Here is a 111,758-nt window from a genome sequence, read left to right as displayed (position 1 = left end):
GGTCGATCCGATGCACCTCTGCAAACTTGTAGCTGTGATCCGACATCGCCACACGCACCATCAGCGCTCCAAGCGCCAGCTTTTCGTCGGGCGCGGGCAGGGGCGGGGGTTCGGGCGCGTCGAACGCATGCAGCAAACGATGAAGCAGCGAGGTTTTTTCCATGGGGCGGCTCCGTGTATCTAGGATCGTTTGGTCACGTTTACAGCGTCAGCTGTGAGCAGGAAAACAAAATCGCAGGCGCACATCCGCGCATTGGTGGCGGAGGCCGGAAACGTGACACATTTGCTCCCAACAAACGGCATTTTTACGCGTCACGGTGCCCTCAACCACATGATATCCTCGAGTGTGAAGCCTGCCATGTCGCGCAACGTTGCAAAGCCTGTCGTCAACATTTCGACCGCCGCGCCGGAGGACCAGCTGGCCTATCTGCGCGGCTGCACGCATGACGAGGTGCGCAGCTTTCTCAGGGCCTACGACTGGTCGGGCGACCCTAGGCGCGTTCTTGGCTGGGTCATGGCGCAGAAGTTCATGGATCTGGGGACGGCACTGACCGTGTTCCTCAACGGCCAGCCTCATCGCTTCAACTACCTGACAAAGCGCGACATTCCCGAGGAACTGGCAGGCGCGGCGCTAATGCTGGACTCGATTTGTCTTCGGCTCAATTCCGGGTTCTACCTCGTATGGCCGGATCAGGATGTCGAGGATCGTTCGCGGATCCAGAGTTGGCTTGAGGCCCAGGCCGAGAATCGGCAGACAGGCAGGCAGGGCCGGTATATCTTGGACGAGCGGATCATCGCGACGCTTTTGGAGAACAAGTTGCGCCTCGACCGCGAGGCCGAGACGGCTGTCTACCACGAACGCCGTTCGCTTCTGAGAGATCTGTTCAGCCCGGTGCTCGAACTTGGCGTCTCGCGCCGGATGCTGCGGTTTCATCCCCCGCAGGAAGACCCGGCCGACGACCTGACGAATCTGCGGTACTGACGCAGACGGCAACCACATCAGGGCGCCCTGTGAAAGGCGCCCTGACAGAGTTGGTCCGCAAGGATCAGAACTTGTAGGCAACACCGACCGAGAAGGCGTCGACTTCGCCATTGCGTCCCCCGAGGCCGGGACCCGAGAAGTCGTAATTAGTGCGGGTATACTCGAATCGGGTGGTGATATTCTCGCTCAGCATCGTCTCAAGACCGATGCCGTAGGAGATGCCCTGACCCGATCCTGAGACGCCGGCTGCGGCCACGTCCCAGTCCGTCCAGCCATAGCCCAGGGAGCCGTAGAGCATCGAGTTGCCGAAGGCATAGCCGCCGCGGCCACGCAGGTTGATGTTGTTTTCCAGGTCCAGCCCGGTGCCCATCACCGTATAGTCCAGTTTGCTGTCATAACCCAGTTCGGCGCCCAACACGAAGTTGGGGGCAACAGCGTAATTGTAGCCGCCGAACACACCGGCGTTGATTTCGGGGTCGATCCCGACAGGAACGCCCGAGATACCGAGATTCTGCATATTGACCCGGCCGCCGGCGTAGAAGCCTTCCCATTTCTCGGCGTCCTGGGCGATAGCGGTGGTAGTGATGGCCGCGGACAGGGTTGCGGCGGCGGTCAGGGATTTAAAGATCGTTTTCATTTTATACCTCATGTCTAAGCGCGACCCAGGACAATCCCGGGGCTCGGACATAGGTCGCGGCGACAGGAGGAACGGTTCAAAGCGGTCGTCAAAAAAATTTACGACCTGACTTTGTTCCTGATTTTTAAGGGCTTAAACGAGGCGCGAGGTTTCCACGGCCGCCCGCACGAAATCCGCGAACAGCGGGTGCGGCTTGAACGGTTTCGATTTCAGCTCGGGGTGAAACTGCACACCTATGAACCACGGATGATCGTTCCACTCGACGATTTCCGGCAAACGGCCGTCGGGCGACATTCCGGAAAAGACAAGCCCGCATTCCTCGAGCTGTTTGCGGTACTCGATGTCCACTTCATAGCGGTGGCGGTGACGCTCGTCGATGGCGGTGCCGCCATAGACCTCGGCCACTTTGGACCCTTCCTTGAGTACAGCGTCATAGGCGCCGAGACGCATCGTGCCGCCCTTGTCGTCGGTGACCTTGCGCTTGACCTTCTCGTTGCCCTGCACCCATTCCTTGAGGTGATAGACAACCGGGGTGAAGCGTTTCTTGCCGGCCTCATGGTCGAACTCTTCAGAGCCTGCGTCTTTCAAACCCGCCTTGTTGCGCGCGGCCTCGATCACCGCCATTTGCATGCCAAGGCAAATGCCCAGATACGGAATCTTGCGTTCGCGGGCGAATTGCGCGGCCTTGATCTTGCCCTCGGTGCCGCGCTCGCCAAAGCCGCCGGGCACGAGGATCGCGTGGTAGCCCTCGAGGTGCGGCGCGGCGTCTTCGCGGTCGAACACCTCGGCATCGACCCATTCGACGTTGACCTTGACCCGGTTCGCCATGCCGCCATGGGTCAGCGCCTCCTTGATGGACTTGTAGGCGTCTTCCAGCTGCGTGTACTTGCCGACGATGGCGATGTTGACCGTCCCGTCGGTGTTGTGGATGCGGTCGCCCACGTCCTGCCAGGTCGTCAGGTCCGGGCGCGGCGCGGGAGAGATGTTGAACGCATCCAGAACGGCCTGATCCAGCCCTTCATGATGATAGGCGAGCGGAGCCTCGTAGATCGAATTGAGGTCATAAGCCGCGACCACGGCCTCCTTGCGGACGTTGCAGAAAAGCGCGATCTTCTCGCGCTCTTTTTCCGGGATCGGCTGTTCCGAGCGGCAGACGAGGATATCGGGCGCGATCCCGATGGATTGAAGTTCCTTCACGCTATGCTGCGTCGGCTTCGTCTTCAATTCGCCGCTGGCGGCGAGGTACGGCAGAAGCGTCAGATGCATGAAGATGCATTGCCCACGCGGGCGATCATGGCTGAACTGGCGGATCGCCTCGAAGAAGGGCAGGCCTTCGATGTCGCCCACGGTGCCGCCGATCTCGCACAGCATGAAATCCACCTCGTCATCGCCGATGCCGATGAAGTCCTTGATCTCGTTGGTGACGTGAGGGACGACCTGAATGGTCTTGCCGAGGTAGTCGCCGCGGCGCTCGCGCTCCAGCACGTTGGAATAGATGCGGCCCGAGCTGACCGAATCCGTCATGCGGGCGGGGACGCCGGTGAAGCGTTCGTAGTGACCAAGGTCGAGGTCGGTTTCGGCACCGTCATCGGTGACGAAGACCTCGCCATGTTCGAACGGCGACATCGTACCGGGATCGACGTTCAGGTACGGGTCCAGCTTGCGCAGACGTACGGAAAAGCCGCGCGCCTGCAAAAGTGCGCCGAGTGCCGCAGAGGCAAGGCCCTTGCCGAGAGAGGAAACAACGCCGCCGGTAATGAAAATATAACGTGCCATGCGCTGGCAATCCCCCGTGATTGCGGCGTTTTACGCCTGTTAGATGCGGTCGAATCGACGCCTCGCGCACCGCATTACCACGGGACTCGAGCCTTAAAGGATTCGGATGAAAGGCGCAATATGCTGTGACACGCGTATGCGCGTCCGCAAGCCTTAGTGGTGTTTCTGGTTCAGTCGGCGGTAGGTGTTAAAGGAGCGTCATCGCCCGCCGACGGCGGCAGAAGGCCATCACCGCTGTCGTCCAGCGCAGGATCGCTTTCCTCGGCCGCGGGCCTGTCGTCGGTGATCCGGTCCAGAACCGAGGATCCGCCAGCGTTCTGTGCCGCGATGACCGTCAGGGTCAGCGTGGTGGCGAAGATCGACAGGCCGAGCACCCATGTCAGCTTGCCGAGCGCCGTGGTGCCGGACCGACCTGTGGACACGTTGCCGCCCCCGCCGCCCATGCCAAGGCCGCCGCCTTCGGACCGCTGCAACAGCACGACACCGATCAGCGCGAGCGCCAGCAGCAGGTGAACAAGCAGGATGACATTTTCCATAAGACGTGGTCCCTCGGGTTCGGATGGGCGGTATCTAAGCAATTCGGGCGTCCCCCGCAACCCGCCGTTTTCAACCCTGATTGCATGGCCGAAGGTTCGGTTGGAAAGGCCGCGTCGGCAAGGGCCTACTCGTCCACGTCATCCATGTCGGATTGTCCCGACAGGCGGCGGCGCACGTGGCTCCAGCTGAGGCCGATGCCCAGGACCAGCGAAAGCGCCACAAGTCCCAGCCAGAGGTTCCGCGTCGGATCGTCGAGGTCGAGGAATCCGTAGTCAACGAGCACCCACGCCAAGGCTGCTGCGATGGCGAGGATCAAGCCCATGCCGAACGCCCCGATCGAGCGCAGCGTGGCGCGCAGGTAAATGATGTAGCCCACCAGAAGCAGCAGCGCGAAGAGTACGGTCAGCGGCATTTGCGCGTCCCAGTTTTCCTTCGCCCAAGCGATGAAATTGTACGGTGTCGGGTTGTACGTCGCAGCCAGCAGGATGAAGGCCAATGCCCACCTCAGGATAAATCCGGTCATCTGTGCTCTCTTGGCTTGTGTCGCACAAGATGTGCCCGGCGCAGACGACAGTGTCCAGCCCGCGCGCGAAATTCCGGTTTCGCACGGCTGGCGGTGTGGGTATACGGGCGCGGGGTTCAACCACCGCCTGAGAGGTTTTCATGGCAAATGTCGTCGTTGTAGGTGCCCAGTGGGGTGACGAGGGTAAAGGCAAAATCGTTGATTGGCTTAGCGAGCGCGCGGACGTGATCGCGCGGTTCCAGGGCGGGCACAACGCGGGCCATACGCTGGTGATAGACGGCAAGGTCTACAAGCTGAACGCATTGCCGTCCGGCGTGGTGCGTGGTGGCAAGCTGAGCGTGATTGGCAATGGCGTGGTGCTCGACCCGTGGCATCTGGTCAACGAAATCGCCTCGATCCGCGAGCAGGGGGTCGAGATCAGCCCCGAAACACTGATGATCGCCGAGAACACGCCACTGATCCTGCCGATTCACGGCGAGCTTGACCGTGCCCGCGAAGAAGCGGCGAGCAAGGGCACCAAGATCGGCACCACCGGACGCGGAATCGGCCCGGCCTACGAAGACAAGGTCGGCCGCCGTTCGGTCCGCGTGGCGGACCTGGCCGACGACGCCACGCTGGAGGCGCGTGTGGACCGCGCTTTGCAGCACCACGATCCTTTGCGCAAAGGGTTGGGCATTGAGCCGGTGGATCGCGACAAGCTGGTGGCGCAGCTGAAATCCATCGCGCAGGAGCTTCTGCCCTATGCCGCGCCGGTCTGGAAAGTGCTGAACGATCAGCGCAAGGCGGGCAAGCGCATCTTGTTCGAGGGCGCGCAAGGGGCGCTGCTGGATATCGATTTCGGCACCTATCCGTTCGTGACGTCCTCGAATGTCATCGCCGGGCAGGCTGCTACGGGCGTCGGCATGGGGCCGGGCGCGATCGATTACGTGCTGGGGATCGTCAAGGCCTACACGACCCGCGTGGGCGAAGGTCCGTTTCCGAGCGAGTTGCAGGATGACGATGGCCAGCGATTGGGGGAACGGGGTCGCGAGTTCGGCACCGTGACGGGCCGCCAGCGGCGCTGCGGCTGGTTCGATGCGGCGCTGGTGCGCCAGACCTGTGCAACCTCTGGCGTGACCGGGATCTCGCTGACCAAGCTGGATGTGCTTGACGGGTTCGACACGCTGAAGATCTGCGTGGGTTACGAACTGGACGGAAAGCAACTGGATTATCTGCCCACGGCGACTGATCAGCAATGGCGCTGCAAGCCGATCTACGAGGAAATGCAGGGCTGGTCCGAAACCACCGAAGGCGCGCGCAGCTGGGCCGATCTGCCCGCCAATGCCATCAAGTACGTGCGCCGGGTCGAGGAGTTGATCCAGTGTCCCGTCGCTCTACTGTCAACATCGCCGGAGCGGGAGGACACGATCCTCGTGACCGACCCCTTCGCCGACTGAGACCTACAGACCGTTAGAGAACCGCATGGCCCTGAGTTACAAAGCCCGCCGCCGCTGGTCGCTGGTGATCCTGCTGATCGCCCTGCCGCTTTACATCGTGGTGGCGGTCAACCTGACGGATTGGCTGCGGGTCCGGTATGATGTGGGCTTCCTGACCGAGCTGGTCGTGTTCATCGTGCTGGGTGTCGCCTGGATCCTGCCGCTGAAGCCCGTGTTTCGCGGGGTTGGGCAGCCGGACCCGGACGCACGGGACTAGGCTAAAGCAGGTGCCCTGACTTCGCGGCCTTGGTGGCAAGATAGGCGCGGTTGTGCGCCCCTTCGCCGACCTTGAGCGGCACGCGTTCCACCACGTCGATGCCGCAGCTTTTCATCATGTCGATCTTGGCGGGGTTGTTGGTCAGCAGACGCACCGCGCCGAAGCCCATGTTGCGCAGGATGTCGGCGCCGATGCGGAAATCACGCTCGTCATCCTCGAAGCCGAGCCGGTGATTGGCCTCGACCGTGTCAAAGCCCTGATCCTGCAAAGCGTAGGCACGCATCTTGTTGGCAAGGCCGATGCCGCGGCCTTCCTGGTTAAGATAGAGCAGCACGCCCGCGCCCTCGGTCCCCATTTGCGCCAGAGCCGCCCGAAGCTGGGGACCGCAATCGCATTTCAGGCTGCCCAGAAGGTCACCGGTGAAACAGGCGGAATGCAGACGCGACAAGACCGGTTCGTGCCGTGCGGGGCTGCCGATTTCTATGGCGTAATGTTCTTCGCCGCCGTCCTCTGGTCGCCAGATGTGCAGGCGTCCGGCCTCGGACACTTCGAGGGGCAGTCGGGCGCTGACCACCTTGTGCATGGGGCTGGCTTCATTCAGATGCGCGGTGATGTCGGCCACGTTGAGCAATGTCAATGCAGTGTCCAGCGTATCGGGCGGGATCGCCATGACAATCGCGGCAGGCAAAAGGCGCGCGGACTTGACCAGCAACAGAGCCGCGCGATGGGTGTCGGCCTTGCCCTCGCGCGCCGAGGTGAGCGGGCCCTTCATCGGGCTCCGAAGGTCGTCTGCGGGGTCTGCCACGGCCTGCACCCATGACAGGGGGGCCTCTTTTGGAACGACGACACGCGCGAGATCGCCGTCATAAGCGCGGGCCTTCAGCGTTGCGGCGCGGCGCGCCGAGATGGTGAGATGCAGTTCCAGACCTGCCGACTGCAACGCGTCGAGACGGGCCGGATCGCAGGTTTCCGCCGCCGCGACAATGGCAAGCGCGTTGCCATCGCGCAAGACCACCGGCACACCCATTCGAAGATCTGCGCGAGCCCGCGCGAGGAGTTCCGTCTTGTCGGGGCCAAGCTGCATCACGCGCCCTTCCTGATCAGTGAAGTTACTTCGAGCGACTCGATTACAGGCTTTTGTAACCGAATGAAACATTTCACGCTCTGCCATAACTAGCCCGTGATTGACCTGTCACAGATCTTGTCCGGCGCGGCGTGGTGGCACAAGTAGTCTGCAAGCAACGAGGAACAACACGATGGCTCAGCTGAAGAAAATTCTGCTTGTGGACGATGACGAGGACCTGCGCGAGGCCTTGAGTGAGCAACTGGTGATGACCGAGGATTTTGACGTCCTCGAGGCCGGAAACGGGTCGGAGGCCATGGCGCATGCAAAGGACGGGATCTATGACATGGTGATCCTTGACGTGGGCCTGCCCGATACGGACGGGCGTGAGCTTTGCCGGTTGATGCGCAAGCAGGGCGTGAAAGCGCCGATCGTGATGTTGACGGGCCATGACGGGGATGCCGACACGATCCTGGGGCTTGATGCCGGGGCGAACGACTATATCACCAAGCCGTTCAAGTTTCCGGTTCTGTTGGCGCGTATCCGCGCCCAGCTTCGCCAGCACGAACAGTCCGAAGACGCGATTTTCCAGCTTGGACCCTACACGTTCAAACCAGCCATGAAGATGCTGATCACCGATGAGGACCGGAAGATCCGTCTGACGGAGAAGGAGACCAATATCCTGAAATTCCTGTATCGTTCGCCCGAGGGCGTGGTCGCTCGCGACGTGCTTCTGCACGAGGTTTGGGGCTACAACGCCGGGGTAACGACGCATACTTTGGAAACCCATATCTACCGCCTGCGTCAAAAAATTGAACCAGATCCTGCCAACGCGCGTTTGCTGGTGACAGAGTCGGGAGGCTATCGCCTCCTCGCCTGATCCGGGGCAAGGCGTGCGTCCCGCGCCGCCCGGTATTATGACGACCAACCCGCCGCATACGGGCCTAAATCTATGCACCTCCCTGTTGGACTGACCCCGGCTTGGCCGGGGTCTTTTTTTGTCTGCGTCCATGAGGGTCAGGTTTTGCTGACCTTGTGAACCGGCCGCGACTGCATAGCCTTGGAAGCGGGAGGACCAGGGATGCGGTTCATAATCAAGACCCTCGTGAGCCTATTGGTTCTGGTTTCCGCCGTGCTGATCGCGGCGCGGCTGGCGGCGCATATGCGCGAGACCGAACCGCTGGAGGCCGTGGTTCCACAAGAGGGGCGGCTGATCGAAACAGCGTTGGGTGGCGTCTTCGTGCTTGAAGAGGGGGACGGGGATGCGCCTGTTGTGCTTTTCGCCCATGGCACGGCGGCCTGGTCTGGCCTGTGGCAGCCGGTGCTGAAAGAGATCGGTGCGGATGGGTGGCGAGCGGTGGCGTTCGACATGCCGCCTTTCGGCTTTTCCGAGCGGGCCAGGGATGGCGACTACAGCCGGATGCGGCAGGCGGAGCGGATCCTGGCGCTGGTCGAGGCGCTGGGAACCCGGCCGATACTGGTGGCGCATTCCATCGGTGCGGGGCCGGGAGTGGAGGCTGTCATGCAACGGCCCGATGCCTTTGCCGGGCTTGTTGTGGTGGATGGGGCGCTTGGCCTGAACAGCCATGAGAGCAGGAAGGACCTGCCGTTTCCACTGCGGTTCGGGCCGCTGCGCGAGGCGGTGACGGCGCTGACCATGAACAATCCGTTGTTGACGGGCACTTTCCTGTGCCAGTTGATACACGTGGATGAGGCGGCGACGGACGAGGTTCTGAGCGTTCTGAAAGCGCCTTTCGTCCGGCAGGGCACAACGGCAAGCTATGCCGACTGGGTGCCCAGCCTGCTAGTTTCGCCGCAGGATGCGCTGAGCACGCGGCCCTTGAACTACGCCGCGTTGTCCCTGCCCTTGGTCTATATATGGGGCGAAGAGGACACCGTGACGCCGCTGGCTCAGGGCGAGGCGTTGGCCCGGTCGACGCCCGGCGCACGTCTGCTGACGATCCCGGACAGCGGTCATATCCCACAGATCGAGACGCCCGACACCTTCCTGCTTGTGCTACGCGATGCGCTGGGTTTTATATCCTCGGGACCCGATACGCCGAACTGACAGGAGCCTCATGTCCTTCACGCTTGCCACCTGGAACATCAACTCGGTCCGCCTGCGCGAGCCGATCGTGCTGAAGCTTTTGCAGGAGGAGGCTCCGGATATCCTGTGCCTGCAGGAGTGCAAGTCGCCGGTCGAGAAGATCCCGTTGGAGGGGTTCGCGGCGCTGGGCTACACCCACGTGATCGCGCGGGGGCAGAAGGGATATAACGGCGTGGCGATCCTGTCGAAGCTGCCGATCAGGGACGTGGGCGACATGGATTTCGCGGCGCTTGGCCATGCGCGGCACGTGGCGGGCGAGCTGGAGAACGGTGTGGTGATCCATAACTTCTATGTTCCCGCGGGCGGTGATGTGCCGGACCGCGAGGTGAACGTGAAATTCGGGCAGAAACTGGATTACCTGACAGAGATGCGCGATTGGTTCCACAAGGATAAGCCCGGGAAATCCATTCTTGTCGGTGACCTGAACATTGCCCCGCGCGAAGACGACGTCTGGAGCCACAAGCAGCTTCTGAAAGTGGTCAGCCATACGCCTGTCGAAGTGGAACATCTGGGCGATGCACAGGAGGCCGGTAACTGGACCGATGTCACCCGTGCCGACATTCCGGAGGGGCAGCTATACAGTTGGTGGTCCTACCGGGCCAAGGACTGGGACGCGGCGGACAAGGGGCGGCGGCTGGATCACATCTGGGCCAGTGACGACATCAAGTCGTCGGCGCATTCCAGCCGGATCCTGAGGGCTGCGAGAGGCTGGGAGAAGCCGTCGGACCATGCGCCGGTCTTCGCGACCTTCGACCTTTAGTCACGCAAGAAATCGCGGATTCTTTGGGCCAGAGTTTTTCGAAAGTCCTCGTGCCCGCGTGATGGTAAAGGATGCGAGCCTGCTGGAAGCTTGTGCGTTTCCAAGGCGTTGCATGTCCGGGTATGGAAAACCGGACCTATGATTTCCCCTCGTTCCACCAAACATGAGATATTGGGGGAGCGGAATAGGGAAATCTCATGCGCAAATTGTCCAGACGCGCGGTGTTGTTCGGGGGCGGGGCCCTTGTGGGCGGCGTCCTGACGTCCCGCCTGAGCGCGGACCTGCCGGGCTATGAAGGTGTGTCGTGGACGAGGCCCGAAGGTGCGGCGGGCACGCTGAACGACGCGAGCGGGCTGAGCGAGACGCCAGTGCACAAGCACCTCGTGATCGAGAAGGGGCGGGGCGATGCACTGGTCAGGGCGATCCGCGCCGAGATCAAGGAGGCGCGAGCCGCGGGCCGGCCGGTCAACGTGGGGGCTGCGCGGCATTCCATGGGCGGGCAGTCCATACCGCGCGACGGGCATGCGGTGACCTATCAAGGCGGCTTTGTGGAGCCTGACACCGAGGCTGGCACCTACCGTGTGCAGGCCGGCACACGCTGGTCGGAGGTGATCGCGGCGCTGGACCCGATCGGGTATGGTCCCAAGGTGACGCAATCGAACAATGATTTCGGCGTCGCCGCCACCTTCTGCGTCAACGCGCATGGCTGGCCGGTCAAGCTGGGGCCGATGGGGGCCACTGTGCGCAGCTTTGACATGGTGCTGTCCGATGGGGAGTTGCTGACCTGTTCGCGGGAGAAGAACGTCGACCTTTTCGGGCAGACGATGGGCGGCTATGGCCTGACCGGGGCGATCACCGAGATGGTGGTGGAGATGGCGCCGAACCGGCGGCTGGTGCCGCAGTTCGAGGAGATGCGGGCCGAGGAGTTCGGGACGCGGTTCACCGAGGCGTTGACCGATCAGACCGTCAACATGGCCTATGGACGGCTGAACGTGGAGCGGGCGTCGTTCTTCGGCAAGGCGCTGATGATCACCTATCGGCCCGCCGAAGATCAGGAGGGACTGGAGCCTGCGGGTGGGTCGAACATGGCGGCGCATGTCGCGGCGCGGGTCTATCGCTGGCAGTTGGGGAACGAGCCGTTCAAGTCGCTGCGTTGGTGGTTCGAAACCGAACTGGGCCCGGCGCTGGGCGGCGGGGCGGTGACGCGCAATGCGTTGATGAACGAGCCGGTGATCACGCTGGATGACCGCGACCCGAACCGGACGGATATCCTGCATGAGTACTTCGTGGCGCCCGAGCGGTTTGCCGAGTTCGTGGCGCTCTGCCGCGAGGTGATCCCGGCGTCCTACCAGGAGTTTCTGAATGTCACGCTGCGCTTTGTCGACCGGGACCCGGTGAGCGTGCTGGCCTATGCGAGCGTGCCGCGTATCGCCGCCGTCATGTCCTTCAGCCAAGAGATGACGGAGCGGGCCGAGGCGGACATGGCGCGGATGACCCGTGCTCTGATCGACGGGGTGACGGGGATCGGCGGGAGTTATTACCTGCCTTACCGGCCCCATGCCACGCCCGCGCAGATGGTGCGGGCCTATCCGCGGGCGGCGGCGTTCGCGGCCGCGAAGCGTGCGCTGGACCCGGACCTGACATTCCGCAACAACCTTTGGGACACGTATCTGGATAAGCTATGACATTGCTTGGTAAAATCTGTTTCTTCTACACGGCGGCGCTGCTGGCAGCGGCCTCGATCAATTACATTCCCGGGCTGACCGATGAGACCGGGTTGGCCTTCGGGATCTTCGCGCTCGATCCGTTCGACGATGCGCTGCATTTGGTTTCGGCGCTCTGGGCGCTGGCGGCGGGGATGATCAGCCACCGGTCGGCGAAAATTTTCCTGATTATTTTCGGCGCGCTGTACCTGGCCGACGGGATCTTCGGGATTTTCACAGCCTATGGCTTCCTCGATTTCGGAATCCTTACCAACCCGTCCGAGGGCTTTTCACTGTCGGTGCCGCGCATCCTTGCGAACCTGCCGCATATCGGGCTGGGGGGCTTTGCGCTCTTTGCCGGAACTGTTCTGGACCGAGGGGACCGCGCCTGATGCGGCGCTTTTTGAAATGGCTGCTGCGGCTGGGGCTGGTCGCGGTCGTGCTGACCGCGGGGCTGCTGTCGCCTGTGGCCTACAACGAACTGGTCTGTATCCCGCAGGCCAAGCCCGAAACCTATGAGCCGATCCTGCCGCCCGAGCATCGGCGCGACGAGTCGCGGACGCTGATGACCTATCCGGAATGGCATATCGTGCATGCCTACGACGATTATGCGCAGGTGATCAGCGCAGGTGATCCGCATGAATTCGGGTACATGCAAGCGATCGGTGGCTTCTGGTCGAGCCTGTGTGCGCTAAGCCATGAGAGTGCGGAGCATGGCGGGTTCACCAGTGAGAGCAAGCAGACGATCTATGTGATCGGGGTAAGTTTCACCGCCGAGCTGCTGGCCAAGGCGTCGTATGAGGAAACATTGGGGCGGCTGGCCGCGTGGTGGCGTGGGCCGGAACGCACGCCGCTGGATGATCTGTCAGCGGATCAAGCGCGATCCTATGCACAGTTCCTGCAACAGGTGCCGTGGTACAAATGGGATTTCGACGGCGACCGAGAGGACCTTGCCACCAACGCCACCGACAGCCTGCGCGACCGCGAGCGGCGGTTTGCGCTTGGGGTCGAGTACGGCGCGAAGGCGGCGTATGCGCGGGTGATCGAGGACGCGGTGGCGCAGGTGGGGGCGGACGAATTGACCCTGCGGATGATCGTGGACGGGATATCCGAGGACGCGTTGCGGACCATGGGCACGGTCGAGGTGATCGGGCCGGTGAAAGGCGGGCTCGAGATCGAGACGCCGCGCTATCGCGAACTGACGCATATCCTGCAGCAGATGGCCGAAGCCGGCGCGGAATTCGTGGAGATCGCGGGCAACGACGAGATCATGTTCACCGCGCTGTCGCAGGCCGAGGAGGTGGGCGGGGCGATCCATTCCTTTGCGCGGCAGGGCTATGGGGATTCGCGCCACCTGATAATGGTTAACGTGACCGACCTGGCCGAAAAGTTGCGGCAGATGCAGGCCGCGACGGGCGTGGATCGTTTGCGGCTGGAACATATCCATGACTATTAAGCGCTGGGCGTTGGCGTTGGTCTGCGTGGTGGCGGGTTGGGTCGGGACGTTGATGCTGGTGATGGTGGCGACGGATGCGGCGCCGGGCGCTATCGTGCTGTTTCCAAATGATGATTTCGTAGCCAGCCTGCCCGATGGCGCGGCGGTGGTCGGCGGCGGCGGGGCCTGGGTGGCGGTGCGGGGCGACATGCCGGGGCTTGGATTGGCGCTGTACCGGGCCGGGGGGCGAGTGGTTTTGCCCGCCGGATTGCCGGGGTGTCTGCCGCTGCCCGAGGGGCCGCGTTAACCGATTCGACGGCCTGGAATGCGACGTCGGTATTGCGTCGGTATTTGGGTGGTATTGCATCGGTGGCATTTCTCGTCCCGGGCAAAGCCCCGGTTCATGAACCCGTCGCGCGCACAGGTAACGTCGGCAACGGTGCCGCCCCTTGCAACATGGGACCGCGTGCGCCATTTAGACGGCAACTTACATGCCCACGCGATGCGGAGGAACCGATGCTTGAACTTGGCGGCCAGACCCAACCCCAAACCGACCTGATCAAGGACGTCACCGAGGCGGACTTCATGACCGAGGTCGTCGAGGCCTCGCAGAGTGTGCCGGTGATCGTCGATTTCTGGGCGCCGTGGTGCGGGCCGTGCAAGACGCTTGGCCCGCAACTGGAGGCGGCCGTCACCAAGGCGAACGGTGCCGTGAAGATGGCCAAGGTCAACGTGGACGAGAACCAGATGATCGCGCAGCAGTTGCGGGTGCAGTCGATCCCGATGGTCTATGCCTTCTGGCAGGGCCAGCCGATCGACGGATTCCAGGGCGCGGTGCCAGGATCGGAGATCGACGCCTTCGTGAGCCGCGTGGTGCAGGCCGCCGGTGGCGAGGCGGGCGACTCGGGCCTGGAAGAGGCGATTGCGGCGGCGCAGGAGATGCTGGAGCAGGGCGCGGCGACGGATGCGGCGCAGACCTTTGCCGCGATCCTGCAGGAGGACGACAAGAACGCCACCGCCTATGCCGGGCTGGTGTCGAGCCATATCGCGATGGATGATCTGGACCAGGCCGAGGCGATCCTGAACGGCGCGCCGGCGGAGATTTCCAAGGCGCCGGAACTGGAAGCGGCAGCGGCGCAGCTGGCGCTGGCGCGGCAGGCCGCCGATGCGGGGCCGGTGAGCGAATTGCGCGCAAAGGTCGAGGCCGACCCGGACGACCACCAGGCGCGGTTCGACCTAGCGCAGGCGCTGCACGCGTCGGGCCAGACGCAGGAGGCGGTGGACGAGTTGCTGGAGCTTTTCCGGCGCGACCGGGAGTGGAATGACGCGGCCGCGAAGACGCAGCTGTTCACCATCTTCGACGCGCTGAAACCGGGTGATCCGGTGGCCCAGGCCGGGCGGCGCAAATTGAGCTCGATGATATTTGCCTGACGCGTCGCGCGGGCTACGTCCCTGCACATGATATTACAGGGTGATCTGCCGGAGGTAATCCCGGTCTTTCCGTTGCCGGGTGCGCTGCTTTTGCCGCGCTCGCGACTGCCGTTGCACCTCTTCGAGCCGCGCTATCTTGCGATGCTCGACGATGCGCTGAAAGCGCCGCATCGCCTGATCGGTATGGTGCAGCCGGACCCCGGCGCGCGCGCGGGCGAGCACGGGCTGCACCGAATCGGCTGTGCGGGCAAGGTGACGCAATTCTCGGAAACCGAGGACGGGCGCTACATGATCACGCTGTCGGGTGTTTCGCGCTTTCGCGTGTCGTCGGAGGTGGAGGGGTTCACCCCTTATCGCCGGGCGCAGGTCACTTGGGACGGGTTCGAGCAGGACCTGGAGCCCGGCGACAGCGACCCGGGCTTCAACCGGGAGTCCTTCATGGACCTTCTGTCGCGCTATTTCGATGCGCGGGAGCTGTCGACCGACTGGGAGTCGCTGAAGGAAGCCGAGGACGAGTTGCTGATCAACTCGCTGTCGATGCTGTTGGGGTTCGAGCCCGAGGACAAGCAGGCGCTGCTGGAGGCGCCGAGCCTGTCGACGCGGCGCGAGACCTTGGTGACGCTGATCGAATACGATCTGCGCGGCGGCGACGAAAAGGAGATGATGCAATGAGTGACGCGGACATCACGGCACCTGAGTTCGACCGGCACATGCTGGAGGCGCTGATCTGCCCGCAGACGCATTCGGTGCTGGAATACGATGCAGAGGCGCATGAACTGGTCAGCCGCAACGCGGGGCTGGCCTTTCCGATCCGCTCGGGCATCCCGATCCTGCTGATCGACGAGGCGCGCAGGTTGGACTAAGGCGTTTCGCCTTTAACCTGAGGTATCAGCTGAAGGCGAAACGCGCGCAACGATCGAGTGTGGCGCGGCGTTTCACGGGTAATCTGCACATCAAGGTTGTCGCGAAACGCTTTGGCGGAGTGCGCGCGAGGCGCGCACGCTTGATGTCTCGGCGTCGGCCGGGGGCCGCCGCCTCGGGGCGAGCGACGACGTGACGCTTTGCCCATGTCGCTGCGTGGGTGGCGCCGTCGGAGCCTCCGGCGGGGATGTTTTGGGCCAGGGGAAGACGGGGTTGGCGCGGTTCGGCGTCACTTTCTCTTGTGCGCGCGGGTGGCCATCACGTCGCGGCCAAGGGTTAGGGTGTAGGCCTCGAGCCGGTGCAGGGCGGTGTCGGCGGCGGTGGCATCCTCGCGCTCGAGCGCGTCTGCGAGTGCGGTGTGCAGGCTGACGATTTCCTCGCGCGAGCGGGCAGTGAAGGTGATCATGTTCATCAGGGGCTGCATCGCCTCGACCGCGCCGGCCAATTGGTAGCTGAGCACGGGATTTCCCGCCGCGTCGACGAGGGCGCGGTGCAGGGCCACGTCGGAGGCGCAGAAGGCTTCATCCGAGAGGTCGGGTTGCGACTGGCGCGCGATCTCGGCGCGCATTGTGGCAAGGCTGTCGTCGGTGCGGCGCCGGGCGGCGAGGGGGGCGCAGGCGCGTTCGAGGGTGTAGCGCGCCTCGCAGGCGGTCTCGAAACTGACGGCGTTCATCGACAAGAGCAGCGTGGAGGTCGTGATCTGCTGGCTGTAGGCGTCGGTGTAGCTGAGCCGGTTGACGAAGGCGCCGCCGAAGGCCCCGCGCTGGGTGCGGATGAGGGATTGGGCGGCCAGCCGTTTGAGCGCCTCGCGCACGGTGGAGCGGGAGACGCCGAATTGCTCGGACAGCTCGGCCTCGGAGGGCAGGCGTTCATCGACGATCATCCGGCCCTCGACGATGGCCGTGCGGATCGCCTCTGCGATCTGGGCAGAGAGGTCCTGGCGGGGTTCGGCAGAGCTGGCGGTTTTCATTTGTCAGACCTTTAATTGTCTGACATTCATAAGGGCAATCGTGACTCGAACCAAGGGTGTTCTTCGGCATGTCGGCTCTTTCATTGCGATCCTTTGCCTGGCTGGCGTTTTTCGCGGCGATCCTGGCGGCGTGGGTGGTGATGTACCTGATGGCGACGGGGATGGACCTGGACCTCATCGGCCGGCCCGGGCCGATGGGGGAGAAGATGCGGGCCATGCAACCCGGCATGGAGATGGGCATGGGCGGCGGTATGGCGATGGACCGGTTTGGGCCGCTGTTCGCCATGTGGGCGATCATGATGGCGGCGATGATGCTGCCGACCATGGTGCCGACGTTGCGCTGTTACGATGACCTCATTCGCAGCGCCGATGGCACGACCGCCGGGTGGCTGGGCGTGCTGGCGGGGTATTCCATCGCCTGGCTCGGGTTCGCGGCGGTGATCGCGGGGGTGCAGGTGGCGCTGCTTTATGGCGGTGTGATCGATATGCTGGGGATCGCGAAGTCATCCGTGATTGCCGGGGGGCTGTTGATCGTCGTGGGGGCGTTCCAGTTCACCCGCGCCAAGGAAGTCTGTCACGGGGTGTGCCACAGTCCGATGACCTATTTCCTGGGGCATTGGCGCACCGGCTTTGGCGGCGGCGTGCGCATGGGGCTTGGGTTGGGCGCGTTCTGCGTGGGCTGTTGCTGGGGCTTCATGGCGCTGGGGTTCGTGGGCGGCGTGATGAGCCTGCTTTGGATGGGCCTTGCCACGCTATTCATGGTATTGGAGAAACTGCCGCAGATCGGGCACCGGGTGATCCGGCCGATGGGTGTGGCGCTGATCGCGGGCGGGGTGGCGGTTCTGGCCGCGCCGCTGGTAACAGGAGGATAGAGCATGGCTTTGACACGCCGGAAAGAGGCCGACAAGCTGCCGGTGTCGCAGCGCATCGACAACCGGATGGCCAACCCCAAGCGACGCAAGATGACGCCGACCGACTGGGCCATCAAGGGCGAGCTGTTCCTGAACTGCTCTTGCACCGTGTTCTGTCCCTGCGTCGTGAGCCTTGGGGCGCACCCGCCCACCGAAGGGCATTGTCATGCGTGGATGGCGATTGCGATCGACGAGGGCCATTACGAGAGCGAGGACCTGTCGGGTCTGAATGTCGGCCTTCTGGTGGATATCCCCGGGCGCATGGGCGAGGGCAACTGGAAGGTGGCGGCCTATGTGGACGAGCGCGCGAGTGGCAAGGCCTATAACGGGATCCTGCAGATTTTCAGCGGCGCGGCGGGGGGCACGACGGGCCTCTTCACAATGCTGGTGAGCGAGATCATCGGGGCGGAGCGCGAGAAGGTCGAGATCGTGCGCGATGGCAAGAAGCGCGGGCTTTACATCGGGCGAAAGATCCAGGGCGAGATCGAGATGATCGACGGGGCGAGCCCGGATCATCCTGTGATGGTGACGAACTCGAAATACTGGATGGGGCCGGACATCATCGCCGCGAAGGGCACGAAAAGCCGGGTGCGGGATTATGGCCGGGTCTGGGATTTCGGCGGCATGTCGGCGGAGGTGTGTCCGATCGACTGGAAAGGTCCGAAGTAGGGGCGCCTGCGATGATCACACCCGAATATTGCCGCATGATGGCGCGGTACAACGCATGGCAGAACCGGCAGCTGACAGAGGCGCTGGACGCACAGCCGCTGGAGGTGCTGACCGAGGATCGCGGGGCGTTCTTCGGCTCGATCCTGGGCACGCTGAACCATTTGCTGTGGGGTGACCGAATGTGGATGGCGCGGTTCGATCCCTCGGTGGAGGCGCCGAAGGTCGGCGTGAAGAAGAGCGTGGAGATGCATCCGACGCTGGGGGCGTGGAGTGCGGAGCGGTATCAGGTGGACGGCAAGATCGGGCATTGGGCCAATGCGTTGCGGGCGATGGACCTGACCGGCGACCTGCGGTGGTATTCCGGCACGCTGGGGCGGGACATGGTGACGCCGCGCGCCTTGTGCGTCACGCACATGTTCAACCACCAGACCCATCACCGGGGGCAGGTGCATGCGATGATGACCGCCGCCGGGCTGGAGGCGCCGGTGAGTGACCTGTTCCTGATGCCCGGGGAGGGCTGAGCCGATGCTGGCCTTTGTCCTGGCGCTGGTGGTTATCGTGGCCGTCGCCTTTAGCCTGGGGCGGGGGCGCATGGGTGGACGCCTCGGCGGACCCGGGAATAAGCCCGCCAAACGCGCGTGCAAGTGGAGCGAGACCGGCAACAGCAATGGCCGGTTCGTCGAGTATCGCTGTGCGGCCTGCGGGGTCGCGGCCTATTCCGCCACCGGCGAAGCGCCGGTGATCTGCAAAAGCAACCTGAAGGGATCTGTCTGATGCCGATGATTTCCCTGTCGCGCCGGTTGCGGCGCACGCCTTTTTCCGAGGGGGTCGAGGCCGCCGGGGTGAAAGGTTACACGGTTTACAACCACATGCTGTTGCCGACGGTCTTTCGGTCGGTCGAGGAGGATTACCGTCACCTGAAGGACGCGGTGCAGGTCTGGGACGTGGCCTGCGAGCGGCAGGTGGAGTTGCGCGGCCCGGATGCGGGGCGACTGATGCAGATGCTGACGCCGCGCGACCTGCGGGGGATGACGGCGGGGCAGTGTTATTACGTCCCCATCGTGGACGAGACGGGGGGGATGCTGAATGACCCGGTGTCGGTGAAGTTGGCCGAGGATCGCTGGTGGATCTCGATTGCCGACAGTGACCTGCTTTACTGGGTGAAGGCCACGGCGCATGGCTGGCGGCTGGACGTGCTGGTGGACGAGCCGGACGTGTCGCCTTTGGCCGTGCAGGGGCCGAAGGCGGAGGAACTGATGGCGCGGGTCTTTGGCGAGGGCATTCGCGACGTTCGGTTCTTCCGCTTTGGCGTGTTCGACTTCCAGGGACGGGACATGGTGATCGCGCGGTCGGGCTATTCCAAGCAGGGCGGCTTCGAGATCTATGTCGAGGGCGAAGATATCGGAATGCCGCTTTGGAATGCGCTGATGGAGGCGGGCCGCGATCTGGATGTGCATGCGGGCTGTCCCAATCTGATCGAGCGGGTCGAAAGCGGGCTGCTGAGCTATGGCAACGACATGACCGACGACAACACGCCGCATGAATGCGGGCTGGGGCGGTTCTGCAACACGCAGAGCGCCATTGGGTGTATCGGGCGTGACGCGCTGCTCAGGGTGTCGAAGGAAGGGCCGGTGCAGCAGATCTGTGCGATTGCCATCGACGGCCCGAAGGTGCCGCCCTGTGACAGGTGGTGGCCGGTCACGGCGAATGGCAAGCGGGTGGGGCGGGTGAGTTCCGCCGCGTGGAGCCCGGATTTCAACACCAACGTGGCCATCGGCATGGTGCGGATGACCCATTGGGATGCAGGCACCGAGGTGCAGGTGGAGGCGCCGGATCAGGTCCGGCGCGGGGTGGTGCAGGAAGGTTTCTGGAACTGAGCGAGATCTGACGGCGGAGCGAGGGGCCAGCCCCTCGCGCTCCCCGGAGTATTTCGCGAACAGTGAAAGCGGCGCGCGCCGGCCGGACCCAACATGCCTTGCGGGCGTTGTGCCTATGAGGCGGGAGATGCGCTCAAGCCCTGGGAGGCTTGGGTGTTTTTGGAACGATGAAAGCGGGGGAGCCTCGCTAAGCAAGACAGGAGATTGGACATGTTCAACGCATTGGTTGTCGAGAAGGACGAAGAGAGCGGCAAGACCTCGGCGGAGGTCAAGCAGATCGGGATCGACGACCTGCCAGAGGGCGAGGTGACGGTCGCGGTCGAGTATTCGACGGTGAATTACAAGGACGGGCTGTGTATCGGGCCGGGCGGCGGGCTGGTGCGCAAGTATCCGCACGTGCCGGGGATCGATTTTGCCGGGACGGTCGAGGAGAGCTCTGACGGCCGGTACAGCCCCGGTGACAAGGTGGTGCTGACCGGATGGCGCGTGGGCGAGGCGCATTGGGGCGGTTATGCCCAGAAGGCGCGGGTCAAGGCCGACTGGCTGGTGCCGCTGCCCGACGGCCTCGATACGCGGCAGGCGATGGCCGTGGGCACCGCCGGGTTCACCGCGATGCTGGCCGTCATGGCGCTGGAGGACCAGGGGCTGAAGAAAGGCCCCGTGTTGGTGACCGGGGCCGCCGGCGGCGTGGGCAGCGTTGCCACGGCGATCCTGGCTAAGCTGGGGCACGAGGTGGCGGCTGTCACCGGGCGACCGGAGCAGGAGGAGTACCTCAAGAGCCTTGGGGCCAGCCAGATCGTGCCGCGCGAGGAGCTGACCGAGGTCACCAAGAAACCGCTGGAGGCGGAAGCCTGGGGCGGCTGCATCGACGCGGTGGCCGGTGCCATGCTGGGCCGGGTGCTGAAGCAGATGGAATATGGCAGCTCGGTCGCGGCCATCGGCCTTGCCGGGGGCGCGGCCATCGAAGGCGCGCTGATCACGCCGTTCATCCTGCGCGGTGTTAACCTCTTGGGGATCGACTCGGTCATGCAGCCTTATGACAACCGCCTGCGGGCTTGGGAGCGGATCGCCAGGGACCTGCCGATGGACAAGCTGGACGAGATGGTGCAGCCCGCGACCCTGTCGGACCTGCCGGGGCTGGGCCGCGACATCCTGAAAGGCCAGGTCAAGGGCCGCGTCGTCGTCGATGTCAACGCGTGATGATCTGACCATCAGGCTGGTGCGCGACGGCGATGCCGACGCGCTCTGGCCGATCCTGCGCGACGTCGTGCGCGCAGGCGACACCTATGCCATCGAGCCGGACCTGTCGCAGGGCCGGCTGATGGATTACTGGTGCGAGGCCCCGCGCGCGACCTACGTGGCGGAGGCCGGGGGGCGGATCCTGGGCACGTACTACATCAAGACCAACCAGCCCGGCGGCGGCAGCCACGTGTGCAACTGCGGCTACATCACGGCCCCGGCGGCGCGGGGGCGGGGCGTGGCGCGGGCGATGTGCGAGCATTCGCAGGGTGTGGCGGGGGAGCTGGGCTACGAGGCGATGCAGTTCAACTTCGTCGTGACCAGCAACGAGGGGGCCATTGCGCTTTGGACGAAGCTGGGCTTCGAGACGGTGGGGCGGCTGCCTAAGGCGTTCCGGCATCCGAAGCAGGGGCTGGTGGATGCGCTGGTGATGTTCAAGTGGCTGGGGAGCTGAAGTGGCTTGCTCTCTGCGCGCTCGGTCGAGAGGCGGCGGTGGACGATGAAGTGCTACTTGATTGAAGCAAATTACGGCATGCCGGATTTCCTGGATTACGTGTTCGCGCGTGCACCGGACTATGGTGAGCGGATCCACAATGACGATTATGAAGGCGAATGGGTTCCAGGCCGTGACATGAAATACGAGCATGGCGGGCCAAGCTCGTACGGCGCCACTGTAAAGGGCGGGCGGTTCACGGACCAGACCCGTGCCGAGTTCCAGAAGCTCTGGTGCGTGAGCCGTCCCAAGGCAGATCGAAGGTTTGACGTCATAAAGCCATTCGATGCAATCCTCGATTCCATCCCCTTGTTTTCAGAGCGTCTCAAGGACGCGATCGAAGTGGTCGATCCTGCTTTGTTCGAATTCGTGCGCATGGATCAAACCTGGGATGATGTCCACAAGGCGCCAATATCGGGTGGGCCGTTTTATCTGGCCAATCTTCTGGCGCGCCGGGATTGCTGGGATCAGGACCGCACGCGGATCGTGCCTCAGAAGCGTGGCGACGGCAGCTATTTCAATACGATTTCGGGGTCCGGGCGCGCTGTGCTGCGGTCTCGTGTGAAAGATGCGCTGATCTGGCGTGATACCCTGACCAAAACCGTCGTCTGCACCGATGCGTTCAAGGGGATGGTTGAAGCCGTTGGCTGCAAGGGCTGGTGGTTTCGGGAAATCGCCGTGACGGACGACAGGTAGGGCTGTTCCAAGGAGTCCAAGCCCGGTAGTTGGTGCGCGACGGGGGGGACGCAGGCGGGTTGCACCTGGAAGCGCGTGGGTTTTCACCCACCCTACGGCACGGATGGCGTTTCATTTCGGGAAATCATGGGACCGCCGGACCGGGATCCGGGAAATCATGGACCTATAGGCGGATTCGTGCGAATCGCGCCATGGAACCGCGCCGGATTCGGAGGTGGATTCGGTGAATCCGTACCCTGTGCCCCCGTATTTGGATCGCATTGGAAGAAAATTTTGGGAAAACGTGGGAAAAATGCGCTCGGGTAATTTCATACCATATATTGTGTTGAGTTTTGTCAGTTCCGCTAGGTTGTGCGTCAAAATGGCTTTTATCGGCACATGATGTTGTTTGAGCGGGGGTCCAAAATCAATATCCTGTAGCTAAACGCGTCACTTTTTCATTGAGTTCCATAAAGTACCATGTCATACCTTTAACCACGATGAGGACGGACACAGGGGCACACAACGACCCCGAATAAAACAAAGACCAGAGCAGGTTTCATACAGGCGCCCGCTTCATCAGAACGAAGAGATCCGGCGCGCGGGCGAGCAGACATCCCCCCAGGTGGCGCGCGCAGCTGGACACCCCGCGAGAGTGGGACGAGGGCGGCGGATTGGGCAGTGGCAGCAGCTCAATCCGCCGTTTCGTGTTTCGGACGGTATTTTTTGAAACGCGGGGGGGCGAGGGACGGGCCGGACAGTGGTTCTGAGCTTCAGAGGCGAGTTCAACCAGAAGGTTGACGGCAAGGGTCGGATGTCGATCCCTGCCGATTTTCGCGCTGTGCTGGCCGATGGCGATCCGCGCTGCCCCGAAGCCCCGTTGCCGCGTGTTGTCGTGCTGCACGGGCCTCACCTGAAAAATTGTCTTCACGCCTACACGATCGATGCCATGGCCGAGATCGAGGAAGGCATCCGCAAGCTGCCGCGCGGGTCGGATGCGCGCAAGCGCGCCAGCCGCATGATTCTTGGGAAATCCTGGGACACGGAAGTGGACAAGGATGGGCGTATCGTGCTGCCCCAGCGCCTGCGCCAGCAGATCGGCCTGGAAGGCGAGGCGGTGATGGTCGCGATGGGCGACTATTTCGAGATCTGGAACGCGGCCACCTATGACGAGGTCGAGGCGGCGGAAACCGCGGCCTTCCTGGAAGAGCAGGACGGCGATTTCGATCCGCTGACCCTGATCGATCCGCCCGGGGAGGACTGAACGATGGGGAGTGCTGCCGCAAACAATCCCCATGTTCCCGTTCTGATAGAGCCGATCCTGCGCGCCGTGGCGCCCGTGGCCGGCACGTGGCTGGATGGAACGCTGGGCGCGGGTGGCTATACCCGCCGCTTGCTGGAAGCCGGGGCCGACAGGGTGATCGGCGTGGACCGCGACCCGCTGGCGATTCAAATGGCGGCGGACTGGGCGGACGACCGGGTGGAACTGGTGCAGGGGACGTTCTCGAAGCTGGATGAGTATGGGCAGGACCTGGATGGCGTGGTGCTGGACCTTGGCGTGTCGTCGATGCAGCTGGACCGGGCCGAGCGGGGGTTTTCCTTCATGAAGGACGGGCCGCTGGACATGCGGATGAGCCAGGACGGGCTGAGTGCCGCGGATATGGTCAATTCCATGGAAGAGGCGGAGCTGGCGGACATCCTGTTTCTTTACGGCGAGGAGCGGGCCAGCCGGCGGATAGCAAAGGCCATCGTGAAGAAGCGCGAGGACGTGCCGATTGTCACGACGCTGCAACTGGCGGAAATCATCGAGGGATGCCTGCCGCGGCCCAAGCCGGGGCAGGTGCATCCGGCGACGCGCAGCTTCCAGGCGATCCGCATCGCGGTGAACGACGAGTATGGCGAGCTGGTCGAGGGGCTGGAGGCCGCCGAGCGCGCGCTGAGGCCGGGCGGGCATCTGGCCGTGGTGACGTTTCATTCCATCGAGGACCGTATGGTCAAACGCTTTTTGGCCGAGAAGACCGGGAACACCGGCGGCGGCAGCCGGCACGCGCCGGTGGTGGAGCGCGACCCGCCGACATTTCGGCAGGACACGCGCAAGGCCATCGGGCCGGATGACGCGGAGCTGGCCGATAATCCGCGGGCGCGCAGTGCCAAGCTGCGCGTGGCGCAGCGCACGGAGGCCGCGGCGCGGCCGGTGGACAGGGGCAGCATCGGGATGCCGATGCTGAAGACGCATAATCGACGAGGGGACAGGTAATGCGCAGTTTCTTCTACGTTTTGACCGCCGTTATGGTCATCGGTCTGGCCTTCTGGGCCTACCGCGAGAACTATGAAACGCAGGCCGCGCAGTCGCGGTCGGAAGCCGTGCAGCAAAAGATTGCCGACCAGCGGCAACGCTTGCGGGTGCTGAACGCGGAATGGGCCTACCTGAACCGGCCGGACCGCCTGCGCGACCTGGTGGAGATCAATTTCGACCAGCTGGGGCTTTTGCCGTTCCAGCCCTACCAGTTCGGCAAGATCGACCAGGTGTCTTATCCGACTGAGGGCGAATTGCCGATTTCCAATGTCATCGACGTGATGGAACGGGAGCAGCAGCCATGATCCGCACACCCCTGCGCCCGCTGGCGCGTATCCTCAAGGCCCGGGAAGCGGGCGAGAACCCCGATGCTATCGAGCGCGAGAACATCCGGCTGCGCCATGAAGAGATGCGTGACCGGGCCCGGATGCGGGCCGAAGGGCGGCTGTTGGTCATGGGGGCGTTCTTTGTTTGCGCCTTTGCCGTGATCGGCGGACGGATGGGCGTGCTGGCCAATTCCGAGCCGGCCGAGCCGCGCACCGGGATCGCCGGTGCCGATATCCTGGCGCAGCGGGCCGATATCGTGGACCGCGAGGGGCGCATCCTGGCGACGAATTTCGAGACCTACAGTCTGTATGCGCAACCCCAGCAGATGGTCGAGCCCGAGCGCGCCGCCGAGGAACTGACCGCGATTTTCCCCGACCTGAAGGTGGAGCGGCTGAAGAAGGATTTCACCGGCAAACGCAAGTTCCTGTGGGTGAAGAAGAAACTGAGCCCCGAGCAGCGCCAGGCGGTGCATGACATCGGCGAGCCGGGGCTGCTGTTCGGCCCGCGCGAGATGCGGCTTTATCCCAATGGCAAACTGGCGGCACATCTGCTGGGCGGCGCGAGCTTCGGGCGTGAAGGCGTGCACGCCGCCGAGGTGATCGGCGTTGCGGGTGTCGAGAAATATTATGACAAGCGACTGCGCGACCCGAGTATGGGCCACAAGCCGTTGCAACTGTCTATCGACCTGTCAGTGCAGTCCGCGGTCGAGCGGGTATTGCAGGGCGGCATGATGCTGATGAATGCCAAGGGCGCGGCGGCTGTGCTGATGGAAGTGCAGACCGGCGAGGTCGTGGCGCTGGCCAGCTTGCCGGACTTCGACCCCAATGACCGTCCGCGCCCGCCGATCAAGGGCGAAAAGCCGGGCGACAGCCCGCTGTTCAATCGGGCGGTGCAGGGGGTGTACGAGCTGGGCTCGGTCTTCAAGGCGTTCACCATCGCGCAGGCGTTGGACCTTGGGCTGGTGAACCCCGCGACGATGATCGACACCAAGGGGCCGCTGCGGTTCGGCAAGTACCGAATCCGGGATTTCCGCAATTACGGCAGCGAGTTGGACGTGAAGACGGTATTGGTCAAGTCGTCGAACATCGGCACCGCGCGGATCGCGCAGATGATCGGGATCGACCGGCAGCAGGATTTCCTCAAGTCGCTTGGCTTTTTCGAGCCGACGTCGTTCGAGATCGTCGAGGCAGAGAGCGGCAAACCGCTGTTGCCCAGCAAATGGACCGACCTGTCGCTGATGACGATTTCCTATGGGCACGGTCTTTCGTCTAGCCCGCTGCACCTGGCGGCGGGTTATGCCACGATTGCCAATGGCGGCCGGTTGGTGAAGCCGACACTGATCAAGCAGCCCAAGGGCCAGATGGCGCCGCGGGTGATGTCGGAGCGGGCGGCGGGACAGACGATGCAGATGCTGCGCAGCGTGGTGACCGAGGGCACGGCGTCTTTCGCCGAGGTCGATGGCTACGCGGTGGGCGGCAAGACCGGCACGGCTGACAAGCCCAAGCCCAGCGGCGGGTATTACGAGGACAAGGTGATCGCCACCTTTGCCAGCGTGTTTCCCGCGCACGATCCGCGCTACGTGCTGGTCGTGACGCTGGACGAGCCGGTGGAGACGACGGGGTCCGAGCCGCGCCGCACGGCGGGCTGGACCGCGGTGCCGGTGGCGGCAGAAATCACACGTCGCGTTGCACCGCTTCTGGGGCTGCGACCCGAGATTGAACCCGCGCCATTAACAGGTATAACGCTGACATCGAATTGACGGGTTGAGACAAAGGCCGACGGCGTGGGGCAGAGCAAATCCTTGGCAGAGCTGGGCTTGACCGCCCAGGGGGGCCGGCGGGCCGAGATCAGCGGGCTGGCGGTGGACAGTCGCGAGGTAAGGGACGGGTTCCTGTTCGCCGCGCTGCCCGGCAGCCGCGTGCATGGCGGCGAGTTCATTTCCTACGCGCTACGGATGGGGGCGGGGGCGATCCTGACCGATCCGGAGGGCGTTGCGTTGGCGGCCGAGGAGCTGGCGGCAAGCGAGGCGGCGCTTGTGGTGGCCGAGGACCCGCGCCAGACGCTGTCTTTTGCGGCGGCCCTGTGGTTCGGCGCGCAGCCCGAGACGATGGTGGCTGTCACGGGGACCAACGGCAAGACATCGGTGGCGAGTTTCACGCGGCAGATCTGGATGGCGCTGGGGCTGGAGGCAGTCAACCTTGGCACCACGGGGGTCGAAGGCGCGTGGGAGGCACCGCTGGCGCATACCACGCCCGAGCCGATCACGCTGCACCGGGTGCTGGCCGAGGCCGAGGCGCAGGGCATCACCCATGCCGCTATGGAAGCGTCGAGCCACGGGCTGGCGCAGCGGCGGCTTGACGGCGTGCGGTTGGTGGCGGCGGGGTTCACGAACCTCAGCCAGGACCACCTGGATTACCACGCCGACTTTGACGACTACTTCAACGCCAAGGCCGGGCTGTTCGAGCGGGTGCTGCCCGAGGACGGCGTGGCCGTAATCAACGTGGATGATCCGCGCGGGCCGGGCATGGCTGACGTGGCTTACGGCCGGGGGCAGGATGTGCTGGCCGTGGGCCGGGCCGAAGGGGCGGACCTGCGGATTCTGAACCGGGTGTTTTCGCCCACGGGGCAGACCTTGCGGTTTTCGTGGCGGGGGCAGGTGCACCAGGTGGAATTGAACCTGATCGGCGGCTTTCAGACCGACAACGTGATGCTGGCCGCGGGGCTGGCCATCGGCGCAGGGGCGGACCCGGACCGGGTGTTCGCGACGCTGCCGGTGATGCGCACGGTGCGGGGCCGGATGCAGCTGGCGGCGACGCGCTCCAGCGGGGCGGCGGTGTTCGTGGATTACGCGCATACGCCCGAGGCGGTGTCGACCGCGCTTTACGCGCTGCGCCCGCATGTGCTGGGCCGAATGGTGGCTATCGTGGGCGCGGGCGGCGACCGGGACCGGGGCAAGCGCCCCCTGATGGGCCGGGCGGCGGCGGAAAATGCCGACGCGGTGATCGTGACCGACGACAACCCGCGCAGCGAGGCGCCGGGCGACATTCGCGCCGCCGTGATGGAAGGCGTGCGCCAGGCGGGGGGCGAGGACCGGGCCATCGAAGTGGGCGACCGGGCCGAGGCGATTCTGCGCGGCGTCGACATGCTGGGGCCGGGCGATGCGCTGCTTATTTGCGGCAAGGGGCACGAGACCGGGCAGGTCGTGGGCGACGATATCTTTCCCTTCGACGATTGCGAACAGGCCAGCGTGGCGGTCTCGGCCCTGGACGGGGGCGTGGCGTGAGCGACTTGTGGACAGCGCAGGAGGCCGCGGCGGCCACGGGCGGGCGCAGCACCTGCGACTGGACCGCGACGGGCGTGTCGATCGACACCCGGACGCTGGCGCCGGGCGATCTGTTCGTGGCGCTTAAGGATGTGCGCGACGGGCATGACTTCGTGGCGCAGGCGCTGGAAAAGGGCGCGGCGGCGGCGCTGGTCGACCGTGTGCCTGAGGGCGTGGCCGAAGACGCGCCGCTCTTGATCGTGGACGAGGTTCTGCCGGCGTTGGAGGATCTGGGCCGAGCGGGTCGGGCGCGCACCGACGCGAAGGTCGTGGCGATCACCGGGTCCGTGGGCAAGACCTCGACCAAGGAGATGATGCGCGCGGCCCTCAAGGGGCAGGGGCGGACCCATGCCGCGGAGGCCAGTTACAATAATCACTGGGGCGTGCCGCTGACGCTGGCGCGGATGCCGCGCGACACCGAGTTCGCGGTGATCGAGATCGGGATGAACCACCCCGGCGAAATCTCTCCATTGGCCGTGATGGCGCGCCCGCATGTTGCGCTGATCACCACCATTGCGGCGGCGCATCTGGAGGCGTTCGAGAATATCGAGGGGATCGCCCGGGAAAAAGCCGCGATCTTCGACGGGTTGGAGCCGGGCGGTACAGCGGTGATCAATGCCGATGTGGGCACGGCGGATATCCTGTTTCAGGCCGCGAAGGCCAAGGCGGGCACGATCGTGCGGTTCGGCACCGCGGAGGCGGCCGAGTTGCGGTTGACCGACGTGACGGTTCATGACGCCGCCACGGTGGGCAAGGCAGAGGCCGGGGGCGAAGACATCCTGTTCAAGGTCGGCACGCCGGGACGGCATTTCGCGCTGAACGCGCTGGCGGTGATCGCGGCGGCCGAGGCGATGGGGGCGGACCGCGACGTGGCGGTCTGCGACCTTGGGCTGTGGCGGCCCTTCGAGGGGCGCGGCACGCGCGAGACGCTGGTTCTGGACGCGGTCGAGGAGGCGATGTCGATCGAGCTGATCGACGACGCGTTCAACGCAAACCCCACCTCGATGGCCGCGGCGCTGGAAGTTTTGGCGGCTGCCCGTGTGAAAGATGACATCGGCCGGGTGGCTGCGGGGCGCAGGATCGCCATCCTGGGCGACATGCTGGAACTGGGCCCGGACGAGGCGCGGATGCACCGCGAGATTGCCGACCTGCCGTTCGTCAGGGATGTGCAGGTCATCCATTGTGTCGGCCCGCGCATGAAAACGCTTTACGAGGCGTTGCCGGAGGCGCAAAGGGGCCGCTGGACGGAAACCGCCGCGGAGCTTGCGGCAGAGGTGCACCGGCTGGTGGATGCGGGCGACGTGATCCTGGTGAAAGGCTCGAAGGGCAGCCGCGTCAGCGAAGTTGTCACCGCGCTGCGCCGTCTGGCGCAGGCCGTCGCGGAAAAAGAGGACGTTTGAATGCTCTACTGGTTAACCGAATTGTCGGATGGCGGCGATGTCTTCAACCTCTTTCGCTACATCACTTTCCGGTCGGGCGGGGCGTTCCTGACGGCGCTGGTATTCGGTTTCATCTTCGGGCGACCGCTGATCAACGTGCTGCGCAAGACCCAGGGCAAGGGCCAGCCCATTCGCAATGACGGGCCAGAGGGGCACCTGGCGAAGTCGGGCACGCCCACCATGGGGGGCTTGCTGATCGTGGGGGCGCTGCTGACCTCGACCCTGTTCTGGGCACGGTTGGACAACCCGTTCGTGTGGCTGGTGCTGTTCGTGACCATGTCCTTCGGCCTGATCGGGTTCTGGGACGATTACGCCAAGGTCAGCAAGCAGAACCACAAGGGCGTGCCGGGCAAGGTGCGGCTGGGGCTGGGTTTTCTGATCGCAGGCATCGCAGCCTATTGGGCCAGCATGTATCACCCAAGCGAGTTGCAGTATCAACTGGCGCTGCCGGTGTTCAAGGACACGCTGATCAACATGGGGCTGTTCTTCATCCCCTTCGCGATGTTCGTGATCGTCGGCGCGGCCAACGCGGTGAACCTGACCGATGGCCTCGATGGGCTGGCGATCATGCCGGTGATGATCGCGGCCGTGACGCTGGGGATCATCGCCTATGCGGTGGGGCGCGTGGACTTTACCGAGTACCTGGACGTGCATTACGTGCCGGGGACGGGCGAGATCCTGGTTTTCGTGGCGGGGCTGGCCGGGGGGGGCCTCGGGTTCCTGTGGTATAACGCGCCGCCGGCCGCCGTCTTCATGGGCGACACCGGGTCGCTGGCCCTAGGCGGGGCGCTGGGGGCCATCGCGGTGGCGGCCAAGCACGAGATCGTGCTGGGCATCGTCGGCGGCATCTTCGTGGTCGAGGCGCTGTCGGTCATCATCCAGGTGTTCTATTTCAAGCGGACCGGCAAGCGGGTGTTCCTGATGGCGCCGATCCACCATCACTACGAGAAGAAGGGCTGGGCCGAGCCGCAGATCGTGATCCGGTTCTGGATCATCGCGATCATCCTCGCGATGATCGGTCTGGCGACGCTGAAGGTGCGGTGATGGCGACGGTCCGTGACACTACTGCGATGATCGCCGGGATGGCGCCGGTGCGCGACCCCGAGACATGGCATTTCTGCACGACGGACGACCGGGAGTTGGCGGCACGGGCGCGGCCCCATGCGCTGGCGGTGTTTGGCGAGGAGGAGGGTACCTCGCTGATCCTGCCGGACGAGGCGGCGCGGGATCTGGGCTTTGCGGTGGAAATGCCGATGAGCCGGATCACGTTGTCGGTGCATTCGGCATTGGATGGAGTGGGGCTGACGGCGGCGGTGGCGACTGCGCTGGCCGGCGCGCATATCCCCTGCAACGTGGTGGCGGCCTATCACCACGATCATGTCTTTGTGCCCGAGGAATTGGCCGAGGACGCGGTGGCGATCCTGCGGGATGTGGCGCGGGGCGCCGAGTGATCGCGGAATTCTGGCCAAGGGGCGCGGGATCGGGTAGCGAAAGGCAGACACCAATCAGGAGGCGTGCGGCGTGATTCCGGTTCGGGGAGTGGAAGGGCAATGCGTGGCGGTGCTGGGCCTCGGGCGGTCGGGCCTGTCGGCGGCACGGGCGCTGAAGGCGGGCGGCGCGGACGTGTTGTGCTGGGACGACAATCCGGCGGCGCGGGAAGGCGCCGCCGAGGAAGGGTTCGACATCCGGCAGTTCCGGTCGGCCGCGGATTTTGCCGATGTGGGCAGCCTGATCGTCAGCCCGGGCATTCCGCATCTTTACCCTGAGCCGAACAAGGTGGTGGCCGCAGCCCAGGAGGCGGGCGTGCCGGTGGACAACGATATCGGCATGTTCTTCCAGTCGCTCGCGACCAAGGAGTGGGACAGCTTCGACACGCCGCCGCGGGTGATCGCGGTGACCGGGTCGAACGGGAAATCGACGACCTCGGCCTTGATCCACCACATTTTGCAGGAGGCGGGGCGCGAGGTGCAGTTGGCCGGGAATATCGGGCGCGGCGTGCTGGATATCGACCCGCCGGGGGATGGTGGCGTGGTGGTGCTGGAACTGTCGAGCTACCAGACCGAGCTTGCCCGGGCGCTGACGCCGGACGTGGCGGTGTTTACCAACCTCAGCCCCGATCACCTGGACCGGCATGGCGGGCTGGGCGGCTATTTCGCGGCCAAGCGGCGGCTGTTTGCCGAAGGCGGGCCGGACCGCGCCGTGATTGGCGTGGACGAACCGGAGGGGCTGTTCCTGGCCGGGCAACTGGCGGAAGGGCCGGGCGATGACCGGGTGATCCGGGTGTCGGTGGACCGCAAACTGACCGGGCCGGGATGGCAGGTCTTTGCCCGCAAGGGGTTTCTGTCGGAATACCGCAAGGCGCGGCAGGTGGCGTCGATCGACCTGCGCCGGATCAAGGGCCTGCCGGGGGCGCATAACCACCAGAATGCCTGTTGCGCCTTTGCCGCGTGCCGGACGCTGGGGCTGAGCCCCAAGGTGATCGAGGCCGCGATGCAGAGCTTTGCGGGCCTGCCGCATCGCAGCCAGCTGGTGGCCGAGAAGAACGGTGTGAGTTTCGTCAACGACAGCAAGGCGACCAACGTGGATGCGGCGCTGATGGCGCTTTTGGCGTTTGACCGGATCCGCTGGATCTGCGGCGGGCTAGAGAAAGAGGGCGGGTTGGCCGGATTGAAGGACGGTCTGCCCAATGTCGCGAAGGCTTATGTCATCGGGCGCGAGGCGGCGGGGTTCGCGCTGCAACTCGGTGATGTCGATGCGGAGGTCTGCACGACGATGAGCCATGCGGTGATGCGGGCGATGGAGGATGCGCAGCCCGGTGAGATCGTGTTGCTGGCCCCGGCGGCGGCGAGTTTCGATCAATATGACAGCTTCGAGCGGCGGGGCGAGGATTTCATCGCCGAGGTCAAGGCGCGGCTTTGACAGGACGCCCCGAGAGGGAGGTCTCCCGGGTCAAGCCCGGGGCAGGCAGGGCCGCCCGGGACGGGGTGGTTCTGGTGTGAGCGTCGCGCCGGCGAGGGGCCAGCCCCTCGCGCTCCCCGGAATATTTTTGGCCAGAAGAAGAGCGCGTCAGGTGGCGGCGGCGATGGCGGTGCCGGCGGCCCAGCCCGAGGACCAGGCCCATTGAAAGTTGTAGCCGCCGAGCCAGCCGGTGACGTCGACGGCCTCGCCGATCATGTAGAGGCCCGGGACGTCGCGGCTTTGCATGGTTTTCGATGAAATGCGGTCGGTGGCGATGCCACCAAGGGTGACTTCGGCGGTGCGGTAGCCTTCGGAGCCGGTGGGCTTGAGCTGCCATTGGCGCAGGGCGTCGGTGATTTCAGTAAGACGCGCGTCGGACTGGTCCGCGAGATTGCCGTTGAGGGCGAGCGCGGGGGCGAGGTGGTCGATCAGGCGGGTGGGCAGGTGACGGGCAAGCTCGGTGGTGAGAGCGCGGCGGCCCTCGGTCTTGCGCTGGGTGCGCAGGGTGTCATAGAGCGTCGCGTCGGGGTCGAGGTCGACGATGATGGCATCGCCTTCGTGCCAGTAGGAGGAGGCTTGCAGGACCGCGGGCCCTGAGAGGCCGCGATGGGTGAAGAGGACGGCCTCGGTGAAGGCGGTGTCGCTTGCCGTGACGCGGGCAGGCGCCGCGACGCCGGAGATGGGGGCGAAGCGCTGGTCGGAGAAGGTTAGCGGGACGAGGGCGGGGCGCGTGTCGGTCACGGTGTGGCCGAACTGGCGTGCGATATCGTAGGCGAGGCCGGTGGCGCCCATGGCGGGGATCGACTTGCCGCCTGTGGCCAGCACGAGGTTGCGCGCGGTGACGCTGTGGCGCGTGCCCTCGCGGTCGAGGGTGACGGTGAAGCGGGCGCCGTCATGGGAGATTTCGCCCACGGCGGTTTGCAGCCAGAGGTCGGCGCCCGCCGCGGTCATCTCGTCCCGCAGCATCTGGATGATCTGGGGGGATTTGCCGTCGCAGAAAAGCTGGCCCAGCGTCTTTTCGTGCCAGGTGATGCCGTGGCGGGCGACGAGGTCGATGAAATCCCACTGGGTGTAGCGGCTGAGTGCGGATTTGTGGAAATGCGGGTTTGCCCCGAGGAAATTGCCGGGCGCGGTGTGCAGGTTGGTGAAATTGCAGCGCCCGCCGCCGGAGATGCGGATCTTTTCGCCCGGCGCCTTGGCGTGGTCGACGACCAGCGTGTCGGGGCCGGCATGGGCCGCGCACATCATGCCGGCGGCGCCGGCGCCGAGGATGAGGGTTTTGACGTTCATTTTGTTCCCGTGCCCCAGCGGGGGGCGGGCGTCAAGGTGGCGGTGCTGGGTACGGTTCCTGTCATTGGAACGCCGCGCGCTCGGGGGGTGTTGACGTCTCGCAACCCAAGACAAACGGAGGAGTCACATGAACATCCAGACACGACACGATATGCTGACTGCTCAGGACGAGTATCCGACCCGTGTGCCGGGCGAGGAACGACTGAGCCAGCGCAAGGACCCTGTCCTGTGGTCGGACTGGTCCGAAGACGCGCCGATCGGCAAGGACGAGGCGGAGCATTATGCCGAGAACGGTTACCTGGTGCGCCGCGACATGTTCGACGCGGACGAGCTGAAGGTGCTGACCGAGACCGCGGACATGCTGCGCGAGGGCGGCGGGGACATTCCCGACGACGACCTGATCCGCGAACCCGACAGCGAAGCGGTGCGCACCGTCTTTCGTCTCGACGAGCATTCCAAGGCATTCCGCCGTCTGGCCTGCGATCGCCGCCTGGCTGGCGTGGCCGAGTTCCTTCTGGGCGACGCGGTGTACTTGCACCAGTCGCGGCTGAACTACAAACCGGGGTTCGCCGGGAAGGAGTTCTACTGGCATTCGGATTTCGAGACCTGGCACGCGGAGGACGGGATGCCGCGGATGCGCGCGGTGTCGGCCTCGGTTTTGCTGACGCCGAACGGGCCGCATAATGGCCCGCTGCTGCTGGTGCCGGGGTCACAGGACGTGTTCATCAGCTGCGTGGGCGAGACGCCCGAGGATAATCATGCCACCTCGCTGAAGGAGCAGAAGGTGGGCGTGCCGCAGCCCGGCACGATCGACCGGATGGCGCAGGAGGCGGGCGGCATTGCCTCGGCGCAGGGGGACACCGGCACGGTGATCTTCTTTGACTGCAACACGCTGCACGGCTCGAACGGGAACATCACGCCCGATCCGCGGGCCAACGCGTTCTTCGTCTATAACGCGATGTCGAACGCGCTGACCCGGCCCTATGCGGCCCGCGGTCCCCGGCCCGATTTCCTGGCCAACCGCGAGACGCCCGAAGCGATCCGCACAGTTTCGGGCAAACTGACCGGCTAAAGACGGCCCGGTGGGGTGTAGAACGCTTCCCACCGGGCAAAACTGCTGCTATACTGGACAGAACGCCCCCGGTCTAAAGAGGGGCAAGAGGCAGTGTTCGGCGGATTCAAATGACAGAAATGGTGTATGGTGCGGCCCCCGTGCAGGGTGGCGAACCGATCCTCCCCAAATGGTGGCGGACCCTCGACAAGTGGTCGATCTCCTGCGTGCTGATCCTGTTCGGGATCGGGCTTTTGCTGGCGCTGGCGGCCTCGGTGCCGCTGGCCGAGAAAAACGGGTTCGAGCAGTTTCATTACGTCAAGCGGCAGGCGGCGTTCGGCTTCATGGCGCTGGCGGTGATGCTGCTGACGTCGATGATGAGCCCGCTTCTGGTGCGGCGCCTGGCGGTGCTGGGCTTTGTCTTGGCGTTCGCGGCGATGGCGATGCTGCCGTTTTTCGGCACGGATTTCGGCAAGGGCGCGGTGCGTTGGTACAGCCTTGGGTTCGCCAGCCTGCAGCCATCGGAATTTCTGAAGCCCGGTTTCGTGGTGGTGGCCGCGTGGATGATGGCGGCCAGCAAGGAGATCAACGGCCCGCCGGGGATACGGCTGAGCTTTGTGCTGGCGGTGCTTATCGTGCTGATGCTGGCGATGCAGCCGGATTTCGGGCAGGCCTGCCTGGTGCTGTTCGGCTGGGGCGTGATGTATTTCGTGGCCGGGGCGCCGATCCTGTTGCTGGTGCTGATCGCGGGCGTCGTGGTGTGCGCGGGCTCGCTGGCCTATTCCAACTCGGAACACTTCGCGCGGCGGATCGACGGGTTCCTGAGCCCGGACGTGGACCCCAACACGCAGCTTGGCTTTGCCACCAACGCGATCCGCGAGGGCGGGTTCTTTGGCGTGGGCGTGGGCGAGGGGTCAGTCAAGTGGTCGCTGCCCGACGCGCATACGGATTTCATCATTGCCGTGGCGGCCGAGGAGTATGGCCTGATCCTGGTGCTGGCGATCATCGCGCTTTACGGCAGCATCGTCGTGCGGTCGTTGAGCCGCCTGATGCGGGAGCGTGATCCGTTCATCCGGCTGGCCGGGGCGGGCCTTGTGGCGATGTTCGGCGTGCAGGCGATGATCAACATGGGTGTGGCGGTGCGGCTGTTGCCGGCAAAAGGCATGACGCTGCCCTTTGTCAGCTACGGCGGGTCGTCGCTGATCGCCACCGGCATCGCGGTGGGGATGCTGTTCGCCTTTACCCGCAGCCGGCCGCAGGGCGAGATCAACGACATCCTGAGAGGCCGTCCGAGATGAGCGAACGGCAACCCCTTCTGGTCATTGCCGCGGGCGGCACGGGCGGGCACATGTTTCCCGCGCAAAGCCTGGCCGAGGCGATGCTGCGGCGGGGGTGGCGTGTGAAGCTGTCGACCGATCCGCGGGGCGCGCGCTATACCGGCGGGTTCCCGCATTCGGTTCAGATCGAGCAGGTGGCGAGTGCGACCTTCGCCCGGGGCGGCATATTCAACAAGCTGGTGGCGCCGTTTCACATTCTTGGCGGGGTGCTGGGCGCGACGCTGCGCATGATGCGCGACAAGCCCGACGTGGTGGTGGGGTTCGGCGGCTATCCGACGATACCGGCGCTGAGTGCGGCGATCCTTCTGCGGCGGCCGCGGATGATCCATGAACAGAACGGCGTTCTGGGGCGGGTGAACAAGCTGTTGGCCAAGCGCGTCGACAAGGTGCTTTGCGGCACCTGGCCGACGGCATTGCCCGAGGGCGTGGAGGGCACCCATGTGGGCAACCCGGTGCGGCTGGCCGTGCATGAACGCGCGGGCGCGGGATACATTCCGCCGGGGGATTACCCGATGTCGATCCTGGTGATCGGCGGCAGCCAGGGCGCGCGCATCCTGAGCGACGTGGTGCCGCCCGCGATAGCGAACCTGCCGATGGAGGTGCTGCGCAACATCCGCGTCAGCCACCAGGCGCGCGACGAGGATGGCGAGCGGGTGGCGAAGCTTTATGCCGAGAACGGGATCGACGCCGATGTGCAGCCGTTTTTCCGCGACGTGCCCGCGCGGATGTCCGAGGCGCAACTGGTGATAAGCCGGGCGGGGGCGAGCAGCGTGGCCGATATCTCGGTCATCGGGCGGCCCGCGATCCTGATCCCCTTTGCCGCCGCCACGGAAGACCACCAGACAGCGAACGCCAAAGGCCTGTCCAAGGCCGGCGGCGCGATCGTGATCCCGGAATCTCGGCTTGAGGTCGACGCGCTTTCGGAGCAGATAGCCTCGGTGCTGACGAATCCCCAAGGGGCGAGCCAGATGGCACAGGCGGCGCTGAGCGTGGGCATGCCCGACGCGGCGCAGGCGCTGGCGGATATAACAGAAGAACTGGCACGGAGCAGACAGTCATGAGGGACCTTTCATTCGAAGGAGCCAAACCGATGAACGCGGCATTGAAACTTCCCGGCGACGTCGGGCCCATTCATTTCGTGGGTATCGGGGGTATCGGCATGTCGGGCATCGCCGAGGTGCTCTTGAACCATGGCTATACCGTGCAAGGCTCGGACCTGAAGACATCCAAGATCACCGACCGGCTGGAGAAGGCCGGCGCGACGATCTTCGAAGGGCAGGAGGCGGCGAACCTCGACGCGGCGCAGGTCGTGGTGATCTCGTCCGCGATCAAGCCGGGCAATGCCGAGTTGGACGAGGCGCGGCGGCGCGGGTTGCCGGTGGTGCGCCGGGCCGAGATGCTGGCCGAGTTGATGCGGCTGAAATCGAACGTCGCGGTGGCCGGGACGCATGGCAAGACGACCACGACGACGATGGTCGCGGCGCTGCTGGATCATGGGAAATACGACCCCACGGTGATCAATGGCGGGATCATCCACGCTTACGGCAGCAATGCGCGCGTGGGGCAAGGCGAATGGATGGTCGTGGAGGCCGACGAGAGCGACGGCACCTTCAACCGGCTGCCCGCCACGATTGCCATCGTGACCAATATCGACCCCGAGCACATGGAGCATTGGGGCACCGAAGAGGCGCTGCACCAGGGGTTCCTGGATTTCGTGTCGAACATTCCGTTTTATGGCCTGGCGATCTGTTGCACCGATGACCCGGACGTGCAGACGCTGGTGGGCAAGATCAGCGACCGGCGTGTGATCACCTTCGGGTTCAACGCGCAGGCCGACGTGCGGGCGAGGAACCTGACCTACGAGGCCGGCGTGGCGCATTTCGACATCGCGTTGCAGGCCGAGGGCATGGTGATCGAAGGCTGCAGCCTGCCGATGCCGGGGGACCATAACGTGTCGAACGCTTTGAGTGCCGTGGCGGTGGCGCGCAGCCTGGGGATGAAAACTGACGAGATCCGCGAGGCGCTGGCGTCCTTCGGCGGCGTGAATCGCCGCTTTACCCGCGTGGGCGAGGTGGACGGCGTGACCATCATCGACGATTACGGACATCACCCGGTAGAGATTGCCGCGGTGCTGAAAGCCGCGCGGCAGGCCACTAAGGGCCGGATCATCGCGGTGCATCAGCCGCACCGGTATAGCCGCTTGCATTCGCTGTTCGACGATTTCTGCGCGTGCTTCAACGATGCGGACGTGGTGGCCATTGCCGAGGTATACGGCGCCGGCGAAGACCCGATCAAGGGCGCCAGCCGCGACGATCTCGTGGCGGGGCTGATTGCCCATGGCCATCGACACGCGCGGGCAATCCTGGGCGAGGATGACCTGGTGCGGTTGGTGCGCGAGCAAGCGAAACCGGGCGACATGGTGGTCTGTCTTGGCGCCGGTACGATCAGCACCTGGGCGAACGGGTTGCCGGAAAAGCTGAAAGGGTAGCGGGCTGGTGACCGGAATTTTTCGAAAATTCCGGAATAGAAAATATGCATTTTCTATTCCGTTTTCTGCGCAGAAAACGGTCGTGACTCCAGGCGGGAGGCATTGAGATGGCCGAGGCCCTGAAACGCCGGATCGGGTTGGGTCTGCTGACGGCTTATGGCGTGGGCGTCATGGTGGGGGCGGGCATCTACGTGCTCGTCGGTGCCGTCGCCGCCGATGCTGGGGTTTGGGCGCCGCTGGCGTTTCTGGTGGCCGGGATCGTGGCCGCGCCGACCGCTTTGTCCTATGCCGAGTTTTCCACGCGCCTGCCGGAAGCGGCAGGCGAGGCGGTTTTCGTCGAGAAGGGGCTGGGCGTGGGCGCGCTCGGAATCGTGGTCGGGCTGGCAATCGTGGCCGCCGGGATCGTGTCCGCCGGGGCGGTGCTGCGCGGTGGCACAGGCTACCTCACGTCGATCACCGGATTGCCGTTCGAGGCGACGGTGGCGGTGATGGGGCTGGCGCTGGTCGCGGTGGCGGTGATCGGCGTTCTGGAAAGCCTTGCGCTGGCGGCGGTGTTCACGGCGGTCGAGCTTTTCGGGTTGGGGCTGGTGATCTTCGCGGGCGCCACGGCAGAGCCCGTCGTGAGCTTTTCCGCCGCGCCGCCGGTCGTCTGGTCGGGCGTGGCGGCGGGGGCTGTGCTGGCCTTTTTCGCCTTTATCGGGTTCGAGGACATCGTGAACATGGCCGAGGAAGTGCGCGATCCGCACCGGACCCTGCCGCGGGCGATCCTGTTGTCGCTGCTGATCACCAGCCTGCTTTACGCGCTGGTATCCTTTGCCGCCGTGCGGGCCGTGCCGCTGGAACGGTTGGCTGTGTCGGAGCAACCGCTGGCGTTGGTCTGGCAGGAGGCACGGGGCGGAAGTGCCGCGTTCCTGTCGGTGATCGCGGTGGCGGCGGCCCTCAACGGTGTGCTGGCGCAGATCGTGATGGCGGCTCGGGTCCTTTTCGGGATGGGCAAGCGGCACGGGGCGCTGGCGATGTTCCACCGCGCGCATCCGCGGCTGGGCACGCCGGTTCTGGCGACGTTGCTGGTGGGCGCAGGTGTGATCGCGGGGGCGCTGGCCCTGCCGGTCGCCGATCTGGCCGAAGTGACCTCGGCCATCCTGCTGTCGGTGTTCGTGCTCGTCAACGCGGCGCTGATCGCGATGAAGTTCAAGAGCCCCGAGGCGCCGTTCCGGGTGCCCATGGCCGTGCCGGTCTTCGGGCTGGTCGCGGCGCTGGCCGCCTTTGGCGTGACGATTGGAGGTGTCGTGTGACCGTAGTCTTGCTGGCCTGTCTGTGGGTGGTTGCGGGATCGCTCGTGGCGTTTCTGCCGATGCGCCATCAATACGCGCCGGGGATCGCGCTTTTGGTGCTTGCCCCGGTGTTGATCCGGATGGTCGGGCAGGAGTATGGCGTCGTGCCCGCCGCGCTGGCGGTGCTGGCGTTTGTGTCGATGTTCCGCAATCCGCTGCGCTATTTCGCGCGGCGCCTCGGAGGTGAAAGACCGGAGATACCGAAATGAGCCTGTCCCTTGTTCTTGCCTGTATCTGGGCCGTGGCGGCCAATCTTCTGGCGATGATCCCGAGCCGGGACAATCACTGGCGGCGGGCCTATCTGTTGGTCGCCGTGGGTATCCCGATCCTGGGCTATGTCACCTGGCAGAACGGGCCCTGGGTCGGTCTGTTCGTGCTGGCGGCGGGTATGAGCCTGTTGCGCTGGCCGGTGATCTATCTTGGCCGCTGGGCCCGGCGGTCTGTCGGCGGGGACGTGGCCCGCGATGGGGATTGAGTATTTTCGGCAAGAAAAAGCGCGGTCGGTCTTTTATCCCGGAACAGGGTGAGGCAATAGCGGGCGCATGAGCGATTTTCCCGAGGTACGTGGCCGGTTGAGCGAGAAGCGGATGCTGGCCGATCTGACCTGGCTGCGTGTGGGCGGGCCGGCGGACTGGTTGTTTCAGCCGGCCGATCTTGACGATCTGGCGGCGTTCCTGCGCGATCTGGAGCCAGGCGTGACGGTCTTTCCCATGGGGGTTGGCAGCAACCTGATCGTGCGGGACGGTGGCTTGCGCGCCGTGGTGATCCGGCTGGGACGCGGGTTCAATTCCATCGAGGTCGAGGGCACGCGCGTGACCGCCGGGGCGGCGGCGCTGGATGCGCACGTGGCCCGCCGGGCCGGCGAGGCGGGGGTCGACCTGACCTTTCTGCGGACCATTCCCGGCGCCATTGGCGGGGCCGTGCGCATGAATGCAGGGTGCTATGGCAGTTACGTGGCCGATCATTTCGTCGAGGCGCAGGCGGTCAGCCGCGCGGGCGAGGTGGTGACGCTGAGCGCCGATGATCTGAAGTTCCAATATAGACAGACCGATCTGCCCGAGGGCTGGGTCATCACGCGGGCGACGTTCGATGGCGTTGCGGGCGATCCCGAGGACCTGGCCATGCGAATGGAAGCGCAGCTGAAGAAGCGCGACGAGACGCAGCCGACCAAGGATCGCACGGCCGGAAGCACCTTTCGCAACCCGGCCGGGTTCAGCAGCACCGGGCGGGCCGACGACACCCATGACCTGAAGGCGTGGAAGGTGATCGACAACGCCGGGATGCGCGGCGCCACGCGGGGCGGGGCGCAGATGAGCGAGAAGCATTCCAACTTCCTGATCAATACCGGGGGCGCCACGGCGGCGGACCTGGAAGGTTTGGGCGAGGAAGTGCGAAAAAAGGTTTTCCAAGACAGCGGAATAGAGTTACATTGGGAAATCATGAGGGTCGGCGAAACGGCCCCTTCCGCGGATTGAGGCGGACACAATAAAACAAGGGTCGATAACGACCCGGGACATTGAGGCAGTAAGGTGGTTTCTTCGAGCGGAAACGCCCCGACTGTTGCGGTGATAATGGGTGGCCCCTCGGCCGAACGCGAGGTGTCCCTCTCGTCAGGACAGGAATGCGCCGCAGCACTCCGGGAGGCAGGCTATGAGGTGGTCGAGGTCGATGCCGGCCGCGACCTTGCCGTGGTTCTGGCGGACCTCGAACCCGACGTGGTGTTCAACGCCCTGCATGGCCGCTGGGGCGAGGATGGCTGCGTGCAGGGTTTGCTGGAATGGATGCAGATCCCCTATACCCATTCGGGCGTTCTGTCCTCGGCGCTGGCGCTGGACAAGCAGCGCACCAAGGCGGTGTACCGGGCCGCGGGCCTGCCGGTGGTCAACAGCATCATCGTGGACAAGGACGAGGTGGCCAAGGCGCATGTGATGCCGCCGCCCTACGTGGTGAAGCCAAATAACGAAGGCTCGTCCGTGGGCGTCTACATCGTGCACGAAGCCGCGAACGCGCCGCCGCAGCTGTCCGAAGACATGCCGCGATCGGTCATGGTGGAGGCGTTCGCGCCCGGGCGGGAACTGACGACCTCGGTGATCGGCGACCGGGCGCTGGGGGTGACGGATATCATCACCGATGGATGGTACGATTATCATGCGAAATATGCAGCCGGTGGGTCGCGCCACGTGATCCCGGCCGACATTCCGCAGGAAATTGCCGAGGCCTGCGAGGATTACGCGCTGCGGGCGCATGAGGTGCTGGGCTGTCGCGGTTTGAGCCGCACGGATTTCCGCTGGGACGAGGCGAAAGGGCTGGACGGCCTGATCCTGCTGGAGACCAACACCCAGCCCGGAATGACCCCCACATCGCTGAGCCCCGAGCAGGCGCAGGCGGCGGGCATGAGTTTTCCGCAATTGTGCGACTGGCTGGTGAAGGACGCGTCATGCAACAGGTGAAACGACTGGAGCCCAAGGCCGATCCCGCGCCGTCGCGTTGGTCCTATCGCTATCAGCGGCTGATGCTGACGCCGCTGTTTCGCAAGCTTCTGCGGGTGGGGGTGCCAGTCTGCCTGGTCTTCGGTCTGGGCACTGCGTATTTTTCGGACCCCGAGCGGCAGGAGGCAATCGCGCTGGCGGTGGCCGATATCCGCGAGCAGATCGAGACGCGGCCCGAATTCATGGTGAACCTGCTGGCCGTGGAAGGCGCCAGCGGCACGGTCGAGGAGGATATTCGCGAGATTTTCCCGCATGACCTGCCGGCCAGTTCCTTTGACATCGACCTTGACGCGGTGCGCGTGTCGATCACCGGGCTTCCGGCTGTGGCCAACGCATCTGTCCGCGTGCGGCAGGGCGGTGTGCTGGTGGCGCAGGTGGAAGAGCGGCAGCCGGTGGCGATCTGGCGGTCGCGCGATGGACTGGGAGTCGTGGACGTCGAAGGCGTGGTGATCGGCGATATCGCGCAGCGGCCGGACCGCGCCGACCTGCCGGTGATCGCCGGCACGGGCGCGAGCGAGGCGGTGCCCGAGGCGCTGGAGATCCTGAAGGCGGCGGCGCCGCTGCGGTCGCGGCTGCGCGGGCTGGTGCGCATGGGCGAGCGGCGCTGGGACGTGGTGCTGGATCGTGACCAGCGCATCCTCTTGCCGGAAACCGATCCGGTGCGCGCGTTGGAGCGCGTGATCGTTCTGGCCGAAGTGCAGGACATGCTGGAGCGGGATGTTGCGGCGGTGGACATGCGCCTTGCGTCCCGGCCGACCATAAGAATGAACGAAAACGCGGTGTCCGAGTGGTGGCGCGTGACAAACATGACCGTAGGGGCGGAATAAGATGATCGAGCTTTATGAATCGCAAAGGGCGATGCGGAACATGCGCCGGGCGGCGATGCAGCGCGGTGTCGTGGCGGTTCTGGACGTCGGGACCTCGAAGATCGCCTGCCTCGTGCTGCGTTTCGACGGCAGCGACCGGCTGCGCGAGACCGAGGGTGTGGGTGCTCTGGCCGGTCAGGCCGGGTTCCGGGTGATCGGGGCCGCGACGACGCGGTCGCGCGGCGTGCGATACGGCGAGATCACGACGATGGCCGAGACCGAGCGGGCCATCCGCACGGCCCTGCAGGCGGCGCAGAAGATGGCCAATATCCGCGTCGACCACGTGATTGCCTGTTTCTCGGGGGCCGAGCCGCGCAGCTATGGCCTGGCGGGCCAGGTGGAACTGGAAGCCAGCACCGTGTCCGAGCAGGACATCAGCCGGGTGCTGTCGTCCTGTGACGTGCCCGATTTCGGCGAAGGGCGCGAGGTGCTGCATGCCCAGCCGGTGAATTTCGCGCTGGACCACCGCTCGGGACTCAATGATCCGCGCGGGCAGCTGGGACAGGACCTGGCGGTGGACATGCACATGCTGACGGTCGATGGCGCGGCGGTCCAGAACCTGGCGCATTGCGTGAAACGCTGCGACCTGGAACTGGCTGGGCTGGCAAGCTCGGCCTACGTCTCGGGGATTTCGTCGCTGGTCGAGGACGAGCAGGAGTTGGGTGCGGCCTGCATCGACATGGGCGGCGGCAGCGCCGGCGTATCGATCTTCATGAAAAAACACATGATCTATGCCGACACGGTGCGGATCGGGGGCGAACATGTCACCGGCGACATCTCGATGGGGCTGCAGGTGCCGCATGCCACGGCGGAGCGGATCAAGACCTTCTATGGCGGCGTCGTCGCCACGGGCATGGACGACCGCGAGATGATCGAAATCGGCGGCGAGACCGGCGATTGGGAGCATGACCGGCGCACGGTGAGCCGTGCCGAACTGATCGGCATCATGCGGCCTCGGGTCGAGGAGATCCTGGAGGAAGTGCGCGCGCGGCTGGACGCCGCCGGGTTCCAGCATTTGCAGAGCCAGCAGATCGTGCTGACCGGCGGCGGCAGCCAGATCCCCGGCCTTGACGGGCTGGCGACGCGCATCCTGGGACAACAGGTGCGGCTGGGCCGGCCGTTGCGGGTGCACGGGTTGCCACAGGCGGCGACCGGGGCGGGGTTTGCCAGCGCGGTGGGTATGTGCCTGTTCGCGGCGAATCCCCAGGACGAATGGTGGGACTTTGAAATTCCGGTGGATCGCTACCCGGCGCGGTCCCTCAAGCGGGCGGTAAAATGGTTCAAGGACAACTGGTGATCGCAAAATCTGGGGGTTTCGGCGAAATCCCGCGTGAAAGCGTGAAAAAACACCCATATTTTGTGGCATTTCCTTGTTTTTTGGGTGACGTAACGGCGACGGGACGGTACTATTAATACAATTTAGGCGGATTAAGCCTGCGCAAGGCGGGCACAACAGCAGGCAAAGAAGGCGGAGCAATGACACTTAATCTCAGCATGCCAGGTCAGGGACAGGACCATGAACTCAAGCCGCGCATCACCGTTTTCGGTGTCGGCGGGGCAGGCGGCAACGCCGTCAACAACATGATCGAGAAACAGCTGGAAGGCGTCGATTTCGTCGTCGCCAACACCGATGCGCAGGCGCTGTCCCAGAGCAACGCGCCGAACCGCATCCAGCTGGGTGTGAAAGTCACCGAAGGTCTTGGCGCCGGCGCGAAAGCCGCCGTGGGTGCAGCGGCCGCGGAAGAGAATATCGAACAGATCGTCGACCAGCTGGCGGGGGCGCACATGTGCTTCATCACCGCCGGCATGGGCGGCGGCACGGGCACCGGCGCGGCCCCGATCATCGCTCAGGCAGCGCGTGAACTTGGCGTGCTAACCGTCGGCGTCGTCACGAAACCTTTCCAGTTCGAAGGCGCCAAGCGGATGCGCCAGGCCGAGGAAGGCGTGGACATGCTGCAGAAGATGGTCGACACGCTGATCATCATCCCGAACCAGAACCTTTTCCGTCTGGCGAACGAGAAAACGACCTTCACCGAGGCGTTCTCGTTGGCCGATGACGTTCTTTACCAGGGTGTGAAGGGTGTGACCGACCTGATGGTGCGCCCGGGCCTGATCAACCTCGACTTTGCCGACGTGCGCGCGGTGATGGACGAGATGGGCAAGGCGATGATGGGAACCGGCGAGGACGACAGCGAAGAGCGCGCGATCCAGGCTGCCGAGAAGGCCATAGCGAACCCGCTGCTGGACGAAATCAGCCTGCGCGGGGCGAAGGGTGTCCTGATCAACATCACCGGCGGGCACGACCTGACGCTGTTCGAGCTGGACGAAGCGGCCAACCGCATCCGCGAGGAAGTGGACGCCGACGCCAACATCATCGTGGGCAGCACGATGGATCCGACGATGGAAGGCTTCATGCGCGTCTCCGTCGTGGCCACCGGCATCGACGCCAGCGACGAGAGCAAGGAAATCCCGGTGCCGCGTCGCTCGCTTGCAGAGCCGCTTAAGCCGGTTGAAGACGTCGAGGTCGAGGCGATCGAGGCCTACGAGGAAAAAGTCGAGCCGGTAGCGGAGCCCGCCGTGGCGGCGAGCACCGAAACGGCCGAAGAGCCCAGCCTGTTCAATGCCTTTGACGCGCAGCGCGCAGCGGCCGAAGAGCAGATGGAAGACATCTTCGAGGCCGAGAGCGGCGAGCGCGACTTGCCGCCGCCGGCCTATACGCCGCGCCCCGAGCCCGAAACTTTCGTGGCGCAGGCGGAAGAACCCGAGACCTTCGTGGCGCCCAAGGCCCCCGCGCCGGGCACCCCGTCGCAGGACGCTCTGGCCCGGCTTCAGGCCGCGGTGCATCACCGTGGCGGCGAAACCCGCCAGCCAGCGCAAGAAGCGCCCGCAGCTGCACAGGGGCAGGGTCCGGCACATGCCGCCGAGAAGCCGCGTTTCGGGATCAACTCGCTGATCAACCGGATGACGGGTCATGGCATGGAAGGGCAGCCGCAGCAGCCGCAGCGCCCGGTGCGCCAGCAGCCGCCGATGCAGGCCACGGCGCCGCAGCCGGAGGTGCGCGACGAGCGTGAGGAAGAGGACGACCAGATCGAAATTCCCGCATTCCTGCGCCGCCAGGCGAACTGATCCGAACAATAAATCACTATGCTAAGGGGCCGCGAAAAGCGGCCCTTTTTCGTTGTGGTGCAAGGAGTTGGCAGGTTGTGCGGCAGAGTTGGCAAAAAACCGCCAAGCCTTGCAACATCGATGTTTCAGCGCGTTGCAAAGAGTGAATTGAGGATTTCTTCGGAGCGAAATAGGTGTGGCTGAGTTAATTAAAATATGCCGATCTTCGGCCTGAGGTAAGCACGTGCAAAATACGGTCAAAACCCCGGTATCTTTCGATGGCCTCGGCCTGCACTCGGGTGCCCCCGCGCGCCTGACCATCCTGCCGGCGCCGGCGAACCGCGGAATCGTCTTTCGGCGGATCGACGGCGATTTGCGTGACTGCGAAATCCCGGCGCGCTGGGACATGGTGAACCAGTCGCCGCTTTGCACCCTTCTGGAAAACGCGGCGGGCGTCAGCATTTCGACGGTCGAGCACATCATGGCGGCCCTGTCGGGATGCGGTGTGCACAACGCGGTGATCGAGGTCAACGGACCGGAGGTGCCCATCCTGGATGGCAGCTCGGCCCCGTTCGTGCATGGCATCCTGTCCACCGGGCTGCGCCGCCAGCACGCGCCGGTACGCGCGCTGAAGGTTCTGAAGCCTGTCGAGGTGGTCAAGGGTGACGCAAAGGCCCGGCTGGTGCCGCATGACACGCTGCTGCTGGAATTCGTGATCGAGTTCGATGATGCGGCGATCGGGCGGCAGAAAAAGCTTCTGAATATGTCGAACGGCAGTTTCGTGCGCGAATTGTCGACCGCGCGCACCTTCTGCCGCAAGGCGGACGTGGACGCGATGCGCGCCAACGGTTTGGCCCTGGGTGGCAATCCCGGAGAGAACGCGGTGGTCTTCGACGGGGACCGTGTGCTGAGCCCAGGCGGGCTGCGCCAGCCGGATGAACCGGTGCGGCACAAGATGCTGGATGCGCTTGGCGACCTGGCGCTGGCCGGTCTGCCGATCCTGGGCCATTACAGCGGTCTGCGCGCCGGGCATGCGGTCACCAACGACCTGCTGCGCGCGATGTTCGCCCAGCCCGATACGTTCGAGATCGTGACCTGCGACGCCGAGACCGCCGCCCGGCTGCCCGGCGCGGGCGTGCATTGGGCCGAGGTACCTGAGGTCGCCTGACCACAGGTTAGTGCTTTGTGACCTGCAATCGGGTCTAAGGCGTTTTGCACCGGAAAATTATGTGCTAGGACGCCGTTGATATTGCAGATATGATCCTGCGACATCACGCGGCCTTAAGGCCTGAACACGAGTTTAGCACAGGGCTTTTGGGGGTACGTGCGAGCATGACAGGCGGCAGAATCGGGATCGGTTTGGCAGCGGCCCTCGTGGCCTCGACACTCCTTGCAAGCTGTGGTGGCGTCGACTCGCGCATTTCGCGCGGTGAAGTCGACTACGAACAGTTCACGGCGGAACAGATTTTCGGCCGGGCCGAGTACGACCTGGCAAGCGGTGACCCCGAACAGGCGGCGGAACTCTTCGCCGAGGTCGAGCGGCTGTATCCCTATTCGGAGTGGGCCAAGCGCGCCGTGATCATGCAGGCCTTTGCCTATCACAAGGACGAGGATTACGAGAACAGCCGGTCCGCCGCGCAGAGGTATCTCGATTTCTATCCCGCCGACGGCGATGCGGCCTATGCGCAATACCTGCTGGCGCTCAGCTATTACGATCAGATCGACGAGGTGGGCCGCGATCAAGGGCTGACGTTCCAGGCGCTGCAATCGCTGCGACAGGTGATCGAACAGTATCCCGACAGCGAATATACCAGCTCGGCGATCCTGAAGTTCGACCTGGCCTTCGACCACCTGGCGGCCAAGGAAATGGAGATCGGGCGCTATTACCTGCGGCGCGATCACTTCACGTCGGCCATCAACCGCTTTCGCGTCGTGGTCGAGGATTTCCAGACCACGACCCACACCGCCGAGGCGCTGCACCGGCTGGTCGAGGCGTACCTGTCGCTGGGCCTGACGAACGAGGCACGCACGGCAGGCGCGATCCTGGGCCACAACTTCAAGAGTACCGAATGGTACGAGGACAGTTACAAGCTGTTGACCGGGCAGGGGCTGACACTGGAAGCGGTGGGCGACAGCTGGCTGCGGCAGGTCTATCGGCAAACGATCCTCGGACGCTGGTTGTAACCGCCCGGGGGGCCTGATGCTCCGCGCGCTGGAGATTCGTGACATTCTGATCATCGACCGGCTGGACCTGGCGTTTCAGCCCGGTCTGAACGTGCTGACCGGCGAGACCGGGGCCGGCAAGTCGATCCTGCTGGACTCGCTGGGCTTCGTGCTGGGCTGGCGCGGACGGGCCGAACTGGTGCGGCAGGGGGCCGAGCAGGGCGAGGTGGCGGCCGAGTTCGATCTGCCCGAAGGGCACGCGGCACGGGCGGTACTGGAAGATGCGGGGCTGCCGGTGGAGGACACGCTGCTGCTGCGGCGCGTGAACACCGGCGACGGGCGCAAGACGGCCTGGGTCAATGACCGCCGCTGCTCGGGTGACGTGCTGCGGGCGCTGTCGGACACGCTGGTGGAACTGCATGGGCAGCATGACGACCGGGGCCTGCTGGACCCCAAGGGGCACCGGGACCTGCTCGATGAGTTTGGCGGGCTGTCGGGACTGCGCGAAAAGGTGCGCGGCGCGTGGAAGGCGCGCAGCGCGGCGCGCAAGGCGTTGCGCGAGGCCGAAGCGAAGCTGGCCGAGATGCGCGCCGAGGAAGAATTCCTGCGCCACGCGGTCGAGGAACTGGACGCGTTGTCGCCCCAGCCGGGCGAGGAGGCGGAGCTGGACACGCGCCGCCGCCTGATGCAGCAGTCCGAACGCATCCGCGAGGATATCGCCAAGGCGCAGGCCGCCCTGCGCGATGGCGCCGAAGGGCAGGCGCAGGATGCGCTGCGCTGGCTGGAAGGGGCTGCCGACAAGGCCGAGGGCCGGTTAGAGGAGGCGCTGGCCGCCCTTGGCCGCGCCATGGTCGAACTGGACGAGGCCGCGAGCGGCGTCGAGGATTGCCTTGAGGCGCTGACCTTCAACCCGCTGGAATTGGAAGAGACCGAAGAGCGCCTTTTCGCGATCCGGGCGCTGGCCCGCAAGCATGGCGTGGCGCCGGATGACCTGGCCGGGTTTGCCGAGGGCGTGCGCGACCAGGTTGCGACCCTGGAACAGGGCGATGCGGACCTCAAGGCGTTGCAGGCGGCGGTCACGGAAGCGGATGCGGCCTATGCCGAGGCCGCCGGGACGCTGAGTGACGCGCGTACCAAGGCGGCGAGTAAGCTGGACAAGGCCGTGATGGCCGAACTGGCGCCGCTGAAGATGGATCGCGCGGTCTTTGCCACGCATGTCACCCAAGCCGATCCCGGAGAAACGGGACAGGACGCGGTGACCTTTACCGTGGCCACCAATCCCGGCGCGCCGGCAGGCCCCTTGGGCAAGATCGCCTCGGGCGGGGAGTTGAGCCGGTTCCTGCTGGCGCTCAAGGTCTGTCTGACCGGCGGGCAAAGCGGGCTCACGCTGATATTCGACGAGATCGACCGGGGCGTGGGCGGGGCCACCGCCGATGCCGTGGGCCGGCGGCTGGCGGGGCTGGCGTCGGACAACCAGGTTCTGGTGGTCACCCATTCGCCGCAGGTTGCGGCAAGAGGCGCGCACCACTGGCGCGTCGAAAAGCGCGTGGCCAAGGGGCAGACGCTGTCGACGGTCACGGCGCTGGATGCAGGGGCGCGCACCGACGAGATCGCGCGGATGCTGTCGGGCGAGACCATTACCGAGGAGGCCCGCGCCGCCGCCGAGGCGCTGATGGCGGGCTGACCCCCGACTTTTCCTCTGGCCATAATTATCCCGGGGAAGCGGCGAAACCGCAGGTTCGCCGTGGGGGGCAGCGCCCCCTCTTCGCGGCGTCACACGCGCCGCGCGGTCAGTTGCGGGGCGGCACGAGTTTGCCGGGGTTCATGATGTTGTCTGGGTCAAGCGCCTGCTTGATCGTACCCATGAGGCCCCAGGCGGGACCATGTTCGCGTTCCATGTAGCCCAGCTTGCCCACGCCGATGCCATGCTCGCCCGTGGCGGTACCGCCGAGCGACAGCGCCAGCTCGACCAGATGCTCGGAGGCTTTCAGCACGCAAGCCTTGTCGGCGGCATCCTCGGGGTCGAATTGCAGGATGGCGTGGAAATTGCCGTCGCCCACATGTCCCAGGATCGGGCCTTCGATGCCTTGCGCATCGAGGTCGCGCCGCGTCTCTTCAATGGCGCGGGCCAGGTTCGAGATCGGCACGCAGATATCGGTGACCAGCGCCTTGGTTCCGGGACGGTGAGCGACGATGGCGTGATAGGCGGCTTGGCGCATGGCCCAGAGCGCGGAGCGTTCCTCGGTCTTGCGGGCCCAGTCGAAGCCCTTGCCGCCGAACTCCTGTGCCAATTCACCGAACATCCGCGCCTGTTCCGCGACGCCCGCGTCCGAGCCATGGAATTCCAGCAGCAAATGCGGGCAGGCGGGCAGGGCGGCGCCGGAATAGGCATTCACCGCTGCGACGCTTTGGGTGTCCATCAGCTCGATCCGGGCGAGCGGCAGGCCCATCTGCACAGAGGCCATGACCGCCTCGACCGCGTCGCCCACGGCGTCAAAGGCGCAGACGGCGGCAGATATGGCCTCGGGCGTGCCCTGCAGGCGCAGCGTGATCTCGGTGATCAGGCCCAGCGTGCCCTCGGAGCCGACGAACAGCGCGGTCAGGTCGTAGCCCGCCGAGGATTTGCGGGCGCGGGTGCCGGTGCGGATGACGTCGCCCGTGGCAGTGACCACTTCGAGCCCCAGCACGTTGTCGCGCATGGTGCCATAGCGCACCGCCGTCGTGCCGCTGGCGCGGGTCGAGGTCATGCCGCCGATCGAGGCGTTGGCGCCGGGGTCGACGGGAAAGAAAAGGCCCGTGGCGCGCAATTCCTCGTTCAGCGCCTCGCGGGTGACGCCGGGCTGAACGCGCACGTCCATGTCGCCCTGGGACACTTCGAGGATGCGATTCATGCGCTGGAAGTCGACGCAGATGCCGCCCGAGAACGCCTGCGCCTGCCCTTCGAGCGAGGTGCCGGTGCCCCAGCCGATGACCGGCACGCCGTGGCGGGCGCAGGCCTGCACGATCCGGCGCACCTCGTCTGTGTTTTCGGGATAGGCGACGGCATCGGGCGGCGCGTCCGCGAAATGCGTCTCGCTCCGGCCATGCTCTTGCAGATCGGACTTGGACAGGCTGAGCCGTTGCCCTAAAACGGGCGATAACTCTGAAATGGCGTCACGAATACCCATGTCGAACCCCTGCATTCCCCTGAAACCGCACAGTATGCGAAGCGGTTCCGACAGGGAAGCGCCCTGCGTCACAAGGCCGGGGGCAGGCGGTTGACCGATACCGAGACAGCGCAGGGCGAGGACAGCCCGGGCCGATTGCGGCGCGGATGGCAGCGGATCGACACGTTCGGCCGCAACGCGTGGCGGGTGCTTCGCGACAAGGGGCCGAGCCAGTTCCAGTTCTGGCTGATCGCGCTTTGCATCGGCATCGCGGCAGGCTTCGCGGCGCTGTTCTTTCGCAAGGGAATCAACGCGCTACAACTGCTGCTTTACGGGTCCGAGGACCCGTCTCTGATGCACAGCTGGGTATCGAACCTGCCGTGGTACTGGGTTCTGGTGATCCCGGTGGGCGGCGGGCTGGTGGTGGGGGCGATCCTGCACCGCTTCACCCCCGATGGTCGGGCGCGGTCGGTGGCCGACGTGATCGAGGGGGCCGCGCTCAACGAGGGCCGGGTCGAGACGCGGGCCGGTGTGGCCTCGGCGCTGGCGTCGATGATCACGCTGGGCACGGGCGGCTCGTCGGGCCGGGAGGGGCCGGTGGTGCATATGGCCGGCGTCATCTCGACCTGGGTCAGCAACCGGATCAACGCCGACGGGATCACCGGCCGCGACCTTTTGGGCTGCGCCGTGGCGGCGGCGGTGTCGGCGTCGTTCAACGCGCCCATCGCGGGTGCCCTGTTCGCGCTGGAGGTGGTGCTGCGCCATTTCGCGCTGCACGCCTTTGCGCCCATCGTGATCGCGTCGGTGGCGGGCACGGTGATCAACCGGCTGGAATTCGGCGATGTGACCGAGTTCGAGTTGCCCATGGCGAGCATGCTGGAATTCTACGTGGAATTGCCCGCCTTCCTGATCCTGGGGTTGATGTGCGGGGCGGTGGCCGTCGTGCTGATGCGCGGAATTTTCTTTGCCGAGGGATTCGCGGATCGGGTGCAGGCGCGCACCGGGTTGCCGCGCTGGCTGCGGCCCGGTGTGGCGGGGCTGATGCTAGGCGTGCTGGCAATCGGATTTCCGCACATCATCGGCGTGGGCTATGAGACTACGTCGAAGGCGTTGACCGGCAAGCTGCTCTGGAATGAGGCGGTGATGTTCTGCATCCTGAAGGTCATCGCGGTGGCGATCACCATCGGCGGGCGTATGGGCGGCGGGGTCTTTTCGCCCTCGCTGATGGTGGGGGCGCTGACGGGGCTGGCCTTCGGGCTGACGGCGACGGCGCTGTTGCCGCAATGGTCGGGGGCGCCGACGCTTTACGCGCTGGCGGGGATGGGGGCCGTGGCCGCCGCGGTGCTGGGCGCACCCATATCGACCACGCTGATCGTATTCGAACTGACGGGGGACTGGCAGACCGGGTTGGCGGTGATGGTGGCGGTGTCAATGTCCACGGCATTGTCGTCAAAGCTGGTGCGCCACTCGTTCTTCCTGACGCAGCTGGATCGGCGGGGTGTCAGGCTGGCGGCGGGGCCGCATGCATATCTGCTGACCATGTATCGCGTTGCGCGGGTGATGCGGGAGAAGGGGGCCGAGCGCAGCGCCAACGAAGAGACCTGCTGGGAGTTGATCGAGGACGGGGTCTATATCGACGCGAATGCGACGCTGGACGTGGCGATGCCGATCTTCGAGCGCACGGGCGTCGCGTTCATCCCGGTGGTGACGCTGACGGGCGAGGATTCCAAGCCCGAATTGCAGGGCGCGCTGTTCCATGTCGATGCGCTGAAGGCCTATAACCGCGCGCTGACGGCGGTGTCGGCGGAAGAGCATAGCTGAGCGGCGAGCGCCTATTTGGGTCGCCTAAGCGCGGTAGCGCTTCAAACTATGTTGATGTCGCGAAAAGCGTATGTACCGGGCGTAGCGCTTTCGATAGCCTCGCGAAACACATCATCGCAGAACCATACCGAGGTCGCCGCATCCCGAACGAGGTGATGGCCCTCGAAGCTCTCTTTGCGGACAAACATTTTGTTCAAGCTTCGCGAAGCTGGGGAAAATGGGTGTCCCATTTTAGGGTTCGTGACCTCTCGCACTTCGGTTTTGTCCAAGTCGATAACGGGCGCGGCGTTGTAGACATTGGCCACAAAGTAAGGCTCTGTTACTTCTGCATCGTCTTTCAAGGACCAGAGTTTCTTGATCGGCACGATCTGGCAGTTGCCTTCCGAATACATCTCGAACACGTCACAGATATATCTGCGGGCAAACGGGGCGCCGGTGAAATGCGCCGACTTAAGTCGACCGATGGTATCGGGAGGGGGATCCATTCTTCCTAGGCTTAGAGCCCAGTGCGCATCTATCTCTGCCAGAATTTCTTGGGGAAAAGGTCCAAGCGGGGCTCGATCAGCGTCCGTTGCAAACCAGCGTTCAAGGTTACGCGCGGGTTTTCGAGGTTTTGTCGTTTCCGACCAATCAACCCCGCCTGCGACAGCATCAGTATGCGTTTGCAGCCAATAAATCGACATACTACCCCTGCCTATTCTCGCCTCTTTCTTTCGGCCCTCCCACAAACCCGCTGCCGGACGATTTCAGCTCGCTCGAAGCGGGAGAGGATTTCGAGACGGTTTTTGCCACGAAAGTTCGTCACTTGACAGGCCGGTTGAAGGCGGTGTCGGCGGAAGAGCATAATTGATCCGGCAGAACCGCGGCTTTGGTCCGGGGCGAGGTGAGACCCGGTAAGACGCACAACTAAAGGCGGTTGTGCGAAAAGTGATTTCTTGTTTAAAGTGTTTTTCGTGCTCTCACCTCATCGCGGGGGGATGCCATTTTTCAATTGTTTCACATCAAAGGATTTCCGACCATGCTGACCTTTCTTCAAGGCGAGTCCACCCTACCGCCAACGATCACCGACATCCCCTGGGCCGACGCTTACAAGATCGGCGGCGGTGTGGATGCCGTCACCGGCGACACGTTCGACGGCTCGGCGCTGACCTCGACCGACACGACACCGGCCAAGGTCGGGGAGGGGCAGATTTCGATCAAGATCATTTCGACCGAAGCGGAGATGGAGCGCGAGATCGCCGTGGGCGCGTCGGGGTCCTACAACACCGGTGCGGTCGAGATCTCGGCCGAGGCGTCATACCTCAACAGTGTCAGCTACTCGGCCACGTCCCTGACCGTTCTGGCGCAGGTCGAGATCAGCGATACGGACTATGCGACGATCAAGGACCCGGCGCTGAAGGCGAAGGCGAAGAGCTTGCTGGACAGCGACCAGGCGAAGTTCAAGAAAACCCATGGCGACTATTTCATCAGCGGGGTCAAGTCCGGCAGCCTGCTGAGCGTGGTGTTGCGGATCACGGCGGAGTCCGAGTCGCGGCTGGATGATTTCAAGTCCAAGTTCTCGGGTTCAAAAGGAAACCTCTTTTCCGCGTCGGGCTACGCCAATTTCAAGCAGGCTGTGTCGAGCAGCAAGACGACGTTCGAACAGACGGTCGTGCATTTCGGCACCAAGACCGGGGCGGTGCCGCCCAAGGCCGACGACCCCGAGGAATTGCTGGCGTGGTTCAAGGACAATCTTCAGGCGGCGCAGATGCGGGCCTACCTGACCAGCTATTCCTCGCTCGATCCGAATTTCGACCGGACCGTGCCGGTGGCCCCGGCGGTCTTTGGGGAGATCACCGCGCTATACAAGCAGGTCTGGCTGGTCGAGAGCCGGTTCAAGACCTGTCCGGGCGATTACGCCGACGCCTACGCCCATACGTTCGACACGCTGACGGGCGAGATTCGCGCGGCGCGTGAGGAACTGGCCTCGGAGCCGACGAAAATTGCTGGATACGCTAGCCAGCTTGCCTCGCTGAAGACCGATCTGGACGAGATCTATGCCCGCTACGCGCTTTACATGAGCGTGAAGGGAGCAAAGTCCAGCGTGCCGAAGAAGGACAAGGAACACGAGTCGGGCGATACCAATATCTGGCATTACGGTTACGACACCTGGCCCGGGATCGCGACACAGATCTCGACCACCGAACAAAGCTAGAGCGAGAAATGGCAAATCGGCCACCGCACCCACACGTTCGACTGGGGCGGCAGTTCCAAGTACATGCTGGTGGGCTTCACGGTTGACAGCGTCTGGCATTCGCATAACGGGTCATGGAAGCTGACGACGAGCGATCCGCTGTTGAAGGATACCGCCAGCATCTACGTGTCGTCGGAATACGACCGGGGCACGAACTGGAAGGTCAAGTGGCACTACGTCGAGGCCAAGGAATATCAGTTCGATTGAAGCGCGACACGCGAGGCCGGCGCGGAATTTTTGGAAAATTCCGGGCAAGAATTTTTGAAAATTCTTGGTGCGCCTAGCGGACCAGTTGCGCTTTCATCCCCGGTTCGGGAAAGCAGGTGGCGGGCTGGCCTGTCGCCTCTTGCCAGCGGCCGATGGAGCGGCGGGTCTTGAAGCCCGGCAATCCATCGGCCCCGCCGACGTCGTGGCCCATGCCTTCAAGGCTGCGCTGCATGGCGGCGATGTCGGAGCGGTACATCTTGCCGACAGCCCCCCAGGGTGCCGCGAAGTCGCCGACGCCGTACTGGATGCGGTCGCCGACATGGCCCACGTAAAGCGCGTAGAGGTCGGACATGTTGTAGTCCTTGAGCACGTAGAAATTGGGCGTGACCACGAAGGCCGGGCCGTTGCGCCCGGCGGGCATCATCAGGAAGCCTTTGCCCTTTCGTTCATGATCAGGGAAAGGGCGGCCCGAGACGCGGGTGATCCCCATGGCTTCCCATTCGGTGATTGGACGGCCCTGGTCGGGACCTTCGAGGGAACAGGAGACGGACGCTGGTACGGTGACCTCGAAGCCCCAGTCGCGGCCCGCGACCCAGCCGTGGCGGGCGAGGTAATTGGCGATGGAGGCCAGCGTGTCGGGCACCGAGCCCCAGATATCGGCACGCCCGTCACCGTCGCCATCGGAAGCGTATTGCAGGAAGCTGGAGGGCATGAATTGCGGCTGGCCGAGCGCGCCGGCCCAGGAGCTGCGCAGGGGGCCGCTTGTGTGGCCGGCCTCGGCGATTTGCAGGGCGGCGATGAGTTCCTCGCGGAAATAGGGCGCGCGGGTGGCCATGAAGCCCTTGGTGCCCAGAACCTCGAACACGTTGTGGGGGATCTTGGCGCGGCCATAGGCGCTTTCGCGGCCCCAGATGCCCAGCAGGATGCGACCGGGCACGCCGGTCTGCTGTTCGATCCGGGCGAGGGTGGAGGCGTGGCGGCTGGCCAATTGGCGGCCTATGGCGGCGTCGCCCGAGACGCCGCGGAAATAGCGGCCCGGCGCGCCGAATTCGGACTGGGTCTGGCGTTTGGGGGTGGTTGCCTTTGACCCCGGCGGGACGAGGTCCGGCAGGTCCCAGTTGAGGCGGACGCCACCCATGGCCCGCTCGAACGTGGCGCGGGAGACGCCCTTGGCCCGGGCGGCGGGCCAGACGTCTTGTTGTAGCCAAGACTGGAATTGGCGCTCGATAGCGGCGCGGTCCTGTGCAAGGGCAGGAATGGCGACGAGGATTGTAACGATCGTCAGTACAAAGCGGATCATGGGCGAAACGGTTTCATATTGCCCGGTTGGAGACAAGATGTGGTGGCAGGCGGGATGAAATCCCGCCCTACACAGGGCGCTTCGGTTCGGTTCACGTCCGGGTCAGACGTAAACGCATCACCCCAAGCTGACGCTTGCCGCACTCTCGGGCAGTTCCTCGTCGAAGCAGCGCTGGTAGAACTCGGCCACGGTCTGGCGTTCGAGTTCGTCGCATTTGTTGAGGAACGTCAGGCGGAAGGCATAGCCAACGTCGCGGAAGATGCGGCTGTTCTGGGCCCAGTTGATCACCGTCCGGGGGCTCATGACGGTCGACAGGTCGCCGTTCATGAAAGCGGTCCGGGTGAGGTCGGCGACAGTGACCATCTGGCTGATCGTCTTGCGCCCGGCCTCGGTGTTCATCTGGGGGGTCTTGGCGATGACGATGGCGGTTTCGGCGTCGTGGCTGAGGTAGTTCAGCGTTGCGACGAGCGACCAGCGGTCCATCTGCGCCTGGTTGATCTGCTGCACGCCGTGATAAAGACCGGTCGTGTCGCCCAGGCCCACGGTGTTGGCCGTGGCGAAAAGGCGGAAACAGGGATGGGGCGTGATGATCTCGTTCTGGTCCAGCAGGGTCAGCTTGCCGTCATGTTCCAGCACCCGCTGGATGACGAACATCACGTCGGCGCGGCCCGCATCGTATTCGTCGAACACGATGGCGACGGGGTTGCGCAGCGCCCAGGGCAGGATGCCTTCGTGGAATTCGGTCACCTGCACGCCCTCGCGCAGCTTGATCGCGTCCTTGCCGATCAGGTCGATCCGGCTGATGTGGCTGTCGAGGTTGACGCGTACTGCGGGCCAGTTGAGGCGGGCGGCGACCTGTTCGATATGGGTCGACTTGCCGGTGCCGTGATAGCCCTGCACCATGACGCGGCGGTTGTGGGAAAACCCGGCCAGGATCGCCAGCGTCGTGTCGGGGTCGAACTTGTAGGTCGAATCGATATCCGGCACGCGTTCGCTTCTGTCGGCGAAGCCCTTGATGACCATGTCGGTGTCGATCCCGAAAACATCGCGGACCGAAAGCTCCTCGGTCGGTTTCATGTCGTGATCCATGTTCCCGTCGGCCATCTGCCTTGATCCTTCAATCGTCGTTTTTTCGTTCGCCCTTCCGTGCAACATATCGCCGGGAAGGGCAAGGGAAAGGGAAAGAATTACTGGCACTCGCCATGTGCCTGCCCTAGGTTCCGATTTCGAAAGGGATGCGCGTTCCATGAAAGACCTCAACGCTATCGAACACATGATCGGTCGATGCGCCCTGAACGACAGGGCCGCGTTTTCCGAACTTTATTCCGCGACTTCGGCGAAACTATTCGGCGTGATCCTGCGTGTGTTGGGTAACCGGGCCGAGGCCGAGGAGGTGCTGCAAGAAGTCTACGTGAAGATCTGGCGCAATGCCGACCGGTACAGCACGGGTGGGTTCAGCCCCATGACGTGGCTGATCACGATCGCGCGGAACGCAGCCATCGACATGCTGCGCAAGCGCAAGGGGGCGGGCGAGCAGATGCCGGAAGGACTGGCTGAAGCGATGCCGGATGCCGCACCGGGGCCGGAGGCGCAAGCCGTTCAGGCGTCGGAGCGGGAAAAGTTGGACGGGTGCTTCGACGAGTTGGAGGCCGATCGCGCGCAGGCCGTGCGCGGGGTTTACCTTGACGGAGAGACCTATGCCGATCTGGCGGCGCGGTTTGACGTGCCGCTGAACACGATGCGAACCTGGCTGCGCCGCAGCCTGCTGAAACTGAGGGAGTGCCTATCGCGATGAGCGAGGTGCCGGAAAAAGACGACGACGTGGTCCTGGCGGGTGAATACGCGCTGGGATTGCTGTCGGCTACGGAGGCCGCGGCCTTCGAGACGCGTCTTGGCGCCGAGCCCGAATTGCGGGCGCTTTACGCGCAATGGGCCGAGGATTTCGCCGTGCTGGCGGATGAGATCCCCGAAGAGGCCCCTCCGGCACGGGTTAAAGCGGCGCTGGACCGCCGCCTGTTCGCTGACGAGCGCCCGGCCCGGCGCGGCCTGTTCGAGCGGTTCGGACTGACCGGATTGGCAGCGGCGGCGCTGGTCGTGGCGCTGTTCTTCGTCGTGGACCTGCCGGGGTCGGGCGTACAACCGCCGGAGAGTCCGGTCTACCATGCTGACCTGCGGGCCGAGGGTGAGGAAGAGATCATCCTGGCGGCGGGGTATGACGCGACCACGCAGGAAATGTATGTCGAGCGGCGCGGGATGCAGGACCGGCCTGACCGCGATATCGAGATGTGGCTGATCGCCGGGGACAACCCGCCGGTGTCGCTGGGCGTGCTGCCGGAAAACGAGCGGCTGCGCCTGCCGATGACGCCGGAGCAGATCGAGGTGTTGCAAGGCGCGACGCTGGCGATTTCGGACGAACCCGAGGGCGGCTCGCCCACCGGGGCGCCCACGGGCGACATCCTGGCCACTGGCCCGCTCGAAGACGTCTGAAAAATTTCCCGAAACAGCTGAAACTTTCGGTTCGCACCTCCCGTGGCTGCGTATGGGTTGGGCAACAAGGCCCGGCTTTTGTGCATTAAGTTAGGGAGTAGAGATATGTTTAACGTGAAATCAATGACCGTCGCCGTGGCCCTCGCAGCGACTGCGAGCGTTGCCTATGCCGACAATCCGATGGTCGGCGGTGCGGCGATGTATGCCGACAAGAACATTGTGGAAAATGCCGTGAACTCGGCCGATCACACGACGCTGGTGACCGCCGTGAAGGCCGCGGACCTTGTCGACACGCTGTCGAGCGAAGGGCCGTTCACCGTGTTCGCGCCGACCAACGCCGCCTTTGGCGAGCTACGCGAAGGCGCGGTCGAGGCACTGCTGCAGCCCGCGGCTAAGAAACAGCTGACCGAGATCCTGACCTGCCACGTGGTATCGGCCGACGCGATGTCGACGGCGATCAAGGGCATGGTCGACGATGACGGTGGCGCGCACATGGTGCCGACCGTGGGCGGCTGCATGTTGAAGGCCACTTACCAGGGCAACAGCATCATGCTGGAAGACGAGCGTGGCCGCGTGGCCAACGTGACCATCGCAGATGTCGAGCAATCGAACGGCGTGATTCACGTGATCGACACGGTGATGCTGCCGGCCAAGCAGTAACAAGCTCGTAAGCTGCGGAACGGGGGCGTTCGTCCCCCGTTCTATCCTCGAATGACAAACGCAGGAGGCTGAAGATGCTACGACGCACATTCATACTGTCGGCCCTGTCCGGGGGCACTTTTCTGACCGCGCTGCCGGGATTTGCCGCGCCGGGCACTTTCGAGGTGACACGCACCGAGGCGGAATGGCGCGAGATGCTGACCGATCTGGAATATGAGGTCATGCGCGAGGAAGGCACCGAGCGCGCCTTTAGCAGCCCTTTGCATGATCTATACAAGCCGGGGACGTATCATTGCCGCGGCTGCGACCTGCCGCTTTATTCGTCCGAGACCAAGTATGACAGCGAGACCGGCTGGCCCAGTTTCTGGAAGGCGATGGACAATGCCATCGGCACCAAGCCGGATCATTCGCTTTTCGCGACGCGGACCGAATGCCACTGCCGCCGCTGCGGCAGCCACCTTGGCCATATTTTCGATGACGGGCCACAGCCGACGGGCAAGCGCCATTGCCTGAACGGAGTCAGCCTGACATTCCGCGACGCCTGAATTCCGGGTCCGATCGCGCACCGGGTGGTTTCAGGACCCGGAACGGTACGAGTGACCCGGTGCGCCCTATTTTTCCAGCTTACTTGAAGTTGCGGCTCTGCTTGATCTGGTCCCAGGCCCAGACGACCTGTTGCAGTTGTTCTTCCTGGCTGCGGTCGCCGCCGTTGATGTCGGGGTGCAGCACCTTGATCAGCGCCTTGTAGGCCTTGCGGATCTCGGCCTTGGAGGCGTGTTCGTTTGCCTCAAGGATTTCGATGGCGCGGCGTTCGGTCGGGGGCAGCTTGCGCTGGCCGCCGCGGTTCTTGCCGGGGTTCTGCGTGGCATTGCCGCCCAGCACCTGGTGCGGGTCCTCGATGCCCAGCCGGGCCCAGGCACGCGCCTCGGGGTCGTTGAACGCCTTGGTCTTGCGCTCCCACACCTTGTCCGAGGACATCTGGGCGTTCATCTCGGCCTCGGTGGTGCCGTCGAAGAAGTTCCACTTGGTATTGTACTCGCGCACGTGGTCCTTGCAGAACCAGTAGAAGTCGTCGAGCACGTCCGGCGCCTTGGGCGCGCGGTACTTGCCGGGCTGGTTGCAGCCCTCGTGGTCGCAGACGCGCGTCGACGTTTCGGATGCCCCGGACATGCCCCGCCGACCGCGCGGGTTCTTCTTTTTCGCGGATGAAACGGACATGTCGAAACCAAACGGATCGGATTTAGCCATTGGCATTCCCTTTGCGACTCGAGGCCAAGAGTGTATGTGATTGCGCGGCAAATTGAAGAGGAAAGATCGGGAAAAAACCGCGCGGTCCCGAACTTCCTTGCACGGGTCAGTCCCGGGGTGACAGATCGGGGCGCGGCGTGTCTTCGCCATCCCCGTTATCCGCATCGTCATCCGGCGTATCGTCCTGATTATCCTCGATTTCGTCAGTCTCGGCGGCGGTTTCCAGCTCTTCCGCCTCGTGGTCGTCCCACGGCAGCGGCGGCGGGCTGTCGACGCCTTCCAGTTCCAGCGGGCGGCGGAAGACCAGCATGCTGCGATAGACCGTCTGCGACGAGGTCAGGCCCTGACGTTCCTCGCTGGGCAGGATGTCGGCGCGCAGGTATTCCCAGCCCTCGAGCGCCAGTTCGTTGATCACCGTTTCCAGCCCGTGGGCAAAGCGGCCTTCAGCGCCCTTGATGCCCGGGCCCTTGCGGCCCTTGGCGGGGGCGGGGATGACCTTGTACTCGTATTTCTGGATCACGAAGTGCACCTCTCAAAATTGGCAGGACATCGTAACGTCCTGAGGCTCGGGTGCAACATCAAACCGAAGAAGAAGCGGTCAGCCGCCGGACCAAAGATCCTCGTAGACCTGGGCGATGGTTTCGGCCTCTCGGGTGACGCTGAAATGGGTGCAGGCAATGGTGCGGGCGGCTTGGGACATGGCGGAGTGGCGGTCGGGGTCTGACAGGATGGAGGCGAGCGCATCGGCGGCATCGCCCGGATCGTCCGGCACGATAAGGCCGGTTTGGCCCTGGCTAGAAAAGCTGCGGTAATAGCCGGTGTCGGTGGCCACGAACGGCACGCCCGATGCCATCCCTTCAAGCGGGGTCATGCCATAACCTTCGTAGCGGGGCAGTTGCATCACGGCAGAGAGGGAACGTGTGAGGGTGGGCAGGGCGTCGGGGGAGACCTCGCCGGGGAAGAGGATGCGGTCACTGAGGCCCGCGGCGGCAATCTGCGCCTTTAGCTTGTCGAGGAAAGGCTGGTCAGACTTGGCCGCGCGACCGATGACGAGAGCGGTCAGGCCGGGGTGCTGCGGCAAGAGGCGCAACATGGCGGCGACGAAGCGGTCAGTGCCTTTCTCGGGGCGGATGCGGCCGATGGTGGCCACGCCGTGGGTGCCGGGATAGCCGGTGGCGGCCCACGCGGCGGCGCGGTCGGGGGCGGGCGTGAAACGGTCGGTGTCGACGCCGTGGGGGGCGACGGCGCGGACATGCGGGACGAACCCGGCTGCGGCCTCGGTCGTGGCGATGACTGCGTCCATGCGCGAAATGAGCCAGCGCGGAAAGGCCGAATGCCGCCGGATCGCGGCGGAGGTGAAGACGATGCGGATGGGGCGGCGCAGCACGTCGCGGACCCAGAGCGCCGCGTGCATTTCGGGATTGCGGCGGACATGCCAGATGGTGAAGGGGTGGTCTTTGGGAGGGGTCTTGGAAAATGCCGCGGCTTGGGACTTGGTGATTGGGTCCGGGCAGCCGGGCAGGGGGTGGCCCGCAAGCGCGAGGTCGTATTGCGACACCTGGCAGCGCACCACGCTGGCGGCGGTCGAGGAAACGCCGGTGAAGTTGCGGTTAAAATTGGTGACGATGAGGTCCGGCACGCGGGGCGGCTTTCCTTGGGGTTCTCGACAGGTGCTAGCGCAGGCCGAGCGCCTTGGAAAGGGTGGTCGCGAAGTCGTCCAGCACGTCGGCCTGTACGGCGGCAAAAGCGCGGGTTCGGTCGCGCAGCGCGTCGAGGGCGGCGGGATCGTTAAGATAGGTGGTCAGCTTGGCGCCGAGGTCTTGGGCATCGGTGACCTCGATACAGGCGTCGTTAGCCTGCATCTGGGCATAGGCCTCGGCGAAATTGGCGTAGTGCGGGCCGTGGAGGACGGCGGAGCCGGCATGGGCGGGCTCGAACGGGTTGTGGCCGCCGACGTCCGAAAAACTGCCGCAGACGCAAGTGAGCGGGCTGAGCGCGTACCACAGGCCCATCTCGCCCAGTGTGTCGGCGAGATAGACGCGGGTCTGCCCGGTGATGGTCATGCCGGTGGAGCGGCGGGCGCCCTCGAAGCGGTGCTCGGCGATCATGCGCTCGATATCATGGGCGCGTTCGGGATGGCGCGGTACGAGGATCAGGAGCGCGTCGGCATTGCCGCCGGTCATGGCGCGGTGGGCCCTGAGCACGACCTCGTCCTCGCCCGGATGGGTGGAGGCGGCGAGCCAGACCGGCCGGCCGGCGATGAGGCCCTGCATCCGGAGCAGTTCGTCCCGGTCGAAGGGGAGCGGGCCGGCGACGGACTTGAGGTTCATGCCGGCTTCGGCCTGTCTGAGGCCGAGGTCTTGTAGATGGCTCGCGGTGCGGTCGTCCTGGCAATGGATCAGGCGGAAATGATCCATCAGATGCCGCGCGGTGCGGGGGAACCGTTTCCAGTTGCGGGCGGATTTTTCGGAAATCCTGGCGTTGACCAGTGCCAGCGGGACGCCTGCGGCATGGGACAGACGCAGCATCTGGGGCCAGAGCTCGCTTTCCACGAAGACCGCCGCCGAGGGGCGCCAATGGTCGAGGAAGCGCAGGACCACGCGGCGGGAATCGAGCGGCGCGAATTGATGCGTCGTGCGCGGCGGCAGGCGCTTGCCGACGATCTGCGCCGAGGTGGCGGTGCCGGAGGTTATGAGAAAGGACAGGTCGGGATGCGTGTCGCCCAGATGCTCGATCAGGCGCAGGACCGACAGGCTTTCGCCGACCGAGGCCGCGTGGAACCACATGAGGTCGCCGACGGGGCGCGGTGCGGTGGCATGGCCCTGCCGTTCGGGCAGGCGGTTTGCGGGAATGCCTTGGCGCGAGAGGTTTTCCGAGACGCGGCGATAGGCCAGCCGCTCAAGCAGATTTGCCGCCACGCCGTAAAGACGCACGGGCAGGGGCGCCGGATTGCGGGGCATCAGCCGCCGGTGTGGCTCATGTGGCGGGACATGCGCCCGTCCACGGTCTGACGGGAATAGTCGAAATCGTGGCCCTTGGGCTTGCGGGTGATGGCCTCGCGGATGGCGGCCTCGAGCGGGGCGTCATCGTTCGGCGTGTTGCGCAGGGGCGGGCGCAGGTCGGCCATGTCTTCCTGGCCAAGGCACATGTAAAGCTCGCCGGTGCAGGTGAGGCGCACGCGGTTGCAGCTTTCGCAGAAATTATGGGTGAGGGGCGTGATGAAGCCGATTTTCTGCCCGGTTTCTTCCAGCCGCACATAGCGGGCGGGGCCGCCGGTGCGTTCGGAAAGCTCGGTCAGGGTGTATTGCTCTGCCAGGGTCTGGCGCAGATCGGACAGTTTCCAGTATTGGTCCAGCCGGTCCTCGTTGCCGATATCGCCCATCGGCATGACCTCGATGAAGGTCAGGTCCATGTCGCGGGATTTGCACCATTCGACGATGTCGAAAAGCTCGTCCTCATTGAAGCCCTTGAGAGCGACGACGTTGATCTTGATGCGCAGGCCGGCGGCCTGGGCGGCGTCGATCCCCTTGAGCACCTGCGGGAGGCGGCCCCAGCGGGTAATGTCGGCGAATTTCTGTTCATCGAGCGTGTCGAGCGACACGTTCACCCGGCGCACACCGGCGGCATAGAGGTCTTCGCTGAAGCGGGCGAGTTGCGAGCCGTTGGTGGTGAGCGTCAGTTCCTTGAGGTCGCCGCTGTCGAGGTGGCGTTTCATGCCGTGGAAGAAATGCATGATGTTGCGCCGCACCAGCGGTTCGCCGCCGGTGATCCGCAGCTTTTCCACACCCATGCGCACGAAGGTGCTGCACATGCGGTCCAGTTCTTCCAGCGTCAGCAGTTCCTTCTTGGGCAGAAAGGTCATGTTCTCCGACATGCAATAGACGCAGCGGAAATCGCAGCGGTCGGTGACAGAGACGCGCAAATAGGAAATGGCGCGCTGGAACGGGTCGATCAAAGGTGCGGTCATGGGGCAGAACGTATGCAAACCGCCGATGAACGGCAAGGGGCATCTTGGGAATTGATGCCGGCGCGCAGGGGTCATAAGGTGAGTGTATGAAACGATTTGTATGCCTTGTCGCCTGTACCGTCGGCCTGTCGGCCTGTGATATTTTGCCCACCATGCAGCAGCAGACGCCGCCGCCTGACCCCGCGTCCGGGAGCGCCGAAGCCGAGGCGGAGGTGCAGACCGCGGGTGTCGCCCCGCCGGCCAATGCGCGGACCGCCGACGAGTTCGACACCACCACGGAAGAAGAGCGTGCGGCAGCGGTGCAATCTGCGCAGAGCGGCGGTGGCGACCGCGACCTGGGGATCACGGTCGCGTCGCTGGGTGCGGCGTCGGATCCGGGCATCTGGATGAAGACACCGCTTGTCGACAGCCCCGGAAAGGGCCGGGTGGAATACCCGGCGAAGGGCACGACGGTGGCGGTCGATCTTATCCCGCTGGACGCGGAGCCGGGATCGGGCAGCCAACTGTCGCTGGCGGCGATGCGGCTCTTGGAGGCGGACTTGACGGGGCTGCCGGAAGTGCGGGTTTTCGCGACAGGCGGCTGACCTTAAAGGAACTTCTCGGCTTCCTTGCGGGCAAACGGCTTCATGTGGCGGCCGTTTGCGGCCATGAAGGCGCGCACGCGGTCCGGGTCGTGTTTGGACAGGTCACGCAGCCACCACGCCACGGATTTCTGGATGAACCACTCGCTGTCCTGCACGTAAGCTGCGGCCCAGCCCAGCACGCGCTCGCGCGCCTCGGCCTCAGCCGGTTTGAGGTTGTTGAGCTTGGCGAGCGGCAGGGTGACGATCATCGCGGCGCGCCTGATCCAGTGACTGTCGGAGGTGGTCCAGGTCTCGACCTCGTCCATGCGGGTGAGGTCGGCCATCAGCCGTCGTTGCCCCGCCGTCATGGCGTGGTCGGCGATGGCCCAGCTGTCGAGGTCGGGCAGCCACGCGGTGATCAGTGCCCAGACGGCATCGTCGGGTGTGATCCGGGCCTGCGTCAGCAGCTTGGCCGCAGCGAGGCGGGCCTCGAAGATGTTCGTCCGCCAGAGTGCGTCGGCCAGCGTGACACGCTCTTCGACAGTGAGCGCGCGGCGCCATTCGGTCGTCAGGTCGTTGATTGCCGGGTTGGGCACGCCGAGATAGTCGCGGGGCACCTTGTGATAGTCCGCCATGCCTTCGGCCCGGCCGGGTTCGGCATGCGTGCGAATCTGATCGAGGGCAGTTTCGGGGGTCATGGGTGCAATCCTTTGAGAAGGTCTATAAAGGCCTGTCCCTCGACACCGCCGGAGCAGGACGCCTGAGCCTCGTCGAAGAGGCGTTCAACCTGATCGGCGGGCATGGATGACAGCGTTGCGCCCGCGTCGATCAGCATCGCGCCGCCCCTTGCGTTGCAGGTGCCGAAGACGGTTTCGAACAGTGGAGTCCGGTCGTAGGTGTTCAGGCCGTTCGGGTCTGCACCGTGCTCGAGCAAAATGGCGAGAAGCCGGTTGTCATCGCCGCCCGCCGCCTTGGACAGGGCGAGATCGCCGTGGGAATCAGGGCGCGAAAAATCCGCGCCGTACGCGCCCAGTATCTCGATCATGCGCAGGAAGTCGGGATGTTCTCGATCGTGTACGAAATTGATCGCATCGACAAAGGCGGGGGACCCGTATTTGTCCGAGGTGTTCGGATCGGCTCCGGCCTGCAGCATCAATTCCACTGCCTCCGGATCGGATCTGGAGACCACGATTTCGCGGAACGGCACGCGGCCATCCGCCAGCGGTGCCGAGAAATCGAACCCTGATTCGGCACAGGTCCTGATGGCAGATAGCGGTGACCCCGCGCCGAACCGCAGGACGCTGTCGGGAGACGTCTCGAACGGACAAGCCAGCGCGGCCGGCGCGGTCAGGATCAGGACGACGAGGCCGTGCGACAGGTAACGCACGTTTCTTATTCCACCGTCACGGACTTGGCGAGGTTGCGCGGCTGGTCCACGTCGGTGCCCTTGGCGACGGCGGTGTGATAGGCCAGAAGCTGGGCGGGGACAGCGTAGAGGATGGGCGACAGGACCGGGTCGACCTGGGGCAGGACCAGCGTCATCCAGGTGTCGTCGGCGGCCGCCTCGGCGCCGGGGGCGTCGGTGATCAGCATCACCTTGCCGCCGCGGGCCATGACCTCCTGCATGTTCGACACGGTCTTGTCGAACAGCGCATCGCGCGGTGCCATGACGATGACCGGCATCTTCTTGTCGATCAGCGCGATGGGGCCGTGCTTCAGCTCCCCCGAGGCATAGGCCTCGGCGTGGATATAGCTGATTTCCTTGAGTTTCAGAGCGCCTTCAAGGGCCAGTGGGTACATGACGCCGCGCCCGAGGAATAGCGCGTTGTCGGCCGTTGCCAAACGGTTGGCGGCCTTGTGAAAATCGGCGTTCAGTTCCAGCGTGTTGTTGATGGTCGAGGGTAGGCCGCGCAGGTGCGACAGCAGGTCCGAGATGCGCGCGGGGTCGAGCGTTTCGCGGTCGGAGGCGGCCTTGAGCGCCATCAGCAAGAGCACGGTCAGCTGACAGGTGAACGCCTTGGTCGAGGCCACGCCGATCTCGACGCCGGCATGGATCGGCAGGGCGAGGTCGCTTTCGCGGGCGATGGAGCTTTCGGGGACGTTGATGATCGACAGGATCTTCGCGGCCCGCCCCTCGCAGTAGCGCAAGGCGGCGAGCGTGTCCGCGGTTTCGCCCGACTGGCTGACGAAGATGGCGCCGGTCTTGGCGGGAACGGGAGGCTCGCGATAGCGGAACTCGGACGCGATATCGACGTCGACGGGCAGGCCGGCCAGTTGCTCGAACCAGTATTTCGCGGTGAGGCAGGCGTAATAGGCCGTACCGCAGGCCACCAGCGTCAGGCGGTCGTATTGGGTGAAGTCCAGTTCCGGTTGGGGCAGGGTCAGGCCGCCCCCGGCCTCGGACAGGTAGTGGCGCAGGGTATCGCCGATCACGGCGGGCTGCTCGGCGATTTCCTTGGCCATGAAGTGCTTGTGCCCGCCCTTGTCGACATGGGTGCTGTCGATCTGGATGGTGCGGACGGCGCGGTTGGCGCGATTTCCTTGCGCGTCGATGATGTCGAGCGTGGTGCGGGTGACGACGGCGATGTCGCCTTCCTCCAGATAGGTGATCCGGTCGGTAAGGGGGGCGAGCGCGATGGCGTCGGAGCCGACATACATCTCGCCGTCGCCGTGGCCGATGGCCAGCGGGCTGCCCTTGCGGGCGGCGACGATCAGGTCATCCTCGCCATCGAAGAGAAAGCCGAGCGCATAGGCGCCTTCCAGCCGGGCGATGGCGGATTTGGCGGCCTCGACAGGGGTTTGGCCCTGTTCCATCAGGTGATGGACCAGCATGGCGACGGTCTCGGTATCGGTGTCGGTCTCGTGCGCCAGCCCGGCTTGGGACAGTTCGCTGCGCAGCTCACGGAAATTCTCGATGATGCCGTTATGCACCACGGCCACCGGCCCGGCCTTGTGCGGGTGGGCGTTGACGGTGTTGGGCGCGCCGTGCGTGGCCCAGCGGGTGTGGCCGATGCCGGACTTGCCGCGCAGGGGCTCGTGCACCAGCAGGTCCGACAGGTTCACCAGCTTGCCGACGGCGCGGCGGCGGTCCAGTTGTTTGCCGTTGATCGTGGCGATGCCGGCGCTGTCATAGCCGCGATATTCGAGCCGTTTGAGCGCCTCGACAAGGATGGGCGCGGCTTCGTGCTTGCCTAGAACCCCTACAATTCCACACATTATCCTGCCTCTTTCGCTTGCTTGGCCTTCTTGGACTTTAGCATTTCGAATAATTTGCGCGCCATGCCCGGTTTGTTGGCCTGCGGGCTGCGGGCAATGGCGAGCGCGCCGTCGGGGACGTCGCTGGTGATGACCGAGCCCGAGCCGGTCATGGATTCGTCGCCCAGTTTGACGGGGGCGACGAGCATGGTGTTGGAGCCCACGAAGACGCGCGCGCCGATCTCGGTGCGGTGTTTCATCACGCCGTCATAGTTGCAAGTGATCGTGCCCGCGCCGATATTGCTGGCCTCGCCCACCGAGGCGTCGCCGATATAGCTGAGGTGATTGACCTTGGCGCCTTCGCCGATGAGGGCGTTCTTGACTTCGACGAAATTGCCGATGCGGGTGTCCTCGGCCAGTTCCGCGCCGGGGCGCAGGCGGGCATAGGGGCCGACGACGGCGCCGCGCGAGACGTGGCAGCCTTCGAGATGCGAGAACGCCTTGATATGCGCGCCAGATTCGACGGTGACGCCGGGGCCGAAGACCACGTTGGGTTCCACGATCGTGTCGCGGCCCAGCACGGTGTCGTAGGCGAAATGGACGGTCCCGGGGGCCGTGAGGGTGATGCCATCGTTGAGCGCGGTGGCGCGGGCGCGGGTCTGGAAGGCGGCCTCGGCCGCGGCCAGCTCGGCGCGGGAGTTGATGCCCATGGTCTCGGCCTCGTCACAGGCGATGGCGGTGGCCGAGAGGCCCCGGTCGCGGGCGATGCCGATGATATCGGTGAGGTAGTACTCGCCCGCCGCGTTGTCGTTGGTGACGGCGCGGATGAGGTCGAAAAGGACGGGCGCGGAGGCGGCGATGACGCCGGAATTGCAGAAGGTGATGGCGCGGGTGGCGACGTCGGCATCCTTGAATTCGACAATCTTTTCAAGCGTGTCGCCGGACATGACCAGCCGGCCATAGCGACCGGGATCGGCGGCCTCGAAACCCAGCACGACGACGTCATGTTGCGCGCGGGCCGCGACCATGCGGTGCAGCGTGTCCTCGGAGATGAAGGGCGTGTCGCCGTAAAGGACGATGGCGTCGCCCTCGTAGCCCGCGAGCGCGGGCTCGGCCTGCGCCACGGCGTGGCCGGTGCCGTCCTGCGTGGCCTGGTGGGCGGTCAGGATGTCGGGGTCATGGTCGTGCGCCGCCGCCGCGACGGCCTCGGACCCGTGGCCGGTCACGACGACGGTGCGGTCGGGGGACAGGGCCGATCCGGCCTGCAACGCATGGACCAGCATCGGCGCGCCTGCGATCTGGTGCAGCACCTTGGGCAGGTCCGATTTCATGCGGGTGCCCTGGCCCGCGGCCAGGACGATCAGGCTGATGCTCATATGGTTTCTCTTTCCTTCCTGACGTGCCCGTTTTATCCGGTTGCGCAAGCCGCGCAAGGCTGGGCCGTATCAAAGATGATTGCGGGATGTGACAGGGACGGGCGGAAAAGTGCCAACCGTTGCAGGATGACAAGAGGGACGAGTGACATGGGTGAACGGCTGGGAACGGTGGTGTTCGATCTGGACGGGACGCTGGCGGATACGAGCGGTGACCTGATCGCGGCTGCGAATGCCTGTTTCCGGGGGATGGGCGAGGGCGATCTGCTGGACCCGGTGGCCGATGCTGGCACGGCGCTGCGCGGCGGGCGTGCCATGCTGACGCTTGGCATGACGCGACTGGGGCGGGCGGATGACTTTGCCGAGATCGACCGGCAATATCCAATTCTTTTAACGGCTTACGGCGAGGCCATCGACACGCACACGGTGTTCTATCCCGGCGCGATGGACGCGGTGGAGAACCTGCGGCTGGCGGGGCATCCGGTGGCGATCTGCACCAACAAGCCCGAGGCGCTGGCGCTGAAGCTGATGACCTCGCTGGGCGTGCTGGACCGGTTCGGCGCACTGGTGGGGGCCGACACGCTGGCCGTGCGCAAGCCCGACCCCGAGCCGTTGCGCGAGGTCGTGCGGCGGGTGGGCGGCGACCCGGGCCGCTGTCTGCTGGTGGGAGATACGATAACGGACCGCGAGACGTCGAAGGCGGCGGGGGTGCCGTCGGTGCTGGTGACGTTCGGGCCGGGGGACGAGGACGTGCGGGCGCTGGAGCCGGAGGCCACGATCGACCATTTCGACGAGTTGCAGGGCGTGGTGCAAAGGCTCTTCGCCTGAAACCCGGTTTCGGGAAAGCGAAATGCCGCTTTTCCACAGGCGCTTCGCGATTGACCTGCGCCGCGCGGGGCCGCAATAAATGGCCATGAGCGAGGTTTTCACACGCAGTTTCACCCAGCAGGAGCCGATCCCCGAAGAGGGGATGCGCGCCGCGATGGAGGTGATGCAGAGCGGGCGGCTGCATCGGTATAACCTGTCGCCCGGAGAGCTGGGCGAGGTGGGCCTGCTGGAGCAGGAGTTCGCCGCCTACACGGGGGCCAAATACGCGCTGGCGGTCGCTTCGGGCGGGTACGCGATGGCCACGGCGTTGCGGGCGCTTGGGGTCCAGCCTGGCGAAAAAGTGTTAACGAATGCTTTCACACTCGCGCCGGTGCCGGGGGCGATTGCCAGCGTCGGCGCGGTGCCGGTCTTTGTCGGCGTGACGGAAAGCCTGACGATCGACCTTGAAGACCTGGTTAACAAGGCGGGCGAGGCGCGCATCCTGATGCTGAGCCATATGCGCGGGCACCTGTGCGACATGGACCGGCTGGTGGAGGTCGCCTGCGACCACGGCCTGACCATCATCGAGGATTGTGCCCACACGATGGGGGCGGCGTGGAACGGTATGCCCTCGGGGCGGCATGGGCTGATCGGGTGCTATTCGACGCAGACCTACAAGCACATGAATTCGGGCGAGGGCGGCCTGCTTGTGACGGACGATGCGGACGTCATGGCGAAGGCGGCGATTCTGTCGGGATCCTACATGCTGTACGGCCGGCACGGGACGGTACCGCCGGAGGAGGCCTTCGAGGCGATCAAGTACGACACGCCCAATATCTCGGGCCGGATGGACCACCTGCGCGCCGCGATTTTACGCCCGCAACTCAAGGCGTTGGACGACCAATGCGCGAAATGGAACGCGCGGTACGCGGCGGTCGAGGACGGGCTGCGCGGCACGCCGGGGCTGACGGTGGTGGAGCGTCCCGAGGCAGAGCGTTACGTGGGCTCGTCGATCCAGTTTTTGTTGCTGGACTGGAGTGATGCGGCCATCGCGGAGGTAGTCGAACGGTGCGGCAGACGCGGCGTCGAACTGAAATGGTTCGGGGGCGCGGAGCCGGTGGGGTTCACCAGCCGCTACGACAGCTGGCGCTATGCGCCGATCGTGCCGATGCCCGCAAGCGATCGGGTGCTGAAGGGCATTCTGGACATGCGCCTGCCATTGACCTTCACCTTGGACGATTGCGCACTGATCGCGCGGATCATCCGGGCGGAGGTGGGGGCGGTGCAACAGGCCGCCGCGTCGTAAGGCGGAAAGGTTAATCGCGAATCGGGGCCTGAATACCGCGTCGGTATCGCGTCGGTATGTCCGACTGTATGGCGTCGGTGGCAGTGTCGGGCGCCCAAGGTGAAGGCACCGCGCGGGGAGTGTCCCGGAAATGGCGGGCAGTCGGCGTGATGGCAAGTGTCGGATCTTGAGTATTTTTGGAACAGTGAAAGCGGGTCGGGGGCTGTGCGGAAATCGGGGGCTCAGTCGGGCGCGGGGTCGGAGCGACTGTCGCCGGGAATCGGGACGGTGGAGATCGAGACCTTGGCCGAGCCTTGCGACAGCTCGCGCCCGTGCGAAATGTAGACCAGCGTCTGACGTTGCGCATCGTAGATGCGTTTCACCCGCAAGGTCTTGAAGATGATCGAACGGCTGGCGCGAAAGACGTCTTCGCCATCCTCGGAGCGGTCAATGTCGCCCAGAATGATCGGGCCGGTCTGCTGGCATTCGATGGCGCTGTTGGAGGGATCCTCGAACCAGTTGCCATTCGCCAGTCGGTCGATGAAGCCCCGCTCGAAATAGGCGAGGTGGCAGGTGACACCCTGCACGTCCGGGTCTTCGATCGCCTCGACGATGATGTCGTTGCCGGCCCAGTCGACGCCGATCTCGCCCACCTGCTCGGCGCGGGCGGGCGAGATCATGGGGGCCACCAGCAAGGCGACCCCGAGAAGTGCGCGGCGCATCAGAACGTGACCGTGCCGTGGGTGCCAACATCGGGCGTGTCGCCCGAAAGGGAGGCGCGGGCAAATTCAAACAGCGACTTGGCATTGCCGTCAGTGGCCCAGACCACGGCCTTTTTCGGGCGCATGCAGACCAGCACGATGTCGTCGTCCTGGCGGCCATCCTCGAACCAGACGGCGGCCATGGGTGACCAGATCTCGTCCAGCTTGGCTTCGCTGGTCTCGACCGACAGTTCACCGTCGATATCGGCATAAAGCTGCGCGCTGGGGCAGGCGGCGATGAACTTGCAGTTCTCCTTTTCGACCGCGGCGGCGGCGATATCGGTGCCCTTGGCGGTCACGAACCAGATCGCGTCGTCCTCGCCCGTGATCGTGGGGGCCATGGGGCGCGGCGGGGCGCCGTTGGTGGACAGCATCCCGGCCTGAAGGCTGTCGAGGCGCTTCCAAAGGGCTTCTTTCAGATCATCGGACATCGGGTGTCTCCTTTGCTAAACTGGGTGTCAGTGGGCCAACACGTGGTGCGCGGAATCGGTTCCGGGCCGGCGCGGCGGGATTGACGGCGTTCCGGGGTGGGCCTATAAATGAACAAGTGTTCAATAAATGCCGGGAGGGGTGCATATGTTCGACGCGGTGATGAAGTTCGACCTGGGCGAGGACGTGCATGCCCTGCGCGAGATGGTGCATCGCTGGGCGCAGGAGCGGGTGAAGCCGCTGGCCGCCGAGATCGACCGGACGAACGATTTTCCCTCCGAGCTGTGGACCGAGATGGGCGAGCTGGGCCTTCTGGGAATCACCGTGCCGGAGGAGCATGGCGGTGTCGGGATGGGATACCTTGCGCATGTGGTCGCGGTCGAAGAGGTGGCGCGGGCCTCGGCCAGCGTGTCGCTGTCCTATGGCGCGCATTCCAACCTGTGCGTGAACCAGATCAAGCTGAACGGCAGCGATGCGCAGCGGGCGAAATACCTGCCCGGGCTTATTTCGGGCGAGCATGTCGGCGCGCTGGCCATGTCCGAGGCGGGCGCGGGCAGTGACGTGGTGTCGATGAGCCTGAAGGCCGAAAAGCGCAACGATCACTATCGCCTGAACGGGAGCAAGTACTGGATCACCAACGGGCCGGATGCCGATACACTGGTGGTCTATGCCAAGACCGAGCCCGAGGCCGGGGCCAAGGGAATCACCGCGTTCCTGATCGAGAAGGCGATGACCGGGTTCACGACCTCGGCGCATTTCGACAAGCTGGGGATGCGCGGCTCGAACACGGCGGAGCTGATCTTCGAAGACGTGGAAGTGCCGTTCGAGAACGTGCTGGGCGAGGAAGGCAAGGGGGTGAAGGTGCTGATGTCGGGCCTGGACTACGAGCGCGTTGTGCTGGCCGGGATCGGGTTGGGCATCATGGCGGCCTGCCTGGACGAGATCATGCCCTACATGGCCGAGCGCAAGCAGTTCGGGCAGCCCATCGGGAATTTCCAGCTGATGCAGGGCAAGATCGCGGACATGTACACGGCGATGAATTCGGCCCGGGCCTATGTCTACGAGGTGGCCAAGGCGTGTGACCGGGGCGAGGTGACGCGGCAGGATGCGGCGGCCTGCTGTCTTTACGCCAGCGAGCAGGCGATGGTGCAGGCGCACCAGGCGGTGCAGGCGATGGGGGGCGCGGGCTTTCTGAACGATGCGGCCGTGGCGCGGATTTTCCGGGATGCCAAGCTGATGGAGATCGGGGCGGGCACGTCCGAGATCAGGCGGATGCTGATCGGGCGCGAGTTGATGGGGGCGATGGCGTAGGCCATGCGGTTCGGGCGCGCTCCGTGGTTTTTCATCCCGCTTCTGGCGCTTGTCTGCCTGGGCGCGGTGGTCGCGCTGCTGCTGGGCGGACGGTCTGTGACCACGACCGAAACGGCGGTGATCGAGGCGGTGGCGGATCGCTACGTGGCCGAGACCGGGGCCGCGCGAACCGATTGCCACGCGACGCCGGCGCAGTCGGCCGGGCTGTGGCTGGTGGTGACCTGTGCGGGCGCGGACGGCGGACGGGTAGAGTATTTCATCGATCGGTTCGGCGATGTGACCGACCGGAAAGAGATGAAGGGAGGCGTGTAAGGTGCTGGAGCGTAGAGATTATGATACGTTGAAGGCCACGTTTTCCTGGAGCCTTCCAGCGCGGCTGAACATGGCGGCGCAGGTTTGTGACGACTGGGCCGATACCGAGCTGGACCGGGTGGCGATCAAGGATCTGGCAGAAATGGGTCGGGACCTGAGCTATGGCGATCTGCGGGACATGGCGGACCGGCTGGCGCATGTGCTGGTGGCGAAAGGCGTCGCGCGGGGCGACCGGGTGGGCGTGCTGCGCAGCCAGGGGGGATGGTGCGCCGCCGCGCATATCGCGATCTGGAAGATCGGGGCGGTGTCCATTCCGTTGTTCAAGCTATTCCGGGAGGACGCGCTGACCAGCCGGGTGCGGGACGCGGGCGCAAAGATCGTCGTCACCGACGCGGAAGGTATTGATATGCTTTCGGTTTTGGCGGAGGTGGAGGCCTTCGTGCCGGAGCATGCGGACCTGCCGGATGCGAGGGCCTTCGAGACCGCCGAGACCGGGCCGGACGACCCCGCCGTGCTGATCTATACCAGTGGCACGACCGGCAGCCCCAAGGGCGCGCTGCACGGGCACCGGGTGCTGACGGGGCATTTGCCGGGGGTGGAGATGCAGCATGATTTCCTGGGACAGCACGAAGGGGATTGCCTGTGGACGCCTGCCGACTGGGCGTGGATCGGCGGGCTGTTCAATATCCTGATGCCGGGGCTGTGCCTGGGTGTGCCGGTGGTGGCGGCGCGCATGCCGAAATTCGATGTCGAAGAGTGCGTGAAGATAATCCGGCAGGGCGCTGTTCGAAATATATTTTTTCCACCCACCGCCTTGCGGATGCTGAAGGCCGCCGCCGCGCGGATCGACGGGCTTCGCACGGTTGCCAGCGGGGGCGAGCCGTTGGGCGCGGAGATGCTGGACTGGGGGCGGCGGGCGTTTGGTCTGACGATCAACGAGTTTTACGGACAGACCGAGTGCAACCTTGTGGCGGCGAGCTGCCAGAGCCTGTTCGACCCGAAACCGGGCTGCATCGGCAAGGTGGTGCCGGGGCACGAGTTGGCGGTGCTGGACCGCGACGGAGAGCCGACGCAGGATGAGGGCGATGTGGCCGTTAAGCGCGGCTCGGCCAGCATGATGTTGGAATACTGGAACCGGCCCGAGCAGACGGCGGAGAAGTTTCGCGGCGACTGGATGCTGACCGGCGACCGGGGCGTGTGGGACGGAGACTTCCTGCGGTTCGTGGGGCGCGAGGATGACGTGATCACCAGTTCCGGCTATCGGATCGGGCCGGCGGAGATCGAGGATTGCCTTTTGACCCATGACGCGGTGGCGACGGTGGGCGTGGTGGGCAAGCCCGACGCCCTGCGTACCGAGATCGTGAAGGCCTATGTGGTGGTGCGGGACGGAGTGACGGCGGATGACGCCTTGGCCGAGGCGTTGAAAACCCATGTGAAAGAACGGCTTGCGGGGTATTCCTATCCCAGGGAGGTGACGTTCCTGGATGCGCTGCCGATGACGGTGACGGGCAAGGTCATTCGCAAGGAACTGAAGGCACGGGCCGTGGCGGAAACGGAGGAAGAGGCATGATTGGACGCAGTATTGCGATTGTCCTGATAGCGGCAGGCGCCGCGCAGGCGCAGGACCTGAGCGTGAACGAAAACACGGTCGCGGCGTGTTTCGACAGCGCCCCGCGGGAGGCGGGCGTGCCGGGCTGCGTGGCCGATGCGGCCAACCAGTGCCAGGCGCAGCCGGGCGGGTCCTCGACCATCGGCATTGTTGCGTGCCTGCAAGCCGAGACGGCGGTGTGGGACAGGTTCTTGAACCGGGAATACAAGGCGACGCGGGCGCAGGTCGATCAGTTCGATTCCGGTCAACCGCCTGTTTCAGAGGCACTTTTGACGGCGCAGCGGGCGTGGATCGCCTTTCGCGACGCCGAATGCAGCCTGGCCTATGAGCGCAACCGGGGCGGCACAATCCGGTCGGTCGCGGCGGCGTCCTGCCTGATGCGGATGACGGCACAGCGGTCGTTGGAACTGCGCGACATGCGCGGAGGGCTGTAGGAATGGCATGGCGGCGCAACCTGATCCTGCCGCTGGCGCAGGTGGCCCTGTGGCCCGCCATGGCGATGGCCGAGGAGGCGCCGCTGCCGGATTTCGAGACCTGCCTGCGCGGCGAGATCCTGCGCTATGAGCAGGCGGTCGATGCCTTTGCGCCGACCCCGGCGGAGAAGGCGGGCTATCCGCTGGCCAATGTGAACGGGGTGGAGTTTTGCGGCACGATCGGGATCGTGATCTGCGACCGGTCCGAGGAACCGCTGGGCTGTCAGAAGGCGCTGGCGGTGGAGCAGGATATCTGGCGGGCGCGGGTGCTGACCGAGTTGCCGGAGCCGAAAGACGCGGAAGGCGCGGAGGTGGAAAAACCTTTTGCAGACTTGCTTTACGAGCAGCTCTTCCACTTGGCGCATGGCATGTCGGCGGGGCAGGATTGTGCCGGGCACAGCCCGCGGATGGAGATGTGGTGCCGGGCGCGCGAGGCCAACGGGCGGCTGCGCGCCGCGGTGATCGCGTGGCAGGTGGCGCGGCACCAGGACATGGTGCCGCCTGCCTTCGAGGCGGGCTGGATCGCCGCGCCCGACCCGGTTCGGCCAAGGTCAAGGCCGGAAGAATGACCCGGGTGATGCTTGCCGCATACGAAAACGGGGCCGGCCCGAAGGCCCGCCCCGCCTGTGTCCGGGTTCGCCGGAACGGTTCAGAACGTGTGGACGTAGGACACGCCGAAGACCCACGGATTGATCTTGGCCTTGCCGATGTCCACGCCATTCAGTTTCACGTCGCTTTCGATGTTCATCCAACGGACGTCTGTCCGCAGGGCACCATGCTCGGAGACCCTGTAGTCAAGGCCGGCATGGAGCGCGAGGCCCCAGCTGTCGTCGAGGTCGAGGCTGTTGCCGGCGAGCGGGCCGACGGCCTTGTCCTCGGTGAAGGTGGTATAGTTGATGCCCGCGCCGATGAAGGGTGTGACGTTGCCTTTGTTGGTGAAGTGATATTGCAGCGAGAGCGTGGGCGGCAGGTGCTTGACCTCGCCGATCTTGACGCCGCCGGAGTCAATATCATGGGCGAAGGGCCAGGCGGCCAGAAGTTCGATCCCGAGGTTGTCGGCGATGAAGTATTCGCCGGTCAGCGAGAGCGAGTAGCCGTTTTCGACGCTGATCGGCGTCGGGCCGGCGAGCACGCCGTTTCCGCTTTCGGGGATGACGCCGGCGAGGCCGACGCCGAGAGAGACGTCGCCACGCTCCTGCGCGAAGGCCGGAACCGCGCCGGCGACGAGTGCTGCGAGTGCGAGGGCGGTGAGATGTTTCATGGTCTTTCCACTTCTGAGTTGTTTGAGCGGAAGATGACGCGGGCCGGGCTAAACCGCCTTGATGTATGTCAAAATCGCAGCGAGTTCGCGGGGCGTTGCAAATATGTCACTGTGTTTTGCGGTGCAGCGGGGGCGCGGCCCCAACAGATGAGTGCGAAAGGAGTGGCGGGATGAAGATTTCCTCTCAGATTCTGACCGGATCGGCGGAATTCCAGGCCAACCGGGAGGCGCATCTGGACGCGCTGGCGGTGGTGGAAGAGGCCGCGCGCGCCGCGGCCGAAGGTGGCGGCGAGGCCGCGCGGGAGCGCCACAAGAGCCGAGGCAAGATGCCGCCAAGGGAACGGGTGGCGAACCTGCTGGACCCGGGCAGCCCGTTCCTGGAGGTGGGCGCGGTGGCCGCACATGGGCTTTACGACGGAGCGGCGCCCTGTGCCGGGGTGATCGCGGGCGTGGGGCGCGTGCAGGGCCGCGACTGCATGGTGGTGTGCAACGACGCCACGGTGAAGGGTGGCACGTATTATCCGATGACGGTGAAAAAGCACCTGCGGGCGCAGGAGATCGCCGAGGAATGCCGCTTGCCCTGCATCTACCTGGTGGATTCGGGCGGGGCGAACCTGCCCAACCAGGACGAGGTGTTTCCGGACCGGGATCATTTCGGGCGGATTTTCTACAACCAGGCGCGGATGAGCGCGAAGGGGATTGCGCAGATCGCTGTCGTCATGGGGTCGTGCACGGCAGGCGGGGCGTATGTGCCCGCGATGAGCGACGTGACGATCATCGTGCGGGACCAGGGGACGATTTTCCTGGCAGGGCCGCCGCTGGTGAAGGCGGCGACGGGCGAGGACGTGACCGCCGAGGACCTGGGCGGCGGGGATGTGCATACGCGGCTGAGCGGCGTGGCGGATTACCTGGCCGAGGATGATGCGCATGCGCTGGCCTTGGCGCGGCGGGCCGTGGGGTCGTTGGGGGGTGGGGTGTCACCCACCCTACGGATGGAGGCGCCGGAGGAGCCGGCCTATGACCCCGAGGAGATATTGGGCGTGGTGCCGGGGGATCTGCGCACGCCCTATGACATCCGCGAAGTGATCGCGCGGCTGGTGGATGGCAGCCGGTTCGACGAGTTCAAGGCGCGGTTCGGCGAGACGCTGGTCACCGGGTTTGCCCATGTCGAGGGCTGTCCGGTGGGGATTGTCGCCAACAACGGCGTGCTGTTTTCCGAAGCCGCTCAGAAAGGCGCGCATTTCATCGAGCTGTGCAGCCAGCGCAAAGTGCCGCTGGTGTTCCTGCAGAACATCACCGGGTTCATGGTGGGCCGCCGGTACGAGAACGAGGGGATCGCGCGGCACGGAGCCAAGATGGTGACGGCCGTGGCGACGACGAGCGTGCCCAAGGTGACGATGCTGGTGGGCGGGTCGTTCGGCGCCGGGAATTACGGCATGGCGGGGCGGGCCTATCAGCCGCGGTTCCTGTGGACCTGGCCGAATTCGCGGATATCCGTGATGGGCGGCGCGCAGGCGGCGGGCGTGCTGGCCACGGTGAAGCGTGACGCGATCGAGCGCAAGGGCGGGACCTGGAGCGCCGACGAGGAGGCGGCGTTCAAGCAGCCGACGATCGACATGTTCGAGGCGCAGAGCCATCCGCTTTATGCCAGCGCACGGCTTTGGGATGACGGGATCATTGATCCGAGGAAATCGCGGCAGGTCTTGTCGCTGAGCTTGCGGGCGGCGCTGAACGCGCCGGTGGAGGAGACGCGGTTTGGCCTGTTTCGGATGTGAGGCGCGCGGGTATCGGGCGGCGCGCGTGTGGCGGCGTCGGAGTTTGAGTGTTTTGGGAACGATGAATGTGGGCGTGGGGCGCGGATGCGCCTCCGGGCCCGGATGTGACGGAGGCGGGAGCCATGTTTGACACGATCCTGATTGCCAACCGGGGCGAGATCGCCTGCCGCGTGATGGAGACGGCGCGGGCCATGGGGGTGCGCTGTGTCGCGGTCTATTCCGATGCCGACCGGGCGGCGCGGCATGTGGCGCTGGCGGATGCCGCTGTGCATATCGGCGGGGCGGCGCCGGCGGAGAGCTACCTGGATGGCGCGCGGATCATCGAAGCGGCAAGGGCAACGGGGGCGCAGGCGATCCATCCGGGCTATGGCTTTCTGAGCGAGAACCCGGATTTCGTGGAGGCGGTCGAGGCGGCGGGGCTGGTCTTTATCGGGCCGTCGGCCAAGGCGATCCGGGCGATGGGGCTGAAGGATGCGGCCAAGGCGTTGATGCACGATGCCGGGGTGCCGGTGGTGCCGGGCTATCATGGCGAGGATCAGGATCCGGGGGTCCTGGCCGAAAAGGCCGGGGAGATCGGATATCCGGTGCTGATCAAGGCCGTGGCGGGCGGCGGCGGCAAGGGGATGCGGCTGGTAGAGGAGGCCAAGAGCTTTGCCGAAGCGCTGGAGAGTGCAAAAGCCGAAGCGAAGACGGCCTTTGGCAACGCCGCTGTCCTGATCGAGAAGTATATCCAGCAGCCGCGGCATATCGAGGTGCAGGTCTTTGGCGACGGGCAGAGCGCCGTGCATCTTTTCGAGCGGGATTGCTCGTTGCAGCGACGGCACCAGAAGGTCATCGAGGAGGCGCCAGCGCCGGGGATGACCGAGGAGGTGCGCGAGGCCATGGGCGCGGCGGCGGTGCGTGCGGCGGAGGCGATCGGCTATGCCGGGGCGGGGACGGTGGAGTTCATCGTGGACGGTGCGGATGGGCTGCGCAGCGACGGCTTTTGGTTCATGGAGATGAACACCCGGCTGCAGGTGGAGCATCCGGTGACGGAAGATATCACCGGCGTCGACCTGGTGGAGTGGCAGTTGCGCGTGGCCGCGGGCGAGGGGCTGCCGAAGCGGCAGGAGGACCTGTCGATCAATGGCCATGCGTTCGAGGCGCGGCTCTATGCGGAGGACGTGCCAAAAGGGTTTCTGCCTGCGACGGGGTGCTTGCGGCACCTGGTGTTTCCCGAGGGGGCGCGGGCGGATACCGGGGTTCGGGCGTGGGACGAGATCAGCCCGCATTACGACCCGATGATTGCCAAGCTGACGACGCATGGGCCGACGCGGGCGGTGGCGTTGCAGCGGCTGGGCGCTGCGCTGGAAGCCACGCAGGTGGCAGGGACGGTGACGAACCTGGCTTTCCTGGGGGCGCTGGCGCGGCACGAAGCGTTTGGCCGCGGCGAGGTGGATACCGGGCTGATCGCACGGGACCTGGAGGCGTTGAGCGCGGCGCCGGAGGTGAGTGATGCCACTGTGGCGCTGGCGGCGTTGGCGAGCCTTGGCCTGTTGGACGGAGGCGGGGCGGAGACCGGGTTTGTCCTGTGGCAGCCTTTGCGGCGGAGCGTGGTGCTGCGGCGCGAGGGGGAGGAGGTGCAGGCAAAGGTGCAAAGCCTGTCCGCGGAGGCGCATGACGTGGAGGTCGGCGACAGGCGGGTCGCGGCGCGGCGCGTGGGCGGGCGCTGGCAGCTGGACGGGGCGCTGGCGCCGGAGGTGGCGGTGACGGGCGAACTGGTGACGGTCTTTGCGGGCTACGGGATCGGGTTCGACATCCTCGACCCGCTGGAGCGGGGCGAGTTTGCCGCAGGCGACGCCAGCGTGATCGAGGCGCCGATGCCCGGCATGGTCAAGGCTGTCTTTGCCGAAGCCGGGCAGGAAGTGGCCAAGGGCGACCGGCTGGCCGTGCTGGAAGCGATGAAGATGGAGCACAGCCTGCTGGCCCCGCGCGACGGGGTGGTGGCCGAGGTGCTGGCCGATGCGGGCACACAGGTGGAGGCCGGGGCGGCGCTGATCCGGCTGGAGGAGGACGCGGAGGCGGCGGCGTGACGGATGGTTTGCGGCTGACGGGCTATCACTTTGGCGTCTGTATGCGCAGCGTGCGGATGGGGTTGGCGGCGAAGGGGGTGACGCATGACTTTGACGAGGATGATACTTTTGGAGAAGGCGCCGAGGCTTTGACCCGGCTGCAAACGTTTGGCCGGAGTCCCGTGTTGGAGGCGAGGGCGCTCCGGCGCATTGGAGCTGGCACAATGGCACCTGTGGCCGATGCTGGATTATTTTGACATGGTGCCGGGCAGGGAGGAGAGGATCGCCGCAGGATCCGCGTTGGCGGCGTGGTGCGGCTGGATGCAAACCTGCCCCGCGGCGCAAGCGACGCGTCCGGTGCTGACCAAGGAGATGATGGCGTGATTGTCCTGCACCATGTGCCGCAAAGCCGCTCGATGCGGGTGTTGTGGCTGCTGAACGAGTTGGAAGGCGTCGAGTTTCGCGTGGTGACCCATGCGTTCGACAAGAGCCTGCGCCAGCCGGAATTCCTGAGCCTGTCGCCGGCGGGGCGCGTGCCCGCGCTGGAGATCGAGGGCGAGCGGATGTTCGAATCGGGCGCGATGTTGGAATACCTTTGCGAGAAGTTCCCGGAACGCGGGATGGGGCGGATGCCCGGCGACATGGACCGGATGGCCTATCTGGTCTGGTTGAATTTCGCCGAGACGGTGAGCCAGCATGTCGCGATCCTGACCCAGCAGCATATCGTGCTGCGCGAGGATCACATGCGCAGCCCGACGGTGATGCAGCTGGAGGCGGCGCGGCTGCGCAAATGCTATGGCGCCATCGAGGCGCGGCTGAGCACGCCGGTGGAGAACCGCGATTACCTGCTGACCGGGGGCTATTCGGCCTGCGATATCGCCGTGGGGCAGGCGGTGTACATGGCGCAGCATTTCGCCACGCTGGACGGCTTTCCCGAGACGGCGAAATGGTACGAAAGGCTGACCGAGCGGGCGGCGTTCCAGGCGGCGCTGCCCGAGGAGAGCGGCGCGCGGATATACGAGCAGGCGTTCTATGCGGCGCCGAAGGAGGACGCGGGTGTCTGAACGGGTCGAGATCTTCGAGGTCGGGCCGCGCGACGGACTGCAGAACGAAAAGCGCGAGATATCGGTGGCCGAGAAGGTGGCGCTGATCGACTGCCTGAGCGGCGCGGGGTTTTCCCGGATCGAGGTGGCGAGTTTCGTCAGCCCCAAATGGGTGCCGCAGATGGCCGGCTCGGCCGAGGTGCTGGCGGGGATCACCCGTGTGCCGGGGGTGAGCTATGCCGCGCTGACGCCCAACATGCGCGGTTTCCAGGACGCAATGGCGGCGGCGGCGAACGAGGTGGCGATTTTCGGGTCCGCCTCGGAAGGGTTTTCCAAGGCCAATATCAACGCCACGATCGAGGAGAGCCTGGAGCGCTTTGCCCCGGTGGCCGAGGCCGCGCGGGAAGTGGGCGTGCCGTTGCGCGGCTATGTCTCCTGCGTGACGGGTTGCCCTTATGATGGGCGCGTTGCGCCCGACCAGGTGGCCGAGGTGGCGGGGCGGCTTTACGAGATGGGGTGTTACGAGATCAGCCTGGGCGACACGGTCGGGCAGGGCACGCCGGAGAGCATCGGCGCCATGCTGCGGGCGGTGACGCAGGTGGTACCGGCGGAGAAGCTGGCGGGGCATTACCATGATACCGCAGGCCGGGCGCTGGACAATATCGAGATGTCACTGCAACACGGGGTACGCGTGTTCGACGCCGCCGTCGGAGGGCTGGGGGGCTGTCCCTATGCGCCGGGGGCCAAGGGGAACGTGGCGACCGAAAAGGTGCATGACCGGCTGGTGTCGCTGGGATACGACACGGGGCTGGACCGGGATGTTCTGGCGCGGGCGGCGGAGATGGCGCGCGCGATGCGGACCGGGTGACAAGAATTTTCGAAAATTCTTGTCAAAATTCTTGGAAGAATTTTGGCGCTGGGAGAGGACGGATGTACGAAACGGTGAGGATCGAGCGGGACGACCGCGGCGTGGCGACGCTCTGGCTGGATCGGGCGGAGAAGCACAACGCTTTGTCTGCGCGGATGATCGCAGAGCTGCACGCGGCCGCACAGACGCTGGGCGCGGACGAAAGTGTGCGCGTGGTGGTGATGGCCGCGGAAGGCAAGACATTCTGTGCCGGGGGCGACCTTGGCTGGATGCGCGACCAGTTCGCGGCCGATCCCGAGACGCGGGCCGCGGAGGCGGGCAAGCTGGCCTACATGTTGCAGGCGCTCAACACGCTGCCCAAGCCGCTGATCGCGCGGGTGCATGGCAACGCGTTCGGCGGCGGGCTGGGCATGATCTCGGTCTGTGACGTCGCGGTCGGCGCGGACAGCGTGCAGATGGCCTGCACCGAGACGCGGCTGGGGCTGATCCCGGCCACCATCGGGCCTTATGTCGCGGCGCGGACGGGCGAGGCTAAGGCGCGCCGGTTTTTCATGTCGGGGCGGCGGTTCGATGCCGCCGAAGCGGTCCGGCTGGACCTTTTGGCCCGCGCGGTGCCGCAGGATGCGCTGGATCAGGCCATCGAGGAAGAGGTTGCGCCCTACCTGGACTGCGCGCCCGAGGCCGTGGCGCAGGCCAAGAGCCTGTTGCGTCGGCTGGGACCGAAGATCGACACGGACGTGATCGACGACACGATCGAGGCGCTCAGCGCCTGCTGGGCGGGCGCGGAGGCGCAGGCCGGTATCTCGGCGTTTTTCGACAAGCGGGAGCCGCCTTGGCGCGGCGGTGACTGACCGGCGAAAATACCGCCGAATTTAACGAAAAATCAACTTTTCTGCCGCCTTCTGAGCCCCGTGGGGCCGGAAAGGACGGTTATGAAGCGCATTCTGCAACGTCTCGGAGCTTTGGAAACGGCGATGCTGTGCGTCGCGCTGTGCTGGTTCTCGGCTGGTTTCGCCGCGACCGAGGAGGGTATTTACGCGACGGCGGACGGCCGATTGCGCGCCGATCTGCGCTATTCCGAACGGGTTTTCGACCGCCAGAACGACGTGACCAACAAGGTGGCGCGACTTCTGCGGGCCCGGGCCAAAGGACAGGTGCCGGAGGGCTCGCTCACCTTTGGCGGGCGGCTGATCGCCACGCAGATTTCCGAGCGCACCGACACGCCCGGCAAGTTTCCCATCCTGTCGCGCCTGCCGCCGACGCATACGCGCGGCACGTCCGACAGCTATGGCGTGATCAACGAGATCTCGCTCAATGCCACGCTGGCGCTGCCGTGGGTGACGGGCTTTGTACAGGGCGAGTTCACCGAGGTCGAATATCCCGGGCAGGACGATGTGCAGCTGCGCAAGTACATGGTAATTTTCGGGGATCTGAACCGGTCGCCCTTTTACCTGGCGGTCGGGCGCAAGACGTTGAGTTTCGGTAATTTTGCCAGCTACGCACCGTTCACCCACACCCATTCCAGCCATTATTTCTGGGCCCAGAGCGAAGACCCGGTGATCGAACTGGGGTATGTCACCGACCGGTCCGAGTTCAGTTTTACCCTGATTCCGGCGCATCGCGGCAACCGGGTGATCAGCAGCCCGAGGAACGATGGCGCGCTGTCGAATTTCACGTTGAACGGATCGCATCGGTTCGGAACCGCGCCGGGACATGACCTGACGGTCGGGGGCGGCTTTTTACGCGGGTCGATCTATGACAGCACCATCGCGCATCACCCGCCGGGGCGGGGGATCAATCGCTTCTGGAACGAGCTGTGGGACGTCAACCTGACCTGGAGCGGGCCGCGATTCGACGTGCAGGCGGAGTTCACGCGCTCGATGCATGGCTGGCCCGCGACGGGTCACCACGTGCAGGCGACGACGCTGCAGGCGCGGTGGCACCGCGAACTGGCCGGCAACCCGATCACCTGGTCGGTTTCCGCCAGCCGGGGGGTGCAGGGCACCGACGGCACCGAATGGGAACGGATGGAGCAGGTGATCCTGGGCGTCGAGTACGAGGTCACGCGGCGCGTCACGCTGGGGGCGGAGTACATGTACAACGCAGGCTTTGTGCCGCTGATCCTGCCGACAATCACCGGCGACAGGTCGGTTGAGTCGCACACGCTGATCGCCGGGCTGAAGCTGACGTTCTGACCGGGGCAGGCTGAAGGGGCGCGCGGCGCAGAGCGATAGGCGTCGCGATCCGGGCCTGTTTGTGCCCCCGAAGTGCCGGGGCGTTTCGCGCGCGAACCGGGACGCGTCAATTTGTCTGGTACACCAGAAACCACCTATTACCGATACAGCAGCGTATTCGCGGATTTTTTGGCGTCGAAGGGCGCGCGAAATCACGTCTCGCTTGGTTGACCCTGCCCCGGGGCAGCGGTAAACCCTCACGAGTACTGTACGCCAATCTTATGCGCGGTCCGCCTTGATGGCACGGCGCGCATGAAAGGAGCCACACGTGGAAGAGATGCTGAGGGAGTACCTCCCTGTTCTCGTTCTTCTGGGTATCGCCATCGGTCTCGGACTGGTCCTGATCCTCGCCGCGGTCGTTCTGGCCGTGCGGCACCCCGACCCGGAAAAGGTCAGTGCCTACGAATGCGGCTTCAACGCCTTCGACGACGCGCGGATGAAGTTCGATGTCCGATTTTACCTTGTCTCGATCCTGTTCATCATCTTCGATCTTGAGATTGCGATGCTGTTTCCCTGGGCGGTTGCCTTCGCGGATCTCAGCATGACGGCGTTCTGGTCGATGATGGTCTTCCTGGCGGTACTGACGGCCGGGTTTGCCTATGAATGGCGGAAAGGGGCGATGGAATGGCAGTAGAGGACAAGACCGCGCACACCGCCGATGACGAGATGGTCACCGAGGTGCAGAGCGAAGGGTACCAGTCTCCGCGGATCAAGACCGGACCGTCGAGCCAGGTGCCGCTGGAGGCATATGCCGACGATTACCAGCGCGACACCGCCACGCAGGCGCTGAACCGCGAATTGCAGGACAAGGGATTCCTCGTCACCTCGACCGAGGACATCATCAACTGGGCCCGCACCGGTAGCCTGCACTGGATGACTTTCGGTCTGGCCTGCTGTGCCGTCGAGATGATGCACACCTCGATGCCACGCTATGACCTGGAACGGTTCGGCACGGCGCCGCGCGCCAGCCCGCGCCAGTCGGACCTGATGATCGTGGCCGGTACGCTGACCAACAAGATGGCGCCGGCGCTGCGCAAGGTCTATGACCAGATGCCCGAGCCGCGCTACGTGATCAGCATGGGCTCCTGCGCCAATGGCGGGGGATACTATCACTACAGCTATTCGGTGGTGCGCGGCTGTGACCGGATCGTGCCGGTGGATGTCTACGTGCCCGGTTGCCCGCCCACGGCGGAGGCGCTGGTCTATGGCATCATGCAGCTGCAACGCAAGATCCGGCGCACCGGGACGATCGTGCGCTGAGGCGCCTTTGGGGGATGCAAGATGACTGACGCGCTGACCGAACTTGGAACCCATATCGAAAGCCGCCGGCCCGATTGCGTGGCCGGCTGGTCGGTGGATCATGGCGAGCTGAACGTGACCGTGGCCTTGACCAGCATCAAGGGACTGGTGGAATTCCTGAAGACCGATCCGAACTGCCGCTTTTCGACGTTGGTGGACATCACGGCGGTGGATTACCCGGACCGGCCCAAGCGGTTCGACGTGGTCTACCATTTCCTGAGCATGTACCAGAACCAGCGCATCCGCCTGCGCGTTGCGGTGCGCGAAGAGGACATGGTGCCGTCGATCACCGATATCCACCCGTCGGCCAACTGGTTCGAACGCGAGGTGTTCGACATGTACGGCGTGCTGTTCAGCGGCCACCCGGACCTGCGGCGCATCCTGACCGACTATGGGTTCCGCGGCTTCCCGCTGCGCAAGGATTTTCCGACCACGGGCTATACGGAAGTGCGCTATGACGAAGTGCAGAAACGCGTGGTCTACGAGCCGGTGAACCTGACGCAGGAATACCGGCAGTTCGATTTCATGAGTCCGTGGGAGGGTGCCGACTATATCCTTCCGGGCGACGAGAAAACCGACGAGAAGGCCAAGTGAGCCGGGGCGGAATATGGGGCAGCCGACATGGTCTGGGTGATACTGTTCATGGCGGCGTTCGTGGTCCCGTTCTGGAAGCTGCTGCCGGGCTACGGCATCGCCAGCCCATGGGCGCTGGTGGCGATCTTTCCGCTGGGCGCACTGGCGCTTTTGTACCTGATGGCGTTCGGCCCGCGCGCGGACGATAGAGGATAAGGAGACCAAGGATGATGGACGGCTCCAACACGATGACGAAGGGCTTTGCCGACGCCGAGACCGGCGAGCAGAAGATCCGTAACTTCAACATCAACTTCGGCCCGCAGCACCCGGCGGCGCACGGCGTGTTGCGCCTTGTGCTGGAGCTGGACGGCGAGATCGTGGAACGCTGCGATCCCCACATTGGCTTGCTGCACCGTGGCACCGAGAAGCTGATGGAGAGCCGGACATACCTGCAGAACCTGCCCTATTTCGACCGGCTGGACTACGTGGCGCCGATGAACCAGGAGCACGCCTGGTGCCTGGCGATCGAGAAGCTGACCGGCGTCGAGGTGCCGCGCCGCGCGAGCCTGATCCGGGTGCTGTTTTCCGAGATCGGGCGAATCCTGAGCCACCTTCTGAACGTCACGACGCAGGCGATGGACGTGGGCGCGCTGACCCCGCCGCTGTGGGGCTTCGAGGAACGCGAGAAGCTGATGATCTTCTACGAGCGGGCCTGTGGCGCGCGGCTGCACGCGGCCTATTTCCGGCCCGGTGGCGTGCACCAGGACCTTCCGCCGGAGTTGCTGGACGATATCGAGACCTGGGCGCGGGACGAATTTCCGAAGTTCATGGACGATATCGACGGGCTGCTGACGGAGAACCGCATCTTCAAGCAGCGTAACGCCGATATCGGCGTCGTCAGCCAGCAGGAGGCGCTGGACTGGGGCTTTTCCGGGGTGATGGTCCGCGGCAGCGGGATGGCGTGGGACCTGCGCCGGTCGCAGCCCTATGAATGCTACGACGAGTTCGATTTCCAGATCCCCGTCGGCAAGAACGGCGACTGCTATGACCGCTATCTGATCCGGATGGAGGAGATGCGCCAGTCGGCGTCGATCATGCTGCAGGCGATCGAGAAGCTCCGCGCGCCCGAGGGGCAGGGCGATATCCTGTCCCGCGGCAAGGTCACGCCGCCCAAGCGGGGCGAGATGAAGACCTCGATGGAGGCCCTTATCCATCACTTCAAACTGTATACCGAAGGCTTCCACGTGCCGGAGGGCGAGGTTTACGCCGCCGTCGAGGCGCCCAAGGGGGAATTCGGCGTCTACCTGGTGTCGGATGGGACCAACAAGCCCTATCGCGCCAAGCTGCGCGCGCCGGGCTACCTGCATTTGCAGGCGATGGACCATGTTGCGAGCGGGCACCAGCTGGCCGACGTGGCGGCGATCATCGGGACGATGGACGTGGTCTTTGGGGAGATCGACCGCTAGGCGGGACAACGGATATTGACCCTGTAGAAGAACAAGGCCGAAACAGGGGCGGCGAAGGTTCGGAGAGACGACAAGATGAAGACAAAATTCGGTTTGATGGGCGCCATTGCGGCGATGGGGATCGTCGCAGGCTGCACCGCGCCGCCCGAGGGGACGGGCGAGCAGGACGTGGCCAAGTTCCAGGTGGCGGTGGCCAGCATCGGCTGCACCCTGAAGACCGAGGGGGATTACCTGCCGGTGGAACTGCAGACCGGCCTGACCCGCGAGCAATCGACCCAGATGGCCGCCTACATGGTCACCACCGAACGCGCCGTGCGCCTTGAGGGCGGCGGCATCCGAATGACGACAGGAGCGTGCGCAGCCTGATGCTGAGACGTCTACACAGAGAACAACCCGAGAGCTTTGCCTTCACGCCGGACAACCAGGCGTGGGCCGAGGCGCAGATCTCGAAATATCCCGAAGGGCGCCAGGCGAGCGCCATCATCCCGCTTTTGTGGCGGGCGCAGGAGCAGGAAGGCTGGCTGACACGCCCGGCGATCGAGCATATCGCCGAGATGCTGGAGATGGCGCATATCCGGGCGCTGGAAGTGGCCAGCTTTTATTTCATGTTCCAGCTGTCTCCGGTTGGCAGCGTAGCGCATTTCCAGATTTGCGGCACCACGTCCTGCATGATCTGCGGGGCCGAGGACCTGATCGGGGTGTGTCGTGAAAAGATCGCGGACAAGCCGCATACGGTCAGCGACGACGGCAAGTTCAGCTGGGAAGAGGTGGAGTGCCTTGGGGCCTGTGCCAATGCGCCGATGGCGCAGATCGGCAAGGATTACTACGAGGATCTGACCGCCGAGCGGTTTGCCGAGATGATCGACGAGTTCGCCGCCGGCAAGGTGCCGGTGCCGGGGCCGCAGAACGGGCGCTATGCGTCCGAGCCGCTGGCCGGTCTGACGACGCTGAAAGAGTTCGACTCGGGTCACACGAAATATAATGGCTCGGTCCAGCGTGCGGTGGATCTGGACGACACGATCAAGCGGATCGACGGCAGCGAGGTGCCGCTGGTGGCGCCGTGGCGCGAGCATGGTGCGAACCATCAGCCCGCGCCGCCGAAAGTGAAACTGAACGAGTCGCCCGCCAACCCGGGGCTGAAGGCGCCGAAACCCGACCGCTCTGAAGGCCGGCCCGCCGACGATACCGGTACGACCAAGGCCGAGGCGCCCGCCAAGAGCAAGGCCAACCCGGTGTCCAAGGACGAACCGGCTGGCGACGACAAGAGCAAGAGGGCCAAGGCCAAGGCGCCCGCAGCGGAATTCGAAGACGCGGGCACCAAGCCCGAGACGATGGACGCGCCGCGCGACGGCGGGGCGGATGACCTGAAGATGATCAAGGGCGTGGGGCCGAAGCTGGAGCAACTTCTGCACTCCATGGGCTTTTACCATTTCGATCAGATCGCTGCATGGGGGCCGCAGGAAGTGGCCTGGGTGGATCAGAACCTGGAAGGGTTCAAGGGCCGCGTGAGCCGGGACGACTGGGTCGCCCAGGCGAAAACTCTGGCCGATGGCGGAACGACGGATTTTTCGAAGAAAGTCAAAAAGGGGGACGTCTACTAGACGATCTTCACGCCAAAGGGAGTTGAGCCATGTTCGATGATATACTGAAGTCACAGTGCAAGCTGGTATGCTTGGGCGTCGGTTTTGCAGCGGGGATCATCGCGATCTACGCTGCGATCGGCAAAGTCGGGATCTTCGCGGCGCTTCTGCTGGGGCTTGCGATGGGCGTGTTCATGGCGTTGGTTCTGTTGCAGATCTTCTGCACCGGCGAGAACGCGGACCTGGGGCAGTTGGAGGAAATGCCCGAGGGAACTGCGGCGGCGGCAACATCTGGCGGCAAGCCCTCCGGCCCGCCGAAGGCGAATGCACCGAAGGACCGGGGCACGCCCGCGCCGAATGCGCCCGTGCCCAACCCGCCGAAACCGAATCCGCCGGTGGGTACCGAGCCCGAGCCGATCCTGCCGAACAAGGCCGATCCTTTGAACGCGCGCACGGGCACGAGCGCTGCGGCGGCGGGAACCGACAAGGTCGCGATGCGGGCCGAGACGCATTCCGGCGGGAACGATGCCGCCACGGCGCAGGATCCGACCTTTACCTCGGCCTCGACGGATGCAGAGGCGGGGGCCAAAGTAGATCCCGCGCCGAAGGCGCCTAAGCCTGAGAAAAAGGCCAAGACCAAGAAGGCGGCGGCCAAGCCGAAGGCGAAGACGAAGACCGCGGACGCCGCCGAAGAGGATGTGGGCACCAAGCCCTCGACGCTGTCCGGCCCGCGCGGTGGAAGCGCCGACAACCTGAAGGAAATCAAGGGCGTCGGTCCGAAGCTGGAAGGCGTGCTGCACGACATGGGGTTCTACCATTTCGACCAGATTGCCAACTGGACCTCTGACGAGGTGGCATGGGTCGACGCGAACCTTATCGGCTTCAAGGGCCGGGTGAGCCGCGACAACTGGATCGATCAGGCGAAAACCCTGGCGGCGGGCGGCGATACCGAGTTCTCGAAGCGCGTGGACAAGGGCGACGTTTACTGAATGAGCGAGGCGAATGAGCGACCGAAAGTCAGTGTCGAAAAAGGGCCGACGCGCCGGGCTGGTGATTGCCGGCACGGGCGTGTTCTGGGTGCTGGTCACCCTGATCGGCGAGAAGGAGGGGTTCAGCACCGAGCTGCGCCTCGCCTTCGACCTTGTGGCACTGGCGGGATTCCTGTTCGCCTTCTGGCTCATCTATCAAATCTGGCGCGACAGCCGGGGAAACTAGGGGTTATCTGATGCTGGACGATCAGGATCGTATCTTTACCAATCTCTACGGGATGCACGACCGCAGCCTGAAGGGCGCGCAGGCGCGTGGCCATTGGGACGGGACCAAGACCATCCTTGAGAACGGGCGCGAGTGGATCGTCGAACAGATGAAGGCCAGCGGGCTGCGCGGCCGGGGCGGCGCGGGCTTCCCGACCGGGCTCAAGTGGTCCTTCATGCCCAAGGAAAGCGACGGGCGGCCCGCCTACCTGGTGGTCAATGCCGACGAGTCCGAGCCGGGCACCTGCAAGGACCGAGAGATCATGCGCCACGATCCGCATACGCTGATCGAGGGGTGCCTGATCGCCAGCTACGCGATGCAGGCCCACGCCTGTTACATCTATATCCGCGGTGAATATATCCGCGAGAAGGAAGCGTTGCAGGCGGCGATCGACGAGGCCTACGAGGCCGGGCTGATCGGCAAGAACGCCTGCAAGTCGGGCTATGATTTTGACCTGTACCTTGCGCATGGCGCGGGGGCGTATATCTGCGGCGAGGAAACCGCGCTGCTGGAAAGCCTTGAAGGCAAGAAGGGCATGCCCCGGATGAAGCCGCCGTTTCCGGCCGGGGCGGGGCTTTATGGCTGTCCCACGACGGTGAACAACGTGGAAAGCATCGCGGTCGTGCCGACGGTCCTGCGGCGCGGGGCGGACTGGTTCGCCGGCTTCGGACGGCCCAACAACGCGGGCACCAAGATTTTCGCCGTGTCGGGCCATGTGAACAACCCCTGCGTGGTCGAGGACGCGATGTCGATCAGCTTTGAAGAGTTGATCGACAAGCATTGCGGCGGCATCCGCGGCGGGTGGGACAATCTGAAAGCGGTCATTCCCGGTGGTTCGTCGGTTCCGTGCGTGCGCGGCGAGAACATGAAGGACGCGATCATGGATTTCGACGCGCTGCGCGAGGTCGGATCGAGCCTGGGGACCGCGGCGGTGATCGTGATGGACAAGAACACGGACATCATCAAGGCGATCTGGCGGCTGTCGAAATTCTACAAGCACGAAAGCTGTGGGCAATGCACGCCCTGCCGCGAGGGCACGGGCTGGATGATGCGGGTGATGGACCGGCTGGTGCGCGGCGAGGCGGAGGTCGAGGAGATCGACATGCTGTTCGACGTCACCAAGCAGGTCGAGGGTCATACGATCTGTGCCCTGGGCGATGCGGCGGCCTGGCCGATCCAGGGCCTGATCCGCAACTTCCGCGACGAGATCGAGGACCGGATCAAGGCGCAGCGCACCGGCAAGGTGTCTGCGGTGGCGGCGGAGTAAAGAACCGATGCCCGGCACACCTCATCTTGCGCAACTGAATGTCGGCCGCCTTGTTGCGCCCACGGACGACCCGCGCGTGGCGGAGTTCATGGGCGCGCTGGACCGTGTGAACGACATGGGCAAGCGGATGCCAGGGTTCGTGTGGATGATGGAAGGCTCGGGCGAGCCTGGCACGGGCAACACCGAGACCAGCATCGGGGGGGATCCGCAGTTCGTGGCCAACCTGACCGTGTGGGAAGATGCGGCGAGCCTGGAGAATTTCGTTTGGAACACCGTGCATCGGCAGTTCTATGAACGCCGCGCGGAATGGTTCGAGGTGATGGGCGAGATGCATTTCGTCATGTGGTGGGTGCCGCAGGGGCACCGGCCGACATTGGACGAGGGGTTGGAACGGCTGGAGCGCCGGAAGGCGGAAGGCGACAGTGACCATGCCTTTGGCTGGTCTCACCTGGAAGAGGCCCGGTTGTGGCAGACCCGCGGCTGCGCCCCTGTGGCGGCGGAATGACAAGAATGGAAGGCCAGAGAGCGTGACCAGGATGACGACATTGAAAAACGGGGCGCGGGCCCTTGTGCTGGTGCTGATGGCCGGCGCGATGGTTGCGGGGTGTAACCGGACCACCGAACGGGTCACGTTCAACGGGGTGTTCTACAAGCAGAAGTCCAAGGCGGCCTCGCGTGACAACCGCGAGCGGTTCGTCGTGACCGTGCCGCGCGTCAACCGCGGCTATGACGGCGCGCTGGCGGCGGGGGCCTACGAGGGCAAACGGTACTGCGTGCAGAATTTCGGCACCTCGGAGGTGGAGTGGTACATCAGCCCGCTGGCGCCGCGCGGCACGGTACAACCCAATGGCAACAAGCTGACCTTCACGGGGAAATGTGTGCTGTGGTAATTTCCTCTTTCATATCAAAGGCATGGGGCGGCTGTTATTGCATAACAGCGCCGCTGGGGACCATCTGCGCAGCAGATGGCGCGGCGGATGGTCCGGGCGCCCTTGTGAGAGGAAGACAGATATGAAACGTGTATCGAGCAAGATCGTGGGTCTGGCCCTTGGCGCGGCCCTGGCGGCGGCAGCACTGCCCGCACAGGCGGGACTGAAGGACGAGGCCGGGATCAACCAGGGGCTGCTCTATCTTGCGGCAGCCGACAAGATCCGCCGCGAGTGCGGCAGCATCGGCGGGCGGCTGTTCCGGGCGCAATCCTATGCCAGCGCGCTGAAGAAAGCGGCGGCGGAGCGCGGTTATAGCGAGGCCGAGATCGATGCGTATATCAACAACGACGCCAACAAGGCGGCCATGCGCGAGCGGCGCAACGCGTATTTCAAATCGAAAGGGGCCAGCAACCTTGACCCCGCCAGCCTGTGTGTTCTGGGCCAAGCCGAAATGGCGAATGGCAGCCAGATCGGGCAGCTACTGAGAGCAAAGTGAGAATTCATGTCTGACCTTCGCAAAATCATCATCGACGATCAGGAAGTGGAAGTGGACGGGGCGATGACCCTGATCCAGGCCTGCGAGCAGGTGGGGATCGAGATCCCGCGGTTCTGCTACCACGAGCGGTTGTCGATCGCGGGCAACTGCCGGATGTGTCTTGTGGAGGTTGTCGGCGGGCCGCCGAAACCGGCGGCCAGCTGCGCCATGCAGGTGCGCGACCTGCGGCCCGGCCCCGAAGGCCAGCCGCCGGTCGTGCGCACCAACAGCCCGATGGTCAAGAAGGCCCGGGAAGGCGTGATGGAGTTCCTGCTGATCAACCACCCGCTGGACTGCCCGATCTGCGACCAGGGCGGCGAGTGCGATTTGCAGGACCAGGCAATGGCTTATGGCGTGGACTTCAGCCGTTATCGCGAGCCGAAACGCGCGACCGAGGACCTGAACCTTGGGCCGCTGGTGGAAACCCACATGACGCGCTGCATTTCCTGCACCCGCTGCGTGCGCTTCACCACCGAGGTGGCCGGTATCAACCAGATGGGCCAGACCGGCCGGGGCGAGGATGCCGAGATCACCGCCTACCTGGGCGAGACGCTGGACAGCAACATGCAAGGCAACATCATCGACCTGTGCCCGGTCGGGGCGTTGGTCAGCAAGCCTTATGCGTTCACTGCCCGTCCGTGGGAGCTGACCAAGACGGAAACCATCGACGTGATGGATGCGCTGGGGTCCAACATCCGGGTGGACACCAAGGGGCGCGAAGTGATGCGCATCCTGCCGCGCAACCATGACGGCGTGAACGAGGAATGGATCTCGGACAAGACGCGGTTCGTGTGGGACGGGCTGCGCCGTCAGCGGCTGGACAAGCCCTTTATCCGCGAGAACGGCAAGCTGCGTCCGGCCACCTGGCCCGAAGCGTTGGGCAAGGCCGCTGCGGCCATGAAAGGCAAGACCGTGGCCGGCCTCGTGGGCGACCTGGTGCCGATGGAGGCGGCGTTCGCGCTGCGCCAGCTGGTCGAAGGCCAGGGCGGGCGCGTGGAATGCCGCACCGACGGCGCGCACCTGGTGCCGGGCAACCGCTCGGCCTATGTGGGCACGGCGCGCATCGAGGAGATCGACACGGCGAAGAAGATCGTCCTGATCGGAACCGATCCGGGCGTTGAGGCGCCTGTGCTGAACGCGCGCATCCGCAAGGCGTGGCTGCGTGGGGCCGAGGTGGTGCATGCCGGGCAACCTGCGGAGCTGACCTTTGACGCGACCGAGCTGGGGCCGCGCAACCGGGTGCTGCCGCAACTGCTGTCCGAGGCCAAGGAGACCGAGGACGCGATCGTGATCATCGGGCAGGGCGCGTTGATCGGTGATGGCGGGCCTGCGGCGCTGAGCATGGCGATGCAACTGACCGAGAAAATGGGTGCCAAGATGCTGGTCCTGCACACCGCCGCCTCCCGCGTGGGCGCGATGGATGCCGGTTGTGTGACCGAGGGTGGGATCACCGCCGCGCTGGACGGCGCGGACGTGATCTATAACCTGGGCGCAGACGAGATCGAGATCGCGGAGGGACCGCTGGTCATCTACCAGGGCAGCCATGGCGACAGGGGCGCGCATCGCGCCGACATCATCCTGCCCGCCGCGGCCTATCCCGAGGAACAGGGCGTCTTCGTGAACACCGAAGGGCGTCCTCAGCTGGCGCTGCGCGCCGGGCACCCGCCGGGCGAGGCCAAGGAGAACTGGGCGATCCTGCGGGCGCTGTCGGGCGAGATGGGCGCGGTGCTGCCCTTCGACAGCCTGGCGCAGCTGCGCCGTGCGTTGATCGAGGAGGTGCCGCATGTCGCACAGATCGACGCGGTGCCCGAGAACGAGTGGACCATGGTGGATAAGGTCGAGCCGTCGTCGGGCTCCATCGGGGCCGCACTGGGCGATCACTATCTGACAAACCCGATTGCCCGGGCCAGCGCGCTGATGGCGGAACTGAGCGCAAACGCCAAGGACCGCCGCGAAGAGCCGGTGGCCGCGGAATGACGCAAGCCGCGCTTGGCATATGGGCGCTGTCGGTCATGGCTTTCGCGGGCCTGGCCGCCTGTGCCGCGCCGGGCGCTGACCCCGACGCGGAGTTCGATCCCGAGTATCGGGGCATCGAGACGCGCCTTCTGGACGGGGACCTGGTGAATTTCCGCGTGGAAATGGCCGGGGCGCGGACAGCCGAGGACGTCAGCCAATACGCCGAATGCGCGGCGGCGGAGTACACGCTGATCCGGGGATACGGATTTGCGCGCCACGTGCGCACGAATGTGGACGAACGGGGTGGCATCTGGACCGCAGATGCGGTTTACACCATCTCGCCGACGCTGCCCGGCGGCATCATAAGGATCGACGCGGAAGTCGTGGCCGCCAGTTGCGCAGAGAACGGGATACCGACGGTATGAGGGACGAATGGCTGAATTTCTGACAACCCCGCTTGGGACCTTTGTCCTGATCATGGCGCAGTGCCTTGCGGTGGTGGGCTTCGTGATGGTGTCGCTGCTGTTTCTGGTCTATGGCGACCGCAAGATCTGGGCCGCGGTGCAGATGCGGCGGGGGCCGAACGTGGTGGGGGTCTATGGCCTGTTGCAGACGGTGGCCGACGCGCTGAAATACGTGCTCAAGGAAGTCGTCGTACCAGCGGGCGCGGACCGTACCGTGTTCATGATGGCGCCGATGACGAGCTTCGTGCTGGCGGTGCTGGCCTGGGCGGTGATTCCGCTCAATGACGGCTGGGTCCTGTCGGATATCAACGTCGCGGTCCTCTTTGTCTTTGCCGTCTCGTCGCTGGAAGTTTACGGCGTGATCATGGGTGGCTGGGCCTCGAACTCGAAATACCCGTTCCTGGGGTCGTTGCGGTCTGCGGCACAGATGATTTCCTACGAGGTCAGCATCGGCCTGATCATCATCGGGGTGATCATCTCGACCGGCTCGCTGAGCTTCGGGTCCATCGTGGCGGCGCAGGACACGAATTTCGGCTTCTTCGGCTGGTACTGGCTGCCGCACCTGCCGATGGTGTTCCTGTTCTTCATCTCGTGCCTGGCGGAAACCAACCGTCCGCCGTTCGACCTGCCGGAGGCGGAATCGGAACTGGTGGCGGGCTACCAGGTGGAATATTCTAGCACGCCTTTCCTGCTGTTCATGGCCGGGGAATACATCGCGATCTTCCTGATGTGCGCGCTGACGAGCCTGCTGTTCTTCGGCGGGTGGCTTTCGCCCATTCCGGGGCTGCCGGACGGGGTGTTCTGGATGGTCGCGAAGATGGCGTTCTTCTTCTTCCTCTTCGCCATGGTGAAGGCGATCACGCCGCGTTATCGCTATGACCAGCTGATGCGGATCGGCTGGAAAGTGTTCCTGCCGCTGTCGCTCGCCTGGGTCGTGATCGTGTCCTTCCTGGCGAAATTCGAAGTCTTCGGGTCGTTCTGGGCCCGCTACGCAATGGGAGGCTGACGACCATGACGCAGATCGATTACGGACGCGCTGCGGGATACTTCCTGCTGAAGGATGTGTTCAACGGCTTCAAGCTGGGGTTCAAATACTTCTTCGCCCCCAAGGCGACCCTGAACTACCCGCATGAAAAGGGCCCGCTGAGCCCGCGGTTCCGGGGTGAGCACGCGCTGCGGCGCTATCCCAATGGCGAAGAGCGGTGCATTGCCTGCAAGCTGTGCGAGGCGATCTGCCCCGCGCAGGCGATCACCATCGACGCCGAGCCGCGCGACGACGGTAGCCGCCGCACGACGCGCTATGACATCGACATGACCAAGTGCATCTATTGCGGCTTCTGCCAGGAGGCCTGCCCGGTGGATGCCATCGTCGAGGGGCCGAATTTCGAGTTCGCCACCGAGACCCGCGAAGAGCTGTTCTATGACAAGCAGAAACTGCTGGAGAACGGCGAGCGGTGGGAAGCCGAGATCGCCCGCAACCTGGAAATGGACGCGCCTTACAGATGAGTAATCCGACGAACCCGTTCGAGGCCATGATGGCCCAGGCGCAGGAGATGGTGAAGACCATGAATCCGGCGCTTGAGTCGTTCTCGCCCAAGGGGTTCGAGGCGATGTGGCCCACCATGCCGAAGGAATTCATGGAGATGATGTTCGGCCGCGGCATCAGCAAGGACGGTCTGGACGCCAAGACGCGTCTGCTGATCACGCTTGCGGGGTTGACCATGCTGGGCGCGCAGAGCGATACGCAGATCAGGATGACCGTGCGCCACGCGCTGGAAGCGGGCGCCACGAAAGACGAGATTGCCGAGACCATCGCGATGATGGCGATGTTTGCCGGTATCCCGTCCATGAACCGGGCGATGGATTTCGCGCGCGAGGTCATGGACGAGGCCAAGGACGAGGATCAGGACACATGACCATTGCCGCGTTTTCCTTCTATCTCTTTGCGGTCTCGCTGTTGGCGGGGGGGCTGTTCACGGTGGTCAGCCGGAACCCGGTGCACTCGGTCCTGTGGCTGATCCTGGCGTTCCTGTCCGCGGCTGGCCTTTTCGTGCTTTTGGGCGCGGAGTTCGTGGCGATGCTCTTGATCATTGTCTATGTGGGCGCGGTCGCCGTGCTGTTCCTGTTCGTGGTGATGATGCTGGACGTGGATTTCGCCGAGCTGAAGGCGGAGATGGCGAAATACATGCCGCTGGCGCTGCTGATCGGGATCATATTGCTGATGCAATTCGGCGTCGCCTTCGGCAACTGGCAGATGGCCACGGATGCCGAGGGCGCGCGCGCGGCCGTCACGCCGACCGACCTGGAGAATACCAAGGCGCTGGGGATGCTGCTGTATGACCAGTATTTCCTGCTGTTCCAGCTGGCGGGTCTGATCCTGCTGGTGGCGATGATGGGCGCGATCGTGCTGACGCTGCGCCACCGCTCGGACGTCAAGCGGCAGGACGTGCTGGCGCAGATGTACCGCGATCCGGCCAAGGCGATGGAACTGAAGGACGTGAAACCGGGGCAGGGGTTGTAATCCTGCTGTTCGCGCCCCGGACCTGATCCGGGGCCTCCCGGACCGTCGGGCCCGGGCAAGAGACAATGAGGTCCCGGGTCAGGCCCGGGACGGGATGAAAAGACAAACGAACGGGCGCGGCCCGGAGGGACGACATGATTGGACTGGAGCATTACCTGACGGTGGCGGCGGCGCTGTTCGTCATCGGGATTTTCGGGCTTTTCCTGAACAGGAAAAACGTGATCATCCTGCTGATGTCGATCGAGTTGATGCTGCTGTCGGTCAACGTGAACCTCGTGGCATTTTCCAGCTTCCTGGGTGACATGGTGGGGCAGGTCTTTACCCTGTTCGTGCTGACCGTGGCCGCCGCGGAGGCCGCCATCGGGCTTGCCATTCTTGTCTGCTTCTTCCGCAACCGCGGCACGATCGCCGTGGAAGACGTCAACGTGATGAAGGGCTGAGGGCATGGAACAGATCATTCTATTCGGCCCGCTTCTGGGCGCCATCATCGCGGGCTTCGGCTGGCGCGTCATTGGGGACGCGGGCGCGCAGTGGGTGACCACGGGCCTGTTGTTCCTGTCGGCGCTCCTGAGCTGGATCGTGTTTTTCAGCTTCGACGGGACGACGCAGTACATCCACATCCTCGACTGGATCCAGTCGGGCGAACTGGACGTGGCGTGGTCGATCCGGCTGGACCGGCTGACGGCGATCATGCTGATCGTGATCACCACGGTGTCGGCGCTCGTGCACCTGTATTCGATGGGCTACATGGCCCATGACGAGAATTTCCGTGACGACGAGAGCTATCGCCCACGTTTTTTTGCCTATCTGAGCCTCTTTACCTTCGCCATGCTGATGCTGGTGACGGCGGACAACCTGGCGCAGATGTTCTTTGGCTGGGAGGGCGTGGGCCTGGCGTCTTACCTGCTGATCGGGTTCTATTTCCGCAAGCCAAGCGCCAACGCGGCGGCGATCAAGGCGTTCGTGGTGAACCGGGTGGGGGATTTCGGCTTTGCGCTGGGGATCTTTGCACTGTTCTTCCTGACAGGCTCGATCAATTTCGACGACGTGTTCGCGGCGGCGCCCGAGTTGGCGAATACGCAGCTGACGTTCCTCTGGACGGAGTGGAATGCGGCGAACCTGATCGCCTTCCTGCTGTTCGTCGGCGCGATGGGCAAATCGGCGCAGCTGTTCCTGCACACCTGGTTGCCGGACGCGATGGAAGGCCCGACGCCGGTGTCGGCGCTGATCCACGCGGCGACCATGGTGACGGCGGGGGTTTTCCTTGTCTGCCGGATGTCGCCGCTGATGGAGTTCGCGCCCGGCGCGCTGGCCTTCGTCACGGTGCTGGGCGGCATGACGGCGTTCTTTGCGGCCACGGTGGGGCTGGTGCAGAACGACATCAAGCGCGTCATCGCCTATTCGACCTGTTCGCAGCTGGGCTACATGTTCGTGGCCGCGGGTGTGGGGGCCTACAGCGTGGCAATGTTCCACCTGTTCACGCACGCGTTCTTCAAGGCGATGCTGTTCCTTGGCGCGGGCTCGGTCATCCACGGGATGCATCACGAGCAGGACATGCGGAACTATGGCGGGCTGCGCAAGAAGTTTCCCTATACGTTCTGGGCCATGCTGATCGGGACGCTGGCGATTACCGGCGTGGGCATCCCGCTGACCACGATCGGCTTTGCCGGCTTCCTGTCGAAGGACGCGATCATCGAGAGTGCCTATGCGGGCACCAGTGGTGGCTTTGCCTTCTGGGCGCTGGTCATCGCGGCGCTGTTCACCAGCTTCTACAGCTGGCGGCTGATGTTCCTGACCTTCTGGGGCGAGCCGCGCGGCGACAAGCACACGCATGAGCACGCGCATGAAAGCCCGATGGTGATGGTGGCGCCGCTGGGCGTGCTGGCGCTCGGGTCGATCTTTGCCGGCATGATCTGGTACAACAGCTTCTTCGGGCATACGGACACGGTGGCGAAGTTCTTTGGCGTGCCTTACGCGGAAGAGCAGCACCACGAAGAAGGCGCCGAGGAGCACGGTGAAGAGACCGCGGCGGCCGACGAGAGCCATGCCGAAGAGGGTGAGGCCCATGCCGAGACCGAAGAAGGCGGTTACGGCGAGGAGCATCACTATGTGTTCACCGGCGAGCCGGGCGAGGGCGCGATCTATGCCGCCGAGGGCAACACGATCCTGAACGACGCGCACGCGGTGCCGAAATGGGTCAAGGTCAGCCCCTTCGTGGCGATGATCGTCGGCTTCCTGACGGCGTTCTGGTTCTACATCCTGAACCCGTCGATCCCCGGACGGCTGGCCGAGAACCAGCGCCCGCTGTACCTGTTCCTGCTGAACAAGTGGTATTTCGACGAGATCTACGACTTTGTCTTCGTTCGGCCCGCCAAGCGGCTGGGCAGCCTGTTGTGGAAGAAGGGCGATGGCAACGTCATCGACGGGACCATCAACGGGGTCGCGATGGGAATCATCCCGTTCTTCACCCGCCTCGCCGGACGGGCCCAGTCGGGATACATCTTCACCTATGCCTTTGCCATGGTCATCGGGATCGCGGTGCTTGTCACATGGGTGAGCCTTAGCGGGGGAGCGAACTAATGGATAACCTGCTTTCCATCACCACCTTCATTCCCGCCATCGCGGCTTTCATCCTGGCGGTGTTCCTGCGCGGTGATGACGAGGCGGCGCAGCGCAATGCCAAGTGGGTGGCGCTGATCGCGACCGGGCTGACCTTTCTGGTCTCGCTGTTCATCCTGTTCGATTTCGACCCGAACAACACGGGCTTTCAGTTCGTGGAAGAGCGCGAGTGGCTTCTGGGGCTGCAATACAAGATGGGCGTGGACGGGATCAGCATCCTGTTTGTCATCCTGACGACCTTCATGATGCCGATCACCATTGCCGCGTCTTGGAACGTGACGCACCGGGTGAAGGAATACATGATCGCCTTCCTGCTGCTGGAAACGCTGATGTTGGGCGTGTTCATGGCGCTGGACCTGGTGCTGTTCTACCTGTTCTTCGAGGCAGGGCTGATCCCGATGTTCCTGATCATCGGGATCTGGGGCGGCAAGGAACGCATCTATGCGTCGTTCAAGTTCTTCCTCTACACGTTCCTTGGCTCGGTCCTGATGCTGGTGGCGATGGTCGCCATGTTCGCCGAGGCGGGCACGACGGATATCCCGACTCTGATGACGCACAGTTTCGGGTCGGAGACGTTCAGCCTGCTGGGCATCCAGATCGTGGGCGGCATGCAGACGCTGCTGTTCATCGCGTTTTTCGCAAGTTTCGCGGTGAAGATGCCGATGTGGCCGGTGCATACCTGGCTGCCGGATGCGCACGTGCAGGCGCCGACGGCGGGCTCGGTCGTGCTGGCGGCGATCCTGTTGAAGATGGGCGGCTATGGCTTCCTGCGATTCAGCCTGCCGATGTTCCCGGTGGGGTCCGAAGTGCTGACGCCGCTGGTCTTGTGGATGTCGGCCATCGCCATCGTCTATACCTCGCTGGTCGCCCTGGCGCAGGAAGACATGAAGAAGCTGATCGCCTATTCGTCCGTGGCGCACATGGGCTACGTCACCATGGGGATCTTCGCGGCGAACCAGCAGGGGATCGACGGGGCGATCTTCCAGATGCTGAGCCACGGCTTCATCTCGGGTGCGCTGTTCCTGTGCGTGGGCGTGATCTATGACCGGATGCACACGCGCGAGATCGACGCCTATGGCGGCCTGGTGAACCGGATGCCGGCCTATGCGCTGATCTTCATGCTGTTCACGATGGCCAATGTGGGTCTGCCGGGCACGTCGGGCTTCATCGGGGAATTCCTGACGCTGATGGGGATCTTCAAGGTCAACACCTGGGTGGCGCTGGTGGCCACGTCGGGCGTGATCCTGTCGGCGGCCTATGCGCTGTGGCTCTATCGCCGGGTGGTGCTGGGCGACCTGATCAAGGAAAGCCTGAAGTCGATCAAGGACATGACGCAGCGCGAAAAGGCGATCTTTGCCCCGCTGGTGGTGATGACCCTGCTGCTGGGCGTCTATCCCAGCCTTGTGACCGACATCATCGGCCCCTCGGTCGAGGCGCTGATTTCCAATTATGAAACGGCCCTGGTCGACGCGGACAGCGCGACCAAGCTGGCCGCTGCGACGGAGTAGTCCCATGCAGGCTGATCTGAATGTAATCCTGCCGGAGATCCTGATCTCGGTATACGCGATGGCGGCGCTTTTGGGCGTGGCCTATACCGGCAAGGATCGGTACGCGCCGCTGCTGGTGTGGATCACGGCGGCGGTCTTCGTGGTGATGGCGGCCTGGATCGGGTTCTCGGGCGATGGCACGCGCACGGCGTTCGGCGGCATGTTCAACGATGACGGGTTCGCGCGGTTCGCCAAGGTGGCGGTGCTGCTGTCGGCGGCGGCCGTGCTGCTGATGGGGCAGGACTACATGGCGCAGCGCGACATGCTGCGGTTCGAGTATCCGCTGCTGGTGGCGCTGGCGGCCGTGGGCATGATGATGATGGTCAGTGCCGGTGACCTGATGGCGCTTTACATGGGGCTGGAGTTGCAGTCGCTGGCGCTTTACGTCGTCGCCTCGCTGCGGCGCGACAGCGTGAAATCGACCGAAGCGGGCCTGAAATACTTCGTGCTGGGCGCGCTCAGCTCGGGCATCCTGCTGTACGGGGCCTCGCTGGTCTATGGCTATACCGGCACGACGCTGTTTTCCGGGATCATCGCATCGGCGGAAGGACAGGCGCCGCTCGGATTGCTGATCGGGCTGGTGTTCGTGCTGGCGGGGCTGGCCTTCAAGGTCTCGGCGGTTCCGTTCCACATGTGGACGCCGGACGTCTACGAGGGCGCGCCGACACCGATCACGGCGTTCTTTGCCACCGCGCCCAAGATGGCGGCGATGGCGCTTTTCGCCCGCGTGGCGCATGACGCGTTCGGCGGCGTGGTGGGCGACTGGCAGCAGGTGATCGCGGTGCTGTCGCTGTTGTCGATGTTCCTGGGCGGGATCGCCGCGATCGGGCAGACCGATATCAAGCGGCTGATGGCCTATTCGTCGATCGCGCATATGGGATACGCCCTGATGGGGCTGGCGGCGGGCACGGCGTTCGGCGTGCAGGCGATGCTGGTCTACATGGCGATCTACGTGACCATGAACGTCGGCACCTTCGCTTTTGTCCTTTCGATGGAACGCGACGGGCGGCCGGTGACGGATATCGCCAGCCTGAACCTTTATTCCCGGGCGCATCCGGGCCGGGCGCTGGCGGTGTTGATCCTGATGTTCAGCCTTGCGGGCGTGCCGCCTTTCCTGGGGTTCTTCGGCAAGCTTTACGTACTGCGGGCCGCTTACGATGGCGGGCTTGTCTGGCTGGCGGTGGCCGGGGTGATCGCGTCGGTGATCGGGGCGTTCTATTACCTGCGCATCGTCTTCTTCATGTATTTCGGCGAAGAGGGCGAGCCGCTGGAAGCGCGCAAATCGCCGGTGCTGTGGGGGTTCCTGATGGCGTCGGCGGCGATCATGGTCGTGGGGATGCTGAACATGTTCGGCGTCGAGGCCATGGCGCAGGCGGCGGCGGCGACGCTTGTCGACTGAACCGCATCGCAGTCTGGAAAAAGGTGACGCGCCCTTGGCGCGTCGCTTTGTTTTTCGGGCGCCTCCGGCGGGAGTATTTTTTGAACAATGAAAGAGCCGTGGCCAGAAGGATACGGGCGGCGGGTGCTGGACGAGGTGGACAGCACCAACGCCGAGGCGGCGCGAATTGCGCCCGGCCTGAGCGGTCCGGAATGGATAATGGCGCGGCACCAGACGGCGGCGCGGGGGCGGCGCGGGCGACCCTGGGCCAACCCGGCGGGCAACTTCGCGGCGACGCTGGTGATGCGGCCCACGGAAAGCCCGGACCAGGTGGCGCTGCGGTCTTTCGTGGCCTCGCTGGCGCTTTTTGATGCGTTCGTGGCAGTGACGGGACGGCCGACGGGCTTTTCGCTGAAATGGCCGAATGACGTGCTGTTGAACGGCGGCAAGCTGGCCGGGATACTCTTGGAAAGCGCGGGCGCGGGTGGCGGGCTAAGCCATTTCGCCATCGGAATCGGGGTGAACCTGCGCGACGCACCCGAGGCGGACGCGGTGGAGCCGGGGGCTGTGCGGCCCGTATCGCTCATGTCCGAGACCGGGGTGGAGGTTGCAGCGGAGGAGTTCCTTGACCTGCTTGCTCCGGCCTATGCCAAGCTGGAGACACAGTTCGCGACCTATGGATTTGCGCCCATTCGCGCGGCCTGGATGGACCGGGCGGCGCGCTTGGGCGAAGTAATAACCGCGAGGACGGGCCGCGAGGAATTTACCGGCACGTTCGAGACGGTGGACGCGGGCGGCAATCTTGTTCTAACAGATGCCAAATCGCGCCACGTCATCCCGGCGGCGGACGTGTTTTTCTGACGAAAGAGAGGGGCGGCCCCCATGCTTCTGGCGATCGACTGCGGCAACACCAACACGGTTTTCGCGATCTGGGACGGGTCGAAGTTTCTGTGCACCCTGCGCACCTCGACCCACCATGCGCGGACGGCGGATGCCTATTTCACGTGGTTCTCGACGCTTGTGAAGCATTACGAGATCGACCTCGATATCACCGATGTCATCATCTCGTCCACGGTGCCGCGCGTGGTGTTCAACCTGCGCGTCTTTGCGGACCGTTTCTTTGGCTGCCGGCCCATCGTGGTGGGCAAGCCGGAATGCGCGCTGCCGCGCCAGCCGCGGGTGGACGAGGGCACGCAGGTGGGGTCGGACCGGCTGGTGAATGCCGCCGGGGCCTACGACCTTTATGGCGGCAACCTGATCGTGGTGGATTTCGGCACAGCAACGACCTTTGACGTTGTGGCCGAGGATGGCGCCTATGTCGGGGGCGTGATTTCCCCCGGCGTCAACCTGAGCCTCGAGGCCTTGCACATGGCGGCGGCGGCCTTACCTCATATCGACGTGACGAAGCCCCAGAAGGTGATCGGCACCAACACGGTGGACTGTATGCAGTCGGGCGTGTTCTGGGGCTATGTCGGGCTGGTCAGCGGTGTGACAGAGCGCATCCGGGCCGAGTACGAGACGCCGATGAAGATCATCGGCACGGGTGGCCTTGCGCCGCTTTTCGCGCAGGGCGACCTGCTGTTCGACGAAATTCGAGAAGATTTGACGATGCATGGGCTGACCGTGATCCATGCCCATAACAAGGAAGGCTGATCGGGGATGAGCAGTGAGAGATTGACGTACCTTGCCCTTGGCGGGGCGGGGGAAATTGGCATGAACGCCTATGTCTACGGATACGGCGCGCCGGGCAAGGAAAGGTATATCCTTGTGGACCTCGGCGTGACGTTTCCGGACATGGATGGCACGCCGGGGGTGGACCTGATTTTCCCCGACATCGCGTGGCTGGAAGAGCGGCGCGACCAGTTGGAGGCGGTGTTCATCACCCACGCGCACGAAGACCACGTGGGTGCTGTGGCGCATTACTATGACCAGCTGGGAGCGCCGATTTACGCGCGGGCGTTCACCGCCAATATCGCGCGGCGGAAGATGGACGAGCATGGCCACCCGGAGAAGGCGGTGCAGACCGTGTCGCCTTGGCCCGAGACGACCCAAGCGGGACCGTTCACCGTGGGGTTCGCGCCGATCTCGCATTCGATCCCGGAAAGTTCCGGCCTGGTGATCGACACGCCGACGGGGCGGATCGTGCATTCGGGGGATTTCAAGATCGACATGGACCCGGTGGTGGGCGAGGCCTTTGACGAGGCGATGTGGGCCGAGATCGCCAAGCCGGGGGTGAAGGCGCTGGTCTGCGACTCGACCAACGTGTTCAACGCCCATGAGGGGCGCAGCGAAAGCACCGTGGGCCCCGAGATCGAGAAGCTTGTCGCAGGCGCAAAGGGCATGGTCGTGGCGACGACATTCGCCAGCAACGTGGCACGGGTGAAGACGCTGGCCCAGGCCGGGGAACGGGCCGGGCGGTCGATCTGTCTGCTGGGCCGGGCGATGCGGCGGATGATCGAAGCCTCGGTCGAGACCGGCGTGCTGACCGATTTCCCGCGCACGATCAGCCCCGAGGACACGCGGGACATTCCGCGCGAGAACGTGATGCTGATCGTCACCGGCAGCCAGGGGGAACGGCGCGCGGCCAGTGCGCAGTTGGCGCAGGGCAAGTATAACGGGATTACGCTGAAGCCCGGGGACACGTTCCTGTTCTCGTCCAAGACGATTCCGGGCAACGAGCGCGGTGTCATTCGCATCATCAACCAGTTCAGCGAACAGGGCGTGGACGTTGTGGATGACAGCAGCGGCCTTTACCACGTGTCGGGGCACGCCAACCGGCCCGACCTGAAGAAGCTGCACCAGATCGTCCAACCGCAATTCGTGATTCCGATGCATGGCGAGCACCGGCACCTGCGCGAGCATGTGAAGCTGGCGGGCGAAAGCAAGCTGCACGGGGTTCTGGCGCCGAACGGCACGATGATCGATCTGAGCGGCAACCGTGCAGAGGTGGCCGAGTATGTCGACACCGGGCGGACCTACCTTGACGGGTCGGTGAAGGTCGGAGCACTTGACGGTATCGTGCGCGACCGGATCCGCATGGCGCTGAACGGGCACGTGACGATCAACGTGATCCTGGACGAGAGTGACGAACCGCTGGGCGAGCCCTGGTGCGAGATCATGGGGCTGGCCGAGACCGGCAGCAGCCGCGCGCCGCTGGTGGACGTTCTGGAAGAGGACCTGAGCCAGTTCATGGGGCGTGCGAAGCCCAAGACGCTGAGCGACGATGACGCGCTGGAGGACGGACTGCGCAAGGTGGCGCGTCAGAGCGCGCAGGGCGAGATCGGCAAGAAGCCCGAGGTGACGGTGATTATCAGCCGGTTGTCATAACGCTTGGGGCGGGGGGGCGCGAGGGCTTTCGCCCACCCTACGGAATCGGTTTGACGCGTGCGGAAGGTGGGTTCTCACCCACCCTACGAGGCCGGTTCAGGACACCATCCGCTCGTCGAAGCTCTTGGCGATGAAGCTGGGCAGGTGGTCGCCCATGCCGACGGGGCCGGACTTGTCCTTGTTGTCCTGCTTCTTGCCGCTGCTGCCACTGCGGCCGCGCGAAGGTTTCTCGCCTTCGTCCTGCGACTTGGATTCGGATTTCGCGTCGGCTGTCGGCTCGGACTTGGCGTCCTCGGTTTTCTGTGGTGCGGTCTCCTGAGCCTCTTGCGACTCATCCGACTTGCGGCGGCTGCGCGAGCGGCGTGGCTTCTTCGGCGCGTCCTCGGTGGCTGCGTCGGCCTTGGGCTCGGGCGCGGCGTTACCCAGCGGGTTGTCGAGCTTGGGGATCTCTTTCTGGATCAGGTTCTCGACCGCGCTGAGAGCTTTCTCGTCGCGCGGGTTGCAGAGCGTGATCGCCTTGCCGTCGCGCCCGGCACGGCCGGTGCGGCCGATGCGGTGGACGTAATCCTCGGGGTGGCCGGGGACGTCGAAGTTGAACACATGGCTTACCGAGGGCACGTCAAGGCCGCGGGCGGCCACGTCGGAGGCCACGAGAATACGCAGATCGCCGGCGCGGAAGCCGTCGAGTGTGCGGGTGCGCTGGCTTTGGTCGAGGTCGCCGTGAATGGGCGCAGCGTCGTAGCCGTATTTCTTGAGCGACTTGGCTACGATATCCACATCCGTCTTGCGGTTGCAGAAGATGATCGCGTTGGTCAGCTTCTCGCCCTCGGCGTCGATCAGCGCGCGCAGCAGCTTGCGTTTCTCGCTGTCTGCCCGGTCGCGGCGCGAGGGTTTGAACATCGCCACGCCCTGTTCGATCGTCTCGGAGGCCGTCGCCTGACGGGCGACCTCGATGCGTTCGGGGCTGGATAGGAACGTGTTGGTGATGCGCTCGATCTCGGGCGCCATGGTGGCGGAGAAGAAAAGCGTCTGGCGGGTGAAGGGCGTCAGGCCGAAGATGCGCTCGATATCGGGGATGAAGCCCATGTCGAGCATCCGGTCGGCCTCGTCCACGACCATCACTTTCACGTCCGAAAGGATCAGCTTGCCGCGCTCGAAATGGTCGAGCAGGCGTCCGGGCGTGGCGATCAGAACGTCGACGCCCTTGTCGATGATCTGTTCCTGCTCCTTGAAGCTGACGCCGCCGATCAGCAGCGCCTTGGTCAGCTTGAGGTACTTGGAATAGGTGTCGAAATTCTCGGCCACCTGCGCGGCGAGTTCGCGGGTGGGGCAAAGCACCAGGCTGCGCGGCATGCGCGCGCGGGCACGGCCCCGGGCCAGAAGCGACAGCATGGGCAGGGTAAACCCGGCGGTCTTGCCGGTGCCGGTCTGGGCGATGCCCAAGACGTCGCGGCCTTCGAGCGCGGGAGGTATGGCGCCCGCCTGGATGGGGGTGGGGGTTTCGTAGCCGGCTTCTTCGACGGCTTTCAGAACCTTGGGGTTCAGGCTCAGGTCAGAAAATTTTGTCATGTATGTCCACAGGTTTGCGGACACGATTCTGGCCCGCCATCTCGAATTGGCCCGTAAGTGCAGGGCCTTGGTGCACTTCCCCTATCTGAAGGCCGGGCGTTGGTCAATGTGCGACGCCTCGGGACGGACAAAGTGTGTATGTCGTGTGAATTGTGTGCGTTGCGGCAACAATCAAGGGCGATCAGGTGA

At 64.7% G+C, this 111,758-nt stretch carries 119 protein-coding genes (2 of these 119 only partly in view); 93 read left to right on the top strand and 26 right to left on the bottom strand.

Annotated features, from left to right (window positions below):
* On the bottom strand, nt 1-163 hold the start of the coding sequence (locus tag PVV74_RS02500; protein ID WP_245890377.1) for a tellurite resistance TerB family protein. Its footprint begins 305 nt before the window's first position; the window shows 163 of its 468 coding nt (coding positions 1-163); it begins with the start codon at nt 161-163; the stop codon falls past the left edge of the window.
* A gap of 195 nt (nt 164-358) precedes the next feature.
* On the opposite strand from PVV74_RS02500, the gene PVV74_RS02495 reads away from it, so the two are divergent.
* Nucleotides 359-982, top strand: coding sequence for a hypothetical protein (locus PVV74_RS02495; protein ID WP_274592110.1), 624 nt, complete (start codon nt 359-361; stop codon nt 980-982).
* Nucleotides 983-1,046: 64 nt separating this feature from the next.
* On the opposite strand, the gene PVV74_RS02490 is transcribed toward PVV74_RS02495, so the two are convergent.
* The 4 genes from PVV74_RS02490 to PVV74_RS02475 form a co-directional block, all read right to left on the bottom strand.
* Nucleotides 1,047-1,619: an outer membrane protein gene (locus tag PVV74_RS02490; RefSeq protein ID WP_170067105.1), complete on the bottom strand. Its 573-nt coding sequence runs from the start codon at nt 1,617-1,619 to the stop codon at nt 1,047-1,049.
* A 132-nt stretch (nt 1,620-1,751) separates the two neighbouring features.
* Nucleotides 1,752-3,395, bottom strand: a complete 1,644-nt coding sequence (locus PVV74_RS02485) for a CTP synthase (protein ID WP_274592109.1) — start codon at nt 3,393-3,395, stop codon at nt 1,752-1,754.
* A gap of 170 nt (nt 3,396-3,565) precedes the next feature.
* On the bottom strand, nt 3,566-3,931 hold the full coding sequence (gene secG, locus PVV74_RS02480; protein ID WP_103761602.1) for a preprotein translocase subunit SecG: 366 nt from the start codon (nt 3,929-3,931) through the stop codon (nt 3,566-3,568).
* Between the two features lie 125 nt (nt 3,932-4,056).
* Nucleotides 4,057-4,455 (bottom strand): DUF6524 family protein, encoded by a 399-nt coding sequence (locus PVV74_RS02475; protein WP_103761601.1) that lies wholly within the window; start codon nt 4,453-4,455, stop codon nt 4,057-4,059.
* A gap of 140 nt (nt 4,456-4,595) precedes the next feature.
* Between PVV74_RS02475 and PVV74_RS02470 the strand changes: the two genes are divergently transcribed.
* Both PVV74_RS02470 and PVV74_RS02465 read left to right on the top strand, forming a co-directional pair.
* Nucleotides 4,596-5,891 carry an adenylosuccinate synthase gene (locus PVV74_RS02470; RefSeq protein ID WP_103761600.1) on the top strand — a complete coding sequence of 432 codons (1,296 nt, stop codon included), beginning with the start codon at nt 4,596-4,598 and terminating at the stop codon, nt 5,889-5,891.
* A gap of 25 nt (nt 5,892-5,916) precedes the next feature.
* Complete coding sequence (locus PVV74_RS02465; RefSeq protein ID WP_103761599.1) at nt 5,917-6,147, top strand: DUF2842 domain-containing protein; 231 nt, start codon at nt 5,917-5,919, stop codon at nt 6,145-6,147.
* A gap of 1 nt (nt 6,148) precedes the next feature.
* Here PVV74_RS02465 and ribA read toward each other — a convergent pair whose 3' ends face one another.
* Nucleotides 6,149-7,231: a GTP cyclohydrolase II gene (gene ribA / locus PVV74_RS02460; protein WP_103761598.1), complete on the bottom strand. Its 1,083-nt coding sequence runs from the start codon at nt 7,229-7,231 to the stop codon at nt 6,149-6,151.
* A gap of 172 nt (nt 7,232-7,403) precedes the next feature.
* Here ribA and PVV74_RS02455 point away from each other — a divergent pair, with 172 nt between their 5' ends.
* The 10 genes from PVV74_RS02455 (at nt 7,404) to PVV74_RS02410 (ending at nt 15,509) form a co-directional block, all read left to right on the top strand.
* Complete coding sequence (locus PVV74_RS02455; protein WP_103761597.1) at nt 7,404-8,090, top strand: response regulator transcription factor; 687 nt, start codon at nt 7,404-7,406, stop codon at nt 8,088-8,090.
* A gap of 201 nt (nt 8,091-8,291) precedes the next feature.
* A complete protein-coding gene (locus PVV74_RS02450) occupies nt 8,292-9,278 on the top strand; it encodes an alpha/beta fold hydrolase (protein WP_274592108.1) in 987 nt (328 codons plus the stop codon).
* A 10-nt stretch (nt 9,279-9,288) separates the two neighbouring features.
* Complete coding sequence (locus PVV74_RS02445) at nt 9,289-10,077, top strand: exodeoxyribonuclease III (RefSeq protein WP_274592107.1); 789 nt, start codon at nt 9,289-9,291, stop codon at nt 10,075-10,077.
* A gap of 197 nt (nt 10,078-10,274) precedes the next feature.
* Complete coding sequence (locus tag PVV74_RS02440) at nt 10,275-11,762, top strand: FAD-binding oxidoreductase (protein WP_274592106.1); 1,488 nt, start codon at nt 10,275-10,277, stop codon at nt 11,760-11,762.
* A complete protein-coding gene (locus PVV74_RS02435; RefSeq protein ID WP_103761593.1) occupies nt 11,759-12,172 on the top strand; it encodes a DUF4383 domain-containing protein in 414 nt (137 codons plus the stop codon). Before PVV74_RS02440 ends, PVV74_RS02435 begins: the two co-directional genes overlap by 4 nt.
* Nucleotides 12,172-13,236, top strand: a complete 1,065-nt coding sequence (locus PVV74_RS02430) for a hypothetical protein (protein ID WP_274592105.1) — start codon at nt 12,172-12,174, stop codon at nt 13,234-13,236. Before PVV74_RS02435 ends, PVV74_RS02430 begins: the two co-directional genes overlap by 1 nt.
* The gene (locus PVV74_RS02425; RefSeq protein ID WP_146049953.1) at nt 13,226-13,522 is read left to right on the top strand and encodes a hypothetical protein; all 297 of its coding nucleotides are present in this window, start codon (nt 13,226-13,228) and stop codon (nt 13,520-13,522) included. Before PVV74_RS02430 ends, PVV74_RS02425 begins: the two co-directional genes overlap by 11 nt.
* A 209-nt stretch (nt 13,523-13,731) precedes the next feature.
* Nucleotides 13,732-14,646: a thioredoxin family protein gene (locus tag PVV74_RS02420; RefSeq protein ID WP_274592104.1), complete on the top strand. Its 915-nt coding sequence runs from the start codon at nt 13,732-13,734 to the stop codon at nt 14,644-14,646.
* A gap of 27 nt (nt 14,647-14,673) precedes the next feature.
* Nucleotides 14,674-15,318, top strand: coding sequence for an LON peptidase substrate-binding domain-containing protein (locus tag PVV74_RS02415; RefSeq protein ID WP_103761589.1), 645 nt, complete (start codon nt 14,674-14,676; stop codon nt 15,316-15,318).
* On the top strand, nt 15,315-15,509 hold the full coding sequence (locus PVV74_RS02410) for a Trm112 family protein (RefSeq protein WP_274592103.1): 195 nt from the start codon (nt 15,315-15,317) through the stop codon (nt 15,507-15,509). The genes PVV74_RS02415 and PVV74_RS02410 overlap by 4 nt, the downstream gene beginning before the upstream one ends.
* 287 nt (nt 15,510-15,796) lie before the next feature.
* Here PVV74_RS02410 and PVV74_RS02405 read toward each other — a convergent pair whose 3' ends face one another.
* Nucleotides 15,797-16,537, bottom strand: coding sequence for a FadR/GntR family transcriptional regulator (locus tag PVV74_RS02405; protein ID WP_274592102.1), 741 nt, complete (start codon nt 16,535-16,537; stop codon nt 15,797-15,799).
* A 68-nt stretch (nt 16,538-16,605) separates the two neighbouring features.
* Between PVV74_RS02405 and PVV74_RS02400 the strand changes: the two genes are divergently transcribed.
* From PVV74_RS02400 to murD, 17 genes are all read left to right on the top strand, one after another.
* On the top strand, nt 16,606-17,409 hold the full coding sequence (locus PVV74_RS02400; RefSeq protein ID WP_274592101.1) for a DUF2182 domain-containing protein: 804 nt from the start codon (nt 16,606-16,608) through the stop codon (nt 17,407-17,409).
* A gap of 3 nt (nt 17,410-17,412) precedes the next feature.
* The gene (locus PVV74_RS02395; protein WP_274592100.1) at nt 17,413-18,117 is read left to right on the top strand and encodes a DUF1326 domain-containing protein; all 705 of its coding nucleotides are present in this window, start codon (nt 17,413-17,415) and stop codon (nt 18,115-18,117) included.
* An 11-nt stretch (nt 18,118-18,128) separates the two neighbouring features.
* The gene (locus PVV74_RS02390) at nt 18,129-18,638 is read left to right on the top strand and encodes a DinB family protein (RefSeq protein ID WP_274592099.1); all 510 of its coding nucleotides are present in this window, start codon (nt 18,129-18,131) and stop codon (nt 18,636-18,638) included.
* A gap of 4 nt (nt 18,639-18,642) precedes the next feature.
* The gene (locus PVV74_RS02385; RefSeq protein ID WP_103761584.1) at nt 18,643-18,891 is read left to right on the top strand and encodes a hypothetical protein; all 249 of its coding nucleotides are present in this window, start codon (nt 18,643-18,645) and stop codon (nt 18,889-18,891) included.
* Nucleotides 18,891-19,994, top strand: a complete 1,104-nt coding sequence (locus PVV74_RS02380) for a dimethylsulfoniopropionate demethylase (protein ID WP_103761583.1) — start codon at nt 18,891-18,893, stop codon at nt 19,992-19,994. The genes PVV74_RS02385 and PVV74_RS02380 overlap by 1 nt, the downstream gene beginning before the upstream one ends.
* 210 nt (nt 19,995-20,204) lie before the next feature.
* Nucleotides 20,205-21,194, top strand: coding sequence for an acryloyl-CoA reductase (acuI, locus tag PVV74_RS02375; RefSeq protein ID WP_274592098.1), 990 nt, complete (start codon nt 20,205-20,207; stop codon nt 21,192-21,194).
* Nucleotides 21,181-21,687, top strand: a complete 507-nt coding sequence (locus PVV74_RS02370) for a GNAT family N-acetyltransferase (RefSeq protein WP_274592097.1) — start codon at nt 21,181-21,183, stop codon at nt 21,685-21,687. Before acuI ends, PVV74_RS02370 begins: the two co-directional genes overlap by 14 nt.
* A 45-nt stretch (nt 21,688-21,732) precedes the next feature.
* Nucleotides 21,733-22,422 (top strand): imm11 family protein, encoded by a 690-nt coding sequence (locus PVV74_RS02365; protein WP_274592096.1) that lies wholly within the window; start codon nt 21,733-21,735, stop codon nt 22,420-22,422.
* A gap of 739 nt (nt 22,423-23,161) precedes the next feature.
* A complete protein-coding gene (locus tag PVV74_RS02360) occupies nt 23,162-23,665 on the top strand; it encodes a division/cell wall cluster transcriptional repressor MraZ (RefSeq protein WP_103761579.1) in 504 nt (167 codons plus the stop codon).
* A 3-nt stretch (nt 23,666-23,668) separates the two neighbouring features.
* Nucleotides 23,669-24,658 (top strand): 16S rRNA (cytosine(1402)-N(4))-methyltransferase RsmH, encoded by a 990-nt coding sequence (rsmH, locus tag PVV74_RS02355; protein ID WP_274592095.1) that lies wholly within the window; start codon nt 23,669-23,671, stop codon nt 24,656-24,658.
* Complete coding sequence (gene ftsL / locus PVV74_RS02350; protein WP_103761577.1) at nt 24,658-25,002, top strand: cell division protein FtsL; 345 nt, start codon at nt 24,658-24,660, stop codon at nt 25,000-25,002. Before rsmH ends, ftsL begins: the two co-directional genes overlap by 1 nt.
* The gene (locus PVV74_RS02345; protein WP_274592094.1) at nt 24,999-26,783 is read left to right on the top strand and encodes a peptidoglycan D,D-transpeptidase FtsI family protein; all 1,785 of its coding nucleotides are present in this window, start codon (nt 24,999-25,001) and stop codon (nt 26,781-26,783) included. Before ftsL ends, PVV74_RS02345 begins: the two co-directional genes overlap by 4 nt.
* Before the next feature lie 24 nt (nt 26,784-26,807).
* On the top strand, nt 26,808-28,307 hold the full coding sequence (locus PVV74_RS02340) for a UDP-N-acetylmuramoyl-L-alanyl-D-glutamate--2,6-diaminopimelate ligase (RefSeq protein WP_103761575.1): 1,500 nt from the start codon (nt 26,808-26,810) through the stop codon (nt 28,305-28,307).
* A complete protein-coding gene (locus tag PVV74_RS02335) occupies nt 28,304-29,746 on the top strand; it encodes a UDP-N-acetylmuramoyl-tripeptide--D-alanyl-D-alanine ligase (RefSeq protein ID WP_103761574.1) in 1,443 nt (480 codons plus the stop codon). Before PVV74_RS02340 ends, PVV74_RS02335 begins: the two co-directional genes overlap by 4 nt.
* Complete coding sequence (gene mraY / locus PVV74_RS02330; protein WP_103761573.1) at nt 29,747-30,829, top strand: phospho-N-acetylmuramoyl-pentapeptide-transferase; 1,083 nt, start codon at nt 29,747-29,749, stop codon at nt 30,827-30,829.
* Nucleotides 30,829-31,236, top strand: coding sequence for an ACT domain-containing protein (locus tag PVV74_RS02325; protein WP_274592093.1), 408 nt, complete (start codon nt 30,829-30,831; stop codon nt 31,234-31,236). Before mraY ends, PVV74_RS02325 begins: the two co-directional genes overlap by 1 nt.
* A gap of 70 nt (nt 31,237-31,306) precedes the next feature.
* Nucleotides 31,307-32,704, top strand: a complete 1,398-nt coding sequence (murD, locus tag PVV74_RS02320) for a UDP-N-acetylmuramoyl-L-alanine--D-glutamate ligase (RefSeq protein WP_274592092.1) — start codon at nt 31,307-31,309, stop codon at nt 32,702-32,704.
* A gap of 147 nt (nt 32,705-32,851) precedes the next feature.
* Here the strand turns inward: murD and PVV74_RS02315 are convergent, their stop codons facing one another.
* Nucleotides 32,852-34,033, bottom strand: coding sequence for an NAD(P)/FAD-dependent oxidoreductase (locus PVV74_RS02315; protein ID WP_274592091.1), 1,182 nt, complete (start codon nt 34,031-34,033; stop codon nt 32,852-32,854).
* 127 nt (nt 34,034-34,160) lie between these two features.
* Between PVV74_RS02315 and PVV74_RS02310 the strand changes: the two genes are divergently transcribed.
* The 15 genes from PVV74_RS02310 (at nt 34,161) to recN (ending at nt 50,550) form a co-directional block, all read left to right on the top strand.
* Nucleotides 34,161-35,105, top strand: a complete 945-nt coding sequence (locus tag PVV74_RS02310; RefSeq protein WP_103761569.1) for a phytanoyl-CoA dioxygenase family protein — start codon at nt 34,161-34,163, stop codon at nt 35,103-35,105.
* Between the two features lie 110 nt (nt 35,106-35,215).
* The gene (ftsW, locus tag PVV74_RS02305) at nt 35,216-36,382 is read left to right on the top strand and encodes a putative lipid II flippase FtsW (protein ID WP_103761568.1); all 1,167 of its coding nucleotides are present in this window, start codon (nt 35,216-35,218) and stop codon (nt 36,380-36,382) included.
* The gene (gene murG / locus PVV74_RS02300; RefSeq protein WP_274592090.1) at nt 36,379-37,482 is read left to right on the top strand and encodes an undecaprenyldiphospho-muramoylpentapeptide beta-N-acetylglucosaminyltransferase; all 1,104 of its coding nucleotides are present in this window, start codon (nt 36,379-36,381) and stop codon (nt 37,480-37,482) included. Before ftsW ends, murG begins: the two co-directional genes overlap by 4 nt.
* A 29-nt stretch (nt 37,483-37,511) precedes the next feature.
* The gene (murC, locus tag PVV74_RS02295) at nt 37,512-38,909 is read left to right on the top strand and encodes a UDP-N-acetylmuramate--L-alanine ligase (RefSeq protein ID WP_274592355.1); all 1,398 of its coding nucleotides are present in this window, start codon (nt 37,512-37,514) and stop codon (nt 38,907-38,909) included.
* Nucleotides 38,910-39,016: 107 nt separating this feature from the next.
* Nucleotides 39,017-40,204: an APC family permease gene (locus tag PVV74_RS02290; RefSeq protein ID WP_274592089.1), complete on the top strand. Its 1,188-nt coding sequence runs from the start codon at nt 39,017-39,019 to the stop codon at nt 40,202-40,204.
* Nucleotides 40,201-40,452, top strand: a complete 252-nt coding sequence (locus PVV74_RS02285; RefSeq protein ID WP_274592088.1) for a DUF2484 family protein — start codon at nt 40,201-40,203, stop codon at nt 40,450-40,452. Before PVV74_RS02290 ends, PVV74_RS02285 begins: the two co-directional genes overlap by 4 nt.
* A complete protein-coding gene (locus PVV74_RS02280; RefSeq protein WP_103761563.1) occupies nt 40,449-40,718 on the top strand; it encodes a DUF2484 family protein in 270 nt (89 codons plus the stop codon). The genes PVV74_RS02285 and PVV74_RS02280 overlap by 4 nt, the downstream gene beginning before the upstream one ends.
* Before the next feature lie 67 nt (nt 40,719-40,785).
* The gene (gene murB, locus PVV74_RS02275) at nt 40,786-41,718 is read left to right on the top strand and encodes a UDP-N-acetylmuramate dehydrogenase (RefSeq protein ID WP_274592087.1); all 933 of its coding nucleotides are present in this window, start codon (nt 40,786-40,788) and stop codon (nt 41,716-41,718) included.
* A gap of 96 nt (nt 41,719-41,814) precedes the next feature.
* A complete protein-coding gene (locus tag PVV74_RS02270; protein ID WP_274592086.1) occupies nt 41,815-42,693 on the top strand; it encodes a D-alanine--D-alanine ligase in 879 nt (292 codons plus the stop codon).
* Nucleotides 42,681-43,559, top strand: coding sequence for a cell division protein FtsQ/DivIB (locus PVV74_RS02265; RefSeq protein WP_274592085.1), 879 nt, complete (start codon nt 42,681-42,683; stop codon nt 43,557-43,559). Before PVV74_RS02270 ends, PVV74_RS02265 begins: the two co-directional genes overlap by 13 nt.
* A 1-nt stretch (nt 43,560) precedes the next feature.
* A complete protein-coding gene (gene ftsA / locus PVV74_RS02260; protein WP_103761559.1) occupies nt 43,561-44,895 on the top strand; it encodes a cell division protein FtsA in 1,335 nt (444 codons plus the stop codon).
* 179 nt (nt 44,896-45,074) lie between these two features.
* Nucleotides 45,075-46,724, top strand: coding sequence for a cell division protein FtsZ (ftsZ, locus tag PVV74_RS02255; protein ID WP_274592084.1), 1,650 nt, complete (start codon nt 45,075-45,077; stop codon nt 46,722-46,724).
* Between the two features lie 223 nt (nt 46,725-46,947).
* Nucleotides 46,948-47,871: a UDP-3-O-acyl-N-acetylglucosamine deacetylase gene (lpxC, locus tag PVV74_RS02250; protein ID WP_103761557.1), complete on the top strand. Its 924-nt coding sequence runs from the start codon at nt 46,948-46,950 to the stop codon at nt 47,869-47,871.
* Between the two features lie 164 nt (nt 47,872-48,035).
* Nucleotides 48,036-48,887 (top strand): outer membrane protein assembly factor BamD, encoded by an 852-nt coding sequence (locus PVV74_RS02245; RefSeq protein ID WP_274592083.1) that lies wholly within the window; start codon nt 48,036-48,038, stop codon nt 48,885-48,887.
* 16 nt (nt 48,888-48,903) lie between these two features.
* Nucleotides 48,904-50,550: a DNA repair protein RecN gene (recN, locus tag PVV74_RS02240; protein ID WP_274592082.1), complete on the top strand. Its 1,647-nt coding sequence runs from the start codon at nt 48,904-48,906 to the stop codon at nt 50,548-50,550.
* A gap of 106 nt (nt 50,551-50,656) precedes the next feature.
* On the opposite strand, the gene PVV74_RS02235 is transcribed toward recN, so the two are convergent.
* The gene (locus PVV74_RS02235; RefSeq protein WP_274592081.1) at nt 50,657-52,033 is read right to left on the bottom strand and encodes an FAD-binding oxidoreductase; all 1,377 of its coding nucleotides are present in this window, start codon (nt 52,031-52,033) and stop codon (nt 50,657-50,659) included.
* Between the two features lie 135 nt (nt 52,034-52,168).
* On the opposite strand from PVV74_RS02235, the gene PVV74_RS02230 reads away from it, so the two are divergent.
* Entirely contained in the window at nt 52,169-53,833 is a 1,665-nt protein-coding gene (locus PVV74_RS02230) for a chloride channel protein (protein WP_274592354.1), read from the top strand.
* Nucleotides 53,834-53,874: 41 nt separating this feature from the next.
* Here the strand turns inward: PVV74_RS02230 and PVV74_RS02225 are convergent, their stop codons facing one another.
* Nucleotides 53,875-54,516 (bottom strand): imm11 family protein, encoded by a 642-nt coding sequence (locus PVV74_RS02225; protein ID WP_274592080.1) that lies wholly within the window; start codon nt 54,514-54,516, stop codon nt 53,875-53,877.
* Between the two features lie 335 nt (nt 54,517-54,851).
* Here PVV74_RS02225 and PVV74_RS02220 point away from each other — a divergent pair, with 335 nt between their 5' ends.
* Together PVV74_RS02220 and PVV74_RS02215 are read left to right on the top strand one after the other, a co-directional pair.
* Nucleotides 54,852-56,027, top strand: a complete 1,176-nt coding sequence (locus PVV74_RS02220; RefSeq protein WP_274592079.1) for a hypothetical protein — start codon at nt 54,852-54,854, stop codon at nt 56,025-56,027.
* Between the two features lie 69 nt (nt 56,028-56,096).
* On the top strand, nt 56,097-56,273 hold the full coding sequence (locus PVV74_RS02215) for a hypothetical protein (RefSeq protein WP_274592078.1): 177 nt from the start codon (nt 56,097-56,099) through the stop codon (nt 56,271-56,273).
* Between the two features lie 73 nt (nt 56,274-56,346).
* Here PVV74_RS02215 and PVV74_RS02210 read toward each other — a convergent pair whose 3' ends face one another.
* Both PVV74_RS02210 and cobS read right to left on the bottom strand, forming a co-directional pair.
* Entirely contained in the window at nt 56,347-57,573 is a 1,227-nt protein-coding gene (locus PVV74_RS02210; RefSeq protein WP_274592077.1) for a lytic murein transglycosylase, read from the bottom strand.
* A gap of 117 nt (nt 57,574-57,690) precedes the next feature.
* A complete protein-coding gene (gene cobS, locus PVV74_RS02205) occupies nt 57,691-58,677 on the bottom strand; it encodes a cobaltochelatase subunit CobS (protein ID WP_103761551.1) in 987 nt (328 codons plus the stop codon).
* Between the two features lie 142 nt (nt 58,678-58,819).
* On the opposite strand from cobS, the gene PVV74_RS02200 reads away from it, so the two are divergent.
* The 4 genes from PVV74_RS02200 to msrB all read left to right on the top strand — a co-directional run bounded on the left by PVV74_RS02200 (nt 58,820) and on the right by msrB (nt 61,265).
* Entirely contained in the window at nt 58,820-59,368 is a 549-nt protein-coding gene (locus PVV74_RS02200; RefSeq protein WP_274592076.1) for a sigma-70 family RNA polymerase sigma factor, read from the top strand.
* The gene (locus PVV74_RS02195; RefSeq protein ID WP_274592075.1) at nt 59,365-60,060 is read left to right on the top strand and encodes an anti-sigma factor; all 696 of its coding nucleotides are present in this window, start codon (nt 59,365-59,367) and stop codon (nt 60,058-60,060) included. The genes PVV74_RS02200 and PVV74_RS02195 overlap by 4 nt, the downstream gene beginning before the upstream one ends.
* Before the next feature lie 105 nt (nt 60,061-60,165).
* Nucleotides 60,166-60,720: a fasciclin domain-containing protein gene (locus PVV74_RS02190; RefSeq protein ID WP_274592074.1), complete on the top strand. Its 555-nt coding sequence runs from the start codon at nt 60,166-60,168 to the stop codon at nt 60,718-60,720.
* A gap of 74 nt (nt 60,721-60,794) precedes the next feature.
* Nucleotides 60,795-61,265 carry a peptide-methionine (R)-S-oxide reductase MsrB gene (gene msrB / locus PVV74_RS02185; protein WP_274592073.1) on the top strand — a complete coding sequence of 157 codons (471 nt, stop codon included), beginning with the start codon at nt 60,795-60,797 and terminating at the stop codon, nt 61,263-61,265.
* A 79-nt stretch (nt 61,266-61,344) separates the two neighbouring features.
* Here msrB and PVV74_RS02180 read toward each other — a convergent pair whose 3' ends face one another.
* From PVV74_RS02180 to moaA, 5 genes are all read right to left on the bottom strand, one after another.
* Entirely contained in the window at nt 61,345-61,968 is a 624-nt protein-coding gene (locus tag PVV74_RS02180; protein WP_103761546.1) for a J domain-containing protein, read from the bottom strand.
* A 106-nt stretch (nt 61,969-62,074) separates the two neighbouring features.
* The gene (locus PVV74_RS02175; RefSeq protein WP_338020411.1) at nt 62,075-62,488 is read right to left on the bottom strand and encodes a DUF4177 domain-containing protein; all 414 of its coding nucleotides are present in this window, start codon (nt 62,486-62,488) and stop codon (nt 62,075-62,077) included.
* 78 nt (nt 62,489-62,566) lie between these two features.
* Nucleotides 62,567-63,607, bottom strand: coding sequence for a glycosyltransferase family 4 protein (locus PVV74_RS02170; RefSeq protein WP_274592072.1), 1,041 nt, complete (start codon nt 63,605-63,607; stop codon nt 62,567-62,569).
* 34 nt (nt 63,608-63,641) lie between these two features.
* Complete coding sequence (locus PVV74_RS02165; protein ID WP_274592071.1) at nt 63,642-64,928, bottom strand: 3-deoxy-D-manno-octulosonic acid transferase; 1,287 nt, start codon at nt 64,926-64,928, stop codon at nt 63,642-63,644.
* Nucleotides 64,928-65,935 carry a GTP 3',8-cyclase MoaA gene (gene moaA, locus PVV74_RS02160; RefSeq protein WP_274592070.1) on the bottom strand — a complete coding sequence of 336 codons (1,008 nt, stop codon included), beginning with the start codon at nt 65,933-65,935 and terminating at the stop codon, nt 64,928-64,930. The genes PVV74_RS02165 and moaA overlap by 1 nt, the downstream gene beginning before the upstream one ends.
* 86 nt (nt 65,936-66,021) lie before the next feature.
* Between moaA and PVV74_RS02155 the strand changes: the two genes are divergently transcribed.
* A complete protein-coding gene (locus tag PVV74_RS02155) occupies nt 66,022-66,519 on the top strand; it encodes a hypothetical protein (protein ID WP_170067103.1) in 498 nt (165 codons plus the stop codon).
* Between the two features lie 2 nt (nt 66,520-66,521).
* Here the strand turns inward: PVV74_RS02155 and PVV74_RS02150 are convergent, their stop codons facing one another.
* The 4 genes from PVV74_RS02150 to glmU are packed head-to-tail and all read right to left on the bottom strand — an operon-like array spanning nt 66,522 to nt 71,069.
* Nucleotides 66,522-67,196, bottom strand: coding sequence for a DNA alkylation repair protein (locus PVV74_RS02150; RefSeq protein ID WP_103761542.1), 675 nt, complete (start codon nt 67,194-67,196; stop codon nt 66,522-66,524).
* Nucleotides 67,193-67,885, bottom strand: coding sequence for an ankyrin repeat domain-containing protein (locus PVV74_RS02145; protein WP_274592069.1), 693 nt, complete (start codon nt 67,883-67,885; stop codon nt 67,193-67,195). The genes PVV74_RS02150 and PVV74_RS02145 overlap by 4 nt, the downstream gene beginning before the upstream one ends.
* 5 nt (nt 67,886-67,890) lie before the next feature.
* Complete coding sequence (gene glmS / locus PVV74_RS02140; protein WP_274592068.1) at nt 67,891-69,714, bottom strand: glutamine--fructose-6-phosphate transaminase (isomerizing); 1,824 nt, start codon at nt 69,712-69,714, stop codon at nt 67,891-67,893.
* Nucleotides 69,714-71,069 carry a bifunctional UDP-N-acetylglucosamine diphosphorylase/glucosamine-1-phosphate N-acetyltransferase GlmU gene (gene glmU / locus PVV74_RS02135; RefSeq protein ID WP_274592067.1) on the bottom strand — a complete coding sequence of 452 codons (1,356 nt, stop codon included), beginning with the start codon at nt 71,067-71,069 and terminating at the stop codon, nt 69,714-69,716. Before glmU ends, glmS begins: the two co-directional genes overlap by 1 nt.
* Nucleotides 71,070-71,228: 159 nt before the next feature.
* On the opposite strand from glmU, the gene PVV74_RS02130 reads away from it, so the two are divergent.
* Complete coding sequence (locus tag PVV74_RS02130; RefSeq protein WP_274592352.1) at nt 71,229-71,894, top strand: HAD-IA family hydrolase; 666 nt, start codon at nt 71,229-71,231, stop codon at nt 71,892-71,894.
* Between the two features lie 85 nt (nt 71,895-71,979).
* Nucleotides 71,980-73,179, top strand: a complete 1,200-nt coding sequence (locus PVV74_RS02125; RefSeq protein ID WP_274592066.1) for a DegT/DnrJ/EryC1/StrS family aminotransferase — start codon at nt 71,980-71,982, stop codon at nt 73,177-73,179.
* Between the two features lie 221 nt (nt 73,180-73,400).
* Here the strand turns inward: PVV74_RS02125 and PVV74_RS02120 are convergent, their stop codons facing one another.
* Nucleotides 73,401-73,880, bottom strand: a complete 480-nt coding sequence (locus PVV74_RS02120; RefSeq protein ID WP_274592065.1) for a CreA family protein — start codon at nt 73,878-73,880, stop codon at nt 73,401-73,403.
* A complete protein-coding gene (locus tag PVV74_RS02115; protein WP_274592064.1) occupies nt 73,880-74,350 on the bottom strand; it encodes a pyridoxamine 5'-phosphate oxidase family protein in 471 nt (156 codons plus the stop codon). Before PVV74_RS02115 ends, PVV74_RS02120 begins: the two co-directional genes overlap by 1 nt.
* Nucleotides 74,351-74,495: 145 nt before the next feature.
* Between PVV74_RS02115 and PVV74_RS02110 the strand changes: the two genes are divergently transcribed.
* The 5 genes from PVV74_RS02110 to PVV74_RS02090 are packed head-to-tail and all read left to right on the top strand — an operon-like array spanning nt 74,496 to nt 78,622.
* Nucleotides 74,496-75,659, top strand: a complete 1,164-nt coding sequence (locus tag PVV74_RS02110) for an isovaleryl-CoA dehydrogenase (protein ID WP_274592063.1) — start codon at nt 74,496-74,498, stop codon at nt 75,657-75,659.
* Between the two features lie 3 nt (nt 75,660-75,662).
* A complete protein-coding gene (locus tag PVV74_RS02105) occupies nt 75,663-75,971 on the top strand; it encodes a hypothetical protein (RefSeq protein ID WP_103761535.1) in 309 nt (102 codons plus the stop codon).
* Between the two features lies 1 nt (nt 75,972).
* Nucleotides 75,973-77,541, top strand: a complete 1,569-nt coding sequence (locus PVV74_RS02100) for an AMP-binding protein (RefSeq protein ID WP_274592062.1) — start codon at nt 75,973-75,975, stop codon at nt 77,539-77,541.
* A complete protein-coding gene (locus PVV74_RS02095) occupies nt 77,538-78,014 on the top strand; it encodes a lysozyme inhibitor LprI family protein (RefSeq protein WP_274592061.1) in 477 nt (158 codons plus the stop codon). Before PVV74_RS02100 ends, PVV74_RS02095 begins: the two co-directional genes overlap by 4 nt.
* A gap of 2 nt (nt 78,015-78,016) precedes the next feature.
* Entirely contained in the window at nt 78,017-78,622 is a 606-nt protein-coding gene (locus tag PVV74_RS02090; protein WP_274592060.1) for a hypothetical protein, read from the top strand.
* An 80-nt stretch (nt 78,623-78,702) separates the two neighbouring features.
* Here the strand turns inward: PVV74_RS02090 and PVV74_RS02085 are convergent, their stop codons facing one another.
* Nucleotides 78,703-79,314: an OmpW/AlkL family protein gene (locus PVV74_RS02085; protein ID WP_274592059.1), complete on the bottom strand. Its 612-nt coding sequence runs from the start codon at nt 79,312-79,314 to the stop codon at nt 78,703-78,705.
* A 170-nt stretch (nt 79,315-79,484) separates the two neighbouring features.
* Between PVV74_RS02085 and PVV74_RS02080 the strand changes: the two genes are divergently transcribed.
* The 33 genes from PVV74_RS02080 to PVV74_RS01920 all read left to right on the top strand — a co-directional run bounded on the left by PVV74_RS02080 (nt 79,485) and on the right by PVV74_RS01920 (nt 110,000).
* On the top strand, nt 79,485-81,089 hold the full coding sequence (locus PVV74_RS02080; RefSeq protein ID WP_274592058.1) for a carboxyl transferase domain-containing protein: 1,605 nt from the start codon (nt 79,485-79,487) through the stop codon (nt 81,087-81,089).
* A gap of 122 nt (nt 81,090-81,211) precedes the next feature.
* Entirely contained in the window at nt 81,212-83,161 is a 1,950-nt protein-coding gene (locus tag PVV74_RS02075) for an ATP-binding protein (protein WP_274592057.1), read from the top strand.
* A 219-nt stretch (nt 83,162-83,380) separates the two neighbouring features.
* Complete coding sequence (locus PVV74_RS02070) at nt 83,381-83,524, top strand: hypothetical protein (protein WP_274592056.1); 144 nt, start codon at nt 83,381-83,383, stop codon at nt 83,522-83,524.
* Entirely contained in the window at nt 83,521-84,204 is a 684-nt protein-coding gene (locus PVV74_RS02065; protein WP_274592055.1) for a glutathione S-transferase family protein, read from the top strand. The genes PVV74_RS02070 and PVV74_RS02065 overlap by 4 nt, the downstream gene beginning before the upstream one ends.
* Nucleotides 84,197-85,051, top strand: a complete 855-nt coding sequence (locus PVV74_RS02060; protein ID WP_274592054.1) for a hydroxymethylglutaryl-CoA lyase — start codon at nt 84,197-84,199, stop codon at nt 85,049-85,051. Before PVV74_RS02065 ends, PVV74_RS02060 begins: the two co-directional genes overlap by 8 nt.
* Before the next feature lie 62 nt (nt 85,052-85,113).
* On the top strand, nt 85,114-85,902 hold the full coding sequence (locus PVV74_RS02055) for a crotonase/enoyl-CoA hydratase family protein (protein ID WP_274592053.1): 789 nt from the start codon (nt 85,114-85,116) through the stop codon (nt 85,900-85,902).
* Nucleotides 85,903-85,983: 81 nt separating this feature from the next.
* The gene (locus PVV74_RS02050; protein ID WP_274592052.1) at nt 85,984-87,246 is read left to right on the top strand and encodes a hypothetical protein; all 1,263 of its coding nucleotides are present in this window, start codon (nt 85,984-85,986) and stop codon (nt 87,244-87,246) included.
* 307 nt (nt 87,247-87,553) lie between these two features.
* Nucleotides 87,554-87,919, top strand: a complete 366-nt coding sequence (locus PVV74_RS02045) for an NADH-quinone oxidoreductase subunit A (protein ID WP_057789898.1) — start codon at nt 87,554-87,556, stop codon at nt 87,917-87,919.
* Nucleotides 87,910-88,545, top strand: coding sequence for a NuoB/complex I 20 kDa subunit family protein (locus PVV74_RS02040; protein ID WP_245890373.1), 636 nt, complete (start codon nt 87,910-87,912; stop codon nt 88,543-88,545). Before PVV74_RS02045 ends, PVV74_RS02040 begins: the two co-directional genes overlap by 10 nt.
* 21 nt (nt 88,546-88,566) lie before the next feature.
* On the top strand, nt 88,567-89,178 hold the full coding sequence (locus tag PVV74_RS02035; RefSeq protein WP_103761526.1) for an NADH-quinone oxidoreductase subunit C: 612 nt from the start codon (nt 88,567-88,569) through the stop codon (nt 89,176-89,178).
* 27 nt (nt 89,179-89,205) lie between these two features.
* Nucleotides 89,206-89,373: a hypothetical protein gene (locus tag PVV74_RS02030; RefSeq protein WP_274592051.1), complete on the top strand. Its 168-nt coding sequence runs from the start codon at nt 89,206-89,208 to the stop codon at nt 89,371-89,373.
* Nucleotides 89,374-89,384: 11 nt separating this feature from the next.
* On the top strand, nt 89,385-90,623 hold the full coding sequence (locus tag PVV74_RS02025; protein ID WP_211286104.1) for an NADH-quinone oxidoreductase subunit D: 1,239 nt from the start codon (nt 89,385-89,387) through the stop codon (nt 90,621-90,623).
* A gap of 75 nt (nt 90,624-90,698) precedes the next feature.
* Nucleotides 90,699-90,989, top strand: coding sequence for a hypothetical protein (locus tag PVV74_RS02020; protein ID WP_245890372.1), 291 nt, complete (start codon nt 90,699-90,701; stop codon nt 90,987-90,989).
* Nucleotides 90,989-92,224, top strand: a complete 1,236-nt coding sequence (locus PVV74_RS02015) for an NADH-quinone oxidoreductase subunit E (protein ID WP_274592050.1) — start codon at nt 90,989-90,991, stop codon at nt 92,222-92,224. Before PVV74_RS02020 ends, PVV74_RS02015 begins: the two co-directional genes overlap by 1 nt.
* A gap of 29 nt (nt 92,225-92,253) precedes the next feature.
* A complete protein-coding gene (locus PVV74_RS02010; RefSeq protein WP_274592049.1) occupies nt 92,254-93,192 on the top strand; it encodes a hypothetical protein in 939 nt (312 codons plus the stop codon).
* Nucleotides 93,193-93,205: 13 nt separating this feature from the next.
* Nucleotides 93,206-93,418, top strand: a complete 213-nt coding sequence (locus PVV74_RS02005) for a DUF5337 domain-containing protein (RefSeq protein WP_274592048.1) — start codon at nt 93,206-93,208, stop codon at nt 93,416-93,418.
* Nucleotides 93,419-93,428: 10 nt separating this feature from the next.
* Entirely contained in the window at nt 93,429-94,724 is a 1,296-nt protein-coding gene (gene nuoF / locus PVV74_RS02000) for an NADH-quinone oxidoreductase subunit NuoF (protein ID WP_274592047.1), read from the top strand.
* Between the two features lie 7 nt (nt 94,725-94,731).
* Nucleotides 94,732-95,229 carry a DUF3291 domain-containing protein gene (locus tag PVV74_RS01995; protein ID WP_274592046.1) on the top strand — a complete coding sequence of 166 codons (498 nt, stop codon included), beginning with the start codon at nt 94,732-94,734 and terminating at the stop codon, nt 95,227-95,229.
* A 31-nt stretch (nt 95,230-95,260) separates the two neighbouring features.
* On the top strand, nt 95,261-95,614 hold the full coding sequence (locus PVV74_RS01990; RefSeq protein ID WP_103761519.1) for a hypothetical protein: 354 nt from the start codon (nt 95,261-95,263) through the stop codon (nt 95,612-95,614).
* Nucleotides 95,615-95,735: 121 nt separating this feature from the next.
* Nucleotides 95,736-96,149, top strand: coding sequence for a DUF5333 domain-containing protein (locus PVV74_RS01985; RefSeq protein ID WP_274592045.1), 414 nt, complete (start codon nt 95,736-95,738; stop codon nt 96,147-96,149).
* Between the two features lie 6 nt (nt 96,150-96,155).
* Nucleotides 96,156-98,165, top strand: coding sequence for an NADH-quinone oxidoreductase subunit NuoG (gene nuoG, locus PVV74_RS01980; RefSeq protein WP_274592044.1), 2,010 nt, complete (start codon nt 96,156-96,158; stop codon nt 98,163-98,165).
* A gap of 35 nt (nt 98,166-98,200) precedes the next feature.
* A complete protein-coding gene (locus PVV74_RS01975; RefSeq protein ID WP_274592351.1) occupies nt 98,201-98,569 on the top strand; it encodes a hypothetical protein in 369 nt (122 codons plus the stop codon).
* 7 nt (nt 98,570-98,576) lie between these two features.
* Nucleotides 98,577-99,614 carry an NADH-quinone oxidoreductase subunit NuoH gene (gene nuoH / locus PVV74_RS01970; RefSeq protein ID WP_274592043.1) on the top strand — a complete coding sequence of 346 codons (1,038 nt, stop codon included), beginning with the start codon at nt 98,577-98,579 and terminating at the stop codon, nt 99,612-99,614.
* A gap of 5 nt (nt 99,615-99,619) precedes the next feature.
* On the top strand, nt 99,620-100,114 hold the full coding sequence (gene nuoI, locus PVV74_RS01965) for an NADH-quinone oxidoreductase subunit NuoI (protein ID WP_103761514.1): 495 nt from the start codon (nt 99,620-99,622) through the stop codon (nt 100,112-100,114).
* A complete protein-coding gene (locus tag PVV74_RS01960; protein WP_103761513.1) occupies nt 100,111-100,524 on the top strand; it encodes a carboxymuconolactone decarboxylase family protein in 414 nt (137 codons plus the stop codon). The genes nuoI and PVV74_RS01960 overlap by 4 nt, the downstream gene beginning before the upstream one ends.
* Nucleotides 100,521-101,129 (top strand): NADH-quinone oxidoreductase subunit J, encoded by a 609-nt coding sequence (locus PVV74_RS01955; protein ID WP_103761512.1) that lies wholly within the window; start codon nt 100,521-100,523, stop codon nt 101,127-101,129. Before PVV74_RS01960 ends, PVV74_RS01955 begins: the two co-directional genes overlap by 4 nt.
* Before the next feature lie 134 nt (nt 101,130-101,263).
* Nucleotides 101,264-101,569, top strand: coding sequence for an NADH-quinone oxidoreductase subunit NuoK (gene nuoK / locus PVV74_RS01950; RefSeq protein WP_057789867.1), 306 nt, complete (start codon nt 101,264-101,266; stop codon nt 101,567-101,569).
* Between the two features lie 4 nt (nt 101,570-101,573).
* A complete protein-coding gene (gene nuoL / locus PVV74_RS01945; protein WP_274592042.1) occupies nt 101,574-103,709 on the top strand; it encodes an NADH-quinone oxidoreductase subunit L in 2,136 nt (711 codons plus the stop codon).
* Nucleotides 103,709-105,256: an NADH-quinone oxidoreductase subunit M gene (locus PVV74_RS01940; RefSeq protein WP_103761510.1), complete on the top strand. Its 1,548-nt coding sequence runs from the start codon at nt 103,709-103,711 to the stop codon at nt 105,254-105,256. Before nuoL ends, PVV74_RS01940 begins: the two co-directional genes overlap by 1 nt.
* A gap of 4 nt (nt 105,257-105,260) precedes the next feature.
* Nucleotides 105,261-106,694: an NADH-quinone oxidoreductase subunit NuoN gene (gene nuoN, locus PVV74_RS01935; RefSeq protein ID WP_103761509.1), complete on the top strand. Its 1,434-nt coding sequence runs from the start codon at nt 105,261-105,263 to the stop codon at nt 106,692-106,694.
* Between the two features lie 87 nt (nt 106,695-106,781).
* A complete protein-coding gene (locus tag PVV74_RS01930) occupies nt 106,782-107,534 on the top strand; it encodes a biotin--[acetyl-CoA-carboxylase] ligase (protein WP_103761508.1) in 753 nt (250 codons plus the stop codon).
* A gap of 21 nt (nt 107,535-107,555) precedes the next feature.
* The gene (locus PVV74_RS01925) at nt 107,556-108,326 is read left to right on the top strand and encodes a type III pantothenate kinase (RefSeq protein ID WP_274592041.1); all 771 of its coding nucleotides are present in this window, start codon (nt 107,556-107,558) and stop codon (nt 108,324-108,326) included.
* A 6-nt stretch (nt 108,327-108,332) separates the two neighbouring features.
* Nucleotides 108,333-110,000, top strand: coding sequence for a ribonuclease J (locus PVV74_RS01920; protein ID WP_274592040.1), 1,668 nt, complete (start codon nt 108,333-108,335; stop codon nt 109,998-110,000).
* 96 nt (nt 110,001-110,096) lie between these two features.
* Here the strand turns inward: PVV74_RS01920 and PVV74_RS01915 are convergent, their stop codons facing one another.
* Both PVV74_RS01915 and PVV74_RS01910 read right to left on the bottom strand, forming a co-directional pair.
* Nucleotides 110,097-111,569: a DEAD/DEAH box helicase gene (locus PVV74_RS01915; RefSeq protein WP_274592039.1), complete on the bottom strand. Its 1,473-nt coding sequence runs from the start codon at nt 111,567-111,569 to the stop codon at nt 110,097-110,099.
* A gap of 181 nt (nt 111,570-111,750) precedes the next feature.
* Nucleotides 111,751-111,758 carry the 3' end of a glycosyltransferase family 2 protein gene (locus PVV74_RS01910; RefSeq protein ID WP_274592038.1) on the bottom strand. The gene runs 964 nt beyond the window's last position, so 8 of the gene's 972 nt are visible here — the last part of the coding sequence; its start codon lies beyond the right edge, outside the window; the stop codon is at nt 111,751-111,753.

The organism is Roseovarius sp. SK2 (assembly GCF_028807495.1).
Classification (GTDB): Bacteria; Pseudomonadota; Alphaproteobacteria; order Rhodobacterales; family Rhodobacteraceae; genus Roseovarius; species Roseovarius confluentis.
This window is presented reverse-complemented; position numbering and strand designations above follow the sequence as displayed.

Coding starts and splice junctions, on each gene's coding strand:
- PVV74_RS02495 (WP_274592110.1), top strand. CDS start 359: ATGTCGCGCAACGTTGCAAAGCCTGTCGTCAACATTTCGACCGCCGCG.
- PVV74_RS02490 (WP_170067105.1), bottom strand. CDS start 1,619: ATGAAAACGATCTTTAAATCCCTGACCGCCGCCGCAACCCTGTCCGCG.
- PVV74_RS02485 (WP_274592109.1), bottom strand. CDS start 3,395: ATGGCACGTTATATTTTCATTACCGGCGGCGTTGTTTCCTCTCTCGGC.
- secG (WP_103761602.1), bottom strand. CDS start 3,931: ATGGAAAATGTCATCCTGCTTGTTCACCTGCTGCTGGCGCTCGCGCTG.
- PVV74_RS02475 (WP_103761601.1), bottom strand. CDS start 4,455: ATGACCGGATTTATCCTGAGGTGGGCATTGGCCTTCATCCTGCTGGCT.
- PVV74_RS02470 (WP_103761600.1), top strand. CDS start 4,596: ATGGCAAATGTCGTCGTTGTAGGTGCCCAGTGGGGTGACGAGGGTAAA.
- PVV74_RS02465 (WP_103761599.1), top strand. CDS start 5,917: ATGGCCCTGAGTTACAAAGCCCGCCGCCGCTGGTCGCTGGTGATCCTG.
- ribA (WP_103761598.1), bottom strand. CDS start 7,231: ATGCAGCTTGGCCCCGACAAGACGGAACTCCTCGCGCGGGCTCGCGCA.
- PVV74_RS02455 (WP_103761597.1), top strand. CDS start 7,404: ATGGCTCAGCTGAAGAAAATTCTGCTTGTGGACGATGACGAGGACCTG.
- PVV74_RS02450 (WP_274592108.1), top strand. CDS start 8,292: ATGCGGTTCATAATCAAGACCCTCGTGAGCCTATTGGTTCTGGTTTCC.
- PVV74_RS02445 (WP_274592107.1), top strand. CDS start 9,289: ATGTCCTTCACGCTTGCCACCTGGAACATCAACTCGGTCCGCCTGCGC.
- PVV74_RS02440 (WP_274592106.1), top strand. CDS start 10,275: ATGCGCAAATTGTCCAGACGCGCGGTGTTGTTCGGGGGCGGGGCCCTT.
- PVV74_RS02435 (WP_103761593.1), top strand. CDS start 11,759: ATGACATTGCTTGGTAAAATCTGTTTCTTCTACACGGCGGCGCTGCTG.
- PVV74_RS02430 (WP_274592105.1), top strand. CDS start 12,172: ATGCGGCGCTTTTTGAAATGGCTGCTGCGGCTGGGGCTGGTCGCGGTC.
- PVV74_RS02425 (WP_146049953.1), top strand. CDS start 13,226: ATGACTATTAAGCGCTGGGCGTTGGCGTTGGTCTGCGTGGTGGCGGGT.
- PVV74_RS02420 (WP_274592104.1), top strand. CDS start 13,732: ATGCTTGAACTTGGCGGCCAGACCCAACCCCAAACCGACCTGATCAAG.
- PVV74_RS02415 (WP_103761589.1), top strand. CDS start 14,674: ATGATATTACAGGGTGATCTGCCGGAGGTAATCCCGGTCTTTCCGTTG.
- PVV74_RS02410 (WP_274592103.1), top strand. CDS start 15,315: ATGAGTGACGCGGACATCACGGCACCTGAGTTCGACCGGCACATGCTG.
- PVV74_RS02405 (WP_274592102.1), bottom strand. CDS start 16,537: ATGAAAACCGCCAGCTCTGCCGAACCCCGCCAGGACCTCTCTGCCCAG.
- PVV74_RS02400 (WP_274592101.1), top strand. CDS start 16,606: ATGTCGGCTCTTTCATTGCGATCCTTTGCCTGGCTGGCGTTTTTCGCG.
- PVV74_RS02395 (WP_274592100.1), top strand. CDS start 17,413: ATGGCTTTGACACGCCGGAAAGAGGCCGACAAGCTGCCGGTGTCGCAG.
- PVV74_RS02390 (WP_274592099.1), top strand. CDS start 18,129: ATGATCACACCCGAATATTGCCGCATGATGGCGCGGTACAACGCATGG.
- PVV74_RS02385 (WP_103761584.1), top strand. CDS start 18,643: ATGCTGGCCTTTGTCCTGGCGCTGGTGGTTATCGTGGCCGTCGCCTTT.
- PVV74_RS02380 (WP_103761583.1), top strand. CDS start 18,891: ATGCCGATGATTTCCCTGTCGCGCCGGTTGCGGCGCACGCCTTTTTCC.
- acuI (WP_274592098.1), top strand. CDS start 20,205: ATGTTCAACGCATTGGTTGTCGAGAAGGACGAAGAGAGCGGCAAGACC.
- PVV74_RS02370 (WP_274592097.1), top strand. CDS start 21,181: ATGTCAACGCGTGATGATCTGACCATCAGGCTGGTGCGCGACGGCGAT.
- PVV74_RS02365 (WP_274592096.1), top strand. CDS start 21,733: ATGAAGTGCTACTTGATTGAAGCAAATTACGGCATGCCGGATTTCCTG.
- rsmH (WP_274592095.1), top strand. CDS start 23,669: ATGGGGAGTGCTGCCGCAAACAATCCCCATGTTCCCGTTCTGATAGAG.
- ftsL (WP_103761577.1), top strand. CDS start 24,658: ATGCGCAGTTTCTTCTACGTTTTGACCGCCGTTATGGTCATCGGTCTG.
- PVV74_RS02345 (WP_274592094.1), top strand. CDS start 24,999: ATGATCCGCACACCCCTGCGCCCGCTGGCGCGTATCCTCAAGGCCCGG.
- mraY (WP_103761573.1), top strand. CDS start 29,747: ATGCTCTACTGGTTAACCGAATTGTCGGATGGCGGCGATGTCTTCAAC.
- PVV74_RS02325 (WP_274592093.1), top strand. CDS start 30,829: ATGGCGACGGTCCGTGACACTACTGCGATGATCGCCGGGATGGCGCCG.
- PVV74_RS02315 (WP_274592091.1), bottom strand. CDS start 34,033: ATGAACGTCAAAACCCTCATCCTCGGCGCCGGCGCCGCCGGCATGATG.
- PVV74_RS02310 (WP_103761569.1), top strand. CDS start 34,161: ATGAACATCCAGACACGACACGATATGCTGACTGCTCAGGACGAGTAT.
- ftsW (WP_103761568.1), top strand. CDS start 35,216: ATGACAGAAATGGTGTATGGTGCGGCCCCCGTGCAGGGTGGCGAACCG.
- murG (WP_274592090.1), top strand. CDS start 36,379: ATGAGCGAACGGCAACCCCTTCTGGTCATTGCCGCGGGCGGCACGGGC.
- murC (WP_274592355.1), top strand. CDS start 37,512: ATGAACGCGGCATTGAAACTTCCCGGCGACGTCGGGCCCATTCATTTC.
- PVV74_RS02290 (WP_274592089.1), top strand. CDS start 39,017: ATGGCCGAGGCCCTGAAACGCCGGATCGGGTTGGGTCTGCTGACGGCT.
- PVV74_RS02280 (WP_103761563.1), top strand. CDS start 40,449: ATGAGCCTGTCCCTTGTTCTTGCCTGTATCTGGGCCGTGGCGGCCAAT.
- murB (WP_274592087.1), top strand. CDS start 40,786: ATGAGCGATTTTCCCGAGGTACGTGGCCGGTTGAGCGAGAAGCGGATG.
- PVV74_RS02270 (WP_274592086.1), top strand. CDS start 41,815: ATGGGTGGCCCCTCGGCCGAACGCGAGGTGTCCCTCTCGTCAGGACAG.
- PVV74_RS02265 (WP_274592085.1), top strand. CDS start 42,681: ATGCAACAGGTGAAACGACTGGAGCCCAAGGCCGATCCCGCGCCGTCG.
- ftsA (WP_103761559.1), top strand. CDS start 43,561: ATGATCGAGCTTTATGAATCGCAAAGGGCGATGCGGAACATGCGCCGG.
- ftsZ (WP_274592084.1), top strand. CDS start 45,075: ATGACACTTAATCTCAGCATGCCAGGTCAGGGACAGGACCATGAACTC.
- PVV74_RS02245 (WP_274592083.1), top strand. CDS start 48,036: ATGACAGGCGGCAGAATCGGGATCGGTTTGGCAGCGGCCCTCGTGGCC.
- recN (WP_274592082.1), top strand. CDS start 48,904: ATGCTCCGCGCGCTGGAGATTCGTGACATTCTGATCATCGACCGGCTG.
- PVV74_RS02235 (WP_274592081.1), bottom strand. CDS start 52,033: ATGGGTATTCGTGACGCCATTTCAGAGTTATCGCCCGTTTTAGGGCAA.
- PVV74_RS02225 (WP_274592080.1), bottom strand. CDS start 54,516: ATGTCGATTTATTGGCTGCAAACGCATACTGATGCTGTCGCAGGCGGG.
- PVV74_RS02220 (WP_274592079.1), top strand. CDS start 54,852: ATGCTGACCTTTCTTCAAGGCGAGTCCACCCTACCGCCAACGATCACC.
- PVV74_RS02210 (WP_274592077.1), bottom strand. CDS start 57,573: ATGATCCGCTTTGTACTGACGATCGTTACAATCCTCGTCGCCATTCCT.
- cobS (WP_103761551.1), bottom strand. CDS start 58,677: ATGGCCGACGGGAACATGGATCACGACATGAAACCGACCGAGGAGCTT.
- PVV74_RS02200 (WP_274592076.1), top strand. CDS start 58,820: ATGAAAGACCTCAACGCTATCGAACACATGATCGGTCGATGCGCCCTG.
- PVV74_RS02195 (WP_274592075.1), top strand. CDS start 59,365: ATGAGCGAGGTGCCGGAAAAAGACGACGACGTGGTCCTGGCGGGTGAA.
- PVV74_RS02190 (WP_274592074.1), top strand. CDS start 60,166: ATGTTTAACGTGAAATCAATGACCGTCGCCGTGGCCCTCGCAGCGACT.
- msrB (WP_274592073.1), top strand. CDS start 60,795: ATGCTACGACGCACATTCATACTGTCGGCCCTGTCCGGGGGCACTTTT.
- PVV74_RS02180 (WP_103761546.1), bottom strand. CDS start 61,968: ATGGCTAAATCCGATCCGTTTGGTTTCGACATGTCCGTTTCATCCGCG.
- PVV74_RS02165 (WP_274592071.1), bottom strand. CDS start 64,928: ATGCCCCGCAATCCGGCGCCCCTGCCCGTGCGTCTTTACGGCGTGGCG.
- moaA (WP_274592070.1), bottom strand. CDS start 65,935: ATGACCGCACCTTTGATCGACCCGTTCCAGCGCGCCATTTCCTATTTG.
- PVV74_RS02155 (WP_170067103.1), top strand. CDS start 66,022: ATGAAACGATTTGTATGCCTTGTCGCCTGTACCGTCGGCCTGTCGGCC.
- PVV74_RS02150 (WP_103761542.1), bottom strand. CDS start 67,196: ATGACCCCCGAAACTGCCCTCGATCAGATTCGCACGCATGCCGAACCC.
- glmS (WP_274592068.1), bottom strand. CDS start 69,714: ATGTGTGGAATTGTAGGGGTTCTAGGCAAGCACGAAGCCGCGCCCATC.
- glmU (WP_274592067.1), bottom strand. CDS start 71,069: ATGAGCATCAGCCTGATCGTCCTGGCCGCGGGCCAGGGCACCCGCATG.
- PVV74_RS02125 (WP_274592066.1), top strand. CDS start 71,980: ATGAGCGAGGTTTTCACACGCAGTTTCACCCAGCAGGAGCCGATCCCC.
- PVV74_RS02120 (WP_274592065.1), bottom strand. CDS start 73,880: ATGCGCCGCGCACTTCTCGGGGTCGCCTTGCTGGTGGCCCCCATGATC.
- PVV74_RS02115 (WP_274592064.1), bottom strand. CDS start 74,350: ATGTCCGATGATCTGAAAGAAGCCCTTTGGAAGCGCCTCGACAGCCTT.
- PVV74_RS02110 (WP_274592063.1), top strand. CDS start 74,496: ATGTTCGACGCGGTGATGAAGTTCGACCTGGGCGAGGACGTGCATGCC.
- PVV74_RS02105 (WP_103761535.1), top strand. CDS start 75,663: ATGCGGTTCGGGCGCGCTCCGTGGTTTTTCATCCCGCTTCTGGCGCTT.
- PVV74_RS02095 (WP_274592061.1), top strand. CDS start 77,538: ATGATTGGACGCAGTATTGCGATTGTCCTGATAGCGGCAGGCGCCGCG.
- PVV74_RS02090 (WP_274592060.1), top strand. CDS start 78,017: ATGGCATGGCGGCGCAACCTGATCCTGCCGCTGGCGCAGGTGGCCCTG.
- PVV74_RS02085 (WP_274592059.1), bottom strand. CDS start 79,314: ATGAAACATCTCACCGCCCTCGCACTCGCAGCACTCGTCGCCGGCGCG.
- PVV74_RS02080 (WP_274592058.1), top strand. CDS start 79,485: ATGAAGATTTCCTCTCAGATTCTGACCGGATCGGCGGAATTCCAGGCC.
- PVV74_RS02075 (WP_274592057.1), top strand. CDS start 81,212: ATGTTTGACACGATCCTGATTGCCAACCGGGGCGAGATCGCCTGCCGC.
- PVV74_RS02070 (WP_274592056.1), top strand. CDS start 83,381: ATGCTGGATTATTTTGACATGGTGCCGGGCAGGGAGGAGAGGATCGCC.
- PVV74_RS02055 (WP_274592053.1), top strand. CDS start 85,114: ATGTACGAAACGGTGAGGATCGAGCGGGACGACCGCGGCGTGGCGACG.
- PVV74_RS02050 (WP_274592052.1), top strand. CDS start 85,984: ATGAAGCGCATTCTGCAACGTCTCGGAGCTTTGGAAACGGCGATGCTG.
- PVV74_RS02040 (WP_245890373.1), top strand. CDS start 87,910: ATGGCAGTAGAGGACAAGACCGCGCACACCGCCGATGACGAGATGGTC.
- PVV74_RS02035 (WP_103761526.1), top strand. CDS start 88,567: ATGACTGACGCGCTGACCGAACTTGGAACCCATATCGAAAGCCGCCGG.
- PVV74_RS02030 (WP_274592051.1), top strand. CDS start 89,206: ATGGTCTGGGTGATACTGTTCATGGCGGCGTTCGTGGTCCCGTTCTGG.
- PVV74_RS02025 (WP_211286104.1), top strand. CDS start 89,385: ATGATGGACGGCTCCAACACGATGACGAAGGGCTTTGCCGACGCCGAG.
- PVV74_RS02020 (WP_245890372.1), top strand. CDS start 90,699: ATGAAGACAAAATTCGGTTTGATGGGCGCCATTGCGGCGATGGGGATC.
- PVV74_RS02015 (WP_274592050.1), top strand. CDS start 90,989: ATGCTGAGACGTCTACACAGAGAACAACCCGAGAGCTTTGCCTTCACG.
- PVV74_RS02010 (WP_274592049.1), top strand. CDS start 92,254: ATGTTCGATGATATACTGAAGTCACAGTGCAAGCTGGTATGCTTGGGC.
- PVV74_RS02005 (WP_274592048.1), top strand. CDS start 93,206: ATGAGCGACCGAAAGTCAGTGTCGAAAAAGGGCCGACGCGCCGGGCTG.
- nuoF (WP_274592047.1), top strand. CDS start 93,429: ATGCTGGACGATCAGGATCGTATCTTTACCAATCTCTACGGGATGCAC.
- PVV74_RS01995 (WP_274592046.1), top strand. CDS start 94,732: ATGCCCGGCACACCTCATCTTGCGCAACTGAATGTCGGCCGCCTTGTT.
- PVV74_RS01990 (WP_103761519.1), top strand. CDS start 95,261: ATGACGACATTGAAAAACGGGGCGCGGGCCCTTGTGCTGGTGCTGATG.
- PVV74_RS01985 (WP_274592045.1), top strand. CDS start 95,736: ATGAAACGTGTATCGAGCAAGATCGTGGGTCTGGCCCTTGGCGCGGCC.
- nuoG (WP_274592044.1), top strand. CDS start 96,156: ATGTCTGACCTTCGCAAAATCATCATCGACGATCAGGAAGTGGAAGTG.
- PVV74_RS01975 (WP_274592351.1), top strand. CDS start 98,201: ATGGCTTTCGCGGGCCTGGCCGCCTGTGCCGCGCCGGGCGCTGACCCC.
- nuoH (WP_274592043.1), top strand. CDS start 98,577: ATGGCTGAATTTCTGACAACCCCGCTTGGGACCTTTGTCCTGATCATG.
- nuoI (WP_103761514.1), top strand. CDS start 99,620: ATGACGCAGATCGATTACGGACGCGCTGCGGGATACTTCCTGCTGAAG.
- PVV74_RS01960 (WP_103761513.1), top strand. CDS start 100,111: ATGAGTAATCCGACGAACCCGTTCGAGGCCATGATGGCCCAGGCGCAG.
- PVV74_RS01955 (WP_103761512.1), top strand. CDS start 100,521: ATGACCATTGCCGCGTTTTCCTTCTATCTCTTTGCGGTCTCGCTGTTG.
- nuoK (WP_057789867.1), top strand. CDS start 101,264: ATGATTGGACTGGAGCATTACCTGACGGTGGCGGCGGCGCTGTTCGTC.
- nuoL (WP_274592042.1), top strand. CDS start 101,574: ATGGAACAGATCATTCTATTCGGCCCGCTTCTGGGCGCCATCATCGCG.
- PVV74_RS01940 (WP_103761510.1), top strand. CDS start 103,709: ATGGATAACCTGCTTTCCATCACCACCTTCATTCCCGCCATCGCGGCT.
- nuoN (WP_103761509.1), top strand. CDS start 105,261: ATGCAGGCTGATCTGAATGTAATCCTGCCGGAGATCCTGATCTCGGTA.
- PVV74_RS01930 (WP_103761508.1), top strand. CDS start 106,782: ATGAAAGAGCCGTGGCCAGAAGGATACGGGCGGCGGGTGCTGGACGAG.
- PVV74_RS01925 (WP_274592041.1), top strand. CDS start 107,556: ATGCTTCTGGCGATCGACTGCGGCAACACCAACACGGTTTTCGCGATC.
- PVV74_RS01920 (WP_274592040.1), top strand. CDS start 108,333: ATGAGCAGTGAGAGATTGACGTACCTTGCCCTTGGCGGGGCGGGGGAA.
- PVV74_RS01915 (WP_274592039.1), bottom strand. CDS start 111,569: ATGACAAAATTTTCTGACCTGAGCCTGAACCCCAAGGTTCTGAAAGCC.